Genomic DNA, 111,785 nt, shown 5'->3' on the forward strand with positions numbered 1-111,785 from the left:
GCCACGGTCATCACTCCCCCTCCTCGGCGGTGGGTCCCGCGGGGTTCGCGGGGTCGGACGCCGAGGTCTCCTGCGGCGCGTCGTGCGAGCTGGGGTGTCCGGCGGGCGGCTGGTCCGCGGGGGTGCCGGCCGGTTCGCGGTCCTCGGGGGCGTTCTCGCCGCGCGGGTGCACGACGTGCGGCTGGGAGTACTCGCCCTTCGCGAGGCGCAGCCCGACCAGGGAGGCCGCCCCGGCCCCGCCGCTCGCCTCGACGGCGCCGGGGCGCTGGTCGGGGAAGCCGGCGAGGATGCGGGCGGTCTCCTTGTACGTGCACAGGGGGGCGCCCCGGGTGGGCTCGACGGGGCGGCCCGCGCGCAGGTCGTCCACGAGGTGCTTGGCGGACTCGGGGGTCTGGTTGTCGAAGAACTCCCAGTTCACCATCACGACGGGCGCGAAGTCGCAGGCCGCGTTGCACTCGATGTGCTCCAGCGTGACCTTGCCGTCCTCGGTGGTCTCGCCGTTGCCGACGCCGAGGTGTTCGCGCAGTTCGTCGAAGATGGCGTCGCCGCCCATGACGGCGCACAGCGTGTTGGTGCACACGCCGACCTGATAGTCCCCGCTGGGGGCGCGCCGGTACATCGTGTAGAAGGTGGCGACCGCGTTGACCTCGGCGGTGGTCAGGCCGAGCAGTTCGGCGCAGAAGGCCATCCCGGTGCGGGTGACGTGGCCTTCCTCGGCCTGCACGAGGTGCAGCAGCGGGAGCAGCGCGGAGCGGGAGCCGGGGTAGCGGGCGATGACGGCGCGCGCGTCCTCCTCCAGCCGGGCGCGGACCTCGCTCGGGTAGTCGGGCGCGGGGAGTTGCGGCATCCCCAGACTGACGTCGGTCACCGGTCGACTCCTCCCATCACGGGGTCGATGGAGGCGACGGCCACGATGACGTCGGCGACCTGGCCGCCCTCGCACATCGCGGCCATGGCCTGAAGGTTGGTGAAGGACGGGTCCCTGAAGTGGACCCGGAAGGGGCGGGTGCCGCCGTCGGAGACGACGTGCGCGCCGAGTTCCCCCTTGGGCGACTCGATCGCCTCGTAGACCTGTCCGGGCGGTACCCGGAAGCCCTCGGTGACCAGCTTGAAGTGGTGGATCAGGGACTCCATCGAGGTGCCCATGATCTGCCGGATGTGGTCGAGGGAGTTGCCGGTGCCGTCGGGGCCCTGGGAGAGCTGGGCGGGCCAGGCGATCTTCTTGTCGGCGACCATGACGGGGCCGGGCTCGCGCAGCCGCTCGACGCACTGCTCGACGATGCGCAGCGACTCGCGCATCTCGGCCATGCGGATGAGGAAGCGCCCGTAGGAGTCGCAGCTCTCGTCGGTGGGGACCTCGAAGTCGAAGGTCTCGTACCCGCAGTACGGCTGGGACTTGCGCAGGTCGTGCGGCAGACCCGCCGAGCGGAGCACGGGACCGGTCGCGCCGAGCGCCATGCAGCCGGCCAGGTCGAGGTAGCCGACGTCGCGCATGCGGCCCTTGAACAGCGGGTTGCCGGTGGCGAGTTTGTCGTACTCGACGAGGTTGCGGCTCATGGTCTTCACGAACTCGCGCAGCGCGTCGAGCGTCCCGGGCGGCAGGTCCTGGGCGAGGCCGCCGGGGCGGATGAACGCGTGGTTCATGCGCAGCCCGGTGATCAGCTCGAACAGGTCCAGGCACAGCTCCCGGTCCCGGAACCCGTAGATCATGATGGTGGTCGAGCCCAGCTCCATCCCGCCGGTGGCGATGGCCACGAGGTGGGAGGAGATGCGGTTGACCTCCATCAGGAGGACCCGGATCAGGGTGGCGCGGTCGGGGATCTGGTCCTGGATGCCGAGCAGGCGCTCCACGCCGAGGCAGTAGGCGGCCTCGTTGAAGAACGGCGTGAGGTAGTCCATGCGGGTCACGAAGGTCGTGCCCTGCGTCCAGTTGCGGAATTCGAGGTTCTTCTCGATCCCGGTGTGCAGGTAGCCGATGCCGCAGCGGGCCTCGGTGACCGTCTCCCCGTCGATCTCCAGGATCAGGCGGAGCACCCCGTGCGTCGAGGGGTGCTGCGGGCCCATGTTGACGATGATCCGCTCGTCGTCGGCCTGGGCCGCGGCCTGCACGACCTCGTCCCAGTCGCCTCCGGTGACGGTGTAGACCCGGCCCTCGGTGGTGTCGCGGGCGGCCGATGCCTGAGTGCTCATGTGTACGACCTCCGCTGGTCGGGAGCCGGGATCTGGGCGCCCTTGTACTCGACGGGGATGCCGCCGAGCGGGTAGTCCTTGCGCTGCGGGAAGCCCTGCCAGTCGTCGGGCATCATGATCCGCGTGAGGGCGGGGTGGCCGTCGAAGACCAGGCCGAAGAAGTCGTAGGTCTCGCGCTCGTGCCAGTCGTTGGTCGGGTAGACGGAGACCAGCGAGGGCACGTGCGGATCGCTGTCGGGGGCGCTCACCTCCAGCCGGATGAGCCGGTTGTGGGTGATCGAGCGCAGGTGGTAGACGGCGTGCAGTTCGCGTCCCCGGTCGCCCGGGTAGTGCACCCCGCTGACGCCGGTGCACAGTTCGAAGCGCAGCGCCGGGTCGTCGCGCAGGGTCTGGGCGACGCGCCGCAGGTGTGCGCGGGCGATGTGGAAGCTCAGCTCGCCCCGGTCCACGACCGTCTTCTCGATCGCGTCCCCGGGCGTCACGCCCTGTTCCTCCAGGGCCCCTTCGAGTTCGTCGGCGACCTCGTCGAACCAGCCGCCGTAGGGGCGGGTGGAGGCGCCGGGCAGCCGGACGGTGCGCACGAGCCCGCCGTAGCCGCTCGTGTCGGCGCCGCCCGCGGCCCCGAACATGCCCTTGCGTACGGCGAGTACCTCGTCGGACTGGCCGCGTGGCGCCGGGAGTTGGCCCTCGGCGCCGGGGCTCTCGGGGCCCGCGCCCGCGACGGGTTCGCGGTCCACGTCGCCCGCGCCGGCGGGCCCCCGGCTCGTCCCGCCGTCGCCGCCCGGGGACGGAGTGTCGTTTCGGCGCTCGTCGCTCACCGCAGCAGCCCCTTCATCTCGATGAGGGGCAGCGCCTTGAGCGCGGCCTCCTCCGCCTCGTGGGCCGCTTCCCGCGCGTCGACTCCGAGCTTGCCGCCCTGGATCTTCTGGTGCAGCTTGAGGATCGAGTCGATCAGCATCTCCGGCCGGGGCGGGCAGCCGGGCAGGTAGATGTCGACGGGCACGACGTGGTCCACGCCCTGCACCACCGCGTAGTTGTTGAACATCCCGCCCGAGGAGGCGCACACCCCCATGGAGATGACCCACTTGGGGTTGGGCATCTGGTCGTAGACCTGACGCAGTACCGGCGCCATCTTCTGGCTGACCCGCCCGGCCACGATCATGAGGTCGGCCTGTCGCGGTGAACCGCGGAAGACCTCCATGCCGAAGCGGGCGAGGTCGTAGCGCCCGGCCCCGGTCGTCATCATCTCGATGGCGCAGCAGGCGAGGCCGAACGTCGCGGGGAACATGGACGACTTGCGCACCCAGCCCGCGGCCTGTTCGACGGTGGTCAGCAGAAAACCGCTCGGCAGTTTCTCTTCGAGTCCCATTGGTGGCCCCTAGACCCTTCTGTCCCTCGCGGGTTTCAGTCCCATTCCAGGCCGCCGCGCCGCCATACGTACGCGTACGCGACGAAGACGGTGAGCACGAAGAGCAGCATCTCCACGAGCCCGAAAACACCCAGGGCGTCAAAGGTCACGGCCCAGGGGTAGAGAAAGACGATCTCGATGTCGAAGACGATGAAGAGCATCGCCGTCAGGTAGTACTTGATGGGGAAGCGCCCGCCGCCGGCCGGCGTCGGAGTGGGTTCGATACCGCACTCGTAGGCTTCGAGCTTCGCCCGGTTGTACCGCTTTGGACCGATAAGCGTGGCCATGACCACGGAGAAGATCGCAAAGCCTGCCCCGAGGGCTCCCAGTACGAGGATGGGCGCATAAGCGTTCACCGCTCCTCGCTCCTCTCAGTCGGCACTGACTGCATACGCGGGTCCCCCCGGGCTTCCGCCCGGGGACGTCCGGCCCGTTTCCCGCCCCGCGAAGATCGCGCATATGTGAGGCAGTTCACAAGCCTGGCTGCCCCGCATCCTATGCCCGCCCTCCTGTGATCTGCGACACGGGGTACGGCCCTGAGTTTGTGATCTCCACCACCTGACGGTGGATCATGAAGTCGGATGAGCGGCATTGTTCGCACGAGCGGCAGCCACATGATCACCAGTGGTGATCAACTGGCCGGTTTCCGCAGGTCGCAGCCGACGTCCCATTACCAAGAAGATGTAGCCTCAAGCAAATTGGCGCTGGACTCGATCACTTGATATAGGGCCCGCCTCCGCCAACAGCGGGACAAAGCGGGACAAGAGTCGATAGCGCGTGGCGAACACGGAGATGCCGGCGGCGACCGGGGGCGGGAGAGCGGACCCACGCGTACGGGGCGCGCGGGAACCGCCGGACCCGTCAGGCGGGGGGCCACGTGCACGCGTTCACGAGCGGCACGTCATCGGCGGCGGGGGGCGCTCCTGCGGCGGCCGGCGCGACAGGGACCGGGCCCCGCCGGAAGGGTTCGGCCGGGCGCGCGGGCCCCGCGCGGGACGCGAGGGCGAAGGTGACCGTTCCGTGACCTCCGCCACTCCCGGCCGGTGCCCGTAAAAGCGAGGCTTGGCCAATCACTCCAACGAATGGTAAGCGCGGGGCAATTCGGGCGAATCACGGAAAGAGCATGATCACGGCCATGATCACCACACACCGGCCAGCGCCCCTTTTGCCCCAATGGCCGGTCAAGGGCGAATGAGACGGGGTCGTTTCGCGCCGTTTGCGGCCAACTGTGGCGCAGCCCACGTTTCTTGAAGCGGGGGTAGAGGCCCTGATACCGCTTGTCCACATGCCCCACACCGCTCACATACCCAGTCACCGGAAGCCCCGCCGGAGCGCCTCGAAGATGGCACTGCGGGCCGGCGTCGCCGGTGGCGTGTTCAGCACCCTCGCGGTGGCCGGTGCGGCTGGTTCGGCGAACGCCGCCGAGCCGGTGACCGAGACCATCGAGATGCCCACCCTCACGGCCGACCTGTCCTCGGTCGCGGCGGCCGTGGCCGACGCCACCCAGCAGACCGCGGCCACCTACGAGCTGCAGGCCGAGCAGGACGCGGCCGTCGCCAAGGCCGTGAAGCAGGCGAAGCACGACCAGGCGGACGCGAAGAAGAAGGCCGAGGCCAAGAAGAAGGCCGAGGAGGAGGCGGCGCGCAAGGCCGCCGCCGAGGAGAAGGCGCGCGCCTCCCGCTCGGCGCAGCGCACGACGCTGTCCGCCCCGGCCTCGTCCTCGTCGTCCTCCTCCTCTTCTTCCTCCGGCTCCTCCTCCGCCACCGCCACGAGCTCCTCGCAGACGGCCGCCGCCCCGGCGAGCGGCAGTGTGGGCAGCGTCATCAGCTTCCTCAAGTCGCACGTCGGCGACGCGTACGTCATGGGCGGTACGGGCCCCAACTCCTGGGACTGCTCGGGCCTCACCCAGGCCGCGTTCCGCACGGCGGGCGTGGACCTGCCGCGCACCTCGCAGGAGCAGTCGACGGCCGGCACCCCCGTGTCCCTGTCGTCCGTCCAGCCCGGCGACCTCCTGTACTGGGGCGGCGCGGGCTCCGCGTACCACGTCGGCGTCTACATCGGCGGCGGCCAGTACCTGGACGCGGCCAACCCCGGCAAGGGCGTCGTCATCCAGGACCTCTCGGGCTACCCGGCCTCGGGCGCGGTGCGGCTGCTCTGACCGGACGGCCGGGCCCCCGGCCGGACCCGGGCCGGCCCCCGCCGGCCACCGCACGCCGAAACCGAAGGCGCGCCTCTCCCCCTCCCCTCGCGACGCTGCGCGAACGGGTCGCCGGAAGGGCGCGCCTCCGGCATGTCCGCGGCCGTACGATCGGTGCGCCCGCGGGCCCGCGGGCCCGCCACCCCGGTGTCCGGCCACGACCGGCCCCCGCGACCGACGGAGACCCGATGACGACGCTCACCAGCCGCCCGAACACCGCTCTCCTCGTCGTGGACGTGCAGAACGGGGTGATGGCCCCCTCGCACGACCGCGACGCCGTGGTCGCCAACATCGCGGCCCTGGTCGGCGCGGCGCGGGCGGCCGGGGTCCTCGTCGTCTGGGTGCAGCACAACAGCGAGGAGCTGGTACGGGGCGAGGAGGCGTGGGAGTACGTCCCCGAGCTGGTGCGCGAGGAGCGCGAACCGCTGATCCAGAAGTCCTACGGCGACTCCTTCGAGGACACCGGGCTGGAGTCCGCCCTCGCGGCGGCCGGCGTCGGCCGCCTCCTCGTGTCGGGCGCGCAGACGGACGCCTGCGTCCGCTCGACCCTGCACGGCGCGCTGGTACGCGGCTACGACACGCTGCTGGTGAAGGACGCGCACACGACGGAGGACCTGTCGGCCTACGGGGCCCCGAAACCGGCCGAGGTCATCGCCCACACCAACCTGTACTGGGGCTTCCAGTCCGCCCCGGGCCGCGAGGCGGGAACCGTCACGACCCGGGAGGCGGAGGCGGAGTTCGCGGGAGCGGCTTCGGCCTGAGGGGCCGTGTGGGCGGTGGCGACGGACGGGTCCTCGTCCGGAGGGTGCTCGACGGGGGGTGCCCGACGGAGGTTGGTCGACGGACGGGTCTCGACGGACGGGTCTCGGCCGGACGGGGGCAGGACACGAGGCCGACGGCGCTGACGACGGTCTTGCCGACGGCGCGGGGGCTCCCGGCCTCACGGCTGGTCAGCCTCCTCGAACTGCCGCCCGCGATCGCCGGGTTCACCCGCGCGTGGGCGCAGACGGTCGTCGCCCGTCCGTACAGCCGGTCATCGAGATCGCGGACGCACCGCTCGTGCCGGTACGCGGCAAGGGGCCCCGGCGTCCGAGGCCGGGCCCCGCGCCGGGGCGGGGTGTCACGAGGGCCGCTCCCCCACCCGTGACTCCGGCCAGTGACGGGCGCGGCGGGCCAGGTCGGATCGGGCCGGGTCGGGCGCGGCCGGGCCGGGCCGGGCCGGGCGGGGGAAACGCTCGCGCACGGCCCCTCGTCCTGGCCGCGCGGTCGTCACGGCCTGGGCCGCGGCTCGCCCGGAGGCCGCCGGTGGCACCACGTGCGGAGGACCGCCTCGCGCCCCTTGGCCTCGCGTACGACCGGTTCGTCCTCGGTGAGCCGGAACCCGGCGGACCGCGCGACCGCCGCGCTCGCCACGTTGTCCGGCTCGATGCGCAGCAGCACCCGTCGCGTCGCGCGGTGGCGGTAGAGGTGCTCCCCCACGACCCGGACCGCCCGGGAGGCGAGTCCCCGGCGCCGGTGGCGGGACCCGATGCCGTAGGCGAGTTCGACGTCGCGACCGTCGGGACCGCCGGGACCGCCGGGACCGCCGGGACCGCCGGGGAAGAACAGGACCTCGCCCAGGGGCGCGCCCCCGTCGGTCGTCACGGCCAGGTGCACCGCGCGTTCCTCGGCGCGGCCCTTGCGTGCCGCCGCGAGGTAGGCGAGAGCGGCGCTCTCGTCGAACGGTGAGGGGACCGGGGTCCAGCGGTCGATCTCGGGGTCCTCGTACAACTCGGCCAGGGCCGGTATGTCGCCGTCGTCCCACTCCCTCAACACCAGCCCGTGCCCCTCCAGCCGGAGAGGGGCGGAGGAGAAGATGCCCGGTTCGCTGTCCATGCCACCGATTCTGCCCGGGGAGGGCCGCCACCCGCCGGGCTTTCGGTGACGTCCGGACCGCCGCCGTACGCGCGCACCTCCTCACCGGGAGAGCGGCGCGGCCGGGGAGCGAGCCTCACCCGGGCCAACGCCGCCTCATTGCGAGGGGGTTCACGCGGCGCCGGAGGCCACCTTCGGCATGTGCGCCCCGGCCCACTCGGCGAAACTCGTGAGCGGGACGCCGAGGGCGCGGGCGTACTCCGGGCGGGCCGGGTGGCGGACGACGTTCATCCACTCGTGCGAGGCGCCCATGGCCGGCATACCGGCGGCGAGGGCCTCCTCCTCGGTCATGTCGGGAGCGGCCAGCGCGGCCCCTGTCGCACGGGAGAGGACGTCGGCGATCGCGGTCATCGGCAGGCACTCGCTCGCGAGTTCCAGTTCCACCCCGTCGAAGCGGCGCGGGTCGGTGAAGGCCGCGGCGGCCGCCCGGCCGATGTCGTCGACCGCGACGAGGGACAGCACGGTGTGCGGGCGCAGGACCGACACGATGCCGCCCTCCAGTCCGCGCGGGAGCAGGAATTCCATGGAGGGGAGGAAGTTGTCCATGAAGAAGCCGGGCTTGACGAGGGTCCAGTGCGCGAAGCCCGCTTCCCTGACCCGGTCCTGGATACCGGCCTTCGCCGCGAAGTAGGGCTCCATGGCGGTCCAGCGCCCCTCCGCCCAGCCGGGGGCCCCGGTGTGCTGCCCCGCGCCGGACACCGAGGTGTGCACGAACTGCGGGACCCCGGCCGCCAGCGCCCCCTCGATCAGGTTGACGGCCTGGGCGACCTCCCCTTCGAAGGGGTTCCCGTCCATCTCGGGCATCTGCACCGAGAAGACCCCGCGCGCGCCGCGCGCCGCCCGGACCACCGAGTCGCGATCGCGCAGGTCGCCCTCGACCAGCTCCGCGCCGAGCGCCGCCACGGCCCGCGCCCGCGCGGACCGCGGGCGGCGCACCAGGGCCCGCACCGGGACCCCGGCGGCGAGCAGGGCCCGCGCCGTGGCACCTCCCTGCCGTCCCGTGGCACCGGTGACGAGGACGGGTGCGGGCGCGGGTGCGGGGCCGGAGGAAAGGGACATGGGTGCTCCTCGTGACGCGTTCAGCTAAACGGCGGGGCCCGCCGTTTAGCGTCGACTACGATACGGAGGACCCCGCCACTTAGCAAGGCACGGAACGACCGGCGGGCGGGCGAGGAATACGGAGGTCCGCCATGACGGCCCAGCGCGCGGACGCGCGCCGCAACTACGCGCGCATCCTGTCGGTAGCGCGGGACGAGGTCGCCGAGCACGGCGCGGACGCCTCCCTGGAGCAGATCGCGCGTACGGCGGGGGTGGGTTCGGCGACGGTCCGCCGGCACTTCCCGAACCGGCGCGCGCTGTTGCAGGCCGTCTTCCACGAGCGGATCGAGGCCCTGGCCGTCCTCGCGGACGAGGGGGCGCGCCGGGAGGACGTCCGGGCCGCGCTCCTGGAGTGGCTGGCCGCCCTCTGCTCGTACGCGGCTTCGGCGCGCGGGCTGGCCTCGGCCCTGACGCCGGACCCGGCGCCCGACGCGGCGTCCTACGCGGCACCCGTCCCGGCGTCCCTCCCGGAGCCCGACGCGGCACCCGTCCCGGCGTCCCTCCCGGAGCCCGACGCGGCACCCGTCGCCCCGGAGCACCTCAGCGCGTGCGCGGCGAGGCTCGCCGGGGCCGCCGGGCCTCTGCTGCGCCGGGCGGCGACGGAGGGGGTGACGGCGCGGGACGTGACAGTCCTCGACCTGCTCACTCTGGTCTCGGGCATCGCCCTGGCGACGGAGCGGCACCCGGACCCGGCCGCCGCGTCGAAGCGCCTGCTGGACCTGGCCGTACGGGGCATCAGTCCGGAAGACTGAGGAGGACGGGCGGGAAGGGGGCGGGAGGAGCTGGCTGGGGGGAGGAAGAGGGCGCGCCGGGCGCGCCCTCGGGGCCGACGCCGAACCCCCGGCGCGCCACCGGTCTCCGTCCGCACCGCAGCACATCACCGCCTCCGCCCCCCCTCCGGCCGGTCCCCGCGCGAGCACGCCGCCGCCCCTCGCGAGCGGGGGAACGAACCGGCCGTCCGCGCCAGAGAGCAGGCTCCGTGTCCGCGTCACCCGCCCCGCCCGCCCCCTCCGGCCCGGCGGCTCTCGTCCGTGCGACAGCCGCCGGTATCAGGTTCCGCCTGCGGAAGGCCGGGGAACTGCCACCGGCCGCCCTGACCTCCGCGATCGGCCTCGTGGACGACGACGAGGCGGAGACGGCCCTGGACCACCTCGTCCACGCGCTCGCGTTCTTCCGCGTCCCCGTCAGCCGTCAGGAGTACGCGGACCTCGCCTCCGCCGCCGTCCACTGGGACGCGGAGGACGTACTCACCGAGGCCGGACTGGAGCGCTTGGCGGAGGAGCGCCAGGCGGAGGAGCGCCAGGCGGAGGAGCGCCAGGCGGAGGAGCGCCAGGCGGAGGAGCGCCAGGCGGAGGAGCGCCAGGCGATGGAGCGCCAGGCGGAGGAGCGCCAGGCGATGGAGCGCCAGGCGGAGGAGCGCCAGGCGATGGAGCGCCAGGCGGAGGACGACGGGAACTGAGCGACCGGGGGCGGGGGCGCGGGGCGCGGGGTGTGGGCCCGCCTCTCCACCAGGCGCCTCACCCCGTTGATCCGTCCCATCGGAGGGCCGAGGCAGGGCGCGCCGGAGCCCCGAGGCAGGACCGTCAACCGCCTGCCCCCCGGCCGCCCGCCCGATCACCCCCGCCCGTCTCCGGGGCCGACCCGCTGGAGACCCGTCGCGGTCCGGACGAGGTCCGCGACGGCCCGGGACCGGCTGTGCGCCGGCCAGGCGATCACGGTGGTGACGGCGGGCGCGTCCACCACGGGGACGGCGACGACGCCGCTGTGCAGTTGCGTCCGGCTGGACTCCGGGGCGATCACGCAGGTGCGGCCGAGCGCGACGAGCTGGAACAACTGCGCGTGGTCGCGCACCTCCGGGCCGGGGCCGGGCGGGTAGCCGCCGTCGGGGTGCGGCCAGCGCGGCAGCGGCAGGTCAGGCAGCGCGGCGACCTCGGCCGTCCGCACGTGGTCCCGGACGGTGAGCGGGTGCCCGGCCGGCAGGACCACGACCTGCCCCTCCGTGCTCAGTTCCTCGGTGTCGAACCCCTCCGTGGAGTCGAACGGCCGGTGCAGCAGCGCGACATCGGCCCGGCCCTCGCGCAGGAGCCGTTCCTGCCGGCCCGGACCGCACAGGGTGACGTCGACGGGGGCGGCGCCGGGTCCGGCGGCGTAGGCGTCGAGCAGCTTCGCCAGCAGTTCGCTGGACGCGCCCGCCTTCGCTGCCAGGACCAGGCCGGGACGGCCGGTCGCGGCGGCGCGGCGGGTACGACGCTCGGCGGCGTCGACCGCGTCCAGGGCCGCCCGGCCCTCGGCCAGCAGCACCGCACCGGCCTCGGTCAGCGCGACGGTACGGCTGGTGCGGTCCAGCAGCACGGCCCCGAGGTGCCGTTCGAGCCGCTGGATTGCCCGCGACAGCGGCGGCTGCGCGATCCCGAGCCGCCGCGCGGCGCGCCCGAAGTGCAGTTCCTCGGCGACGGCGACGAAGTAACGCAGTTCCCGGGTCTCCATCCACCCACGGTACCCCGCACCGATACCCGGCGAGTATCGGTCCTGGACCCATCGGTGTTGGACTCCCGCCGCGCCCGGAGGACAGCATGGCGACCATGAGTGAACAACACACCACCGCGCTGGTCACCGGCGCGAACAAGGGCATCGGCTACGAGATCGCGCTGGGCCTGGGCGCGCTCGGCTGGAGCGTCGGCGTCGGGGCACGTCACGACGGGCGGCGCGAGGAGGCGGTGGAGCGGCTGCGCGCGGCCGGGGTCGACGCGTTCGGCGTACCGCTCGACGTGACCGACGACGCGAGCACGACCGCCGCCGCCCGCCTGATCGAGGAACGGGCCGGGCGCCTGGACGTCCTCGTCAACAACGCGGGGATCACCGGCGGGATGCCGCAGGAGCCCACCCGGGTCGATCCCGACATCATCCGGACGGTCGTGGAGACCAACGTGCTCGGCGTCATCCGCGTGACCAACGCGCTGCTGCCGCTGCTGCGCCGCTCCGCCTCGCCGCGCATCGTGAACATGTCCAGCAGCGTCGGCTCCCTCACCCGCCAGTCGGGGACGGACGGCGAGCTGACGACGGGTCCGGTGGCGGCGGCCTACTCGCCCTCGAAGACCTTCCTCAACGCCGTCACCGTCCAGTACACCCGGGAGCTGGCCGGTACGAACATCCTGATCAACCTCGCGTGCCCCGGCTACGTCGCGACCGACCTCAACGGCTTCCAAGGCGTACGCACCCCCGAACAGGGCGCGGCCATCGCCGTGAAACTCGCGACGCTCCCCGACGACGGCCCCACCGGCAAGTTCTTCGAGGACGCGGGCGAGGTGCCCTGGTGAGGTGAGGGGCGGCGGTCGGGGCCCCCGTCACCGGACCGGCCCCGGATACGATGCGCCGACCATGGCCCTCAGCGCGAAGCACCACCGCATGACCGACGTCCCGGCAGGCCCGGTAACCCTGTCCGACCGCCGTACACAACGCGGTTGGACGGTGGACCTCGCCCCCTTCCGGCTGGCGGCGTTCCCCGTCACCGAGGAGCTGTACGCGGAGGTCACCGGCGGGCGAACGACCGGTCCGGCCCCGCGGGGAGGGCTGCCCGTCACCGGGGTCTCCTGGCTGGAGGCGATCCGCTTCTGCAACGCCTTTTCGGTGCGGGCGGGTGCCACACCCGTCTACACGCTGGACGGCGAGGACGTCACGTACGACCGGTCGGCGGACGGCTACCGTCTGCCGACCGAGGCGGAGTGGGAGCACGCCTGCCGCGCCGGTACGACGGGCCCGCACTACGGGACGCTCGACGCGATCGCCTGGTACCGCGACAACTCCGGCGAGCGCGTCCACCCGGTGGGCGGCAAGCAGCCCAACGCGTGGGGCCTGTACGACATGCTCGGCAACGCCTGGGACTGGTGCTGGGACCTCTACGACCCCCAGGTGTACGGCAGTTACCGCGTCCTGCGCGGCGGCGGCTGGTTCGACGAGCACTGGAGCCTGCGCGCCTCCGCGCGACGCCGCAGCCACCCGTCCTTCCAGGTGGACGACGTGGGGTTCCGGGTGGCGCGGTCGGCGTAGGCGAAGCGGGCGCCCCGCCCGGTGCCTCGGGCCGCCGGGGCCGGCCGCTTCACCGCTTTCTCCGCGAAGCGGCTCCGGTCACGTCGTGAACCCCGCGCATCCGCCCCGGCCGGCCAGTACGATCACCAGCCAAGGGCGGGGTCGTAGCACAGAGGTAGTGCGCCGCGACGGCATCTCGGAGGACGCCGGTTCGAATCCGGCCGCCCCGCCTCCTTCTCAACCGCCCGCCCCGGGCGTTCTCTTGACGTCGAGTCCGTCGGCGTGGGCCGTGATCCTGAACGTGCTGCCGTTCGCCGGACCGAGCCGCGCGGTCAGACGGACGCGCCGCTCGGTGGGTGCGACGGCGATGTCCACCCACGACTCCCCGAGACGCGCCGTTCGCTGCGTCCGGTAGCGGAAATACACCGTGACGCGGTGCTCGCCCGGGGCCCCCGAGCCCAAGGACAGCGGAATCTCCCAGGTCCCCCAGCGGCCCTCGTAGGCGAGGCCGTCCACCTCGACCACGGGTCGGGTAAGGAGATGGTGGAAGGGAGCGGCGAACGCCGACGGCTTGACGGTCATGACGGCAACTACCGATTCCACGCCCATGGGTTGACCATAGTCCGAGGCACGTGCCGTACCCAAGCATCCGAGGGCGGCCCCGGGGACGGCCGGCGTCAGCGGCTCTCCTCCGGTGTGGACCGAGCGCCCTCCAGCACGAACCACACCGTCTTCTCGTACGGCCGTCCGTCCCGCGAGTGCACGCGGCAGCCGGTGCGGTGAGCGAGCGCCCTCACGAGGGCCGGCCCCCGGCCGTGTTCCGCGTACGGCTGTCCCTCGCGCCGCGCGGGGAGCGCCGAGGGGGCGTCGTCCGTGACGGCGACGAGGACGCGGCCGCGCCGCACGGCGATGTACAGCCGGACCTGCCCGGCACCCGTGTGCCGGTACGCGTTGCTGACGATCTCGCTCAGGCACCCCCTGGCGTCCTCCACGAGGTCGTCGTGGGCGGCACGTCGCAGGACGGCCGCGAGGAAGTCGCGTAACAGGCGAGGAGCGGCAGAGTCGTTGGGAACCGACAGGCGATAGTCGGCCGGACCGGTCAACTCGCGGGCCGGGGGCCGCTCAAGGCCACCTGAGGGGTCTGCGTACGCAACAAGTCCATGGCGGGAGTTCCCTCTCCCCACGAGGGGCGTATGGAAGACGCGACGAAGCCGGTCGGTGCCCGAGGTCCAGCTGGCGCGACCGCAAGAGAGTTGCAAACGGGTGCACTTCTGACTGAAGGGCGCGCACGGACACTGATAGTAGGGAAATCCTTACCCCGGAGCAAGTCGACCACTGATCAGCTAGGTCACGAGTGGACCTTGTCCTGATCTGACGGCACACTCAGAGATCCCGAGAGAAAGAGACCCATGCCGCCCAGGGACAACCCGACCGCACGTCAGGCCCGCCTCGGTGCCGAGCTGCGCAAGCTGCGGCAGGCCGCCGGAAAGACCGCGCGCGAGGCCGGCGGCCTCCTCTCGGTCGATCAGGCGAAGATCAGCAACATCGAGTCCGGCCGCATCGGGGTCAGCGAGGAGCGCATCCGGAGGCTGTGCACCTTCTATCAGTGCGACCACCCGGCCCTGGTCGAGGCCCTGTGCGCGATCTCCCGTGAACACCGTGGCCAGTTCTGGTTCGACGAGTACCGGGGCATCCTCCATAGAGGCTTTCTCGACATCGCCGAGATGGAGTACCACGCCACTGAACTGCGCTCCGTGCAGGGCCTCACGGTGCCGGGGATCTCGCAGACCGAGAACTACATGCGAGCCATCTACACCTCGCTGTTCCCGCCGCTGCCGCCCGAGGAGACCGAGGCCCGGATCAAGTTCCGTCTGCGGCGCGCCGAGGTCATCAACTCCGAGCGGCGGACGCCCTGCCTCATGCTCATCCACGAAGCCGCTCTGCGCATGCGCTTCGGCGGCCGGGAGGTGACGCGGGAGCAGCTCCACCACCTCATTGAGTTCGGCCAACTACCCAATGTGACGCTGCGGGTCCTCCCGTTCACCATCACCGAGTTCATCGAGGCCACCCAGCCCACCCTGCTGGCCAAAGGCCCCATCCCCGAGTTGGACACCGTCGAGATCGACACCTCTTTCGGGGGAACCTTCCTGGACAGCGCGATAGACCTCAAGCGCTATCGCACCCTGATCGACTCCGCGGAGAGACTTTCGCTGGATCCCGACGAGTCGCAGCACCTCATCCACCACATCGCACGCGAACTGTGAGAGACGGAACCATGGACCCAGTGAGCGAGTGGCAGAAGTCCTCATTCTCCGGCGGCAACGCGCTGAACTGCATCGAGGTGGGGGCCACCGCCACGGGCGGCATCGCCTTGCGGGAGAGTGAGGAGCCCGGCGTCGTCGTGACCACCACTCCGGACAATCTCCGGGCTTTTATCAAGGGTGTGAAGGCCGGGGAGTTCGATCGCTTTCTGAGCCAGGACGCGAACATCCCCGCAAGGACACCCGCTCCGCGAGCCGCGCCCGGCCATTGACTCACGTACCCCACCCGGTAGAAGTATGTTCCGGGTAATACTTGCTACATCACCGGGTGTCCCAGTATCGTCGCCCTACGTGGCCAACCGGCATACGTCATCTGCGATGGCTCAGGCAGGACGCGACCATGGTTGTTGCACAGCACCTCCAGCACGGATACCGAGTGGAAGCGGCACACACCTTTCCGGCGGGCCATGTACACGTCCCTCAACTACGAGAGTTACGTATCCTTCCCTCCCCCCGGGAAGCCCTCCGCCTCGTGCGGCGCCAGGTGCGGGACAACAAGCTGTTCGTCCTCAACGAGCGGGAGTTGGGCCGGGCCCACCGCGCCCTGGACCGAGGCGGCACCGTCCCCGCGCTCGCCGCTCTCCTGCGGGGTGAGCCCTGCGGGTTCTCCGTCCGGCTGGACGACGGGACACGGGCCGAGTGGCGGGTGCGGCCCGTGCGGGTGCTCGTCCTGGGGTGCCCGGCCGGACCCGGGCCAGGTGGCCCGTGAACGGGCCGGACGGTCAGGTCGGCCAGGGCTGCGATGTCCGCCCGTGCGACGTGGCCGGTCTCGGCGCCTGGGCCTGGGTCACCTTCACCGCGCGCGGGCCCGTCCCGCATCTCCTCCTCGCCCCGCATCCCACCCACGAGACCACCCATCAACTCGATCTTCGCATGCGGCTGTTGTGCCACCGGATCGGGCTCGGCCCGCTGCTCGACGGCCGGCCGTCCCCCGTCCCGCTTCCCGACTGTCGCGTCTCCCTCGGCACCGGGCCCACCCCGGAGGCCGTCCTCCGCCTCGGGAACGGCGACGCCCCCGTCCCGCTCTCCGTCGGCTCCACCTGGGTCGCCTGCGCACGCACCGGCGCGCCCGTTCTCGTACTCGCCGGACTCGACGCCCTCCCGGCCACCGCCGGGCAGCGGCGCGTCGACCGCTACGTCGCCGCACGCGGGCCGTGCGGGCGGCTGCGCGGCGGACTGGCCCGCGCCGGAGTCCCGGAGGGCGTCTGAACGCGGGGCGAGTGCCGCATCACACCCCGTCGACGCGCCGTCCCAGCCGTCTCCGCCGTGCGGCATGTGACGCCCGGATCAGCGGGTCCGCGCACTTCGCGGCGTACGCGGGCGCACCGATCCTGGAGCGGGACACCGTTCAGCCGGGCAGCGCCTTCGACGGCGTATCTTCCGACGCGGAAGCTCAGTTGACCAGAGGGCGGGAGCTGTTTGCCCCACCAGTGGGGCCCATCTCGCCGCGCACGACCGAGATCCCGCACGCATGCGCAACTTCCGCTCAGAAAGGTTGAGTTCGCCGATATGACCGAGTCCATCGCTTGGCAGAAATCCTCGTTCTCCGGAGCCGACAACAATCAGAACTGCGTGGAGTTGGCGGAGGTGAACGGAGAGATCAGGCTGCGCGAGAGCGACGCCCCCGAGATCGTCGTCACCACCTCACGCGCCAACCTCGCCGCGTTCCTCAAGGGAGTGAAGGCGGGAGAGTTCGACCACCTGGCCGACTGATCACCACCAGCGACCCTCATCTGACGAGCGCCCCGCCCAGTCGGAAGGCGCTCACTTCCGCACTGCGGACTGGCCCGCGCCCCGGAGTCCCGGAGGGCGTCTGAGCGGGACCGCCCGTCCTCGTCGGACACCAACCCGATCAGGACGGCCGTCAGCCCGACTTGGCACCCCCCGCGAGCGCGTGCCGTCCGCCCCACGTCCCCACCGCCGTCGCGGCCAGCGCCAGCACCGGGACGGTGAAGCCCGCCCGGGTGCCGCCGGGGCCGTCGACGAGGCGGCCCACCACGGCTGCCGAGACGGCGACGCCCGCCGCGCTCGCGGAGTTCGTCCAGGTGAACGCCTGGGTCAGGACCCGCCGGTCCACCACCGACTCGACCAGCGTCGAGGAGACGATGAGGCACGGAGCCACGCCCGCCCCCTGGAGCAGGAGGGCGAGGCCGAGTTGCCAGGGGGACCGCGCCAGGAGCGGCAGCAGTGACGCGCAGGCCAGGAAGGCCACGATCAGAGGGAGTTGAGCGGCCGGAGCAGTACCGCCCCTGAGTCGTCCGTAAGCCAGACCGGCCAGCAGGCTGGTCACGCTCATCAGTCCGTACAGGAGTCCGGCCGCCGAGGCGGCGTGGCGGGCGGCGGCGAAGGCGCTCACCGAGACCTGCGTCGCGCCGAAGAAGACGCCCAGGGACAGGTTGACGGCCAGCAGGGTGATGAACTCCGGTGCCAGAAAGGCTCTTTGGCCCCGGGCGCTCGTGGGGGCATTTCCGGCGGGCCTCCCCGCCGGTGCCGGGGCCGTACGCCGCAGCCTCGCGAAGACCAGCCCCCCGCCCACGACGAGCACGCCCGCCAGCCCCGTACCGGCGGCCGGGTGGACCCTGGTCGCCGCCAGCACCGCGAGGGCCGGGCCGAGGAGGAAGGCGGCCTCGTTGCTGAACGTTTCGAGGGCGAGGGCCGGGGTGAGTCCGGGCCTGCCGTGCAGCAGGGCCGACCAGCGGGCCGCCGAGAGGGCGCCGATCTGCGGGACGGTCGCCCCGGCCGCGAGCCCGGCCGCCGTCAGCCACGGCACGGGCGCCGCCGTCAGGGCCAACGCGACCAGGGCGGCGACGGCCACGGCGTGCGCGCACAGCAGGGGCACGAGGACGCGTGGCTGTCCGAAGCGGTCCACGAGGCGGGCCGTCCGCGGGCCCGCCAGGGTCTCCGCCACGGCGAAGGAGCCGGTGACCAGGCCGGCCGTCCCGAAGGACCCGGTCCCGGCACGGACCAGCCAGACGATGCCGAGTCCGGCCATGGCCACCCCGAGCCGGGCGGGGGCGGCGGCCAGGAAGAAGGCCAAGGCGCCCGGGGTGCGCAGAGCCGAACGGTAGGAGACGGTGCCCGCGCCGCCCGGCCCGGCACCCTCGCCCCCTGACACGGGGCGACGGGCTTCGGGTGCGGTACGACGGAACCGGTGCCGCGCTGTCACGGCGGGGGCCTTCCGCTGCGCGGTGGGACGGGCCGGGAGAGCGGGGCCCCTCGTGGGCGCCGTCCCCCGCCGCCAGGAGTCGTCCGGGTGACGCGGGCACGGGCGGGACCCGGAGTCCGTCCTCGTCGGCGTCGGCTCCAGCGCCGGCAGAGAGTTGAGGGCCGAGACCGGGGAACCGGGCTCAGCACGTCGGTCAGGAGGGTGACCTTAGCGGCGACGGCGGGCTGGGGGAAGACGGCGTCTCCCCGGGGACGACCGGCACCCTGCCGGCGGGAGCCCCCGACGAACGTTAATATCGAACAAGCGGACGACGGAACGGCTACAGCTACAGCTGAAGAGCTGTCTCCCGTGTCCCCGTCCCCACGCCAAGGAAGACACCGGGACGCTCGATCCCGGTGACGGAGAATCCAGTTCGCGCCTTCGGGAGCCGGTATGCGCTTCACCACCCCGCCACGGCCGGTCGACCCGGTCACGCTCGTTCCCCAACTGGCCCCGCTGGCGCGGACGGCGACCCGGCTGCATCCCCGGCCCGGGGCGCCGTCCGTACGTGACAGCTCCGTCGGCGGGCCGCTGTTGTGGCCCGCCGACGAGCCGTGGCCGTACTGCGCGGGGCCGCACGACGAGAAGGCGGCCGAGGGCAGGCCGCTCTCCCCGGACGACGTACGGCTCCTGCGCCGTGACCGGGCGGCGGCGGACGAACGGCGGCTGCGTGATCCGGGGGCACCCGTGTGGACGCCCGAGGAGGAGGAGACCGCGAGGCGGATACGGAAGGGCCGCCCGTGGTCCGACGGCCCGGTCGCCATGGTGCCCGTGGCCCAGCTCTACGCCGAGGACGTCGCTCTCCCCGTCCGCCCTGCCGGAGCCGACCTCCTCCAGGTCCTGTGGTGCCCCTACGGCCACGGGGTGTCGGAGCCCCGGACCGCCCTCTTCTGGCGCTCGTCCGCCACCGTCACCGACGTCCTCGACGCCCCGCCCGAGCCGCCCGTGATCGAGCTCGACGCCTACCTGCCGCGTCCCTGCGTGCTCGCGCCGGAGCGGGTCACCGAGTACCCGAGCCCCATGGAGCTGAGCGAGGAGCTGCGGGACCGGCTGGACGACGAGAGCCTGTGGGAGGCGGCCGGGGCGGACTGGGACAACGGCGAGTCGGAGGACCCCCAGGACTTCTACTTCCGCAACCTGAGCACCGCCCCCGGCTGGAAGGCCGGCGGCTGGACCTGCTGGAGCCTCACCGACCCCGAGCCCCGCGACTGTCCCGCGTGCGGCACCGAGGAGATCCCGCTCCTCACCCTCGCCAGCTCGGAGTGGGACATCGGCAGCGAGAGCTGGCGGCCCGAAGGGGAACCCGCCGGCCCGGCCCCGCGTGTCCCGCGTGACCGGACGACACCCACCCTCATCGACATCAGAGGCAACTACAACCTCCAGCTCCACGTCTGCCCGGCCGCCCCGGACCATCCCCACGTCCAGATGATGGAGTGAGCCACGGCCGGCACGGCGGCGGACCTCAGGCCTTCGGCGCGACCTTGCTCAGCCCGTTGATGACGCGGTCCATCGCGTCGCCGTGGGTCGGGTCGGTCAGGTTCGCGAGCAGCTTCAGGGTGAACTTCATCAGGACCGGGTGGGTGAGGCCCCGTTCCGTCGCGAGCTTCATGATCTTCGGGTTGCCGATGAGCTTCACGAAGGCGCGGCCCAGCGTGTAGTAGCCGCCGAAGGTGTCCTTGAGGACCTTCGGGTAGCGCTGGAGGGTCAACTCGCGCTGGGCGGGGGTGCGGCGGCCGTGCGCCTGGACGATGACGTCGGCGGCGATCTGCCCGGACTCCATGGCGTACGCGATGCCCTCGCCGTTGAACGGGTTCACGAGGCCGCCCGCGTCACCGACCAGGAGCAGGCCCTTGGTGTAGTGCGGCTGGCGGTTGAAGGCCATCGGGAGGGCCGCGCCACGGATCGGCATCGTCATGTTCTCGGGGGTGTAGCCCCAGTCCTCCGGCATCGAGGCGCACCACGCCTTGAGTACCTCGCGCCAGTCCAGTTCCTTGAAGGAGGAGGAGGTGTTGAGGACGCCGAGGCCCACGTTGGACGTGCCGTCGCCCATGCCGAAGATCCAGCCGTAGCCGGGCAGCAGGCGGTCCTCGCCGGGGCCGCGCCGGTCCCACAGCTCCAGCCAGGACTCCAGGTAGTCGTCGTCGTGGCGCGGGGAGGTGAAGTACGTGCGCACCGCGACGCCCATCGGGCGGTCCTCGCGGCGGTGCAGGCCCATGTTGAGGGACAGCCGCGTCGAGTTGCCGTCGGCGGCGACGACGAGCGGGGCGTGGAAGGTGACCTCGGTCTTCTCCTCGCCGAGCTTCGCGTTGACCCCGGTGATGTGGCCGGTACGGGGGTCGGTGATCGCCGTACCGACGTTGCAGCGCTCGTACAGGCGGGCGCCCGCCTTCTGCGCCTGGCGGGCCAGTTGCTCGTCGAAGTCGTCGCGCTTGCGGACGAGTCCGTAGTCCGGGTAGGAGGCGAGTTCCGGCCAGTCCAGCTGGAGCCGGTTGCCGCCCGCGATGATGCGCAGGCCCTTGTTGCGCAGCCAGCCGGCCTCCTCGGAGATGTCGATCCCCATGGAGATGAGCTGTTTCGTGGCGCGCGGGGTGAGGCCGTCGCCGCACACCTTCTCGCGGGGGAACGCGGTCTTCTCCAGGAGCAGGACGTCGAGTCCCGCCTTCGCGAGGTAGTACGCGGTGGTGGAACCGGCGGGTCCGGCCCCGACCACGATCACGTCTGCGCTGCGTTCGGACAGGGCCTCGGCCACGACTTGTCTCCCGACGACTTGAAATCACGTGCCGAGCGGCACCGGACATGGGCAGTCTATTCAGGCGCCTCGTCCCACGAACCGAAGGGCTGCCCGGAATGACCCTCTCCTTCCCCGCCCCGCCGTCCCCGCGTCCTGACCAGGAGCCGGGCACCCGTCCCGCGCCCGTCGTGGGGCTGCGGGTGCCGACCGAGGAGGACGCGCACGTGTGGCACGCCCTCTTCGCCGACCCCGAGGTCATGCGCTTCCACGGCGGGCGCCCCGCCGAGCTGTCCGTCTACCAGGAGCTGACCGCGCGTCAGCGCAGACACGACGCCGAACTCGGCTACTGCTTCTGGACCGTCCTCGACGCGGAGGGGCGCGCCCTCGGCTTCACGGGCGCCCAGCCGTGGGCGCACCAGGACTTCGGCCCGGTGGGCGGCGTCGAGATCGGCTGGCGCCTCGCGCGTCCCGCGTGGGGGCGGGGTCATGCGACGGCCGCCGCGCGGATCACCCTGGAGCGGCTGCGGGCGGCCGGGGTGCCGGTGGTCCACGCCGTGCTCAAGAGCGAGAACCTGCGCTCGGCTCAGGTGGCCCGGCGCCTGGGCATGACCCTCGCCGAGGAGTTCGTACTGCCCCGTACGGGGGAGGCGGGGCAGCGCTTCGAGCTGCTTCTCTGACCCGGCCCGGTCATCGGCAGGGGTGCGGGGGCCCGGCCGGGGAACGCTCCCTTCACCAGTCCCCACCCGGGACACCGGTCACGGCCGGTGTCCCCGGTACCACCCGCGTCCCTGGGAGTGATCATGACGGCGGAGATTCCCGATGCGCCGGAGACCGTCCTCGTGCCGAGGCTCGTCGGACTGATGAGCCTGGACGCCGTGGAGCAGTCCCAGTCCCGCGGCCTCGTGACGGAGACCCCGGACCGGCCCGAGGCCCCGGACCCGGTCGCCTACGTCGTACGGCAGTACCCGGCGCCGGACACGGTCGTGCTCAAGGGCTCCGTCGTCACCGTGTGGTTCGACGCCGGGCCCGGCGAGGACGGGGGCGGTTCCGGCGTGCGCGAACCGCTGCGGCCCGAGCCGGGCAGCGGCGGGATGCTCCGCGAGGCGAACGAGCCGGACGAGGACGGCGGGACGGAGGAGCCCGCCGTCCTGAGCTGAGCCGGGCCGGACGGCGCCGTCCCGCGCGGGGCCGCGCCGAGGGGCTGACGCTGACGCGCCCTCGGCGTCAGCGCTCGGCCGCCGGCTTGAAACCCCGGTGCAGGGCCACGATGCCGCCCGTCAGGTTGCGCCACGCGACCTTCGACCAGCCCGCGTCCTGGAGCAGGGAGGCCAGGGCGGGCTGGTCGGGCCAGGCGCGGATGGACTCGGCGAGGTACACGTAGGCGTCCGGGTTGGAGGACACCGAGCGGGCCACCGGCGGCAGCGCCCGCATCAGGTACTCGCTGTAGACGGTGCGCAGCGGGCCGAACACCGGCTGCGAGAACTCGCAGATGACGACGCGTCCGCCGGGCCGGGTCACGCGGTACAGCTCGCGCAGCGCGGCCCGGGTGTCCTGGACGTTGCGCAGGCCGAAGGAGATGGTGACCGCGTCGAAGGTGTCGTCCTTGAACGGCAGCCGCGTCGCGTCCCCGGCCGTGAACGGCATCCACGGGTGGCGGCCCTTGCCGACCCTCAGCATGCCGAGCGAGAAGTCGCAGGGCACGACGTAGGCGCCGGTGCGGGAGAAGGGCAGCGAGGAGGTCGCGGTGCCCGCCGCGAGGTCCAGGACCTTCTGCGCGGGGCGCGCGTCGACCGCCTTCGCGACCTCCTTGCGCCACAGGCGGGCCTGCCCGAACGACAGCACGTCATTGGTGAGGTCGTACCGTTCCGCGACGCCGTCGAACATGGAGGCGACTTCTTGCGGCTGCTTGTCCAGGGATGCGCGTGTCGTCACCCGGTCATTGTGGCAGGCGCCCGCCGCCGCCCGGCCCGGGGGCGGCCCGGCGGCGGTCTTCCCGGCCGGGCGGCGGGCCGGATTCCCGGAAGCCGCCCCGCCGCGCGGCGCGGCATGGGACATTCGTGACGTACAGCCCGAAGGGCCCCCGGCCAGTCCGCGCGGCCCGTCCCGCCGAGAGCGAGTCCGCCCGTGCGCCGCCCCTCCCCGCCCGCCCCGCGCCGCGTCCTCGTGGCCGCTCTCCTCGCCGCCCTGACCACCGCCTGCGCGCCCCCGGGGCGGGAGGCCGCACGGGACAGGACCGACGACACGCCCCGGCACCGGGGCGTGGACTGGGCGCCCTACGTCAGCGCCGAGGAGCCGGGCCCGCTGGACGGGACGGCGGACCCCTCCACGTACAACCTGGCCTTCGCGGTGGCCGACGGGGCGGACTGCGTCCCGGTGTGGGGCGGTACGGAACCGGTGGACGATCCGGCGGTACGGGCGCGGATCGCGAAGCTGCGCGCCGGGGCGGACGTCCGCGTCTCCTTCGGCGGGCAGGCCGGGAGCGAACCGGCCCGCGTGTGCGAGGACGCCCCGTCGCTGGCCGCCGCCTACACCCGGGCACTGCGCGCGGCCGGGACCCGCCTCGCGGACTTCGACGTGGAGGGCGGCGCGCTGCGGGACCGGGCGGCGAACGCGCGCCGGAACGAGGCGGTCGCCGGGCTCCAGGAGAAGGGGACGCTCGGCGCGGTCACCTACACCCTGCCCGTCATGCCGGAGGGCCTCGACGCGGACGCCCTCGCGCTCCTGCGCGGCGCGCACGAGAACGGCGTCCGGGTGACGGCCGTGAACCTCATGGTGATGAGCTACGGGGAGGCGTACACCGAGCGGTCCATGGCCGAGTACGCCGAGCGCGCCGCACGCTCGGCGCAACGACAACTGCGGGCCGCGCTGGACCTGTCGTCCACGGCCGCGTGGCGGACGCTGCGGCTCACGCCGATGCCGGGCGTCAACGACGTCACGACGGAGACCTTCACCCTCGCCGACGCCCGCCGCCTGCGCGCCTTCGCCGTACACAACGGCCTCGGCGGCCTGTCGATGTGGGCCTCCTTCCGCGACCGCCCGTGCCCCGGACCGGTCGTCCGCGAGGAGGCGCGGGAGCGGTGCTCCGGCGTCGCCCAAAAACCGGGGGACTTCGCACGGGCGCTGGCGGGACACCGGTAGCGCCCGGCGGGGCGGACATCGGCCGGGCCATCCCGCGCGGAGACCTTCCGCGCGCCAGGACGTACCGCTCCCGTGCGGATTCGCGCGCCCGTGCGTCCGCGCTCCCGCGCTGTTGTCGTCGCCCCTTCCGGCGCCGCACCCGTGCGCCGGACATCCGACGACGACCGCCAGGGGGAGGCACGCAGCGGGCATGAGTGATCCACGCCTGTACGGAACGGTCCTCGTGGAACCGCGCGTGATCTCCTCCGCGGTGAGCGGTCCTACGGACGCGCCGTGGCGCCCCCCGGGGGGCACCGGTGACACAGCCGTCGGCGCGGGCTGACTTATGGAGACGACAGACGGGTTCGGCGGTCGCCGACGCTGTGGCGTCCCGCGCATCGGCACGCACGCGCACGATGCCGTGCGGACGACCGGCCGGAGCGGCGAGGAGTCGAGCCGTCCGGCCAGGGAACTCCCGTCGGCCGAGCCGGAGTCGAAGAAGAAGGGCGAGTGACATGGCGCGTCGGCCTGCTTTTCCCCGCATCGGCTGGGACCCGACGCCCGGGGACGTGGCCGACACCCGGGAGCCGGCCAGGAAACTGGGCGGGCTGGCGAGTGAACTGGCCTCGCGCATAAGCAACTTGGAGCGAATCGAATGCGGCGCCTGGAAGGGCGGGACCGCTCTCGCCTTCACCGAGTACCTAGGACAGGACGTCTGGCACCGGCCCGGGAACTGTGGGATCTGCCCAGGGAGAGTGTGGCGGGAGCCGAACGCATGACCTTTTCCGAAGGGGGGGGCCGACGTCCGGGTCCGGTTCGCGGACGGCTCCTGGACGCACTGGAAGACCGGCGACGCCGGCAAGTTCGTGAGCCGGCTCACCGCTGAGGACGCGGGCCGGTGAGCGATCTCGAACGGCTGATCGATGAGCGCGTGGCCCGCACCGTACCGCCGGTGGAATTCGTCGTGCCGGACGGGCTCCATGCCCTTCCGGTGCACGCGTCGGCGGAGGAACGCGCCGAGGCCGCCGCCGAGTTACCGGGGGGCCTCGCGCGGGCGACGGCGGGTGGGGCCTCGCCGTGCCGCGGGCTCGCGCCGTGGCGTTCAGCTGTCTTCGAGGGGTACCCGGTTCCCCACAACCCGTCCTGAAAGTGGGGGAGATGGCAGAGAAGTCGAGGACGTCGTGGCTGTCCGGGCCGGTGGCGGGGGCGGTGCTGGCCTTCGTTCTGGTCCTGGCCCTCCGGCTGTTCATGGGCAGCAATGTCTACGAGGCGGCTTTCAACGCGCTGTGGCTCGCGGGCGTCGGTTACGCGGTCACGCACTTGCGGTGGCGCTCCGACGCCAAGCGGTTGGGCACCACGAGCGAGCGGGTGCGGGCGGCCGACGGGTACATCCGCAGGACCGAGGTGCCGGGTGACCCGGAGGAGCGCCGCGTGGTCGCGGCCGTCGTGGCCCGGCGCGTGGAGCAGTTGGGCGGGCGGCGCGCGTGGGCGGCCCTGGTCTTCCTCGTCGTGCTGTTCGCCGGGGTCACCGTGCTGGGCCTGGTGTCCGGGGACATGTCCCTCGTGGCCGTCATGGTGGTCGCGACCGTGGGCATGGCGGTGCTGGTGCTGTTCACCCGCCGCCGTACCGCGCGCAGGCTCGGCGAGATGGAGCGGCGGCTGGGCGAGGCGGCCGGCGGCCGGGACGAGGAGCGAGGGGCGGGCGGGCGGTTCAGCGCCTCCGGTGGACCAGTCGCCCCGCGCACACCGTCGCCACGCACTCCGGACCGTCCAGCACGCTGAAGTCGGCCCGCGCCCCCACGGTGAGCGGCGTCCGGACGGCGCTCGCCACGAGGCGTACGTCGGCGCGGGCGGCGGCGGAGCGCAGCGCCGGGTCCGCGCCGACGCGGTCGGCGAGGACCGCGGTCGCGCCGGTCTTGAGCAGCGCGTGGACGATTTCGCGCGGGCTCGGCGCCACGGGCAGCGGGCCCGTGTGGACGCGGGCCGGGCCGAGCAGGCCGGGCCACTCCCGTACCCGCGCGGCGGGATGCAGGGCGCGGGCCCCGGCGAGCGGGCCGATGTGGACGATCCGGTCGCCGGACACGGCGACGGCGCCCCGGTCGATCAGGGCGCCGTCGCCGGTGGCCACGCGGGCCGCCGTGTGCAGGGTGAGCACGGCCCGCTCAGGTGGTGGGCAGGAGCTTCAGCTCCGGGTGCGCGGTGCCGCCCGCGATGGCGGTCGAGGAGATGTGGGAGGCGACGCGGTCGTCGACCGGGTCGTTCGCCGGGTCCTCGTGGACCACGATGTGCTCGTACGTCGTGGTGCGCTGCGCGGGCACGCGGTCGGCGGTGCGGATCAGGTCGATCAGCTCCTGCCGGTTGGAGCGGTGCTTGGCCCCCGCCGAGGAGACGACGTTCTCCTCCAGCATGACCGAGCCGAGGTCGTCGGCGCCGTAGTGCAGGGAGAGCTGGCCGATCTCCTTGCCGGTGGTGAGCCAGGAACCCTGGATGTGGTTGACGTTGTCGAGGTAGATGCGGGCGATGGCGATCATCCGCAGGTACTCGAACATGGTGGCCTGGGTCTTGCCCTTGAGGTGGTTGTTCTCGGCCTGGTAGGTGTACGGGATGAAGGCGCGGAAGCCGCCCGTACGGTCCTGGACGTCCCGGATCATGCGCAGGTGCTCGATGCGTTCGGCGTTGGTCTCGCCGGTGCCCATGAGCATCGTGACGGTCGACTCGACGCCCAGGTTGTGGGCGGTCTCCATGATCTCCAGCCAGCGCTCGCCGGACTCCTTGAGCGGGGCGATCGCCTTGCGGGGGCGGGCCGGGAGGAGTTCCGCCCCGGCGCCCGCGAAGGAGTCGAGACCGGCGGCGTGGATGCGGCGGATGGCCTCCTCGGCGCCGACCCCGGAGATCTTCGCCATGTGGGCGATCTCGGAGGCGCCCAGGGAGTGGATGACGAGCTGCGGGAACGCCTTCTTGATCGCGGCGAAGTGTTCCTCGTAGTACTCGACGCCGTAGTCGGGGTGGTGCCCGCCCTGGAACATGATCTGCGTGCCGCCCAGTTCGACGGTCTCCGCGCAGCGGCGCAGGATGTCGTCGAGGTCGCGGCTCCAGCCCTTCGCGGTGTCCTTGGGGGCCGCGTAGAAGGCGCAGAACTTGCACGCCGTGACGCACACGTTGGTGTAGTTGATGTTCCGCTCGATGATGTACGTCGCGATGTGCTCGGTACCGGCGTACCGGCGGCGGCGGATCGCGTCGGCGGTGGAGCCGAGGGCGTGCAGCGGCGCGAAGCGGTAGAGGTCCAGCGCTTCCTCGGCGGTGATCCGGCCGCCCGCGGCGGCACGGTCCAGGACGGACTGAAGGCCGGTCTGCTCGGTCACCGGGCTGTCACCTTTTCCCTACGGGTTCGGGGCGGTCGCTTCCTCGTCTCACCGGGCCCGCCGTGTTCCGGCGTGCGCCACAAGACCGATTCAGCCTACGCCAGCCCCGTGGGGCCGCCGGGCGGGGGCACGAAACGGGCAGTCCGGGCCCGGTCGCGCGCCGGCCGGTCCGCGGGCACGGCCCCGGACGCGTGGGCCGCGGGCCCCCGGTCCGGCGTTCCTGGACTTGCCGGTCCATTTCTCCCGGAGCACCTTGGGTCTCACGGGCGGCGGCCGTCCCGGCCGCCGGACCGCGCGGGACCTCTCGTACGGGCGCGTCCCGCCCCCCCCTGGAGCACGGAAGGACCTCCCATGGACATGCACCTCGGCGGCAGGCGGGCGCTGGTCACCGGATCGAGCGGGGGCCTGGGCGAGGAGATCGTCCGGCACCTCGCGGCGGAGGGCGCCGCCGTGGTCGTCCACGGCCGCGACGAGGCGCGGACGAACGCGGTGGCCGAGGCGGTCAGGAAGGACGGCGGCCGGGCCGACGTGGCCCTGGGCGACCTCGGTACGGACGAGGGCGCCGACGCGGTGGCCGCCGCGGCACTGGCCGCGGGCCCGGTGGACGTCCTCGTCAACAACGTCGGCGTCTACGACCCCTCGGCCGGCTGGGAGTCCGCCACCGCCGCGCAGTGGGCCGGCTTCTACAACGTCAACGTGATCTCCGCGGTCCGCATGGTCCAGCGCCTGGTGCCCGGGATGCGCGAGCGCGGCTGGGGACGCGTGATCCAGATCAGCAGCGTCGGCGGGCACCGGCCCGAACGCATCCAGCCGCACTACGCCGCCTCGAACGCGGCGCGCGACAACCTGGCCGTCTCCCTGGCCCACGAGCTGAGGGGGACGGGCGTGACCTCCAACGCGGTCGCGCCGAACGGAATCCTCACCCCGGAACTCACCGGCACGCTGACCGAGCTGGGGCGCGGCAGGGGCTGGGGCGAGACCTGGGAGGAGATCGAGCCGAATCTGGTCGCGAACCTCGCGCCCAACGACACCGGCCGCCTCGGCCGTCCCGCCGACTACGCGCGGGTCGTGACCTTCCTGGCGGGCACCGCGTCGGCGTACATCAACGGCACGACGCTGCACGTGGACGGCGGCGCGTACGACGTGGTGGGGGAGGCCTACGAGCTGTGAGCGGCGCCTGAAGGGGCGGCCCGGGGCGGCTCAGGCCGCGAGCGCCCCCGTCGCGAGGCCCAGGAAGGCCCCGGCCAGCAGGAACGGGCCGAAGGGGATCGCGGTACGCCGTCCGGCCCTGCGCAGGGCGACCAGGACGAGCCCGTACAGCCCGGCGAGCACGAATCCGGCGAAGGTGCCGAGCAGCAGGACTCCCCAGCCGTACCAGCCGAGGACGAGACCGAGGGACAGGGCGAGTTTGACGTCGCCGAAGCCCATCCCGGCCGGGCTGACGAGGAACATCACGAAGTAGCCGCCCGCGAGCGCCGCCCCGCCGAGCAGGGCCCCGGTCCAGGAGCCGCCGTGTCCGGGCAGCAGCGCGGCGGCGCCCAGCAGCAGGGCGGCGAGGGCGGCGGCCGGGAGGGTCAGCGGGTCGGGCAGCCGCTGTACGCGCAGGTCGGTGCGGAACAGCAGGACGCCGAGGGGCGCGAGCAGCAGCCACACGCCGAGTTCGGGCCGGGGCCCGGTCGCGGCGGCGAGCAGGGCGCACACCAGGGCGCAGGCCAGGGACAGCGCGGGGGCGGCGGGACCGTACCGTTCGCCGGACTCCTCGGGGCACACGGCGGGCCCGGCCCAGCCCCGTATCGGATGGCCCTTCGGGCAGTCGACCGCCCACGCCTGCCCCGCCGGTACGGCGAAGCGGTGCGCGGCGCGCGGCAGCAGGGCCCCGGTGAGGGCGCCCCACAGCGCCCCGCCCAGCACGAGGGTCAGCCGGGTCGCGTCGAGAGCGGCGCCGGGGCTCACGGGTGTCGTTCCGTCCGTCGCGCCCGTTCCGTCCGTCGCGCCCGTTCCGTCCGTGGCATCTGTTCTGCCGGTCGCGTCCGTTCCGTCGGTCGCGTCCGTCGCGTCCGTTCCGTTGGTCGCGTCCGTTCCGTCGGTCGTAGCCGTTCGTCCATCTGGTTCGTTTCCGCCCGGTCCGTTTCCGTGCTTGTCCGCGTGCTCAGCCCGCCGTGCCGGCGGTGGGGGTGGCGCCGCCCGGCAGGAGTTCTTCGAGCAGGGCCTCGGTGCGCGGCGGCAGTCCGCGGGCGCCGCCGCGTGCGGCGAGGTCGGCGGCCAGGGCGCGCAGCCGGTCCTCGTCGCCGGTGGCGTGGGTGGCGCGCAGCAGTTCGTTCCACAGGCGTTCGTCGAGCGGCGAGGTGGACAGGGCCCGCTCCAGCGCCTCGATGGCCTTGGCGGCGCGGTCCTTCTCCAGGTGGAAGGCGGACAGGGCGAGGCCGATGTCCGCTACCAGCAGCGGGAGCTGGGCGTCGATGATCTCGTGGCTCAGCCAGCCGTAGCGGCCCTCGGGGCGGTCCGCGAGCAGCGGGCCGCGTACGAGGCCGAGCGCGTCGGTCAGCAGCCGGCCGCGTACCGCGCGGTTGCGTGCCCCCTCCCCCGCGGTCGCCTGGTGGTAGAGGGAGCGCAGGACGTCGAGGTCGGAGACGACGGACGCGTCGAGCAGGAGCCGGCCGGTGTCGTCGGCGCGCAGCCGGGGGGTGCCGTCCTCCGTGGTGCCGAGCCATTCCCGCAGCCGGGTGAGGATCGCCTCGCGCACGTCGTCGGTGACCCCGCGCGGCCACAGCGCGGAGGCCAGCACGCGGGGGTGGACGCCCTCGCGGTGCAGGAGGAGCAGGGCGAGGGCCTCGCGCAGCAGCGGGCCGCGTTCGGCGTCGGGGGTGTCCAGGCCGATGAGTTCGTAGGGGCCGACGAGCCGCGCGTACACGGCGGGCCGTCCCTGTTCGCTGATGTCGACGAGGAACGGGGGGCGGGGGGCCGCGCCTCCGGCGCCCTGCCCGTCGGGGCCCTCTCCGTCGGGTCCGTCGCCGTCCTCCTCGCCGCCCGCCTCGGCGAACAGCCGGGCCAGCGCGCGGTGCTGGGCGGCGGGCACGCGTTGCGCGTCGAGTTCCAGGCCGAGCAGCGGGGCGAGCAGCCTGCCCTCGGCGGTGATCTCCATCTCCCAGGCGGCGCCGGGCAGTTCACCGCTGTCGGTGCCGACGAGGTAGCCGATGCCGAGGCGGGCGGCGTCGACGGCGAGTTCGGCGAGCCGGGCGGCCTCCCCGGCGTCCGGTTCGGCGGCGAGCAGGACGAGGTGCGGGGCCCAACGGGCGCTGTGCGCGGGGCCGGTGCGGCCGGTGAGTACGGAGTCGGCCCCGGCGGTGCCGAGCGCGCCGCGCCGCTGCCGGGTCTCGGCCTCCATCGTCTCCAGGAGCGCCTCCACGTCGTCGAGGTGGCGCAGCCGGGACGGGGCGAGCGGCAGCAGGTCGGCGCCGAAGCCGACGAGGGTGATCGTCATGCGGTCGGACCAGCCGTTGGTGGCGAGTTCGGCGGCGACCGAGGAGAACACGGCCTGCCGGTCCTCGGGGGCGCCGCTGAGCGAGACGAGCCCGGGTACGGCCTCCAGGTTGAGCAGGAGCCGCGAGCCGTCGAGGGTGCCGAGGCCGACGAGCCCCGGGTAGGGCGCGGCGGTGTCCCGTCCGGCGCCGTCCGGGTTCTCCTCCGCCTCCGTCCCGGGGGCCGCGGCGAGCTGGTCGGCGTCGGTGCGGGCGAGCCGCCAGAAGGTCTGGTCCTGCCCGAGCTGCCAGGGGGCGGGCGGTTGTCCGGCGGGCTGGGCGAGCTGGAGGTGCAGATCGCCCTCGCTCAGCCAGGCCGCGTACACGACGGGCAGCGGCCGGGACTGCGCGCCGAGCGCCGCGGCGAGGGAGCGCAGCGAGCGGTCCAGGAGCCGTACGGCCTCCGGGTCGGCGCCGACGAGCAGCGCGTCCTGGACGTCGGCGACGTCCCCGGTGGGCGTGGGCGGTTCCATGCCGCGCCGTCCGCCCACCGCCATCGCGGACTGCCACAGGGCGGCCCGGCGGCGACGGCCGAGCGCGCCGAGCAGCCCGGCGGCGAGCAGCGGGGCGCCGAGCAGCGCCTCGGGGAGCCCGAAGGAGTGCGCGGAGCCGGTCCCGGCGGTGGCGTGCGCGCCGTCCTGGCCGCTCGCGCCGTCCTGGCCGCTCTCGCCGGCCGGGCGCTGCGCGGGCACGGTGAACTGCCCGGTCCGGGTGTCCCCCGCGCCGTCCCGCTGCTCGCCGTGGGCGGGCTGCTGCCGGGCGGCGCCGCCGTGCTCCTCGCCGGTGCGCGCGTAGTCCCCGATCTGCTGCCGGACCTCCTCGGAGACCTTCGGCGCGTCGTCGGGCAGCTCGACCAGTTCCCCGCCGTGCGCGTCGGCGGGCATCTCCATGATCCAGCCGGGCCGGATGAGGCTCGCCTCGGACAGCTTCGAACCGTCGGGCTGCACACGGTCCTTGTTGAGGGCGTAGATCTCCTTGTAGCGGCGCCCGTCGTCCAGGTGGCGCTGCGCGATCTCCCACAGCGAGTCGTGGTGGCGGCCCTCGGGCGGCTGAATCCGGTAGAACTTCGTGTCCCGGTGCGCCGACTCCCCGGCGTTCCGGCCCTGTTGGGCCGCCGCGGCCTGCTGGGCCGCCTGTTCGGCGACCGCGCTCGCGGTGTCCCGGCTCTGCCCGAGCAGCCCGCCGGGGGTCTGCTGCGCGGCGGCGACGGGCGGCCGGTGGTTCTCGTCGTACTGCTGCTGCCCCAACTGCGAGACGCCCGGCGCGAAACTCGCGGCGGTGGCGCCCAGCAGCAGGACCGCGGCGACGAGTTGCCGGGCGAGCAGCTGGCTCCCCCCGGCCCCCGGTACCCGCGAGGGCAGCCCGACCCCGGAGACGGCGGCCCTGACCTCGACGAGGACGCAGGCGGCGAACTGCGCCCAGGCTATCCACACGACGACGGTGAGGATGCCGAGGAAGGTGTCGACGTCGATGTCCCGTCGCAGCCAGTCCGTGGACGGCGCCCCCGAGGGGAACGGCGAACCGGCGTACGCGAGCAGCGCGAACGGCACCCCCACGACCAGCGCGAGCAGCGCCACGAAGGCCAGCAACGCCTTGAGCACGTCACCGAAGGTACGGCGACGCCGCGGCGGAACGGGGCCCCTGGAGGCCGGGGTGCGGGACGACGTGCGAGCCATGACGGGATTCCTGTGGGGTGGACGGGACCGGCGGGGTGACGAGAGCAGGGCCCGAGCCTAACGGGAGCGGATGGCGGCGCGCAGGGCCCGAGGAGGCCACGCCCCTCGCCCCAGGGGGATTTGGGGTCCAATCCACCGGTACGGGCGGGCCCGGCGCCCGTCACCGCTTGAGCGGCCCGTCGCGCCCTGAAGCCGCAGGCGTAACGACGGCCGGCGGTCAACCACCGTCGCGGCGGACGGCAGTCAACCACCGTCCCGGCGGCCGACGCCGACGCCGCCGCCGCAACGCGAAGGGCCGCCGGGCGTACCCGGCGGCCCTTGTCCCTGGCGGGACTCCTGGTCTACTTCAGCTTCGCGGCGAGCTGCGGCACCACGTGGTCCAGCGCGTACTGGACGGAGAGCACCGAGTCGGTCGCGAACGCCTGGCTGGACTTCTCGTCGAAGATCAGGGAGTGGCCGGCCTTGACCGAGGGGACCGCCTTGTACAGCGGGTCGTTCTCGATGGTCTTGTCCGGCACGCCGATCGCCGTCATGACGGTCAGGTCGGAGTTGAGCAGGTCCAGGTTCTCCTTGGAGATGCCGACGGAGAACCCGGCGCCCGCCTTGGCCTCGACCTTCGGGTTGTTCGTGAAGCCGAGACGCTCGACGAAGTCGGTGCGGCCGGTGCCGTGCACGTAGGCGCCGTAGCCGTCCGAGGTGCGCGAGCCCAGCGTGATCGTCTTGCCCTTGAACTCGGGGTGCTCCTCGCGGACGGCGGCGAACTTGTCCTCCGTCCGCTTGATGAGCTGGTCGCCCTTGTCCTTCAGGCCGAGCGCGGCCGAGACCATCTCGGTCTGCTTCTTCCAGGAGATCTTGTACTGGTCGCCGCCCTTGGGGACGTCGACGGTCGGCGCGATCTTGCTGAGCGTCTCGTAGCGGGTCTTGTCGCCGCTCGACTTCGTGTCGAGGATCAGGTCCGGCTTCAGCTCGGCGATCTTCTCGAACTCGGGCTCCAGCGTGCCGATCAGCTGCGGCTTCTGGTCGTACATGCCCTTGGCCCAGGGGCCGACCCCGTCGCCGCCGAAGGGCAGCCAGTCGCTCGCGCCGACCGGCTGCACGCCGAGGGCGAGCGCGGTCTCCGCGTCGCCCCAGCCGAGCGCCACGACGCGCTGGGGCCGCTTGTCGACGGATATCTCACCGAACTTGGTGTCGACCTTGGCGGGGAAGGCCCCCGCCGCCGCCTTGGAACCGCCACCGGAGCCCGAGGACGTGTCCTTGTCCCCGTCGTCGGAGGAGCCGCAGGCCGCGAGGGCGACCAGCAGAGCGGCGACCCCCGCGGACATCAGGACCGGGGTACGACGGCGGGTACGGCGGGGGGTGCGCTGCCCGGAGGCGTCCGAGGCGGAGGAATGGTTCATACCGCTTAGGTTAGCCTCCCCTAATTCTCCCCGGAACCGGGGTCGGGCTCAGGCGGCCGTCGACTCCGTCACATGGTGGCGTCCCAGCGGTACGACCATGGGGGTGCCGGACGCCGGGTCGGGCACCACGGAGCAGCGCATCCCGAAGACCTCGGTGACCAGTTCCCGCGTCACGATGTCGTTGGGCGCCCCCTCCGCGACGATCCGGCCGTTCGCCATGGCGATGAGGTGGTCGGCGTAGCGGCACGCGAGGTTCAGCTCGTGCAGGACGGCGACCATGGTCACGCCCCGCTCCCGGTTGAGGTCGGTGAGCAGGTCGAGGACGTCGAGCTGGTGGCTGAGGTCGAGGAAGGTCGTCGGCTCGTCGAGCAGCAGGATGTCCGTGCGCTGCGACAGGGCCATCGCGATCCACACGCGCTGGCGCTGCCCGCCGGAGAGTTCGTCCACGGGCCGGTCCGCGAGGTCGAGCACGTCGGTGGAGAGCAGCGCCTCGGCGACCGCCCGGTCGTCCTCGGCCGTCCACCGGCGGAAGAAGCCCTGGTGCGGGTAGCGGCCCCGGCCCACGAGGTCGGCGACGGTGATGCCCTCGGGCGCGCTCGGTCCCTGCGGGAGGATGCCGAGCACGGCGGCGACCTCCTTGGTCGGCATCTCGCGCACCGAACGGCCGTCCAGCAGCACCGCGCCCGACAGCGGCGGCAGCAGCCGGGCCATGGACCGCAGCAGCGTCGACTTCCCGCACGCGTTGGGGCCGACGATCACCGTGAAGCCGCCCGGCGGGATGCGCACGCTCAGCCCGGGGACGATCTCCCGCCCGTCGTAGCCGAGCCGCAGGTCCCGCGTCTCCAGCAGGTGCCCGGGGGCGTTCCCGGTACCGCCGGGGGCCGCGCCCTCGTCCGGGGTGGTGTGTTCCGCTTTCACCGGCGGCGCTCCTCGCCTCGTCGACCCTGCCCGTGTGCCCGGGTCCCTGTGTCCCTGTCTCCGCGTTCCGCCGCACGCGCGCTCATCCGCCGCGCCCCACCCGGTTGGTGCGGGCCAGCAGCCACAGCAGGTACGGCGCGCCGACGATGCTCGTGACGACACCGACCGGCAGTTGCACCCCGGGCAGCGCGTGCTGGGCGGCGAAGTCGGCGAGCAGGACGAGCAGCGCCCCGGTCAGCGCAGAGTGCGGCAGGACCGCGCCGCGCCCCGGCAGCAGGGCGCGCGCGACGGGCGCCGACACGAAGGCGACGAAACCCACCGGCCCGGCGGCGGCCGTCGCGACGCCCGCGAGCGCCGTACCGCACGCGAGCAGCAGCAGCCGCTCGCGCCCCACCCGGCTGCCGAGCCCCGCGGCCGCGTCGTCGCCGAGTTGCAGTACGGGCAGGGAGCGCGCGAGCAGCAGCGCGACGGGCAGGAGCACGGCGAGCGCGCCCAGCAGCGGCCACACCTGCGTCCAGGACCGCCCGTTGAGGCTTCCGGTCAGCCACAGGAACGCCTCCTGCGCCTCGCGGACGTCGGAGCGCGTCATGACGTACGAGATGACGCTGACCAGCCCGGCGCCGAGACCGACGCCGACGAGGACGAGCCGCGAGCCGACCACGCCCTCGCGCCAGGCCAGCAGGTAGATCGCGGCCCCGGCGACGAGGGCACCGGCCAGGGCGCTGCCGGACAGGGCGGTCCCGCTGAGCCCGAGGACCAGCGAGCCGAGGACGGCGGCGGCGCTCGCGCCGGCGCTGATGCCGATGACGTCGGGGCTCGCGAGCGGGTTGCGCAGCAGGGTCTGGAACAGCGCCCCGGCCGTCCCGAAGCCCGCTCCGACGAGAATCGCGAGCAGTGCTCTCGGCAGCCGCAGTTCCACCACGACGAAGTGCGAGCCGGCGTCGCCGCCACCGAGCAGGGTCGACACGACCTCGCGCAGCGGAAGGACGTAGTCGCCGACGCTGACCGACACGCACAGCATCGCGAGGACCGCGAGGAGCAGGACACCGCCGACCCACAGGGACCGGACCCGTCCGCGCCGCCGTACGCCGTGGACGGCGCGCACCGCCGCCTCGGTCCGGGCGCCGGCCTCCTCCGTGGAGACGGGGGCGGGGGCGGGCGCGCTCACAGTTCCACCAGCTTCCTGCGCCGGACCAGCCAGATGAACGGGACGCAGCCCAGGCCCGCCGTGATCACGCCGACCTGCACCTCCCCGGGCCGGGCGACGACCCGGCCGAGGATGTCGGCGAGCAGCAGCACGGTGGGCGCGAGGACCGCGCTGTACGGCAGCACCCAGCGGTAGTCGGGGCCGGTGAACAGGCGCGCGACGTGCGGTACGGCGAGCCCGAGGAAGCCGATGGGCCCGGCGACCGCCACGGAGGCCCCGCACAGCAGGACGACGGCGGCGGCGGAACCGGCCCGCACGAGGCCGACGCGCTGGCCGAGGCCGCGCGCGACGTCGTCCCCGAGCGACAGCGCGTTGAGCTGCGGGCCGAGCAGCAGGGCGAGCACTCCGCCGGCCACGACGAACGGGAGCGCCTGCCACAGCACGGCCCCGTCCCGCGCGCTGAGCGAGCCGACCTGCCAGAACCGGAACTGGTCGTAGCTCTGCCGGTCCCTGAGCAGGACGGCGTTGGTGAGCGCCTGGAGCACGGCGGTGGTCGCGGTGCCCGCGAGGGCGAGTTTGACGGGGGTGGCGCCCTCCCGGCCGAGCGAGCCGACGCCGTACACGAGGAGCGCGGCGAGCAGCGCGCCGAGGAAACCGAACCAGATGTACTGGGAGGAGGAGGTGAGCCCGACGACGCTGATGGCGAGGACGACGGACAGCGAGGCGCCCGCGTTGACGCCGAGCAGGGTCGGGTCGGCGAGCGGGTTGCGCGCGACGCCCTGCATGACGGTCCCCGCGAGCCCGAGCCCGACCCCGGCGAGCAGTCCGACGACGGTCCGGGGCACCCGCACCTCGTGGACGACGAGCTGCCCCTTGTCGGCCGGGTCCCGGTCGAACACGGCGTGGACGACGTCACCGAAACCGACCTGGCCGGAGCCGATGAGCAGGCTGGCCGCGACGGCGAGGAGGAGCACGAACAGGCAGCCGAGCAGCCCGAGCACGAGAGCGCCCCGGCCGCGCGCGGTACGGGACTTCTCCGCCTCCGCGCCGTGGCCGGCGGGGCGCGGAGGGTCGCGCCGCACGAGGGGCGTGCCGCTCACCGCCGCACCGCCCGGACGCCTGTCATCCGCTCACGCACTGTCTCTCACCCTCGCTCACGGGCCTGTCCCCGAACGTGCTCGTGGGCCCGCTCGCGGGTTCGGCCCCTGGCTCCCGGGGGCTCCACCGGCCCGAAGCCACCAGCCCGAAGTAAGGCAAGGCTAACAGTGTCTTTCCGGCCACTCGGGCCCGCCACCCGCGCCGGCCGGCGCGGCGGTCCGGCGGCGGCGGGCGGTATCCCCTCCCCGTACCGGCCCCGCGCGCGTTACGCTCGCGCCGCCCGCCGTCCTCCCGGGGCGGTGGCCGGATCGATCAGCGTCAGCAGAGGAGAGGGGTCACCTTGCCGCCCTCGGACCAGCCCGCGCCCGTACCCGCACCGCGTACGGAGGCGCCGGTCGGCTTCGCCCTCTCCGTCCCGGAGACGTGGTGGGAGTTCGACATCCGCCCGGAGGGCCGTGAGGCGACGGTCCGCGCGCTCGTGGCGGAGCGCGTCCGCCAGGTGCCCGAACTGGCCCCGTACCGCACCGAGCTGTCGACGATGCTGCGCGGCATGGCGAAGGACGCGTGGGCCTCGGGCGCGGTCTACCTCGGCTGCATGGCGGAGAACTTCGACGGCGTACCGCTGTCGGCGACGGTGAGCGTGACGATGGTCGGCGCCCGCACGAAGGACGGCACGGCCCTGGACACCGACCCGGCGGCGATCGCCCGTTCCCTCGGCACGATCACGGCCCGCCGGGAGGGCGACGCCTGGCGGGAGGTGACGACCGTCGAGATCCCCGGGGTCGGACAGGTCGCGCGCACCTACGGCGTCGAGGACGTCCCCGTGGAACGCGGCGACACCCGCACCCTGCGCATGGCGCTGACCCAGACGTACATCCCCGTCCCGGGAACCACCGAGCGGATCGCCCTCGTCTCCGGGGCCAGCCCCGTCCTGGACCTGGCGGAGGCGTTCCACGACATCTTCGACGCGGTGACCAGCACCTTCCGCTTCGTGTGAGCGGCACCCGGAGCACCGGCACAAGGAGAGGACGGCCATGGGCAAGGGGAAGAGCGACCTGGCGCTCCCGCTGAGCGAACTGGAGGACTACGGCGACCGGCTCCGCTCGGTCCGCACCCGCCTGAACCGCACGAAGAAACTCTTCGAGTCCTTCCGGGACGACCTCGGCGACGGCAGCGTCTACGACGCCCTCGACGACTTCGAGTCCCACTGGGAGGACGGCCGCGAGGACATCACCCAGCAGCTCGACGCCCTCGCCGACATGTCGGACGCGGTGGTCCGCGAGTTCAAGAAGCTCGACGACGACCTCGCGCGGGAGGCGGAGAAGGGGAGCCGGAAGAAGGAGTCGGGGTCGGGTGGCGGGGCCGGGGCGGGGAAGTGACGCGGCCGGTTCGACGGGGAGGAACGGGGAATGGTGGCTGCGTACCGTCCGGCGGACTGGCACGTCCTGGACCTGGACAAGGACCCGGTGCCGGGTGACCCGCAGCGAGTGAAGAAGCTGGCGGCCTCACTGCACGACTTCGCGGACGACGTGGCCCAAGTCCTGCGCGACATCAAGGGGATGGCGGGCGAGGACGCGATCCTGTCCTGGGCCGGGAAGACCGCCGAATCCTTCACCGAGGAGTTCCAGGAAGCCCCCGGCAAACCGAAGAAGCTCGACCCCGCCAAGAACCACGGCCGCGACGTCCCCAAGCCCGACGAGGCCGAGGTCCGCCGCCGGCCATGACGACCGACAGGCGAGAAGGCATGCCCGACATGAACGAGTGCCAGATCTGCGGCGCCCCCGCCCCGCCCCTGCCCGGACAGTGCGAGGAGGTCACCGGATACCGCCTGATCCGGAACCCCTGGAGCCCCACGCCCTCGTTCCTCGACGGGAACCTTCACTTCTCCTGCCTGGAGGCGTCGGAGAGGAGGGGCGAGTTCTTCGAGGAGTTCACCCGGATGGTGCGGGCGGGGCACGAGCAGATCGACAGCCTCGACGGCTCACCGCCCCCGCTGACCAGGACGGGCCTGGGCATGACCCAGATCTACGCCGGCTCCGAATGCCTCGTCTTCGAGAGCGGGGTGTCCGACCGGTGGATGGTGGTGAGACGGACGGGCCCCTGGTACCGCCTGAGCCACCGGGACCTCCTCGACATCTCCGCCGGCCGTGCTCCGCACTCCCCCGCCGACGTCGTCCCGTACCCCCTCCCCCGGGAGCCGGGAAGCGGGATCGCCGAGTGGGACCTCCCCGAGCTGCTCACGTTCCTGGGCGTGGCGGACCGCTACGCCCCGCCTGACGAACTGGAGCGGGCCGAGTACGAGTTCGTGGACTACTACGCGCCCAAGCGGCTGCTCGACTACGCCGTCCGAGCGCCCCTGCCCCTCCCCCGGGAGGCGCGCGAGTTCCTCAAGGGCTACGCCCAGGAGTACGTCCCCGTGACGTTCCCCGACGAGAACGAGGCATGAGCCCCGGAGGGGGAACGGGCCGGCCAGCGGGCCCGCACCTCGTGCCCGCTACGGGCTGCCGCACCACCGAACGGATCTCCCGCACCGCTAGGTCCCGGGTCCGCCCGCGGGTCCCGCCGGGCAGTCCGCCCCGGAGCCCCCGCGACCGGTGCACGCGACCCGCCGGTTGAGCGTCGCGAGCGGCCGCACGTAAAGCGTCACGGCGCTCTCCGGGACGGTCAGCCCACCTCGTTGCGCGCGACCGCCGTCCCGGCGACCCGTACCGAACCCCCGTAGAAGATGCCCGTGAAGATCGGCCGGTAGGTGAGCTGGATGCGGACCTCGACCTGATCGGCGTCGGCCGCCACGCAGCCCGAAGCGGCCGTGTCCGCACCGGACATGCCCGCCTCCCGGGCGAACTCGGCCACGCGCGCACCGCAGTTGCCCGCGTTGATGGGCGCCTCGCCGCCCTTGCCCTCGTACAGGGCCTCGCGGTCGATGTCCTGCGCGGCGTAACGGGCGGCCTGCTCCGCGATGTCGGCGGCGCGTTCCCGCTGGGAGATGGACAGCCCGCCGTCCACGACGAAGGCCGCGAGGGACAGGAAGACGAGCGCGAAGATGATGACCGCCCCGGCCCCCGACCCCCGGTCGTCGAGGTCCCGGCCACGCGGCAGCCTCCGCCGGAGGCCCCGCACGAGGTCACGCGCGAACTGTGTCATCCGGCTTTCCTCTTGTACGGGTCGAGCGGCGAGGTCGAGTGCCCGGTGAGCGTCGTCGGGATGTCGAGGCCCAGGATCGCGAGGCCGCGCACCTGGCAGCTCACCTCGACCGAGAAGAGATCCGCGTTCTCGAAGCCGGCGCTGGTCTTGCTGATCTCGACCGGTCCCGAGCAGACGTCGGTGAGGTCGGCCTCGGCGGCGCGGCGCGCCTCGGACATCGCCGTGCCCTCCTCCCACTGGAGGGAGCCGGAGCGCGCGGCGTCGCGGGCCGCGCCGTCCACCGCGCCCCGCCCGTCCACGAGCTGGCCGAAGGCGACGAGCACGAGGACGAACAGGATCATGACGGGCGCGAGGATCACCACCTCGACCGTGGACAGCCCCCGGTCCCGGCCGGCCCCCCGGCTCGGGCCGCGCGCATCCCGCGGGGAGTTCAGGTGTCGTACGAGCCGGCGGGCCCCCATCACTGTCCCTCCGTGACGAACCGCTCGACCGGGCCCACCGACTGCGCGTGCACCGTCAGGTCCAGTCCGGGGAAGACCGTCGGGACCCGGGCGGTGATCTCCACGCCGACGGTGTCCGCCCTCGGCTGCACCAGCTTCACGTCCGGGCCCAGGACGAGCTGCGGGCCGAGCTGCCGTATGTACTGGTCGGCGGCGCCCCGGGCCGCGCCGCGCCACTGCCCGGGGTGCTCGTCGGCGCTCGCGCGCGCCTTGCGGGCCCCGGCCTGCGCGGCGGCCTGCGCGACGTGGTCGGCGAAGGAGTACAGCGCGAACTGCACCGAGGCGAAGATCATGAAGAACAGCAGCGGGGTGAGCACGACGAACTCGATCGCCGTCATCCCGGAGTCGGGGGCGCGGCGCCCGGCCGGTGCGCCGGGAGGGGAACCGGCGGCGGCCGGACCCCCGCCGCCGTCCCCGCGGCAGCGCGCGGCGAGGGCCCGCAGCACGCCCCGGCCACCGTCACCGCCCCCGCGCCTCACGTCGTCCGCCCCGTCCCGGTCTCTCCGGCCGTTCCGGCCTCTTCGCTCGCGTCTTCTCGAAGTGCCGTACGCCGCGCGGGCGTACGGCGGGCGTCAGCAGGTCTTGCCCGCGTCCGCTCCCTTGATGCAGTTGCCGACCTTGTTCGCGCCGTCGCTGAGAGCCGCGTTGAGGATGGCGGCGACGACGCCGACGATCGCGACGACGACGGCGGAGATGATGACCCACTCGACGGCGGAGGCGCCCCGGTCCAGTTCGCCCGAGCGGATGCGCTGGTAGCGGCCCTGGATGAAGGTCAGGAGGAAGTCGACGGCGGGGTGGCTGAAGCGGCGCGAGCCGGCCCGGCGCAGGCCCGGGACGTCCGTACCGGCACCGGTCTCGCGGAAGTTCTCGGTCTCGTTCACGGTGTCTCGTGTCCTCTCTGGTCGGGGAGAAGGAAAAGGAAGCGGGAGGCGGGAGGGGGAGGAAGGGGAGGGAGAGTCCCCGGTCGGCGGGCGGCTACACCTGGAACACCCGCATCGCGGCCGGGAAGATCAGGAACACCAGGAAGCCCGCGCACAGCAGGAGCTGGGCGACCAGCATGGACTGGGACTTCTCACCGGCGCTGCCCTCGATCTCGGCGAGTTCGCGGTGCCGCATCGTCTCGGCGCGGGAGGCCAGGGACTCCCGTACCTTCGCCCCGTCGTCGGCGACGAGGGCGAGCGAGGCGGACAGGTCCTTGAGCTCCTCGACGCCCAGCTCCTCGCCGAGCCGGCCGAGCGCCTGCCACTGGCTGTGCCCGGTGATCCGGGCGTCGGCCAGCGCGTTGCGGATACGGCGGGCCGCCCAGCCGTCGCTGACCTCGGCGGCGGCCATGAGCGCCTCGGGCAGACCACGGCCGCCCGCGAGGCTCATCGCGACCAGATCGAGGTAGGCGCCGATGACGCGGCGCAGGTCGCGGCGCTTGTCCTGTGCGTCGCGCCGTACTTCGAGGTCGGGCAGGAAGAAGAACAGGGCCGCGCAGCCGAGCGCGAGCCACACCGGGATCAGCGGGCTGCGGCCGAAGCCGAGGACCGCGACGACGGCGAACACGGCGGGGCCGAAGATCAGTCCGGCGGCGGCCAGCAGCACCTTCGTGGCGAGGAACTTCTCCCAGCCGCGGCCCAGCACCGCCAGGTCGGAGCGCAGGGAGCGCAACTCCCAGCCCTGCTGCCGGTACAGCTCGGCGACGCGGGCCCCGGCGCGGGCGCGCAGCGCGTCGAGACGGCCGCCGCCCTCCTCCTCGTGGCCAAGGCGCGCGGACTCGTAGGCGCCCCGGGCGCGCAGCGCGTCGACGCGGGCCACGGCCTGCACCGGGTTGCGGCCGGAGGGCATGAGGGCACGGATCAGCGCGTAGACGCCGAGGCCGAGAAGGGCCCCGATGAGCAGCGGCGGCCAGAGGTTCACCGGCGTACCGTCCCGTCGTTCTCGGTTCCGGGTCGCGGCAGCGGACTCTGCTGCGGAACGCCCGCCCCGCGCGCGGGGCCCGTGCCGGGCGCGCCGCCCGGACCGGCCGGCCGGACGAAGAGGACGGACGGGTCGTCGCGGACGAGGAAGCGTTCGGGGGTCTCGATGGCCGACAGCTTCCGCAGCCACCAGAAGCCGAGCGCGAACAGCCCGCACACGCAGCCGAGGACGAGCTGTCCGACGGCCGTGTTGTACGGCGACACGAAGTCCCGGTTGAAGATCGACAGGCCGAGGACGAAGAGCACGGACACGGCGACGACGATCTGTACGCTGCGCCGCGTCGAGGAGCGCTGCGCCATGACGCGCTGACGCATGTCGACCTCCTCGCGCGCCGACTTGGCGAGCGCGCCCAGCACCTGGCGCAGACCGGGGCCGCGCAGCCGGGCGTTGAGGATGAGCGCGGCGACGATGATGTCGGCGGAGGCGTCGTCGATCTCGTCGGCGAGGTGCTGGAGCGCGTCGGGCAGCGGCGTACGGGACCGCAGCCGGTCCACGAGCGCGTCGAGGTGCGGCCGCAGGACGGGGGCGGCGGCGCGGGCGGAGGCGGGGATGGCCTGTTCGAGGCCGACGGCGCCCGCGATGGTGTCGCGCAGCGACTCGGTCCACGCGGCGAGCGCCTCGACGCGCCGCATCCCGGCCCGTTCCTCACCGGCCCCGCCGAACAGCTTGTCCCAGAAGAAGACGAGGACTCCGGCGGCGATCCCGGTCACGGCCCAGCGCGTCGCGAGCAGCACGACGAGTCCCACGCCGATCGCGAGGGCCCCGCGCCGCCCCACGAAGCGGGCGAGTTCGGCGGCCCGGCGGCCGGCGCGGGCCCTCTCGTGCTCGGGCTTGGGCGGCAGCCCGTACAGCGCGACGACCAGCAGCGCGAGCCCGCCACCGGCGGCGAGGCCCGCGCCGAGCCCGCCGAGGACGGGCAGCGAGAAGAGTTCCCCGAGCGAGCCGAGCCCGTCGAGAGCGCCGGAGAGCCCGTCGGCGAGCGGCTGTGCCCCGTCCATGACGGCGGTGGCGTTCGTCATCATCCCCAGGCCCCCCGGTATCCCTGGGCGACAAGGTCGTCGAGGCAGGAGACGGGCGCGTGCGGCACGATCGAGCCGTCCGGGGCCTCGGCGAAGACCTCGCTGGACAGGACGCGGCCGTCCACGCCGTTGACCTCGCGGATGGAGGTGACCATGCGCTGGAGCTTCCCGCCGCTGTGGTAGAGGTTGCGCCGCTGGATGAACACGACGAAGTTGACGGCGCCCGCGACCAGCATCTGGCTCGCCTCGATGGGGAGGCGTTCGGCGGCCTGGAGCGCGTACGTCGAGATGCGGTTGAACACCTCGCTGGAGCTGTTGGCGTGGATCGTGGACAGCGAACCGTCGTTGCCCTGCGACATCGCGTTGAGCATCGTCACGATCTCGTCGCCGAGCACCTCACCGACGATGACCCGGGAGGGGTTCATGCGCAGTGAGCGCCGCACCAGCTCGGCCATCGAAATGGTGCCCTGCCCCTCGGAGTTGGGCAGCCGCTCCTCGAAGGCCACGACGTTGGGGTGGAGTTCGGGGAAGGTGTCGAGGCCGAGTTCCAGGGCCCGTTCGACGGTGATGAGGCGTTCGGCGGGCGGGATCTCGTTGGCGAGGGCGCGCAGCAGCGTCGTCTTCCCCGCGTTGGTGGCCCCGGCGATCATGATGTTCTTGCGGGCGCGGACGGCGCAGGCGAGGAAGTGCCCGATCTCCGGGGTGAGGGTGCCGTTGCCGACGAGGTCCGACATGAAGACCTTGCCCATACGGGCGCGGCGGATGGAGAGCGCGGGGCGGCGGGTCACGTCCATGACGGCGGAGAGCCGGGAGCCGTCCGGCAGCCGCAGGTCGAGCTGCGGGTTCGCGGAGTCGAAGGGGCGCGAGGAGAGACCGGAGTAGGCGCCGAGTATCTGGATGAGTTCGACGAGTTCCTCGTCGGACTCGGCGACCGGCTCGGCGACGCTCTCGCGGCCGTCGGCGTACCCGACGAAGACCTGATCGCAGCCGTTGATGTCGATGTTCTCGACCTCGGGGTCGTCCAGCAGCGGCTGGAGCCGGCCCACGCCGAACAGCGCGGCGTGCACGGCCGCCGCGTACTGCTCCTCGGTCTCGGCGTCCAGCGGGGTGCGGCCGGCGCCGATCTCGGCGCGCGCGTACTCCTCCAGGATCTGCGCGATGACGGCGCGCGCGTACTGCCGCTCGTCCTCGCCGGTCATGGGGGTGACGCCACCGGCCTGGTCGATGCGGCGCTGTTCGGCGATGCGGTCGCCGGCCTCCTGGCGGAAGCGTTTGACCAGCGAGTGGTCGACGGTGCTCATCGGCCGGCTCCGGCGGGACGGGCCGGGTCCTGCGGGGCGGCGCCGGGCCCCTGCGGGCCGGTGGTGGGCCCGGAGGCCCACAGGCCGCCGTACTGCTGCTGGATGTCGACGACGACCTTGCGGGCGGAGCGTACGAGCAGCGACTTGTCGAGCCGTCCACGCCGCCGCCCGGCGAGCTGTTCGGCGCCCGCCGGGTCCTCGGCGAAGCTGCCGACGACGCGGGCCCCGGTCTGCGCGGCCATCAGCATGTCGTTGACCTGATGGACGAGTTTGGCGGCCCCGCCCGCCTCGGTGACCAGCAGCACCCCGATCAGCGGCGTGCCGAGCTGGGCGGCGCCGCGCTGGTGTCCGTGCAGGCGGGTGCTCAGGGCGGCGGACCGGTCCCGCACCCGGGCCAGCGCCTCGGGTGTCGTACGCGAGACCAGCAGGACGAGGGAGGCGTGCGGCAGCAGGTCGAGTACGGGGCTGTCGCCGTTGATCCGGCCGCAGTCGGCGATGACGTCGGCGGGGGCGTGCGGGGACTCGCCGAGCTGCGCGAAGGCCCGCCCCAGCGTCGGCCAGGTGCCGGCGAGCCCGGCGGCCTGCTCGGAGCCGCCGATCCCCACGAGTACTTCCAGGCCCCCGGCCAGCGGCTGCGCGTGGTCCCAGAGCTGGGCGGCGGCCAGGCCGCGGCGGGCGGTCGCCGCGATGGACAGCATGCCGGTGTTCGGGTCGAGCTGTCCGCCGTGCGCGGCGGCGCTGCGGTAGACGAGGTCACCGCCGGCCGCGTCGGTCTCGGCGAGCAGCGCGCGGCGCGGCCACACGGCGGCGAGGGCGACGGCGGTGGTGGTGACGCCGGGCGAACCCTTGTCGGCGGCGAGAGCGATGAGCGCCATGGTGGTCCCCGTCCTTCCGGCTCAGCCCTTGGAACGGCCGGGGACGAGAGCGACCGCGGCCTCTCCGGCGGAGGACGCCTGCGCGAGGGCCTGGGCGTCGGCCTCGTCCACGACGACGGTCACGGTCCGGTCCCCGACGTCGAGCGCGTCGGCGCCCTTCGCGCTGCCGCTGACGGACTTGACCTCGGCGCTGTCGGCGATCAGCGAGTTCCCGCCGCCGGAGGAGCCGGAGGAGCCGCTCGCGCCGGAGGCCGTACCGCCCGCGTTCTTGCTGACGCGGTACACGGCGACGGTCTCACCGCTCTTGAGGCCGCCCGGGTACTGCCCCTCCTTGAGCGCGATCCCGACGAGCGCCTTGCCGTCCGAGACGGTCGCGGCGCTGGCCCCGAACATCTCCCCGACGACGACGGCGCCCGCGGGGATGTCGGCCTTCGCCTTGAGCGTCCTCGTCACCGTGCCGCGCTGGCTCCACGGGATGTAGTTGATGCCGGTGTCCTCGGCGACCATCACGGAGGTGCTGTTCTTGTCGTTGATGGTCTCGCCCGCGGCGATGGGCGCGGTCGTGCGCACGACGGAGATCCGGTCCCCGGCCCGCAGCACGAGCACGGTGGCGCCGAGCGCCCCCACCAGGATCAGCAGCACGGCGAGCGCGGCGAGCGCGGGCTTGCGTTCCCTCGGCGGCGCCGGCAGGCGTTCGCCCACACCGTTCTGTACGGGTGTCGCGGCCCGGTCGGCCGTACGCTCCCTGACCTTCACGCGACTGCTCCCCGTGTCCCCGACTACCCCTGAACGCCGCCCGCTTCACCGGCGGCGGCCCGCCCGGCCCGGATGTCGACACGGACCCTGACAAGTCTCCGCACCGTACCAGGGGCCCATGAGCCCCTCAAGACACGCGCATTCGGCCCCCACCGCCCCAGACCACCGCGAACCGGGGCGCCGGTCACGCCGGTTGGCCTCCCCCGCCGGACCGTCCGCCACCCGCCCCGGCACCGTCTCCATGCAGCCTGCACGAACCCGTTATCCAAGCGTCATGAAGTGACACGGCGTCAGCGGAACACTCCCGCCACCTCCCCGCAAACCCCGCGAGTCACCCTTTCGGTACGCCGGGGGGCGAAGCCGGACGATCACCAGGAAGAATCGCCAGGAAGAATCGCCAGGAAGAGACGACACGGCGCCGAGCGGGGCAGGCCGCACGCCGCAGACCGGGCGCGCCACCCCGCGCGTCCCGGAGCGGGAGCGGGCACAGGCGACACGAACGGGCGGGGCCCGGCCCGTTCGCCGTTCCCCGCCCGTCCTCGGCGCGTCCCCCGCGCCGGCGGCCGTTACTTGCCGCGTACGCCCTTCGCGAGTTCGTCGTCCAGGTCCTCGTACGCCTTCGCGGCGTTGGTCAGGAACTTGCCCATGCCCTCAAGGCCCTCGATGGTGTCCTTGGCGCCCTTCTTGAACTCCTTGAAGGACTCCTCGAACGCCTGCGAACCCTTGCGGGTGGTGTAGCCGTCCTTGACGAGGCCCTCGATGTAACGCTCCAGGGAGTCGAGCTTCTCGTCGATCTTGTCCTTGGCGTCCGTCAGCTTTCCGGCCGCCCGGTGCATCTCGTCATATGTGATATCCGCGTCTTTGCCACCGGCCATCAGGCTCTCCTCCGTCGATCGACTCCACAGCCGGCCCAGGGACAGCCCCCGTGGCCCCTCGAACAACCAGCCGGAGACTCCGCACCGCCTGTTCGGCCCCAGCAGCTTACGGGCGAGGGATGCGGCTGCAAACCCTGAGCGGTTCTGTGACCGGACAGGGGCAATGCGACGGGAGTCGGCGGTTGCTCTGTGCGCATCCGCCCGGACATCGCACCGTATTACCGGTCATAAAGGGGAACAACTGGCTTCTGCACACGACTCGTTCGCCAGGAGCGCGCCGTTCACGCCTTTCCCCGGGGCCTTTCCGGAATCTTTCCCGGATTCATCCCCAACCTTTTCCGCCCTCCCGGCCCCTTCCCTCTTTCCCTCCGCCCCGCTCGGCTACCGTTCGGGCCGGAACGCAAGGTGGCCGGGCCCCGGTCACGACGACCGCGGCACCGAGGAACTCCGGACATGGCCCGACCCTCCTTCCCCCACATCGGCTGGGACCCGACCCCGGGAGACCCCGCGGACACCCGCGCGCTCGCGCGGAAACTCGGCTCGCTCGCCGGGGAACTCCAGGAGTCCCTGGACGATCTGGGGCGCGTCGAGTGCGGCGCCTGGAAGGGAAAGACCGCCCAGGCCTTCGTCGAGTACCTGTCCGCCGACGTCACCCCGCTGGTCCGCAAGAGCCACGACTCCTTCGCGAAGGCCGCGCGGGCCCTGCACCGCTGGGCCGGTCAGCTGGAGGACTTCCAGGACGAGGCGGACCGCCTGGAACGCGAGGCGGGCGAGGCCCTGTCCGCCGACGCGGAGGCCGAGGCCAAGGGCAAGGACCGCAGCGAGACCTCCGGGGACGTCAACAAGGCCACCGGGAAGGTCGACGACCTGGAGCGGCGCTACCGCGAGGCGGCGGACGCGATCAGCCGGGACCTCGACAAGGCCGCCGACATCGCCCCGGACGAACCGGGGTTCTGGGACAAGCTGGGTTCCGGGATAGCGGACGCCTGGAAGGCGACCGGCGACTGGCTGGAGGAGCACGCCGACCTCATCGCCTTCGTCGGCGACCTGCTCAGCGACCTGACGGCGATCCTCGGCACGCTCGCGATCCTCACCATCCCCTTCGAACCGCTCGGCGCCATCTTCGGCACCGCCGCCCTGATCACCAGCGGACTCGCGCTCCTGACCCACTCGGTGGCGAAGCTGGCGGGCGGGGACGTGAGCTGGATGTCCCTGGGGACGGACGCGCTCGGTCTGCTTCCAGGCATCGGGCTGCTCGGCAAGGGGGCCAAGGTGGTCAGCAAGGAAGTCGCCGCGGAACGGGCCGTCAACTTCGGTGCGGACTTCGCGGGCACGACGCTCGCGGCAGGGGCGAGGAACTACTTCGCGGCCGGCGAGCTGGCAGGTCACGTGCAGGGTGGTCTCAAACTGTTCAACAAGGTCGCGCTCGGTGGCACCTTCGACGAGATCGGGCTCATCAGCAAGGGTTCGGGGACCATGGACCGGCTCGCGGGCCTCGCCGAGGCCGGCTACCACCAGGGGCAGTGGATCGGCACCAAGGGCCTCAAGCTCATCACCCGCGAAAAGCTGGCCATCAATCCCGAGGCAGGGCTGGGTGTGGCGATCGACGCCGCCGGCAAGATCGGTACGAAGGTTCCCGCGCTTATTCAGCACACCGGCGAACTCCTGCATCCGGGTGACCGCTTCCAGCAGGCGGCCGGTGCGCGATGAGGACCGCCGAAACCGTCGCCGCGCCGGACGCGGAATCCGCCTCCCCTTCTTCCAGGAGCTGAAAGCCATGGCCGTCTGGCAGCCCGACCCGGGCGAGACGCTACTCGCCCGCGACCCCTGTTTCTTCGCCTCCGGCCTCGCCTCGGCCCTGCGCGGGAAGCGCTGGTTCCGCGATCCGGAGGGCCACGACATCCAGAGCGAGCTGACCGAACAGGCAGGCTGGCCCGAAGGCCCGACGATGGAGGCGCTCGACCCCGGAGAGGCCAAGAGGAACGGTTTCGTACGGGGCCTCGGCACCGTCGCCTACGGGGTCGTCGGCCTCGCCGTCGGCGTCCTCGGCGGCAACCTTCCCGGGGACTCCGGCGGAGGCAAGGGAGGCCGCGTCACCGACCGGCCCAACGAGATCGACGACTTCCCCGTCCTGTGCGGCGCACCGGGCACCCTCGCCCGCACGCTCCCCTGGCAGCTCGACCCCGGCCGGCAACCCGAGGACTACACGACCCACCTCGCCGTCACCGACCGCCGCCTGCTCGTACTCGGGCTCCCCGGCAAGGACGCCGAACGAGACGAAGTCCTGTGGCAGGCCGACCGCGCGGTGATCGCCTCGGCGACGCGGATGCCCTACAGCCCGACCGGCAACGATCTCAAGCTCGTTTTCAGGGACGGCTCCTGGTGCCGTCTGGTGGGAAGCAGCGGCGGCGTCTGGCCGGGATCGGCGCAGCTGCGCGAGCCCGCGGACATCATCCCCGAGGACGCCCGCACCCCCGCGCTGCGCGAGGCGATCACCGAGATCCAGCGCACCTTTCCGGGGCGGACGGTGTTTTCCGTGCAGCGGCGGCCCAGCGGCCACTACCTCCTGCTCAGCAGAGGCACCAGCGACAGCGACAAGTGGGACATTCACCCCTACGTCGTGAACGAGGCGGGGCGCCGGCTCCGCACCTTCGCCGACGGCGACTGGGGTTAGGTTCCATGCCCGACACCACCCCCCTCCCCCCGCCCACCGACCTCCCCACCGACCCCGACGTTCCACCCCTCTACTTCTCCGTGCCCGACGGCTTCTTCGCCCTCCCCGTCGCCGCGTCTTCGCAGGAACGCGCCTCCCGGGCGGAGCTGTTCGTGCGCGAGCTGTACACGCGGGGGAGCCCGGAGCTGTGGGAACCGGCCGCCCCGTACTACGAAGGGCTCGCACGGTTCCTCGCCTCGGACGGGGTCTCGTACGCGGCGCTCGGCCTCTTCGCAATCGGTCCCGAGGACGAACAACCGGGACCGGGCGGGCCGGACGGTCGCAGGGTCGCGCAGTGCGCCCTCACGGTCGCCGCCGTACGGACCGACCACGAGGACCCGGAGATCGCCGCGCAGGGAATCCGCGCGGCGCTCGCCCGCGACCCCGGGCACGACGCGCGCCTGCTCGAACTGCCCTGCGGTCCCGCCGCCTCCTGTGTCACCCTGCGCGAGATGGTGATCGGGCCCGAGTCCTCGGCCTCGGGCGCCCAGGAGCGGCTGGCCACCGGACAGATACAGGTGCACATCCCGTTCCCGACCGGCCCGTACACCGCCGTGTTCACCCTGCACACGGCCGCCACGGAGTACTGGGGCGAGTTCAGCGACATGTTCGCCGCCGTACTGCGCGGCGTCGAGTTCACGCGAGCCGCGCCGGAGGCTTCCTGAGCCGGAGGGCGCTGGTCTCGGGTGACACCGGTGCCGAAGGCGACGCCGACACCGAACGCCGTGCGCGCGGGCCGAACCGGTCGGCCGGCGTCCCGCTCCGGGACGACGCCCACCACTCACCGGCGAGTGACCAGCCTTGACCCGTTGCCCCCGCCCCGCCCCCTCCCGATATCGTCGGCGGGCGAGCGCGGTCCGCTCAGGAGGGCCGCCGGGGGGCTGTGAAAGGACCGCATCGTGCGTCTGACCGTGACCGTCGTCGATCCGCTCGGGGGCGGCGAGGCCGATGTGGTGCTCGACGCCGACCCTCAGTCCCCGGTCGGGGAGATCGCCAAGGAGCTTGCCGCGCAGGCCGGTTCGGGTGAGGGCGCGCAGATCATCCCGATCGGGCACCACGGGCCGACGGCCGGTGCCCCGGTCGCGTACGTCGACGGGTATCCGCTCGATCCGGCCGCGACGGTCGGCACGACCCCCCTGCGCGAGGGCGCCGTCGTCAGCCTCCACGACCCGGCCGGCTGTCTGCCGGGGGAGCCGACGGGGCTGGTCGAGCTGCGCGTCGCGGGCGGCCCGGCCGCCGGGGCCGTGCACCGGCTCGGCATCGGCCGCTACGACATCGGTTCCGGCCCCGCCGCCCACCTGCGGATAGCGGACCCCGAACTCCCCGCCCGCGCCGTCACCTTGTCGGTCGCCGCCGACGGCACCTGCCGCTACACGCTGCCCGGCACGGAGCTGCCCGCCCGCTACGAGGGCGCCGACGCCGCCGGGCGCGAGGAGGACGCCTGGGAACTGGGCGCCCAGCTCGCCGTGGGCAACACCCTCCTCGAACTCGACCGCTACGAAGCGCCGGACGCGGCCCTCAAGTGGTCCGAGGACGGCACCGGCCTCGACTACAACCGTCCGCCCCGGCTGCGCCCGCCCGAGCGGCAGACCCGGTTCAAACTGCCCAGCCCGGTACGGGACTACGAGGCCCGGCCGCTGCCCTGGCTGATGGCGGTGACCCCGCTGGTCGGCGCCGTCGTGTCGGTCGCGGTCTTCGGGCGCTGGTACTACCTGATCATGGCGCTGCTGAGCCCGGTCATCCTGTTCGGCAACTACTTCATGGACAAGAAGCACGGCCGCAAGTCCCACGCGCGGCTGGTGAAGGAGTACGAGGAGCACAAGGCCCGCATCGAGAGGGACGCGCGGGACGCGCTCGTCGCCGAGCGCCGCGACCGCAGGCACGCCGTCCCGGGACCGGCCACCGTCCTGTCCCTGGCCACCGGCCCCCGTACCCGTCTGTGGGAGCGGCGCCGCACCGACGCCGACCACCTGCTGCTGCGCTTCGGCACGGGCACCCAGCCCTCCGAGGTGGTCCTCGACGACCCCGAACAGGACGACCACAAGCGGGAGGTGACCTGGGAGATCGAGGACGCCCCGGTCGCCCTGCCGCTGGCCGAGCTGGGCGTCCTCGGCCTGGCCGGCCCGGGGGACACGGCGCGGGCCCTGGGCCGCTGGGCCGTCACGCAGAGCGCCGTCCTGCACAGCCCGCTCGACGTCACCTTCTACGTCCTGACGGAGAACAGCGCCCGCGCGGACTGGGACTGGGTGCGCTGGCTGCCGCACGCCCGGCCCTCCGGCGGCGCCGACGTCAACGTCCTCATCGGCACCGACGCGGAGACCGTCGCCGCGCGCATCGGCGAACTGACCCAGATCCTCGACGCCCGGCTGAAGGCCGCGAAGGACAACGGCCGGGAGACGACGTTCAGCGATCCGGACCTCGTCGTGGTGTGGGACGGCTCGCGGCGGCTGCGCTCGATGCCCGGCGTCGTACGGCTGTTGCGCGAGGGGCCGCGCGTCGCGATCTACGCCCTGTGCCTGGACACCGAGGAACGCTTCCTGCCCGGCGAGTGCCAGGGCGTCGTCGTCGCCGAACCCGTGGGCGACACCGGCCCCCTGCCCGCGCCCCGTGACGAGAAGGAGAGCACGGAGGGCAGGGGCAAGGGCAAGGAGGGCGGCAGGAACGGGAGGCGCGCGGGCCGCGGGGCCACCGCCCCCTCCCCCGTCCCGGCCCTCTCCGCACCCCCGGCGAGCACCGCCTCCCCGGCCGCTCCCGCCTTCCCCTCCTTCCACGCCTGGCACGCGGCCTCCGCACCGGCGGACGCCGACGAGGAGGGCCCCCGCAAGCTGCGGCTGCGCGTCGAACGCACCGGCTCCGCCCGGCTGACCGGCGTACGGCCCGACTTCGTGTCCCCGGCCTGGAGCGGGCGGCTGGCGCGCGCCCTGTCCCCGCTGCGCGACATCAGCGGGGAGACCGAGGACTCGGCGCTGCCCGCCTCCAGCCGGCTGCTCGACGTGCTCCAGCTGGAGCCGCCCACCGAGGCCGCGATCCGGGCCCGCTGGCAGAGTGGCGGGCAGTCCACCACGGCCGTCATCGGCGAGTCCTACGACGGGGCCTTCGGCATCGACCTGCGCCGCGACGGCCCGCACGGCCTCATCGCGGGCACCACGGGCTCGGGCAAGTCGGAGCTGCTCCAGACCATCGTCGCGGCGCTCGCGGTGGCCAACACCCCGGAGAACATGACCTTCGTCCTGGTCGACTACAAGGGCGGTTCGGCGTTCAAGGACTGCGTCCAGCTCCCGCACACCGTCGGCATGGTGACCGACCTGGACGCGCACCTCGTGGAGCGCGCCCTCGAATCCCTCGGCGCCGAACTCCAGCGCCGCGAACACATCCTGGCCGCCGCCGACGCGAAGGACATCGAGGACTACCAGGACCTCGTACGCCGCGACCCGGGCCACCCGCCGGTGCCGCGGCTGCTCATCGTCATCGACGAGTTCGCCTCGATGGTCCGCGACCTGCCCGACTTCGTGACGGGCCTCGTCAACATCGCGCAGCGCGGCCGCTCCCTCGGTATCCACCTGCTGCTGGCCACGCAGCGCCCCAGCGGCGTCGTCTCCCCGGAGATCCGCGCCAACACCAACCTGCGGATCGCGCTGCGCGTCACCGACGGCAGCGAGTCCAGCGACGTCATCGACTCCCCCGAGGCCGGGCACATCGCGAAGTCCACGCCCGGCCGCGCCTACGTCCGTCTCGGGCACGCCTCCCTCGTGCCCTTCCAGTCCGGGCGGGTCGGCGGGCGCAGGCCCGGCGCCGCCGACCCGCAGCTCCTCGTCCCGTGGGCGGGCACCCTCGCGTGGCCGGACCTCGGCAGGAACGCCCTCGTCAAACCGAAGTCGGAGGCGGCCGAGGAGGAGGAGATCACCGACCTCAAGGTCCTGGTCGACGCGGTGCGCGAGGCCAACGCCGCGCTCGGCATCCCGGCCCAGCACAGCCCGTGGCTCCCGGCGCTGTCCGAGACCCTGCTCCTGGACGAGATCGAGCCGGCGCCCGCGACGGGCGAGCTGGCCCCGGCCCCGTACGGCGTCGAGGACCTGCCCGCGCAGCAGGCGCGGCGGCCCGTCTCGATCGACTTCACGAGCTTCGGTCACCTGCTGATCGGCGGGGCGCCGCGCTCGGGCCGCTCCCAGATCCTGCGCACGATCGCCGGTTCGCTGGCCCGCACCCACTCCACCGCCGACGTCCACCTCTACGGCATCGACTGCGGCAACGGAGCGCTCAACGCCCTGACCCGGCTGCCGCACTGCGGGGCCGTCGTCACCCGTAACCAGACCGAGCGCGTCGTCCGTCTCATGACCCGCCTCAAGGCGGAACTCACGCGCCGGCAGGACCTGTTGGCGGACAAGGGCTACGCGGACATCGGGGAGCAGCGCGCCTCGTCCACGCCCGCCGAGCGGCTTCCGCACCTCGTCGTCCTCCTCGACCGCTGGGAGGGCTGGCTGCCGACGCTGGGCGAGTACGACCACGGGGAGCTGACCGAGGACCTCCAGGCGATGATGCGGGAGGGCGCGAGCGTCGGGCTGCACCTCGTGATCACCGGCGACCGGCAGATCCTCATCGGCCGCATGGCCTCCCTCACCGAGGACAAGTACGGCCTGCGGCTCGCGGACCGCTCCGACTTCTCGATGCTCGGCATCAACGCGCGCAAGGTCCCCGAGGAGATCCCGCCGGGCCGCGGTTTCCGCAACGAGTACGGCACCGAGACGCAGTTCGCGCTGCTCGGCGAGGACACGAGCGGCCAGGGCCAGGCCGCGGCGCTCTCGGCGATCGGGGAGGCGGCCACCGCGCGGGACGCCGCCGTACCGCGCGCGCTGCGGCCCTTCCGGGTGGACGTCCTGCCGTCCAGGATCGGTTTCCCGCAGGCGTGGGAGATGCGCGACCCGGCGACGGACGCGGCGCCGCTGTGGGCGCTCGCCGGGATCGGCGGCGACGACATCATGGCCTTCGGCCCCGACCTCGGCGAGGGCGTGCCGACCTTCGTCGTCGCGGGCCCGGCGAAGTCCGGGCGCAGTACGGCCCTGCTCAACCTGGCCCGTTCCTTCCTCGCGAAGGGCGTCCGGCTCGTCGTCGCCGCGCCCCGCCCCTCGCCGCTGCGCGCCCTGGAGGGTGAGGAGAAGGTCGTGGCGGTCTTCACCGGCGACGACATCGAGTCCGAGGACTTCGACGGGGCCGTGGAGTCCGCGAGCCCCGAGGACCCGATCGTCGTGATCGTGGACGACGGGGAGGTCCTGGAGGACTGCGACGCGGAGCGCTCCCTGAAGCGCCTCGTGCAGCGCGGCAACGAGCGGGGGCTCGCGCTCGTCCTGGGCGGCGACGAGGAGGAGGTGTGCGGCGGCTTCTCCGGCTGGCAGGTCGAGGCGAAGAAGGGCCGGCGCGGCCTGCTGCTCTCGCCGCAGGACTCCGGGGCCGGGGACCTCATCGGCATCCGCACCAGCCGCAGCATGGTGGGCGGCCCGGTCACCCCCGGCAAGGGCATGCTGCACCTGGGCACGGGAGAGTTCGTCACGGTGACGATCCCCTCCTGAGGACGAGGGACGGCAGGTGACCGGCCCCCGGGCCGTGACCGCGGCGCGTTCACGGCCCGGGGGCCGCATTGCCGTTCCGGCGCCGCGCGCCGCGGAATTCCGTCCCCTCGCGCCGCGCGACCGCCGAGCCCTCCGAAGCCCTTCCGCCGGCAACCCCGTAAAAGCGCTGGATAATTCGGACCATACGACCAGAGGGGGCGCGGGAGAGGGGGGAGAAAGAGCGGGAGAACAATCCGCCAGGGCGCACCCACGGCACCGCTCCCGCCCCACTCTCGCCCCACTCCCGCCCCGCTGCCGACTTCGCCCCGGGAGAACGCACAGGGGAACACGCAGAGGAACACAGGGAGGAACGCACGGGAGAACTCGGGAGAACCCGGAGGGAACTCGGGAGAATCCGAAGGGAACGCGGGAGAACGCACCGGAACACACCGGAACGCACTGGAACGCACCGGGACGAAGGGCGCGTACGGGAACTCGCGGAAACTGATCGCGCGCCCCTCGGGAATTCATGGCACCCCGCGTCAGGAATGGCCGGGTGCGGGCACAAGCCACGCACCCGGCCATTCCGGCCGAAGTACTCCGCGCGGGCACCGAGGCCGCGACGCGGGACCACGCGGGCCCCCGCGAGCCCCGGGACCCCGGCGGCTACGGCTTGCGCACGTCCACGCGTACGTCCGCCGGGAAACCGGTGGTCGGCCCGACGCGCCGGGCGAACTCGCGGACCCCGCCGAGCTGCGCCTCGCCGAAGCGGAAGTCGAGCGTCGTGAAGTAGCGCTCCAGCAGCTCCGCGTCGAAGGACTCCCAGCGGGCGGCCTGCTCGGCGACCTTCGTGACCTCCACGAGGGACAGGTCGCGGGACTCCAGGAAGGCGCGATGGACCTCGGCGACCATCTCGGGGTGCCGCTCCAGGTAGTCGCGGCGCGCGGCGAAGACGGCGAAGACGAAGGGGAGGCCGGTCCACTCCTTCCACATCTGGCCGAGATCGTGCACCTGGAGGCCGAGCCGGGGCCCGTCGTGCAGGTTCGCCCGCAGGGCCGCGTCCCCGATCAGGACGGCCGCGTCGGCCTCCTGCATCATGAGGCCCAGGTCGGGCGGGCAGCGGTAGTAGTCGGGACGTACGCCGTGCCGCTCGGCGAGCAGGAGCTGCGCGAGCCGCACCGAGGTCCTGGACGTGGAGCCGAGCGCGACGCGGGCGCCGTCCAGGTCCTCCAGCGGCACCTTGGAGACGATGACACAGGACATCACGGGCCCGTCGCAGCCCACCGCGATGTCCTGGAGGGCGACGAGGTCGTCGCTCGCCTTCAGGTACTCCACGAGCGTGATGGGGCCGATGTCGAGATCGCCGGCGACGAGCTGCTCGCTCAGCTTCTCGGGCGTGTCCTTGGTCAGCTCCAGGTCGAGCAGGGTCCCCGTCCGCGCGAGCCCCCAGTAGAGGGGCAGGCAGTTCAGGAACTGGATGTGGCCGACACGTGGCCGGCTGGGCAGTTGACCGGCCGGTCCACCGGTCGCTGGGTCCGAAGGAGAATTGTCCACATCGCGAGACTAGACCCATGCGATACGGTGCGACCGTGAGGGTCCCCCGGGTGGATCTGTCAAGACGTCACCAGAGCCTTTCAGACATCCGGGTGAAGTGATCTTGCCCTCTATCGCTTTCGGCTGCCCCCATGCTACGCTCGCCGCAAGTTGCAGTTTGGTTTCCCTTGCAGTACAGAGCCTGCGGAGCATGTGACCGCGGGCTCTCGTCGTTTTCAGACGTATGCATTTGTTTTGGCACGTGCAGGTTCTGGAGCAGGGCAACCCTTTGGCCCAGGGAGGGCTTATGGCTACCGGAACCGTGAAGTGGTTCAACGCCGAAAAGGGCTTTGGATTCATCGCCCAGGAAGGCGGCGGCCCCGACGTCTTCGTTCACTACTCCGCGATCAACGCCAACGGCTTCCGCTCCCTTGAGGAGAACCAGGCCGTGAGCTTCGACGTCACGCAGGGCCCGAAGGGCCCGCAGGCGGAGAACGTCACCCCTCAGTAAGCCCCACCTGTGTGGTGCCTCTGATTCGGTGACGGATCCGGACCCGAGTGCAGTACCCAAGGAGCCCCCTTCCACCGCCCGGCGGCGGTGGAAGGGGGCTCCTGCCTCTTCCCGGGCGGGGCCCCTCCGCACGCTCGGCAGGTCCCCGCCGAGCGTCCCCGCGGGCCCTCCCCTGGTCCCCTGGCGCCGTCGCCGCCCCGCGCGCCTACACGCCCCGCCCGCCGCCCGGCCGCTCCTCGGTACGCAGGAGCGCGAGCGCGGCGCCGACCGGCGGCACGACGAGCGCGGTCAGGAGCAGCAGGCTCACCGTGGCCGGCACGATCTTCATCACGGCGCCGGTGGCGTACGGATTGTCGTCGGTGAACCACAGCACGGCGAGGCCGACCGGGTGGGCGAGAGGCTTCCCGGCGTACAACAGGGCCCAGAACGCGGCCACGACGAGGACCGTGAGCGGCAGGCAGACGCGCACCACCCGCCACCGCCGCGCGCCACCCGTCAGCGACCAGGACCGGCGTACGGCGGCCCGCGCGGTGGCGGCGCCGTTCACCGCCACGGCGGTGGCGGGGGCCAGGCGGAACCACACGGACAAGGCGGTGGCGAAAAGGACGAGGGGGACGCCGTAGCCGAGCAGCCGGTAGGGCGTACTGGTCGCACGGGACAGGCTCTCGATGTCGAGGTCCCCCAGGCCCCCGTTCTCCAGGAACATCCACAGACCGAGGGCCAGGAGCGCCGGGCCCGCCGCGCACGCACTCGTCAGCGCCTGCACGCGGACACCGAGCCACAGGTACGGGCGGCTGCGCCGCCACAGTCCGCCGGGTCCGAGGCGCCGGCCACCCGCCGCCGCCTCGCGCACCGCGACGGCGCACCCGGTGTGCAGCAGGGCGAGGACGAGACCGGCGAGGGGTATCAGCATCCCCATGAAGGGGAGGCTCCTGAGGATGATGGAGTACCACTGCTCCGAGAAGTACCCCAACGGCCGGTCCTCGTAGGCGATCTCGGCCTGCGCCCGCTGCCAGGTCAGGGCGAAGTTGTACCGGTTGACGGCGAACGCCCCCGCCACCAGCGCGCAGCCGGCGAGCGCGGCGAACAGCGCGACCCCGAAGGAGTAGCCGCACAGACCGCGCCACTCGCCCCGGAAGAGCGCCAGAGTGCGCGCGGCGAGCCGGGGCGACCGCACCGGCCCGCCCGCGCCTCCCGGGACCCCCGCCCCCTCGGCCCCCTCCCGCACCGCCGCCCGCCCGCTCTCCCGCGCCACCGCTCGCACCCCTCTCCGCTCCGGGCCGACGAGAACAGCATTCCGGCAAAGCGCACCCGTGCCAGCCCACACCCTCTTCCACGCCCTTGAGCAGGGTTCCGGTTCCGTTCCCGGCCGGGCAGCAGGGCGTGGGCCCCGCCCGCGGAGCACCCTCAGATCCCGCTCCAGGGCAACGTCACCAAGAACAGGAAGAGGGCGCCGACGCCGGACTGGGGGTGGGCCACGAACCGGGCGTACGGGCGCTCGGGCGGAGTTCGTCGTCAGGGCGCGCTGAGCACGCGCGACCGCGGACGGGGGACACGGCGCGGGTACCGGCCAAGTGGGAGGCGGGATCTTCGCGTACTTCGGCGGCATGCGCACCGGCGCTCCGCGCCGCCGTACCCGGAGGGCCTCACCGGTTGGTGGACACGCTCGGTGCCCTCACTCCCCCGCCGCCCACCGTCGTCCCGCGACCAGGCCCTCAAGTCCCGTCCAGGCGAAGGCCATCAGGGTGCGGGCCGATTCGGCGGGGGTGAGGGTGGGGTCCGAGCCGGCGCGGGTGGCGAGGGACTCGGCGGCGCCCACCAGGGCGTGGGCGAGGCCCTCGACCTCGCGGGCCGGGAGGTCCCGTGTGCCGTGTTCCGAGCGGGCCGCGTCCGCGATGAGGGCGGTCACCAGGGCCAGGATCTGTTCGCGCATCGTGTCCGCGAGGCGGGCGAAGGGTTCGCCGTGCGTGCGGGCCCTGATGTGCAACACCTGCCAGCCGTCCGCCCGTTCGGCCGCGTACCGGAAGAACGCCGTGAGCCCGCGCCACAGTTGGCGGTCGGGCGGGTCCCCGGCGCGCACCCCGGCCTGGACCGCGCCCACCAGGGTCCGCGCCTCGCGTTCCACGCACGCGGTGAACAACTCCTCCTTGGAGTTCAGGTACAGGTACACGAGGGGCTTGGAGACTCCGGCGGCCTCCGCGATCTCGTCCATCGAGGCGGCCTGGTAGCCGCTGCGCCCGATCACCCGGACCGCGGCGTCCAGCATCTCCCGCTCCCGCTCGGCCCGGGGCATCCGCCGCGCCCGCCCCTTGACCTTGCCCTCCGCCACCCGCGTACTCTCGCCGTCCACCCCGCAAGCGTACGTGCGTGCGAAACCGTCCCGGTCACCGTCCACGGCCGTGCCACGCGAACGCCCCGGCCCCCGGAGTGACTCCGGGGGCCGGGGCGTCGGTGGTGTGGCGCGCGTCAGACGGCGACCGGTTCGGCCGGGCGGTCGGCGGGCTTCCCGGCGGACGCCTCGTCGTCTCCCCAGCCGTCGAGCGGAGAGGCGTGCGCGGAGCCGTACGCCGTGAGGTCGAGCAGCTTCTCGCGGGCCGACACGATGATCGGGACCACGATCTGCCCGGCGACGTTGGTCGCCGTCCGCATCATGTCCAGGATCGGGTCGATCGCGAGGAGCAGGCCGACACCCTCCATGGGCAGGCCCAGGGTGGAGAGGGTCAGGGTCAGCATGATCGTCGCGCCGGTGAGGCCGGCGGTGGCCGCCGAGCCGATGACCGAGACGAAGGCGATCAGCAGGTAGTCACCGACACCGAGGTCGATGTCGAAGATCTGCGCGACGAAGATCGCGGCGATCGCCGGGTAGATCGCGGCGCAGCCGTCCATCTTGGTGGTCGCGCCGAACGGGACGCTGAAGCTCGCGTACTCCTTCGGCACGCCGAGGCGCTCGGTGACCCGCTGGGTGAGCGGCATCGTGCCGACGGAGGAGCGGGAGACGAAGGCCAGCTGGATCGCGGGCCAGGCGCCCTTGAAGAACTGGAGCGGGCTCACCTTGGCGACCGTCGAGAGCAGCAGCGGGTACACGCCGAACAGGACGATCGCGCAACCGACGTAGATGTCGGCGGTGAAGGTCGCGTACTTGCCGATGAGGTCCCAGCCGTACGTCGCGATGGCGTTGCCGATCAGGCCGACCGTGCCGAGCGGGGCGAGGCGGATGACCCACCACAGCGCCTTCTGCAGCAGTTCGAGGACCGACTCGCTCAGCGTCAGGATCGGCTGCGCCTTGTCGCCGATCTTGAGGACGGCGATACCGGCGACGACCGCGAGGAAGACGATCTGGAGCACGTTCAGCTCGGTGAACGGCGCGATGACGTTCTGCGGGATGATCCCGGTGAGGAAGTCGATCCAGGAGCCGGTGTGCTGCGGCTTGCCCCCGTCGGCGGGGGTCAGGCCGGTGCCCGAGCCCGGGTTGGTGACCAGGCCGATGACCAGGCCGATCGCGACCGCGATCAGCGAGGTGATCATGAACCAGAGCAGGGTGCGGACGGCCAGCCGCGCCGCGTTGTTGACCTTGCGCAGGTTGGTGATCGACACCAGGATCGCGAAGAACACGAGCGGGGCCACGGCCAGCTTCAGCAGCTGCACGAAGATCTCACCGATCTTCGACAGGGTGGTGCCGAGCCAGGAGATGTCCTGGCCCCGGGCGAGCCAGCCGAGCAGGGCGCCCAGGACGAGACCGCCGAGGATCTGCGCCCAGAACGGGACCTTCGGGAAACGGCGGTTGGCGGGCGGCGGGGCGGTGGGCTGCCGGTCGGCGGCTTCGCGGCCCGCCGGGGATATGTTCGCGGACACGACACACTCCGGTGAGGACAGAAAGGTGAGAAGGGGGACGGGGACGTACGCGGGAGAGTGCTCAGCCGCGACGACAGGCCGCGGTGACCCGGCGGCACAGATCGACATGCAGGCGCGCCACGAGCGCGGGGCTCATGGGGTGGCGGTCGCTCACTGCACGGGTCATGTCCAGAACGTTAACACCAGCGCTTTGGGTTAATCAAAGCCTTCCTTTGGGGCAGTTCTGGGGCGCGGGCCGCCGTGGGCCGATTCCGGACAGCCCGCGAGGCCGCCTCGGCGGTCACCCTCCGGGCGGCTCCCGGACCGTCTCCGGACACGGGAAATCGCCGCATACCGAGGTATACGGCGATCTGGTAAGGGAGTTGGGTCGGGACTGCCGGTGGCGGCGACGCGGGGCGTACGGCCTTCGCCGGGAGGGTGACCGCGTCGGTCTATGGCCTTCGCCGGGAGTACGGCCCGCGTCGGCCTATGGTCCTCGCCGGACGGTCCGCGCCGGGCGTACGGGCCGCGTCAGGCGTACGGGCCGCTACCGGCTCAGCCGGCCTGGCTCTGCGCGTTCTGCGGGGTGCGCGCCGTCTCCTGCTCACGCTCGCCGCGCACGGCCTCGTCGGCCTCGTCCTCCATGGAACGGTTCGCGGCGAGGTTGGTCTTCGCGCGGTCCACGCGGGCCACGATGTTCTCGGCCGCCTGGTCCCGGACGCCGCGCAGGACGACGAAGCTGATCGGCGCGGAGAGCACGAGCGCGAGCGCGATCACCCACAGGTAGTTGGAGTCGCCGAGCCCCTTGGGCAGCACCCCGCTGTAGACGAGCCCCCAGACCACCACGAAGCAGCCCGCGAAAATACCGAGACGCATCAGCGTGTAGCGGAGCATGTCTATCCACTCTTTCGTGTCGAAAGGGGCCCTTAGGGGCGGGGCGCTCCTCCAGTGAAGCATGCAAGGGACAGCCCGCCGTCAAGGGGGCCGCCCCTTTCGTACCGGCTCACGCGCCCACGGGTCACCGGCTCACGCGCCCGCCGCCCACCGGCTCACGCGCCCCCCGGTCAGCCCAGCGTCCTGAGCATGACGATGTCGTCGCGGTCGTCCCCGGGAGCGACGCGGATGGCGCCCGGGACGCGGCCGACCTCCTTGTAGCCGCAGCGGGCGTAGAAGTCCTCCAGACCGGTGCCGCCCCGGCAGGTCAGCCGGATCGCCTCGACGCCGTCCATGGAGCGCGCCGCCTCGGCCGCCGCGTCCAGCAGGGCCCGGCCGGCGCCCCGCCCCTGGAGACCGGGGTGGACCATCACGGTGTAGAGCCAGATCCAGTGCCGCATCAGACGGTGCCGGTTGAGGGTGAGGAAGGCGGTGGCCCGCACCACGCCGTCCTCGTCGCGCCCGACGAGGAGCCGGTCGCCCTCGACCATCCCGATGAGCTGCTTGACGAGCTGGGGCCTGATGTCCTCAGGGGTCACGGGCGGGACGAAGCCGACGGAGCCGCCCGCGTTGCTGACGTCGGCCCACAGGGCCAGAACCTCGTCGCGCAGCTTCGCGTCGACGGCCGGGTCGAGCGTGAACGTAAGGGTCATGAGGGAAGGGTAACCATTACCCAGTCGGGGCACCAAGACCTTTCGGCGGCCCCGTGCCCGGCGCGGCGGGCAGACGACGGGACCCCGGCGCCGTCAGGAGACGGTGCCGGGGTCCGGGAGGCCGAACGGGAGCGGGAGGTCAGACGCGCATGGCCTGCGGGGCCTCGCGGCGGTCGGGGTCCGGGCCCTCGTACTCCTTGATGATCTCGTAGTGCGTGTTGCGCTCGACGGGGCGGAAACCGGCGTCCCGGATGAGGTCGAGCAGGTCCTCGCGGGTCAGCTTGCTGGGCGTGCCGTAGTTGTCCGCGTCGTGCGTGATCTTGTACTCGACGACCGAGCCGTCCATGTCGTCCGCGCCGTGCTGGAGGGCGAGCTGCGCGGTCTGGACGCCGTGCATGACCCAGAAGACCTTGACGTGCGGGACGTTGTCGAACAGCAGCCGGGAGACCGCGAAGGTCTTGAGCGCCTCGGCGCCCGAGGCCATCGTGGTGCGCGCCTGGAGGCGGTTGCGGATCTTGCCGTCCTTCATGTCCACGAAGTCGTGCTGGTAGCGCAGCGGGATAAAGACCTGGAAACCGCCGGTCTCGTCCTGGAGTTCCCGCAGCCGCAGCACGTGGTCCACGCGGTGGCGGTGCTCCTCGATGTGCCCGTAGAGCATGGTCGAGGGGGTCTTGAGGCCCTTCTCGTGGGCGAGGCGGTGGATGCGCGACCAGTCCTCCCAGTGGGTCTTGTGGTCCACGATGTGCTGCCTCACCTCCCAGTCGAAGATCTCGGCGCCGCCGCCGGTGAGCGACTGGAGCCCCGCGTCGATGAGTTCGTCGAGGATCTCGGAGGCGGGCAGCCCGGAGATCGTCTCGAAGTGGTGGATCTCCGTCGCGGTGAACGCCTTGAGGGCGACCGTGTCGGGCAGCGCCTCCTTGAGGGCGCTGAGCGAACGCGGGTAGTAGCGCCACGGCAGGGTCGGGTGCAGGCCGTTGACGATGTGCAGCTCGGTGAGGTTCTCCCCCTCCATCGTCTTCGCGAGGCGGACGGCCTCCTCGATGCGCATCGTGTACGCGTCCTTCTCGCCCGGCTTGCGCTGGAAGGAGCAGTAGGCGCACGAGGCGGTGCACACGTTGGTCATGTTGAGGTGACGGTTGACGTTGAAGTGGACGACGTCGCCGTTCTTGCGGGTGCGCACCTCGTGGGCGAGACCGCCGAGCCAGGCCAGGTCGTCGCTGGCGTAGAGGGCGATCCCGTCCTCACGGCTCAACCGCTCACCGGCGCGGACCTTCTGCTCCAGCTCACGCTTGAGTCCCGCATCCATGCGGCCGCCTCCCAAATGTCTACGTACCGGACCACCACACGGTACTCCCCGCCGGCGGCCGCGCTCGGGGCGGGCGGCGCCCGCCCCGGGCGGCCCTCACTCCTCCGACTCCTCGGGGAGTTCGCCGACCCGGTTCTCCCACTTGGTGGAGAGGACGACGGTGGTGCGGGTGCGCGAGACGCCGCTCGTACCGGACAGCCTGCGGATGGTGCGCTCCAGACCGTCCACGTCGCTCGCGCGGACCTTGAGCATGTACGAGTCGTCGCCCGCGATGAACCAGCAGTCCTCGATCTCGCTCAGATCGCGCAGCCGCTGGGCCACCTCCTCGTGGTCGGCGGCGTCGCTCAGCGAGATCCCGATCAGGGCGATCACGCCCAGGCCGAGGGAGGCGGCGTCGACGGTGGCCCGGTAGCCGGTGATGACCCCGGCGGCCTCAAGACGGTTGATGCGGTCCGTGACGCTCGGTCCGGAGAGCCCGACGAGGCGGCCCAGCTCCGCGTAGGAGGCCCGTCCGTTCTCGCGCAGAGCCTGGATGAGCCTTCTGTCCACGGCGTCCATAATCCCCGTAACCTTTCATTGTTCGCGGCCCTGCGAGCTTACATACAGATTCGAAGGTACGTAGGGGCCGAATCCTACGAAACAGCGCACCGATCGGCGGGTTTCTCAGAGCCCCGGTGACCCGGTGTCCGACGTCCCCGGGTGTGCGCGGTGTCCTCCCCGGCTCAGCTCTGCCGGGCGGCCCCCAGCTCCCCGCTCCAGCGGCGGTAGAGACCGTGCTCGACCCCGGCCGCGTCGAGGGCCCGCCCGGCGACGAAGTCCACGAGGTCCTGGATGTGGGTGGCGCCCGCGTAGAAGGCGGGGGACGCGGGGAGCACCACGGCCCCGGCCTCGTCGAGGGCGAGGAGCTGCTTGAGGGTCGCGCGGTTCAGGGGGGTCTCGCGTACGGCGACGACGAGCGGGCGCCGCTCCTTGAGGGTGACGCTCGCGGTGCGCTGGAGCAGGTCCTTGGACAGGCCCAGCGCGATCCCGGCGACGCTCGCGGTCGAGGCGGGCACCACGATCATCCCGCGCGCCGGGTACGAGCCGGAGGAGGGCCCGGCGCCGAGGTCCCCGGCCGGCCAGTGGCGTACGGCGTCGAGGCCGGGCACCGGGAAGGTGCCGGGTTTGCCGTCGGCGCCCCGGGCGAGCCACCGCGCGAGGTCCTCGCGCCAGTGGGCGTCCCGGAAGGAGATGCCGGTCTCGTCCAGCAGGGTGAGGCGGGCGGCGCGGCTCACGACGAGGTCCACGCTCTGTCCGGCGGCGAGCAGGGCGCGCAGGACGGCGGCGGCGTACGGGGTGCCGGAGGCGCCGGAGACCCCGACGATCCACGGCCTGCGCGGCGGGCCGCCGGGAGCGGGCACGGGGTCACGGTCCTCCCGCGGCTGGTTCGTCGTCCTCGCTGGCTCCACGCCGTCGAGCCTAACCGGCGGCCTCCGCCCGCGCCCCGGGGGGCGGAACCAGGGCGCGGCTCCGGTCGTTCCAGGGGAACAGGGGAGGGAGAGCGCCCATGGTTCCGGACACGACGACGACCACCAGGGCCGGCTCACGCGGAGGCCGGGTCAGGACCGCGGCGCTGCTGTCGGGCGGCTGGCTCGCGCTGCTGTGGTTCCTGGAGTTCGTGGACTCCGCGACGCACCACGCGCTGGACACGTACGGCATCAGCCCGCGCGAGGCCGGCGAGATCCGCGACATCGTCCCGGCCGCGTTCCTGCACTTCGGCTTCGACCACCTCGCGGCGAACAGCGTCCCGCTGCTGGTCCTCGCCTTCCTGACCGCGCTGTCGGGCGCGGGCCGCCTGATAGCGGTGTCGACGGTCGTCATCCTGATCAGCGGCGCGGGCGTGTGGCTGCTGGCGCCCGCGTACTCGGTGACGGCGGGCGCCTCGGGCGTGGTCTTCGGCCTGTTCGGCTACCTGCTGGTGCGCGGTTTCGTGGACCGGCGTCTCCTCGACGTCGTCCTCGGCCTGCTCGTCGCCGTCGTCTACGGCTCGATCCTGTGGGGCGCCCTGCCCACGGCCGAGGGCGTGAGCTGGCAGGCCCACCTGTTCGGCCTGATCGGCGGCGTGGTCGCGGCCTTCGTGGTGCGGACACCGAGGGGGCGGCCGGCGGTGGGCACCGGCGGGGGGTAGCAGGAGGGGCGGCGTGCTTGTCGGGCCGTCCGGGGAGAGGGGGCCCGCCGTGCCGGTCTTCCGGTCTGGGGGCCCGGGGCGGGGCCTGTCATCCGGTCCGGGGCTCCCGGCGGCCGCGTCTGTCTTCCGGCCAGGGGGTCCCGAGGGCTGGTCACCCGGGGCATCGACGCCGACGAGACCTGGCGGCTGACCTCACACCAGCACTACTGGCGGCTGTCCGGGGGCCTGCTCCGTCACGGGGACGAAGCGGGGTGACCGGCCGGCCGTCGGGGCTGCGCGGTGTCCGTCGCCGCCGGGCCCCCGGTCACCCCGGCGGGACTCACTCGAAGAACTTCAGGCTCCAGCCGGTGTCCGAGGCCGCGCCCGGGGAGTTGGCGCGGGTGTACGTCGTATCGCCCCACCAGGCGAAGGTGCCGGTGTACCAGTAGCGGTTCTCCCAGGCGTACGGGGTGCCCTTGGGGACGGCGTGGAACATGAGCGGGAACCGGGGGCCGGCGGGCGGGCTGGTGTTGATGTCCCCGTCGGCGAGTACGAAGCTGTGGTGGCCGGGGCCGTTGACGTACAGCGTCGGGTCCCAGCCGGGCATCATCGTGGCGCCGTCGGAGCCGAACAGGCAGCCGTTGGACTTGTACCAGTCCCATACGTAGGCGGGGTCGCCGCCCGCCTTCAGCCGCAGGTCGCCGAGGCAGTACTGCTCGCTCCAGCTGCCGTTGGCCGAGTACACGACGTGCAGTTGCCCGTTCGGGTCCCGGACCGGCTCGGGGCCCTCGTTGACGAACGGGTCGCCCACCACCCGCTCCCAGCTCTCCCGGGGCTGCGAGATGACGTACCGGGCGCCGGTGGGCGTGGTGGGGTCGCTCATCCTCGCCACGTACAGGTTCTGCTCGACGTTGGTCTCCCCCGCCCAGCCGGACCACACGAACCAGCGCTGCCCCTCGAAGGTGAACAGGGAGCCGTCGATGGCCCACTTGTCCTCGGGCAGGGCCAGCTTCCTCTCGGCCCCGTAGCCGCTGTCCGGGCTGTCGGAGCCGATGACGTACATCCGGTGGTCCGGGCCGCGCCCCGCCGAGAAGTAGATGTAGTACCGGCCGCCGTCCCGCACGATCTCCGGGGCCCACACCTCGCCGTGCCCCGCGCCGTCCGACCAGACCTGGCGGGCGGGGGCGGAGGCCAGCGCGTCCGTCGAGGACGCCTGCCGCACGGCGATCCCGCCGCCCGTGGACTGCACCGCGACGTAGGTGTTCCCGACGCGCAGCACGCTCGGGTCGGCGCCCCGCAGGCCGGTCCGCGCGGCCTCGGCGTGCCCGGCGGCGGGGGGACACACCACGGCGGTCAGCGCGGCGGTCAGGGCGAAGGCGGCGGCGCTGAGGAAACGGCGGGAGGTTCGCATCGTCACGTCCCCTGATCGGCCTCCGCTTCGACGCCGGGGTGACCCGGCCCGGTGGGAGAGCACCGGACCGGGACGACGTCCGGGGCGGGGCCGCGGTGGAGGCGGCTGTGGGGGACGGCCCCCGCCTCAGGTGTGCCTCGCGCTCGCGCACCGACCGGCGTACCGGCGTACCGGCGTACCGGCGTACCGGCGATTACATCGATGCAAAGGCGCCCTCCCAGCTTCGGGAGGGCGCCTGGACATGTCAACCCGTTGGACAGCGGAAGGTGACGCACTCGGCGGGGTACGCGTCGGGGGCGGGGTGGTCGCGGCGGACACCGCGCGGCGCGAGGGCCTCGGCGGCCGGTTCGGCGGGGCCGGGCCGTCGCCGGCTACACCGTCAGGCCCCGCACCAGCAGGTCCAGCAGCGCGCACACGAACAGGGCGATGCCGATGAAGCCGTTGACGCTGAAGAAGGCGCGGTTGAGGCGGCTGAGGTCGTGCGGGCGGACGATGGAGTGTTCGTAGACGAAGGCGACGGCGACGACGACGAGGCCGGCCCAGAAGAACACCCCGGCGCCGGTGGCCAGCGCGTACCAGACGAGGAGGCCGGTGGTGACGAGGGCGGAGCCGCGCGCCCCGTACAGCGCGGCGGGGATGCCGAAGCGGGCCGGGACGGACTTCACCCCGTGGGCGCGGTCGGCCGCGACGTCCTGGCAGCCGAAGATCAGGTCGAAGCCGCCGATCCACACGCCGACGGCGACCCCGAGGATCACCGCGTGCCAGGACCACTCGCCCGTGACCGCGATCCAGGCGCCGACCGGCCCCATGGCCTGCGCGAGGCCGAGGATCGCGTGCGGGAAGTTCGTGAACCGCTTGCCGTACGGGTAGACGACCATCGGGACCACCGCGACCGGCGCGAGCGCCAGGCACAGCGGGTTGAGCAGCGCGGCGGCCCCCAGGAACACGACGAGGGCGACGAGGGCGCCGGTCCACGCCGACCTCACGGAGACCGCGCCGGTGACCAGTTCGCGGTTGGCGGTGCGCGGGTTGCGGGCGTCGATCTCGCGGTCGATGACGCGGTTGGCGGCCATCGCGAAGGTGCGCAGGCCGACCATCGCGACCGTCACGAGCAGCAGCCGGCCCCAGTGGATGTTCTCGTCCAGCTCGAACATCGCGGTGAGCGAGGCGATGTAGGCGAAGGGCAGGGCGAAGACCGAGTGCTCGATCATGACGAGCCGCAGGAACGCCGAGACGCCGCCCCTGGACTGCGGCGGCCGGGCCGCCGTTCCCCCGCCGACCGTGGCCTCTGAACTCACAGCCCGTACTCCTTCCAGCGCTTGGTGACCCGCTGTGCGACCTCCGGGTCGGAGACCACCATCTCCGGCCAGCCGCCGTCCCGGGTGTAGCCCTCCCCGGGCAGTTTCCTGGTCGCGTCGATCCCGGCCTTGCCTCCCCAGAACTGCTGGTAGGAGGCGTGGTCGAGGTGGTCGACGGGGCCTTCCACGACGGTCAGGTCGCGCGCGTAGTCCGTGTTGCCGAAGGCCCGCCAGGCGACCTCGTGCAGATCGTGCACGTCGCAGTCGGAGTCGACGACCACGATGAGCTTGGTCAGCGACATCATGTGCGCACCCCAGACCGCGTGCATCACCTTCTGGGCGTGCTTCGGGTACTTCTTGTCAATGGAAACGATCGCACAGTTGTGGAATCCGCCCGCTTCGGGCAGGTGGTAGTCCACGATGTCGGGCACGATCACCTTGAGCAGCGGCCGGAAGAACCGTTCGGTGGCGCGGCCGAGCGGCCCGTCCTCGGTGGGCGGCCGGCCCACCACGATCGACTGGAGCAGCGGGCGGCGCCGCATCGTGACGGTGTCGATGGTGAGCGCGGGGAACGGCTCCTGCGGGGTGTAGAACCCGGTGTGGTCGCCGAAGGGCCCCTCGGGCAGCGTCTCGCCCGGCTCCAGCCAGCCCTCCAGGACCACTTCGGCCCGCGCGGGCACCTGGAGCGGGACGCTCACGCAGTCGACCATGTCGATCCGCCTGCCCTGCACGAAACCGGCGAACAGGTACTCGTCGATGTCGCCGGGCAGCGGGGCGGTCGCCGCGTAGGTCACGGCGGGCGGGCAGCCGAAGGCGATGGCGACGGGCAGCCGCTCCCCGCGCCGGGCGGCGACCTGATAGTGGTTGCGGCTGTCCTTGTGGATCTGCCAGTGCATGCCGATGGTGCGCGCGTCGTGGCGCTGGAGCCGGTAGAGGCCGAGGTTGCGCACCCCGGACTCGGGGTCCTTGGTGTGGGTCAGGCCGAGGTTGAAGAAGGAACCGCCGTCCTCGGGCCAGGTGAAGAGGGCCGGCAGCCGGTCCAGGTCGACGTCCTCGCCGCGCAGCACGACCTCCTGGACGGGCGCGTCCTTCACTTTCTTCGGCGGGACGTGCACCATCGAGCCGAGCTTGCCGAAGGCCTCGCGGACGCCGACGAAACCGCTCGGCAGCTCCGGCTTGAGCAGTCCGCCGATCATGTCGCCGATGTCGTCGTAGGACTTCAGGCCGAGCGCCTTGAGCAGCCGCCGGTCCGTCCCGTAGACGTTCATCGCGAGCGGCATCGCCGAGCCCTTGACGTTCTCGAAGAGGAGGGCGGGACCGCCGGCCTTGTTGACCCGGTCGACGATCTCACCGACCTCCAGGTAGGGGTCGACTTCTGCCTTGACGCGCGTGAGGTCGCCGTCGCGTTCCAGGGCCCTCAGCAGCGAGCGGAGATCGTCGTAAGCCATGCGGTCCAGTATCCGGCACCGGATAACCTGGCCGGGTAACGGGGCCCGTACCGGAGGCTCACGCCGCGACCCGCGAAGGAGAGCGCCATGCTCCGGGTGCTGATGATTCTCGTGCCGCTGGCACTGAGCGTTTTCGCGTTCATCGACTGTGTGACGAGCGACGAGAAGGAGATCCGCTACCTGCCGAAGCCGCTGTGGGCGATCCTCGTGCTGCTCTTCCCGCTCGTCGGCTCGGTCTCCTGGCTGATCATCGGCAAGCAGCGCGCCTACGCCGGTCCGGGCGCGGCGCGCGGCGGCTGGGTCGCCCCCGACGACAACCCGGAGTTCCTGAACTCGCTGAAGAAGAACCCGCCGGCCGACACGCCTCCGCCGGCGAAGGCGCCCGGGTCCCCGGAGCCCTCGGAGCCCTTGCAGACCCCGGAGACCCCGGAGACCCCGGAGCCCAGGAAGGGCGACGACCGGCTGGCGAGCTGGGAGGCGGACCTGCGCCGCCGCGAGGAGGAGCTGCGGCGCCGCGAGGCGGGCGAGGAGAACTCCTAGACGGGGCGCGCCCCTCCTGGGTCCCGGGGCCCGCGCGGGTCGCGCCGCGCCCGCCCCTCCCGTCAGCGTGAGCCGAGGCTCGACCACCGGACGACCAGCTCCGGTTGCAGCACCAGCCTGCGGTGCTCGTGGGGTTCGCCGCCGCTGGGCTCGGTCTCCTCCAGCAGGAGTCCGGCGGCCAGCGCGCCCATGGTGACGGCGGGCTGGCGCACGGAGGTCAGCGGCACGGCGGCGGCCGCCGCGAACTCGATGTCGTCGTAGCCGACGATCGCCATGTCCTCGGGGACGCGCACCTTGGCCGCGTACATCGCCTGGAGGACGCCGAGGGCGAGCAGGTCGTTGGCGCAGAACACGGCGGTGGGCCGCTCGGCGAGCCCGAGGAGGCGGGCGCCCGCGTCGCGGCCCGCCGCGACGTCGAGCCGTTCGGTGGGCAGCTCACGCAGCGCCTTTGGCGGCAGCCCCGCCTCCGCGAGGGCCTGGAGGGCGCCCTCCCGCCGGTCCTTGACCTGATTGAGGGCCGGGGGGCCACTGACGTAGGCGATGCGGCGGTGCCCCGCGTCGGCCAGGTGGCGGACGGCGAGCGCGCCGCCCGCGACGTCGTCCACGGAGACGGAGCACTCCGACGTGCCCTCGGCGACCCGGTCGACGAGGACGAACGGGATGCCGTGCCGCCGGAAGGCGTCGATGTTGAGGCCGCTCGCGTCGGCCGGGGTGAGCAGCACGCCCCGCACCCGCTGCTCGGCGAAGAGGGAGAGGTACTCGGCCTCCTCGGCGGGGTTCTGCGCGCTGTTGCACACCATGACGCCGAGCCCCGCGTCGCGTGCGGCCCGCTCGGCGCCGCGCGCGACGTCCACGAAGAAGGGGTTGCCCATGTCCAGGACGAGCAGGCCCATGATGCGGCTGCGCCCGGCGCGCAACTGGCGCGCCGACTCGCTGCGCACGTAGCCGAGCCGGTCGATGGCGGACAGCACGCGCGAGCGGGTGCCGAAGGCGACGGTGTCCGGGCGGTTGATGACGTTGGAGACCGTGCCGACGGACACGCCGGCGGCGCGGGCTACGTCCTTGATACCCACCGACTGGGCCATCGGGCGGGGACCTCCATGGAGCGAGGACTGGCGGGAGGGGTCAGATTACCCGTGCGCGCGCCGGTGACGTCGTGGGCCGGGCACCGTGCGGGGTGCCCGGCGGCGGGCCGGTCAGAAGTGGTAGTCGTCGATGTTCTCGCCGGTGAAGACGGTGGGCTTGCCCAGGTCGATCACGCCCTCCTTGCCGACGGTGAAGGTACCGAGGTCACCGGCCTCGAAGGTCTCGCCCGCCTTCCCGGTGATCTGCCCCGAGGACAGGGCGACGGCCGTGTGCGCGGCGAGCGCGCCGAGCTTCGCCGGGTCCCACAGCTCGAAGCCCTCGACGGTGCCGTTCTTGACGTACTTGCGCATGTCGTTGGGGGTGCCGAGGCCGGTGAGCGCGACCTTGCCCCGGTACTTGGAGCCGGACAGGTACTGGGCGGCCGCCTTGAGGCCGACGGTGGTCGGCGAGACGATGCCCGCGAGCCGGGGGTGTTCCTGGAGGAGGCCCTGGGTCTGCTGGAAGGACTGCTGGGCGTCGTCGTTGCCGTACGCGACCTTCACCAGCCTCATGTCCTTGTACTTCGGCTTCTTCAGCTCGTCCTTCATGAAGCCGATCCAGATGTTCTGGTTCGTCGCGGTCTGGGCCGCGGACAGGATCGCGATGTCGCCCTTGTAGCCGAGCTGTTCGCCCAGGAGCTGGACCTGGCTGCGGCCGAGCGCCTCGGCGCTGGACTGCGAGACGAAGGCGTTGCGGCACTCGGGCCTGGTGTCCGAGTCGTAGGTGACGACCTTGATGCCGTTCTTCATGGCCTGCTTGAGGGCGGTGCACAGGGCGCCGGGGTCCTGCGCGGACACGGCCATCGCGTCGACCTGCTGCTGGGTGAGCGTGTTGACGTAACTGACCTGGCCGCTGGTGTCGGTGGCGCTGTTGGGGCCGGTCTCCTTGTAGGTGGAGCCGAGCGACTTCACGGCCTTCTCGCCGCCCTTGTCGGCGACCGTGAAGTACGGGTTGTTGACCTGCTTGGGCAGGAAGGCGACGTCGAGGCCCTTCTTGGTGGCGGCCCCGGGGTCGGCCTCGGCGTTCGAGGACGCGGCGGAGTCGTCCTTCTTGGCCGAGTCCTTCGTGGTGCCGCCGCAGGCCGCGGCGGCGAGGGTGAGCGAGGTGACGGCGGCGAGCGCGGCACAGGCGCGGCGGAGCGCGGGCGAGGACATCGTGGGCCCCTTTCGGGCGGTACGTGAGGTCAGAGGGAGGAGGTGGCGGCGCGGCGGCCGGCCCGTGCGGTGGCGATCTGCCGGGCGGTGCGGGGCCCGAGGACGGACACCACCAGGAGGACGCCGGTGACGACGATCTGGGACTGCGCGGAGACGTTGAGCAGACTCATCGCGTTCTGCAGGGCGCCGAGCAGGAACACCCCGGCGACCGCGCCGCCGAGCGTGCCCTTGCCGCCGTCGAAGTCGATGCCGCCGAGCAGGACGGCGGCGACGACGGACAGTTCGAGGCCGGTGGCGTTGTCGTAGCGGGCGCTCGCGTAGTGCAGCGCCCAGAAGACGCCGGTGAGGGAGGCGAACAGCCCGGTCAGGACGAACAGCCACAGCCTGTGGCGCTTGACGCGGACGCCGGCGAAGCGGGCGGCCTCCTCGTTCGCGCCGATCGCGAACAGGGAGCGGCCGAAGGGCGTCGCGTGCAGGACGATGACGGCGATCGCTAGCAGGGCCAGGAACGGCAGGAACGCGTACGGGACGAAGGTGCCGCCGATGCGTCCCGCCGCGAAGTCCAGGTACTGGGTGGGGAAGTCGGTGACCGCGTCCGAGCCGAGGACGATCTGCGCGATCCCCCGGTAGGCGGCCATGGTGCCGATGGTGACGGCGAGCGAGGGCAGCCCCAGCCGGGTCACGAGGAGGCCGTTCACCAGCCCGCACACGACGCCGAGGAGCAGGCACAGCGGGATGATCGTCTCGATGGACAGGCCCGCGTTCCACAGGGAGCCCATCACCGCCCCGGACAGCCCGGCCGTGGAGGCCACGGACAGGTCGATCTCGCCGGAGATCACGAGGAGCGTCATCGGGAGCGCGATCAGCGCGATGGGCAGCGTGTTGCCGATCAGGAACGACAGGTTGAGGGCGTTGCCGAAACCGTCGACGAACGAGAAGGACAGCAGCAGGAGGACGACCAGCAGGGCGCCCACCACGGTGTCCCAGCGGACGGCGCGGGTGAGGGACGAGTCAGCCATGGCGGGCGTTCCTCTTCTTCAGGGCCTTGGCGACGCGCAGGGCGACGACCCGGTCGACGGCGATGGCGAGGACGAGCAGGACACCGTTGATGGCGAGCACCCATACGGAGCTGACGCCCAGGGCGGGCAGCACGCTGTTGATCGAGGTCAGCAGCAGCGCGCCGAGCGCCGCCCCGTAGACGCTGCCGGAGCCGCCCGTGAAGGCGACGCCGCCGACCACGACGGCGCTGACGACGGTGAGTTCGTAGCCGTTGCCGGTGGCGGAGTCGACGTTGCCGAAGCGGGCGAGGTACAGCGCGCCCGCGAGTCCGGCGAGCGCCCCGCACGCGGTGTACGCGGCGAGAATCCGCCTGCGCACCGGGATGCCGGCCAGGCGGGCGGCCTCCGGGTTCGAGCCGAGCGCGTACAGCTCGCGGCCGCCACCGAAGTGCCGCAGGTAGGAGGCGACGAGGACGAGCACGCCGAGGGCGATCAGCGCGAGGTAGGGGACGGCGGAGATCCCGCCGGAGCCGAAGTCCACGAAACCGCCCGGCAGGTCGGCCGCGGTGATCTGGCGGGAGCCGACCCAGACCGAGTCGAGGCCGCGGATGACGTACAGCGTGCCGAGGGTGACGACGAGCGCGGGGACCTGGCCGAGGCTGACGAGCGCGCCGTTGAGGAGACCGCAGCCGACGCCGAGGGCCACGGCGAGCAGGATCGCGAGGGCCGGGTTCCCGCCGCCCTGGAGGAAGTCGCCCGCGGCGAAGGCGGTGATACCGAGCGTCGAGCCGACCGACAGGTCGACGTTCCTCGTCACGACGACGAGGGCCTGCCCGGTGGCGACCAGGACGAGGATGGTGGCGTTGAGGAGCAGGTCCTTGAAGCCCTGTTCCGAGAGGAACTCGCTGTTGCCGGCCTGCGTCACCCCGATCATCACCAGGAAGACCAGCAGGATGGCGAGTTCACGCATCTTGAAGACGCGCTCGACGAGGCGGGTGCCGCCCGCCTTCTCGGGGTCGACGGCCGGTGCGGGCGGCCGCGTGGTGACGGTCATGCCGTCCTCCTTCCGGGGTAACGCGCCCCGGAGGGGCACGGGGAACTGCGCGGGGGGCCGGGGCGCGGCCGCGCGGGCCGGCGCCGCGCGGGCCCGGTGGAGGCGCGGGCGGGAGGTGTCGGCCCGTTCATCACGCCGCCCTGCCCGTCGCCGCCGCCATCACGGACTCCTCCGTGGCCTCCGCGCGCGGGATCTCGGCGGTGAGACGTCCCTCGTGCATGACGAGCACGCGGTCCGCCATGCCGAGGATCTCCGGCAGGTCGGACGAGATCATCAGGACCGCGACGCCCTCCGCGGCGAGCCCGGAGAGCAGCCGGTGCACCTCGGCCTTGGTGCCCACGTCGATACCGCGGGTCGGCTCGTCGACGATCAGCACCCGGGGCCCGGTGGCGAGCCACTTGGCGAGGACGACCTTCTGCTGGTTGCCGCCGGAGAGCGTGCCGACGGCGTCGGCGATACGGGCGTACTTGACCTGGAGCCGTACGGCCCAGTCCAGGGAGCGGCTGCGTTCGGCGCCGCGGTCCATGATCCCGGCGCGCGCGCTCGCGCGCAGCCCGGTGAGCCCGATGTTGCGCTCGATGGACATGTCCATCACGAGGCCCTGGGCGCGCCGGTCCTCCGGTACGAGGGCGAGCCCGGCCGCCATGGCGGTGCTGGGGGCGCCGTTGACGAGGACCCGCCCCTCGACCTCGACGGTTCCCCCGTCCCAGCGGTCGACGCCGAACACGGCGCGGGCGACCTCGCTGCGGCCGGCCCCGACGAGCCCGGCCAGACCCACGATCTCGCCGCGGCGCACCTCGAACGACACGTCGGTGAAGACGCCTTCGCGGGTCAGCCGCCGCACGCTCAGCGCGACCTCGCCGATCTCCGTGTCCTGTTTGGGGTACAGCTCGTCGAGGTCGCGGCCGACCATGCGGCGTACCAGATCGTCCTCGCTGAGCCCCGCGACCGGTTCGCTGGAGATCAGGGTCCCGTCGCGCAGCGTCGTGACGCGCTGGCAGAGCGCGAAGATCTCCTCCAGGCGGTGGGAGATGAAGAGGATCGCGGCGCCCTGTTCGCGCAGGGTGCGCACCACGGTGAAGAGACGGGCCACCTCGCTGCCGGTGAGCGCGGCCGTCGGCTCGTCCATGATCAGTACGCGGGCGTCGAAGGAGAGCGCCTTGGCGATCTCCACGATCTGCTGGTCCGCGATGGACAGTCCGCGCGCGGGCTGATCGGGGTCGAGGTCGACGCCGAGCCGCGAGAACAGCGCGGCGGCGGCCGCGCGCACGGCCCGGTGGTCGATCCGGCCGAGGGAGCGGCGCGGCTGACGCCCCATGAAGATGTTCTCGGCGACCGAGAGGTCGGGGAAGAGCGTGGGTTCCTGGTAGATGACCGCGACTCCGGCGTCGCGGGCGTCCCCGGGCCCGTGCAGGACGACGGGCTCGCCGTCGATCAGAACGGTTCCGGCGTCCGGCCGGTGGACCCCGGCGAGCGTCTTGATGAGGGTGGACTTCCCTGCGCCGTTCTCACCGGCGAGGGCGTGCGCCTCACCTGCGTGGAGCTCCAGGGAGACGCCGTGGAGGGCGCGCACGGCCCCGAAGGACTTCTCAAGTCCCTGCACGGCCAGGACGGGGGGCTCTCTCATGGGGTAGCACCGATCGGGTCTGAAGGGGCGACTGAGAAAATGGGCCGGACGAAGGCACGGCCGCGTATGAAAGGTTTCATACAGATTGCACGGAAGCTAGCCCCGCATCAATAGCGGCGTCAATGGCCCGGACGTGGAAATCCGCAATCCCTTTGCGGCCCCGTCCGAAACTCTTGACAGGCCACTTACCCCACTCTAGCTTCCATCCCTGAAACGATTCATCGTCGAGTCGTAGGGAGCCGAGTGTGATCAGCAGAAGACGACTGCTCAGCACGACCGCGACGGCGGCCCTGGGGACGGCTGTCGCCTCCGCCGCGTCGGGCACCGCCCAGGCGTCGCCGTCGTCCCCGGCCAATACACCGGCGGCCAGGAGGGCCGTCCGCGTCAGCGGCCCCACCGTCGAGTACGTGAGCCATCCGCTGGGTCTCGACGTCGCCCGCCCCCGGCTGAGCTGGCCGCTGGCGTCCGAGGAGCCGGGACAGCGGCAGAGCGCCTATCAGATACGCGTGGCCAGCACCCCGGGCCGGCTCAGGAAGCCCGACGTGTGGGACAGCGGCAAGGTCACCTCGGCGGAGTCCGTCCTGGTGCCGTACGCGGGCCCCGCCCTCGCCTCCCGTACCCGCTACCACTGGTCGGTGCGGGTCTGGAACGAGAGCGGCAAGGTCTCCGCGTGGAGCGAGCCCTCCTGGTGGGAGACCGGTCTGACGGCCGCCTCCGACTGGTCCGCCCGGTGGATCGGCGCCCCCGCCGCCCTGGTCGGCGCCCCCGCGCTCGACGCGGCCTCGTGGATCTGGTTCCCCGAGGGCGACCCGGCCGCCGGGGCGCCCGCCGGAAACCGTTACTTCCGGGGCGTCGCGGACATCCCCGAGGGGGTGAAGCGGGCCCGGCTGGTCATGACCGCCGACGACGGCTTCACCGCGTACGTGAACGGGACGCGGGTGGCCGGGGTCGAGGCGGACGGCCCGGCCGACGGCTGGCGCCGGCCCGTCCTCGTCGACGTGACCTCCGCGCTGCGTCCGGGCCGCGCGGTCGTCGCCGTGTCCGCGACGAACGCCTCGGCCAGTCCCGCGGGGCTGCTCGGGCTCCTGGAGCTGACGACCGCCGACGGAGTGCGCGCCTTCGCCACCGGCGCCGGGTGGAAGGCCGCCGACGAGGAGCCCGCCGGGGACTGGCGTTCCGCTCAGTACGACGACAGCTCCTGGCCGGCCGCGAAGGACGTCGCCCGGTGGGGCGCGGGACCCTGGGGCAAGGTGACGCCCTCCTCCTCCCCCGCCGCCCAGCTCCGTCACGAGTTCCGCCTCAAGCGCACCCGCGTGACCCGCGCGCGGCTCTACTCCACCGCCCTCGGCCTGTACGAGGCGCGGATCAACGGCCGGCGGGTCGGCGAGGACCGGCTCGCACCGGGCTGGACGGACTACCGCAAGCGGGTGCAGTACCAGACCTACGACGTCACCGGACTGGTCACGTCCGGGGCCAACGCGCTCGGCGTGACCCTCGCCGCCGGCTGGTACGCGGGCAACGTGGGCATGTTCGGCCCGCACCAGTACGGCGAACAACCGGCCTTCCTCGCCCAGTTGGAGGTCACCTACGCCGACGGGTCGACCGAGCGGGTGGTGTCCGGCACCGACTGGCGGGCCGCGCTCGGCCCCCTCAGGAGCGCGGACATCATGTCGGGCGAGGAGTACGACGCGCGGCTGGAGACGGACGGCTGGACCCGCGCCGGGTTCGACGACTCCTCGTGGGTCGCGGCCGCCTCCGTCGACAAGGTGAGCCCCGAGCTGGTCGCCGAGGCCGGTGGCCCCACGCGGGTGGAGCGCGAGCTGACCGCCCGGAAGGTGACCGAGCCGAAGCCCGGCGTCTTCGTGTACGACCTCGGCCAGAACATGGTCGGCGCCGTCCGCCTCACCGTCTCGGGCGAGGCGGGCACCACCGTCACCCTGCGCCACGCGGAGGTCCTCAACCCGGACGGCACCCTCTACACGGCCAATCTGCGCACCGCCCGCGCCACCGACACCTACACCCTCAAGGGCGGCGGCAAGGAGACGTACGAGCCGCGCTTCACCTTCCACGGCTTCCGCTACGTCGAGGTCACGGGCTATCCCGGCAAGCCGCCGCTGAACGCCGTCGTCGGGCGGGTCATCCACACCGACGCGCCCTTCACGATGGACTTCTCCACCAACGTGCCGCTGCTCAACCAGTTGCACAGCAACATCACGTGGGGCCAGCGCGGCAACTTCGTCTCCGTCCCCACCGACACCCCCGCGCGCGACGAGCGGCTCGGCTGGACCGGTGACATCAACGTCTTCGCCCCGACGGCCACGTACAACATGGAGTCGGGCCGCTTCCTCACCAAGTGGCTCCGCGACCTGCGGGACGGGCAGAGCGAGGACGGGTCCCTGCCCCACGTCGCGCCCGATGTCGCCGACGTCGGGAGCGGCTCGGCGGGCTGGGGTGACGCGGGGGTGACCGTCCCCTGGGCGCTCTACCAGGCGTACGGCGACACCCGGGTCCTGGAGCAGTCCTGGCCCTCGATGGTGCGGTGGATCGACTGGCTGGAGAAGCACAGCGAGGGCCTCCTGCGCCCGGCCGACGGTTTCGGCGACTGGCTCAACGTCCAGGACGACACACCAAAGGACGTCATCTCCACGGCGTACTTCGCGCACGTGGCCGACCTCACGGCCCGGACGGCCGAGGTCGTCGGAGAGGACCCGGCGCCCTACCGCTCGCTCTTCGCCGGGGTGCGGGACGCCTTCCGCGCCGCCTACGTGAGCAGCGGCGGCAAGGTGAAGGGCGACACGCAGACCGCCTACGTCCTGGCCCTGTCCATGGACCTGCTGGCCGAGGCCGACCGCGCACCGGCGGCCGACCGCCTCGTCGCGCTCATCAAGGCCAGGGACTGGCACCTGTCGACCGGCTTCCTCGGCACCCCGCGCCTGCTGCCCGTACTGACGGCGACCGGGCACACCGATGTCGCCTACCGGCTGCTCGTGCGGCGCACCTTCCCCAGCTGGGGGTACCAGATCGACCGGGGCGCCACGACGATGTGGGAGCGCTGGGACTCCGTCACACCCGACGGCGGCTTCCAGGACGCCGGGATGAACTCCTTCAACCACTACGCGTACGGGTCCGTGGGCGAGTGGATGTACGCGAACATCGCGGGGATCGCTCCGGCGGCGCCGGGTTTCCGCGAGATCCTCGTGCGGCCCCGTCCCGGCGGCGGTGTCACCGAGGCCCAGGGGCGCTACGACTCGGTGCACGGCCCCATCGCCACCCGCTGGAGCCTGAGCGGCGGCACCTTCCGCCTCACCGTCACCGTTCCGGCCAACACCACGGCCGAGGTGTGGATACCGGCCGGCCGGCGGAGTCAGGTGGCGCACGGAGCGGCCAGGTTCCTGCGCATGGAGGAAGGCTGCGCCGTGTTCGCCACGGGGTCGGGCACCCACCGGTTCTCCAACTGACGCCCTCCACAGGCCAGGGGCGAAGCCGGCACCACATCGACGCAACCGCGCTCCGGGACGGCGCGCGGAGGGAGGCACGCAGACGTGACGGACGAGGAGAAGAAAGCACCGGGGCCCAGCCGCCGGACGGTGCTCGAAGCGGGGGCCGGCGCGGCGGTGCTGGCCGCGGCCGCCGGGCTGCCCGTGGCGGCGGCCCCGGCGGCCGCGGCCGCCGGGCGGGGCCACGCGGCGGCCGGGGCCTGGAAGCGGTACGTGCGCGGACCGGCCGGACGGACGGTGCGCCCCGTGCGCGTCGTCCGCTCGGCCGGGGCGGTGACGCGGCCCGACGCCCTGCTGAAGCCGGGCGGCCGGGTCACCGTGCTGCGGCGCGCGCAGCCGCCGCGGGCACCGCGCTGGCCCGAGGGCACCACCGCCGAGGCGTCCTCGACACACGCGGGCAACAACGGGAACGGCGACGCGCCGCGCACCTACGAGGCGAAAAACGCCGTCGACGGCGACCTCAGCACCTTCTGGAACGACGACACCGAGCACGAGTTCCCCGACACGCTGACCCTCACCACGCCCGCGGCGCGCGAGCTGTCCGGGGTGACGGTGGTGTCCAGCGCGGACGGCGTGCCCACCGCGTTCACGGTGGCCGTCCGGGCGGACGGGGACTGGCGGACGGTCGGCACCGTCACCGGCAACACCGCCGTGCAGCGCGCCGTCCGCTTCGACGCGCCCGTCTCCACGGACCGCGTACGGATCACGGTGACCGCCGCGCAGGACCTCGGCCGGGGCGTGTTCACCCGTGTCAACGAGGTGTGGCCCGAGGCCGTGGACCCGGTCGTGGCGCCCAGCGTGACGCTCGACTTCGGCCAGGTCGTCGTCGGGTACCCCCGGGTGGACTTCGCCTGGGCCTCCGCCAACCGGCCCGGGGTGCGCCTCGCCTTCTCCGAGACGCTCCAGTTCCTCACCGAGCGCTCCGACTTCACCCGCGCCGACCAGGCGGGCGGCGCCGGACAGGGCACCGACCAGTACGCCGTACCGGCGCGTGGTGCCTCCTGGACGGACCGGAAGGGGTACGGCGCCGACGGCGACAAGCTGTACGCCGACGGGCTGCACGGCTTCCGCTACCTCAGGATCACCCTGGACGCCCTGCCGTCCGACGCCCCCGCCGCCCAGCCCTGGGGCACCGTGGCCGTCGACTCCGTGTCCCTCGACTTCACCGCCTACCTGGGCACACCCGGCTCCTACCGGGGCTGGTTCCTCAGCTCCGACGAGGAGTTGAATCGTTACTGGTACGGGGCCTCCTACACGAACGAGCTGGTCGTCGACACCTTCCGCGAGGACGACGTGGACCCCAGGGGCGCCTTCAGCGCCTCGCTCGACGGCAAGCTGGTCCTGCACGACGGGCCCAAGCGCGACCGCGACCCCTACGTCGGCGACCTCGCGGTCTCGGGGCGCACCCTCTACCTCACCCACGACGACGCGGCGGTGGCGGCGCGCAACGTCCTGGCCGACCTCGCCGAACACCAGCGGGCCGACGGCTGGATACCGCCCGCCTCGATCAACGACTACACCCTCCCCCTGTTCGACTACCCGCTGTGGTGGGTGACGTGCAGCTGGGACTACCTGCTGTACACCGGCGACCGCGACTACGCCGCGCGCTACTACCCGCAGCTGGTCAAGGTCCTCGACAACTGGTACCCGAGCGTGACGGACGAGGCGGGACTGCTCAGCAAGGGGCTCAACGGCACGTCCGGCTACGGCGACTACGCCTTCCTCGGCCGCACCGGCCGGGTCACCTACTACAACGCCAACTACGTCCAGGCCCTGGGCGACGCGGCGCGCGTCGCGGAGCACCTGGGCCACGGCGCGGACGCCCGGCGCTGGCGGGAGCGGGCCGGGAAGGTCGCGCAGGCGGTCAACACGCACCTGTGGGACGAGGCGGCGGGCGCCTACCTGGACTCCGCGACCGGCGCGGTCCGGCACGCCCAGGACGGCAACGCCCTCGCCATCACCTCGGGCCTCGCCGGCCCGGACCGGGCCGCCTCGGCACTGGCCCACCTCGACAGGACGACGAAGCGCCGGTACGGCAACGCCTTCATGGACAACGACACCCTGTTCGGCGGCGCCTCGCAGCGCGTGTACGCCTTCACCTCGTACCCGGAGCTGGTGGCGCGCTTCGAGACGGGCCTGGCGGACTCGGCGATCGACCAGATCAAGCGCACCTACGGGTGGATGGACGGCCACGACCCCGGCACCACCCACTGGGAGGGCATCGGCCCGGACGGCTCGCTGTACGAGGGCGCCTACACGAGCACGGCGCACGGCTGGTCCACCGGCGTCCTGCCCGCGCTCACCCACCAACTGCTCGGCGCGAAGCCGGTGTCACCCGGCTACGCGACCTGGGAGGTGCGCCCTCATCCCGGCTCGGTGACCTGGGCGCAGGGTGAACTGCCCACACCCCACGGCCCCTTGCGGGTCGACTGGGTGCGCGAGGGGCGGACCTTCACCCTGACCGTACGGGCCCCTCGGGGCACGGGCGGCACGGTGGCGCTCCCGACGGACGGCCACCGGGTCACCGTGCGCGGCGGCGGCCGGACGCTCTGGGGGAACGGCCGGGCGGGCGCGCCCGGGGTGCGCCTGGACGGCGGCCACGTCACGCTCACGGGCCTCACCCACGGCACCCACCGGTTCACCCTGACGCGGGAGGGCTGAGCCCGGCGCGCTCGCGGTACGCCGGTGCCCCGGAGACCCCGGGCCGCCGGCGCACCCGCGCGCGTCTCGCCCCGAACGTCCCCGAAACGCCCTCCGACCAGCCCGGGACGGGGCGGGCCACGGCCCGGACAAGGCCGTGCGATCCGTTGACAAGCGCCGCACGAGCCGTTTAGCGTCAGCTCATTGAATCGTTTCACACCCTTCGTTTCACACCTCTCGTTTCACACCTCTCGTTTCACCACAGCGTTTCGGCGATCGTTCACAGGAGAGACATGACCGGGTCCACAGCACACGAGGAGCGGACCGCCGCCGCCAGGGCGGTCCTGAGGCGCCAGGCCGTCGAGACACCGTCCTGGGCGTACGGCAACTCGGGAACGCGCTTCAAGGTGTTCGCCCAGGCCGGTGTCCCCCGGAGCCCGCGCGAGAAGATCGAGGACGCCGCGAAGGTCCACGAGTTCACGGGCGCCGCGCCGACCGTGGCGCTGCACATCCCGTGGGACAGGGTCGAGGCCCCGGACGGTTACGAGGCCCTCGCCCGGTACGCCGAGGAGCGCGGCGTCCGGGTGGGCACGATCAACTCCAACGTCTTCCAGGACGACGACTACAAGCTGGGCAGCGTCACCAACCCGGACCCGGCGGTGCGCCGCAAGGCCGTCGGGCACCTGCTGGAGTGCGTCGACGTCATGGACGCGACCGGCTCGCGCGACCTCAAGCTGTGGTTCTCCGACGGCACCAACTACCCGGGCCAGGACGACATCCGCGCCCGTCAGGACCGGCTCGCCGAAGCGCTGCACACGGTGTACGAGCGGCTGGGCGAGGACCAGCGGATGGTGCTGGAGTACAAGCTCTTCGAGCCCGCCTTCTACGCGACCGACGTGCCGGACTGGGGCACCTCGTACGCGCACTGCCTCAAGCTGGGCGAGAAGGCGCAGGTGTGCGTGGACACCGGGCACCACGCCCCGGGCACCAACATCGAGTTCATCGTCGCGTTCCTGCTGCGGGAGGGGAAGCTCGGCGCCTTCGACTTCAACTCGCGCTTCTACGCGGACGACGACCTGATGGCGGGCGCCGCCGACCCCTTCCAGCTCTTCCGCATCATGTACGAGGTGCGGCGCGGCGGCGGCCTGGACGCGGACTCCGGGATCGCGTTCATGCTCGACCAGTGCCACAACCTGGAGGCCAAGATCCCGGCCGTCATCCGCTCCGTGATGAACGTGCAGGAGGCCACGGCGAAGGTGCTGCTGGTCGACGAGGAGGCCCTCGCGGCGGCCCAGCGCTCCGGTGACGTACTCGCGGCCAACGCGGTGCTCATGGACGCGTACAACACCGATGTGCGGCCGCTGCTGGCCGAGGTGCGCGAGGAGCGGGGGCTCGCCCCCGACCCCGTCGCCGCGTACCACGCGTCCGGCTGGGCGCGGCGGATCACCGAGGAGCGCGTCGGCGGGCAGCAGGCCGGCTGGGGCGCGTGACAGCGCGTCACACCGGGCCGCCTCGCACCGGACCGCCGCCTCGCGCCGTCCCGGCCGTGTCCGGGGGCCGGGCCGTCCCGGCCCCCGTCCCACCCGGGCGGCGGCACGGGTTTCTCGCGGGCCCGAGCGCTTCGCGGCCCGCGGAGCGCGTGACCTGCCGCCCCACCCTTCTCCCCCTCCTCGTCTTCGTTAAGGACTGAGAACACCATGGCACCCCACCCCGAAGCCGCCGCCCTGCTGGCCCGTTCGCACCGGCTCGGCGCCGATCCGCGCACCACCAACTACGCGGGGGGCAACGCCTCCGCGAAGGGCACCGCGACCGACCCGGTGACCGGCGGCGAGGTCGAGCTGATGTGGGTCAAGGGTTCGGGCGGCGACCTGGGAACCCTCACCGAGGGCGGGCTCGCCGTCCTGCGGCTCGACCGGCTGCGCGCCCTCAAGGAGGTGTACCCGGGGGTGGAGCGCGAAGACGAGATGGTCGCCGCGTTCGACTTCTGCCTGCACGGCAAGGGGGGCGCGGCGCCGTCCATCGACACGGCGATGCACGGCCTCGTGGACGCGGCGCACGTCGACCACCTGCACCCCGACTCGGGGATCGCGCTCGCCTGCGCGGCGGACGGCGAGAGGCTGACGGCCGAGTGCTTCGGCGACAGCGTGGTGTGGGTGCCGTGGCGGCGCCCCGGCTTCCAGCTGGGCCTGGACATCGCCGCGGTGAAGGAGGCCAACCCGCGGGCGATCGGCTGCGTCCTGGGCGGTCACGGCATCACGGCGTGGGGCGCGACGGCCGAGGAGTGCGAGCGGCGTTCCCTGCACATCATCCGTACCGCGGAGGCCTTCCTCGCCGAGCACGGGAAGGCCGAGCCCTTCGGCCCGCCGATCGACGGGTACGCGCCGCTCGACGCGGCCGGGCGCAGGGAGCGCGCCGCCGCCCTGGCCCCGGTGATCAGGGGCCTCGCCTCGCAGGACCGGCCGCAGGTGGGCCACTTCGACGACTCCGGGGCCGTCCTCGACTTCCTGGCGTCCGCCGGGCACCCGCGACTCGCGGCGCTCGGCACGTCCTGCCCCGACCACTTCCTGCGGACGAAGGTCAGGCCGCTGGTCCTCGACCTGCCGCCGTCGGCGCCGCTGGACGAGGCCGTCGCCCGCCTCCAGGAGCTGCACGCCGAGTACCGCGAGCAGTACGCCGCCTACTACGCCCGGCACGCCGACGCCGGCTCGCCGGCGATGCGCGGCGCCGACCCGGCGATCGTGCTCGTCCCCGGGGTCGGCATGTTCAGCTTCGGCAAGGACAAGCAGACGGCGCGGGTCGCGGGCGAGTTCTACGTCAACGCGATCAACGTCATGCGGGGCGCCGAGGCCGTGTCCTCGTACGCGCCGATCGAGGAGTCCGAGAAGTTCCGCATCGAGTACTGGGCGCTGGAGGAGGCCAAGCTCCGGCGCGCGCCGGAGCCCCGGCCGCTCGCCTCCCGCGTCGCGCTGGTCACGGGCGCGGGCAGCGGCATCGGCAAGGCGATCGCGCACCGGCTGGTGGCGGAGGGCGCGTGTGTGGTGGTCGCGGACCTGAACGGGCCGAACGCCGAGGCGGTCGCCGAGGAGCTGGGCGGACCGGACAAGGCGGTCGCGGTGCCGGTCGACGTGACCTCGCAGGAGCAGGTCGCCGCCGCCTTCGCCGCGGCCGCCCTGGCGTTCGGCGGGGTCGACCTCGTGGTCAACAACGCGGGCATCTCCCTCTCGAAGCCGCTCCTGGAGACGACGGCGGAGGACTGGGACCTCCAGCACGCCGTCATGGCGCGCGGCTCCTTCCTCGTCTCGCGCGAGGCGGCCCGGCTGATGCGGGCGCAGAGGCTCGGCGGCGACATCGTGTACATCGCCTCGAAGAACGCGGTGTTCGCGGGCCCGAACAACATCGCCTACTCGGCGACCAAGGCCGACCAGGCCCATCAGGTGCGCCTGCTGGCCGTCGAGCTGGGCGAGCACGGCATCCGGGTCAACGGCGTCAACCCGGACGGAGTCGTGCGCGGCTCGGGGATCTTCGCGGGCGGCTGGGGGGCGCAGCGGGCGGCGACGTACGGGATCGAGGAGGAGAAGCTCGGCGAGTTCTACGCGCAGCGCACCCTCCTCAAGCGCGAGGTGCTGCCCGAGCACGTGGCCAACGCGGTGTTCGCGCTGACCGGCGGGGACCTCTCGCACACGACGGGCCTGCACATCCCCGTGGACGCGGGTGTGGCGGCGGCCTTCCTGCGCTGACCGCACCGCCCGTCCGCCGCCCGCCCCCTTTCCGTACTCCCGCTTCCGTACTCCCGACTCCCGACTCCCGCTTCCGTACTCCCGCTTCCGAGGACACCGTGCCCAGCAGCCCCTCCCTCCTCTTCGCCGCCGCGGACCTCGGCGCCTCCAGCGGGCGGGTGATGACCGCCCGGGTCGGCCCGGACACGCTCGACCTGACGGAGGCCCACCGCTTCCCGAACCGGCCGGTCCGGGCGGGCACGACCCTGCGGTGGGACATCCTGAACCTGTACGCGGGTGTCCTCGACGGGCTGCGCGCGGCCGGGCAGGTGGCCTCCGTCGGCATCGACAGCTGGGCGGTGGACTACGGACTGCTCGACGCCGACGGGGCGCTCCTCGGCAATCCGGTGCACTACCGGGACGGGCGGACGGAGGGCGTCGCGGAGAAGGTGTGGGCGACGGTGCCGCCCGCCGAGCTGTACGCGACGACGGGCCTCCAGTACGCCCCGTTCAACACCCTGTACCAGCTCGCCGCCGCCCGGGGTTCGAGCCAACTGGCGGCGGCGAAGCGCCTGTTGCTCATCCCGGACCTGTTGACGTACTGGCTGACCGGCGAGGAGGGCACCGAGCTGACCAACGCGTCGACGACGCAGCTCCTCGACCCCCGCACGGGCGGTTGGGCGCACGGGATCGCCGGGCGCCTGGGGATCGACCTCGGTCTCTTCGCCCCCCTGCGCGCGCCCGGTGACGCGGCGGGGCACCTGCTCCCGCACGTCCTGGACGAGACGGGGCTGAGAGGACCGGTCCCGGTGACCGCGGTGGGCTCCCACGACACCGCGTCCGCCGTCGCCGCCGTACCCGCGACGGGCACCGGCGCGTTCGCGTACATCTGCACCGGCACTTGGTCCCTCGCGGGCCTGGAACTCGACGCGCCCGTGCTGAGCGAGGCGAGCCGCGCCGCCAACTTCACCAACGAGCTGGGCCTGGACGGCACGGTCCGCTACCTGCGCAACATCATGGGCCTGTGGCTGCTCCAGGAGTGCCTGCGGACGTGGGGCGACCCCGGGCTCCCGGCGCTGTTGCGGGAGGCGGGCCGGGTGCCCTCGCTGCGTTCGGTGGTGGACGCGGGGGACGAGGCGTTCCTCGCCCCCGGCGGGATGCCGGGGCGTATCGCCCAGGCGTGCCGGGCCACGGGACAGCCCGTCCCGCGCACCCCGGCCGAGACGACGCGCTGCATCCTCGACTCCCTCGCCCTCGCGCACCGCAGGGCGATCGCCGACGCGGCCCGGCTCGCGGACCGCGCGGTCGACGTCGTGCACGTCGTGGGCGGCGGCGCCCGCAACGCGCTGCTGTGCCAGCTGACCGCCGACGCCTGCGGCCTGCCCGTCGTCGCGGGGCCCGCCGAAGCGGCCGCGCTCGGCAACGTACTGGTCCAGGCACGCGCCCACGGCCTCGTCGGCGACCGGACCGCGATGCGCGAACTGCTCACCCGCACCCAGCCACTCGCCCGCTACGCACCCCGCGGAACCACCACCGCGTGGCGCTCGGCCGAACAGCGGTTCGCGAAGGGGTGACGGGCGAGCGGCACACCGGGGACTCCGTCGCCGGCACCCCCTGTTCGGCTCCGCGCCGGCCGCCGCGCGTCTCGCGGATGCGTGTCCGGAGCCGCTCGCCGCCGGTTCCCCCCTGCTCGTGGGCGTTCGCGGGCCTCGGAACCACCGTGGGCCTCACGGGCGGGCCCGGCCGGATCGACCGGCGCGACACGCTCACTCTTTGCGCATCCTTGATCACTTTGCGATAACTTGATGTGCCGTTCACGTAAGTTCATCCAACTGCCCTGATCCCCTTTCCCCGGCGCCGGGTTCAGTGTTCGACGGCCCCCGGCCACCGTTCGCAACAGCCCCCGTACGTCAAGGGAAGTGGGACAGCCATGCCCGGAATGACCCGTCGCGGATTCCTCGGTTCGGCCGCCGCCGCGACCGGCGGTGCCGCCGCGCTCAGCCTGCTGCCGCCCAGCGTCCAGGAGGCCGTGGCCGCCGGGCCCCGGCCCGGCGGCTCGCTGGACGACGTCGAGCACGTCGTGATGCTCATGCAGGAGAACCGGTCCTTCGACCACTACTTCGGCACGATGCGCGGGGTGCGCGGCTTCTCCGACCCCCGCGCCCTGCGCCTGGACACCGGGAGGTCCGTGTTCCACCAGCCGGACGCGGTGAACCCGGACGGCTACACGCTGCCCTTCCACCTCGACACGCACACCACGAGCGCGCAGGCCATCCCCTCCACCAGCCACGCCTGGGCCGTGCAGCACGAGGCGTGGAACGGCGGGAAGATGGACAACTGGATGCCCGCGCACCGCAAGGCGGACGGCGTGAACGGGCCGTACGTCATGGGGTACTACACGCGGGAGGACATCCCGTTCCAGTTCGCGCTGGCCGAGGCGTTCACCGTGTGCGACAACTACTTCTGCTCGGTCATGGGCCCGACCTGGCCCAACCGCATGTACTGGATGACCGGCACCCTCGACCCGGACGGGCGGCACGGCGGCCCGATCCTCAACAACACCGCCCCGGCCGGCGGCTACACCTGGACCACCTACGCGGAGCGCCTGGAGGCGGCCGGGGTGAGCTGGAAGGTGTACCAGCAGGACGACGACTACGGCTGCAACATGCTGGAGAACTTCGCGAACTTCCGGAACGCGAAGCCCGGCGAGCCGCTGTACGAGAAGGGGGTGCGGTCCCAGCCCGAGGGCACCTTCGAGGCCGACGCCCGCGCCGGGAGGCTGCCCGCGGTGTCCTGGATCATCTGCACGGGCGAGCAGTCCGAGCACCCCGACTACCTGCCGGCGGCCGGCGCCGACTACGTCGCCTCGAAGATCGAGGCCATCGCCTCGAACCCGGAGCTGTGGCGCAAGACCGCGTTCATCCTCAACTACGACGAGAACGACGGCCTCTTCGACCACGTCGTTCCGCCCACCCCGCGCGCGGGGACCCCCGAGGAGTTCGTGCGGGGTCTGCCGGTCGGCGGTGGTTTCCGGGTGCCGTGCGTGATCGTCTCGCCGTGGACCGTGGGCGGTTTCGTGGCCGGCGAGTCCTTCGACCACACCTCCGTACTCCAGTTCCTGGAGCGGGTCACCGGGGTGGCCGAGCCCAACATCAGCCAGTGGCGCCGCCGTACCTTCGGCGACCTGACCTCGGCCTTCGGCTTCCGCGAGGCCGCGCTCCGGCCGCCCCGGCTGCCCGAGGACACCGCCGAGCAGCTCGCCGAGGCCGAGCGCGAGGTCGCGACCCTCCCGAAGCCCTCCCTGCCCGGTGGCGGCCAGCGCCCGCCCCGCCAGGAGCCCGGACACCGTCCGCGCCGCTGAGGACGCCGAGGCCGCCGAAGCCGCCGAAGAGCGCCTCCCCGTACGACAAGGCGCCGCCCGGCCCCTCCTGCGGGGGCCGGGCGGCGCCTCGTGTCCGTACTCGGGTCCGCCGGCTCAGACGCCCGCGTACGAGTGCTTGCCGGTCACGAAGATGTTGACGCCGTAGTAGTTGAACAGCCAGCAGGCGAAGGCGATGAGGGCCAGGTAGGCGGCCTTGCGGCCCTTCCAGCCCGCGGTGGCCCTGGCGTGCAGGTAGCAGGCGTAGGCGACCCAGGTGATGAAGGACCACGTCTCCTTCGGGTCCCAGCCCCAGTAGCGTCCCCACGCGTCGCCGGCCCAGATCGCGCCCGCGATGATCGTGAAGGTCCACAGCGGGAAGATCGCCGCGTTGACCCGGTACGAGAACTTGTCGAGGGTCGAGGCCGCGGGCAGCCGGGACAGCACGGACTGCGCGAACCTGCCCGGGGTGCCGCCGGTGGCCAGCTTGTTCTCGTAGCTGTCGCGGAACAGGTAGAGCGCCGTGGCGACGGCGGCGACGTAGAAGGCGGCCCCGCAGAAGATCGCGGTGGAGACGTGAATCCACAGCCAGTACGAGTGCAGCGCCGGGACGAGCTGGTCGCTGGAGGTGTAGAGCACCGTCGTCGCGAGCCCGAGGTCCAGCAGGACGGTGGTGACCAGGGGCAGCCCCAGCCAGCGCACGTTGGTCTTGGCGATCAGCAGGCCGAGGAACACCGCGACGGCGACCGCCGAGAAGGTGATCGAGAACTCGTACATGTTGCCCCACGGCGCGCGCTGCACCGAGAGGGCGCGGGTGAGGACACCGCCGACGTGGACGGCGAAGGCGAGGGAGATGAACGAGACGGCGATCCGGCCGTAGACGTCGCCCTTCTCGCTCCCGCCGGCCGCGCCCGGCCCGTCCGGCACGTCCCGGGTGCCGGCCGCCGAGCGGGTGACGACCTTCGGACGGTCCAGTACGGCCGTCGAGCCGGCCTTGCGGACGGTCACCGCCGGGGCGGCGGCCACGGACTCCTCGGTGACGGCGGCGGCGGTACGGCCGACCCGGCTGCGGCTGCCGAAGATCCACTCGGCGATGCTCGCGAAGAAGGCGAGCATGTACACGGCCATCGCCGAGTAGATGAGCACGTTGCTGGTGTGCGCCAGGCTCTCGTTGGTTCCGGCGGCGAGATTCACTTCTCAGCCCCTTCGGCTTCGGCTGGGGTTACTGCGGGGGTACCGGCTCGCGGCGTCGGGCCGGCCACCGGATCGGTTCCGGACGGCGCGGGCGCCTGGGGCTGCCCGTCCGCCTCCGGATCGGGGCCGGGGGCCGTGGGCGCCCGGTCGTGGAGGGTGCCCACGAGAGCGGACAGCTCCTGAGGGAGTTTCGCCGACTCGCTGCGGCCGAGGCCGGCCATCTCGACGACGGTCACTCCGTCCGCCCCGGTCCTGGCCCGCACCCAGACGCGGCGGCGCTGGATGAACAGCGATCCGGCCAGTCCGGCGATCGCGGCGATCGCGCCGCCGAGCGCGAGTCCCGCGCCGGGCTGCTGGCTGATCTGGAAGCTGGCCCATTCCTTGATGTCCTTCTCGAAGGTCACCGAACCGGCGCCCCCGGGGAGCTTCATGGTCTCGCCCGGCAGGAGCAGCTTCTTGTACAGCTGGCCCTTGGAGTCCTTGAACTCCTTCAGCTTCGTCTTGTCGAGCTGGTAGACGTTCTGCGCGATGCCGGAGTCGATGCCGAGGTCACCGTGGTACGCGGACAGGGCGAGCACGGGGTAGCCGAGGCCGGGGAAGGTGGACAGCATCCCGGTGTTCCGGCCGAAGGTCGGCACGAAGAAGGCGTTGAAGCCGAGCTGTTCCGGCTTGCCCCGCTTGTCGGTGTAGCCGTCGGCGACCTTGATGGCGCCCTGCGCGGTGCCGTTCGCGTCGAGCGGCAGCAGCGCCGAGGCCCCGTGGTAGATGACCTTGCCGGCGCGGTCGCGGACGGTGACGACGGGCGCGTAGCCGTGCCCGTTGAGGAAGACCTTGGAGCCGTCCACGTCCAGCGGGTGGTTGGGCGAGATGGTCTGCCGGTGCTCCTTGCCGTCGGCGCCCTTGCTCCACGTGACGTCGGCGGTGTAGACGCGCGGGGTGCCCTTGTTCGGCCCGGTGGTCTCGTACGTGCCGGTGAACTTGTCGAGCGTGAAGTGGTACGGCGCGAGGTCGTCGTCGCTGAACAGGCTGCCCGACTTGAAGTCGTCGTACTGGGTGCGGGTGTTGGAGAACCCGTCCCCCTCGATGACGAGCTTCCCGCCCTCGGACTTGAACAGGGAGCCGGTGGCGAAGGCCACGAGCATCACGATGAGCGCGACGTGGAAGACGAGGTTCCCGGCCTCGCGCAGATAGCCCTTCTCGGCGGCGACGGCCCCGCCGTCCCGGCCCGTCCCGTAGGCGTCGGCCCGGTAGCGGCGCTTGCGCAGCAGCGAGCGGGCCCAGTCCTGGACCTGCTCGGGCGTGGCCTCGGTGCGCCAGGTCGTGTACGCGGGCATCCGGTCCAGGCGCCCCGGCGCGCGCGGCGGGCGGCCCCGCAACTGGCCGACGAACTGCCAGGTGCGCGGGATGATGCAGCCGATGAGGGAGACGAACAGCAGGATGTAGATCGCGGAGAACCACACCGAGCTGTAGACGTGGAACAGGCCGAGCTTGTCGTAGAGCGGCCCGAGGGTCGTGTGGACCTTCCTGAAGTCGGCGACCTTGAGTTCGTCGGAGCCCTGCTGCGGGATGAGCGATCCGGGGACGGCGCCCAGCGAGAGCAGGAACAGCAGGATCAGCGCGACCCGCATCGAGGTGAGCTGCCGCCAGAACCAGCGCACCCAGCCGGTCAGCTCCCGCCAGGTCCAGGCGAGCGCCCCGCCGAACCCGGCCCGCCGCACCCCGCCGAAGGAACCGGGGACGGCCTTGTCGACGGGGGCGGTGGACAGTTGGGCTCCGGCGGCGCCGAGATCCTGTTCCTCGGCGTTCGCGGCGCGGGTGTCCTCGTGCTGCTGTGTACCGCTCATGGTTCAGATCCCCACCGTGAAGCCGTTGGCCCAGCCCTGCATGTGCTGAATCCAGGTGTTCCAGACCCCGGTGACCAGCAGGACCCCGGTCGCGATCATCATGACCCCGCCGATCCGCATGACCCAGACGTAGTGCCGCTTGACCCACGAGAAGGCGCCGAGGGCCTTGCGGAAGGCGATGGCGGCGAGCACGAAGGGGACGCCGAGGCCCAGGCAGTACGCGAAGGACAGCAGCGCTCCCCGGCCCGCGTCGGCCTGGGTCAGAGACAGGGTCTGCACGGAGGCGAGGGTCGGTCCGACGCAGGGCGTCCAGCCCACGGCGAACAGGGCGCCCAGTATCGGCGCGCTCACCAGCCCGGCGGTGGGCCGCCTGTGCAGGCGGAACTCGCGCTGCGTCATCCAGGGCATGAGCCCCATGAAGAAGAAGCCGAGCAGGATCATCAGTCCGCCGAGCACGCGGGAGATCGTGGACTGGTACGTCAGGAGTTCGCGGCCGAAGTAGCCGAACAGCGCGCCGGTGGACACGAAGACCACGGTGAACCCCAGCACGAACAGCGAGGCCCCCGTGACCATCCGGCCCCGCTTGGCCTCGGCCAGGTCCGTACCGCTGACCCCGGTGACGTAACTCAGGTAACCGGGGACGAGCGGCAGCACGCACGGCGAGAAGAACGAGACGAGCCCGCCGAGCACGGCGACCGGGAGCGCGAGCAGCAGGGCCCCGCTCAGCACGGTCTCGTTGTACCCGGGGGCGGCCAGCGCGCTCACCGCACTCATCACTTCTCCGCGATCAACGGGTCGATCATCTTGCGCATCTTCTTGTCGTCGAGCGCCATGAGCGCGCGGGCGGCGATCCGTCCGTCCCGGTCCAGTACGAGGGTGGACGGGATCGCCTGCGGGTTGAGGCTCCCCTTGGGGAAGCGCAGCATCAGCTTGCCGCTCGGGTCGTACAGGCTCGGGTACTCCACGCCGAACCGCTTCTCGAACTGCCGGGCCGGGCTGCGGTCGGGGTCGCGGGTGTTGATGCCGACGAAGCGCACGCCCTTGTCGCGCAGCTCCTTCTCGACCTTGACGAGGTAGGGGGCCTCGGCCCGGCAGGGCGCGCACCACGAGCCCCACACGTTGACGACGACGACCTGGCCCTTGTAGTCGGACAGGTCGAGCCGCTTGCCTTCGAGGGTCTTGCCGCCGATGTCCGGGGCCGGCTTGCGGTCGGCCGCCTTGACGGTGGAGACGCCGCCCGTACCGGTGGCGAAGTTGGTGCCGTCCGAACCGCTGGAGCTGCCCGAACCGCACGCGGTCAGCAGCAGCGCGCCGGCCGCCGCACCGGCCGGCAGCAGTGCGGCGCGGCGGCGGGGGAAGCGGAGTGGGGCGCGGTTGCCCTGGGCGGAGCGAGCACTCATGTGAAAAGTTTCGCATGTCTGTCCCAGGGATCTTCCGCACCCCCCTCCGCAGGGGAAAACCCCATTTCAGGCAGTGTTCACCGAACTGCCGGAAGGGGTCGGGGACGCCCCGTTACGCGGCTGTGCGGCACCTGCGAGGTAGCTGTGCCAGCCCCCGGCGGGGCGCTCCCCGACCCCGAGGGCGCGCAGCCGTTCCAGGACCCCCGGGTCCTGCGCGTCGAGCCAGTCGGTGAGCTGGCGGAAGGAGACGAGGCGTACGTCCTTGTGCCCGGCGATGCCCTTCAGCGCCTCCTCCACGGCGTCCATGTAGATGCCGCCGTTCCACTCCTCGAAGTGGTTGCCGATGAACAGCGGGGCCCGGTTGGTCTCGTAGGCGCGCCGGAAGCCGTTCAGGTAGGCGCCGGCGGCCTGCGCTCTCCAGCCCGGGTAGTGGACGGGCGGGGCCTTCGTGGAGTTGCGGGACTGGTTGAAGAGGATGTTGTAGTCCATCGACAGCGGCTCGAAGGAGTGCCCGGGGAAGGGCACGGCCTGGAGCGGGTAGTCCCACAGGCCGAGCTTCTTGCCGGGCCAGACCTGGAGGCCGCCGGGGCTGGAGGCGTCGTAACGCCAGCCCTTGGCGCGGGCGGCGGGCAGCAGGTTCTCCTGGCCGAGCAGGCAGGGGGTGCGGCCGCCGACGAGTTCCTGCCCGTAGTCGAAGGGCAGCGGCGGCAGCTCGTGCCAGCCGCTGTGGGTGCGCCACGTGGTGACGAAGCTCTCGGCCTGCTCGATCTCGCTGGCCCACTGCGCGGTGCTCCAGTTCGCCACGGAACCGGACCCCGCGCAGAAGTGCCCGTTGAAGTGGGTCCCGATCTCGTGGCCGTCGAGCCAGGCCGTACGGACGTACTTCAGGGTCTCCTGGATGTGGCCGTCCGTCAGGTAGCCGATGTCGGAGGCGCCGACCGGGTTCCCGGGCGGCCGGTAGACGTGCTTCTTCCCCTCGGGCAGCAGGTAGAGGCCGGACAGGAAGAAGGTCATGTGCGCGCCGTGGTCCTTGGCGAGCTTGAGGAAGCGGGGGAACAGACCGTTGCCGACCTCACCGGCGCCGTCCCAGGAGAAGACGACGAACTGCGGCGGGGTCTCGCCCGGCTCCAGGCGTACGGGCGCGGCGGGCTGATGGGGCTGGAGCCCGGTGAAGGCGGTCGACCCGTCGCCGATCAGGCGCAGCGGACGCGCGCCGCCCTGCCCGCCGGTGCCCGGCTCCGCCGTCCCGTGCGCGGACGGGCGCGGGGTGCCGCGCGAGGTGTCCGTGCCCTCGCTTGCCCCGCACGCGGCGAGGACCGGGGCGGCCAGCGCGCCCGCGCCCAGCCCGATCAGCTTCCGCCGCGACAGGCGGCCCTCGCCGGCGGGGGCGGGCTGTGCGTCGCCGCCCGGGGAGGGCTGAGCGCGAGCCGTGTGCGCGCCGTTCGCGTCCGTCGTGCCCCCGCCGCCCACGGCGTTCGTCGTTCCGGTCATGCCAGATACCGCCTTTCCTGTGAGTGCCCCACCAGGAAAGACCGATTAATACGATAAAGCGATTATGACACGAAAGGAGAAGGAGATCTCGAACCGACTCTTTACCGTCGGCGGCAGCGGGAACGGCCGGTCACGGCCGCCGGAACGGCCCGCCGCGGGGACGGGAAGCCGCCGGTCACGGGGCAGGCGGCGGCCGGGCCCGGGGGCGGGCGGCGGCCTGTCACGGGCACGGGCGGCGACCGGGCCCGGACACGGCGAGAGGCCCTCCGGACTGGCCGGAGGGCCTCTCGCCGTACCGCCCCGGAAGGCGCCGACCGCGCGGCTACGCGCCGAACGCCTTCGACTGACCGGCCCCGCCCGAGGTCTTCGCGGGCCTGGCCCCGGCCCGCAGGTGGGCCGGTACGAGGTCGATGGCGGGCTCCGAGTAGCCGACGGACACGATCGTGTCGCCCCGGAAGGTGAAGCTGGTGAGCGAGGCGAGCGTGCACTGCCGCTTGCGCGGGTCGTGCCACAGCCGCCGCCGCTCGACGAAGCTGCGCAGCATCCACACGGGCAGCTGGTGGCTCACGCAGACCGCCTCGTGGCCGCGCGCCGCGTCCTTCGCGCTCTCCAGCGCCCCGCGCATCCGCACGACCTGCTCGACGTACGGCTCGCCCCAGGACGGCTTCATGGGGTTGACGAGGTACTTCCAGTTCTGCGGGCTCTTCAGGGCGCCGTCGCCGACCCCGAAGGTCTTGCCCTCGAAGATGTTGGTCGCCTCGATGAGCCTGCGGTCCGTCGCGAGGTCGAGGCCGTGGCTCTTCGCGATGGGCGTGGCCGTCTCCTGCGCCCGCTCCAGCGGGGAGGCCACGACGTGCGTGATGTCACGGGAGGCGAGGTGCTCGGCGACCCGGTCGGCCATCTCGCGGCCGAGCGCCGACAGGTGGTAGCCCGGCAGCCGCCCGTAGAGCACGCCCTGCGGGTTCTCCACCTCTCCGTGCCGCATCACGTGGACGACGGTGATCTCCCCGTCTCTGCTGCTGCTCTCGCCCTTCACACCCACACCCGTCTCCGTCGGTACTGCCGGCCGCGCCGGTCCGCTTCCGGTCACCGGGCATTCTCCGGGGTGGCCGCGGCGGCGGCGCGGGCGGCCACCGGAAGGGCGGCCGCCACGCGCTCCATCGCCTGCTCGTCGAGGGCCGTGGACACGAACCAGCACTCGAAGGCGGACGGCGGCAGGTACACGCCCTCGGCCAGCATCGCCTGGAAGAACGCGGTGTAGCGGAAGGAGTCCTGGGACTTGGCGTCCTCGTAGTTCCGCACCTCGCGGTCGGTGAAGAACACCGAGAACATGCTGGAGGCGCTCTGCACGCGGTGCGCGACGCCCTCCTTGGTCAGCGCCTCGCTCGCGAGGGCCCGCAGCCGCGTGGAGACGGAGCCGAGGGTGTCGTAGGCCGCCTCGTCGAGCAGCCGCAGCTGGGCGACGCCCGCCGCGGTCGCGACCGGGTTCCCGGACAGCGTCCCGGCCTGGTAGACGGGCCCGACCGGCGCGAGGTACCGCATGACGTCCGCGCGCCCGCCGAAGGCCGCCGTCGGGAAGCCGCCGCCCATGACCTTGCCGAAGGTCATGAGGTCGGGCACCACGCCGTCCACCCCGAACCAGCCGGCCCGGCTCGTGCGGAAACCGGTCATGACCTCGTCGGAGATGTAGAGGGCGCCGTGGTCGGCGCACAGCCGCTTGAGGCCCGCATTGAACCCGTCGAGCGGCGGGACGATGCCCATGTTGCCGGGGGACGCCTCGGTGATGACGCAGGCGATCTCACCCGGATGCGCGGCGAACGCGGCCCGCACCGCCTCCAGGTCGTTGTACGGCAGGACCAGCGTGTCCCCCGTCTGCGCGCCCGTGACGCCCGGCGTGTCGGGCAGCCCGAAGGTCGCGAGACCCGAACCGGCGGCGGCCAGCAGGGCGTCCACGTGGCCGTGGTAGCAGCCGGCGAACTTCACGACCTTCGCCCGGCCGGTGAAGCCGCGCGCGAGCCGGATCGCCGACATCGTCGCCTCGGTGCCGGAGGACACCAGACGCACCTGCTCGACGGGGGCGACGCGGGAGACGATCTCCTCGGCCAGCTCGACCTCCCCGCGCACCGGCGTACCGAAGGAGGTGCCGTTCCCGACGGCCTCCCGCACGGCCGCGAGCACCTCGGGGTGGGCGTGGCCGAGGATCATCGGGCCCCAGGAGCACACGAGGTCCACGTACTCCCGGCCGTCCACGTCCGTCAGGTACGCGCCGCGCCCCGAGGCCATGAAGCGGGGGGTACCGCCCACGGCGCCGAAGGCCCGCACCGGGGAGTTCACGCCGCCGGGGGTGACCCGGGAGGCGCGGTCGAAGAGGCCCTGCGAGACGGGGGCTTCGTAGCTGTAAGGCACTTTGGTCACGTCGGTCACTTCGATCACTCGGTCGCTTCGCTTCTGACCTGCGAAAACTTCGGGGTGTAGGGCCGCGGGCGGCTCCGGCGGGAGCGGCCGGGGAAGGAACTGCGCATCCCTGTCCCAGGTCCGCTCCACAGGCCCCCCGCGTCTGCGAAACTGGGGGCTCGTACGGAACAGCTCACACCGGCCATGGTGTCAGAGCCCGCCGCCAAGGCGTCGACGCGCCCGGCGGCGGGGCCTGGATCACGGTTGTGGCCCACACCGCGACACACGTTTCGGCGGGCTGACGTGGGGGAGGTCAACTGACACGATGATCGGGTTGTACGGCGAGGCCGTACGACGCTGAGGGCAATCGGGTGGAAATATGCAACGCGGTGGCGGACTGGGCGAGGGGACCGGTGACCTCGGGCCTCGGCGCGCCCGGCGGGGACGGCACCGGCGCGAGACGGAAGAGCAGTGGCCCGAAGGGGCGGCCGGCGGCGGCCCCCGAGCGCCCGCGCCGGACGGATCAGTGGCACGGACGGGGAGTGGCCGCGTGGGGGTGACCTACAAGTACTTCGGCGCGCCCGACGGGGCCACGGCCGCCCGGGTACCGGTGTCGATGCGGCCGGAGGAGCTGGGCGGCGACGAACTCGGCACGGGCGGCATGTTCACCAAGATCAAGCCGGAGACGATGGCCGCGATGGTCCTCACCGGCATCGAGGGCGTCCCCCTCTACCGCGTCCCGCCCCTCGAACTGGTCGTCCTGCACCCCGACTACGCGGTCGTGAAACTCCCCATGACGGTGGTCGACCCCCTGCGCGGCGTCGGCGAGGAATCAGTGGGCGCGGCCGCCTTCATCTGGTCCACGGTCCCCGACCGCGGCGGCCCCCGCGACGCCTTCGACATCTACCGGCTGCTCCACGAGTGGCAGGACTTCTCCCACCGGCTGCACGAGGCGGGGCACCAGCCGTACTGCCTGGTGTGGCCGTGAGGCGGGGCTGAGCGGGGACGGGCGGCGGAACGCTCAGTCGTAGTACCCCTCGAACACCGCGCGTACCTCGGCGAGCAGCGCCGGGCCGTGCTGCGGGACCGGCGGGCGGCCGTCGCCGGGTCTGATGTCCAGGAGCTGGGCGTTGGACAGGGCGTACACCACCCGTCCCAGTCCGGCCTGCCGGATGGCCGCCTCGCACATTCCGCACGGCTGGCAGCTGGTGTACAGCGTGGTGTGCGCCGCCGTGGCCGGGTCCAGTTCGCGCGCGGCCCACCTCGCGAGCTTCAGTTCCGGATGGGCCGTGATGTCCCGGTCGGTGAGCGTCGTGTTGTGCTCCTCCGCGAGCACCGTGCCTGCCGGGTCCGCCAGGAGCGAGCCGAACGGCGGGTCGCCGCCCGTACGGGCCTCGGCGGCGAGCGCGACGGCCCGCCTCAGGAGGGCGTGCTCGTCCGGTGTGCTCATGGCCGCTCCGTCGTGGTGCGGGGCGGGTGGAAGTGCGCCGCCACCGCGGCGAGGGCCTGCCAGGCCGTCTGCGGGTGGCGTGTCTCGCCCGGGTCGCCGTGGTAGTGGTCGAGGACGACGGTGTCGGCTCCCAGCAGCCGCAGCTGGTCGAGATCGTCCATGATCTGCTCGATCGTTCCCTCCCCGGCGAGCCGGCTCGGTCCGCTGATCGGGGTTTTCGTGACCCGGAGCGCGATCCGGGGGGCCAGGGCGGGCACGGGGAGGTGCTGTTCCTCCGCGGTCGCCCTGAGCCTGACGGCGGCTTCGCGCAGCCACGGCAGGGTGTTGCGCAGCGGGTGCCAGGCGTCCCCGAGCCGCACGGCACGGCGCAGCCCGGCGTCGCTGTTGCCACCGACCCACAGCGGAATCCTCCGCTTCCCGTAGTCGGCGGTGTCCGCCCAGGCCGCGCGTACGTCCCGCAGGTGGTCCTCCGTCAGGCGCCCCCGGCGTTCGAAGGGGATGCCAAGGGCGGCGAACTCCTGCCGCGCCCAGCCCACCCCCACGCCCAGCACCAGCCGGCCGCCGCTCAGCTCGTCCAGGTTGGCCGCCATCCGGGCGGTCAGCAGCGGGTGCCGGTAGGGGGCGATGAGGACCGTCGTGCCGAGCCGGACCCGGGTGGTGAGGCCGGCCAGCCAGGACAGGGTGGTGAAGGCCTCGTAGAAGGGCGCCGGGTACTGCTCGGCGACGTCGGGCGTGACGGCGATGTGGTCCGAGACCATCAGCAGGTCGAAGCCGAGGTCCTCCACGGTCTGGGCCCAGTCGCGGAGGACTCCCGGGTCGGTGCCGGGGCCGAAGTTGAGAGCGTTGACTCCGATCTTCATGCAGGTCAGCCTAGCCAGGCACTACGGCCCTCCTGAAGGGATTCCTACCGGTCCGGGCGCGGTTTCGCCGTGGATCCACCGGTAATCTGAGCGGATGACCGAGAATCTTGATCCGACGGACTGGGCGATCCTGGACGAGCTCCAGCGGGACGGCCGGATCGCGTTCACGGAGCTGGCCCGGCGGGTGAACCTGAGCGCCTCGGCGACGACGGAGCGGGTGCGGCGCCTGGAGGAGGCCGGGGTGATCACGGGCTACCGGGCGCAGGTGCATCTGGAGCGGACCGGGTACGCGGTGCTGGCCGTGGTCCGGCTGAAGTACCCGGGCAACCGGCACGAGCCGCTGCGGAGGCTGCTGGAGGAGCGGCCGGAGATCCTGGAGTGCCTGCGCACCACCGGGGACGACTGCTACGTCCTGAAGGTGGCGGCCACCTCGATGTCCCACCTGGAGGAGATCATCGACGCGCTGGCCGAGTTCGGGAGCACGACCACCAACCTCGTCCTCAGCCGGACGCTGCCGCCGCGCGGTCCGCGGGAGCCCCAGGCGAGGACCCGGGCCGCCCCCTGAGCGGTCGGGGCGTCACACCGAGCGGCCCGGCCCCAGTCCCCCGGTGCCCGGCCGGGGGGCCGTCCCCGGCTGGTAGCGCGGCGCCTCCTCGTAGTTCAGCGCCTCGGCCATCGAGACGGTCAGCAGGACCACCGCGTCGTTGACCGCCTTGAGGCCGTGGAAGACCCTGGGCACGAGCAGGATCTCGCCCATGTCGACGACGAGATCGCCCTCAAGGCTGTTGGGCCGGGTGAGCTTCACGCGGCCCTTCAGCACCTGGAGCGTGGCCTCGTCGGGGCCCTCGTGGTCGGAGAGGTCCGTACCGGCGAGCAGCGAGATGACGGTCTGGCGCAGGGCGTGGCCGGTGCCGCCGTGCAGGGTCCTGGCGGCGCGCCTGGAGGGGGCCGCGAGGGCTTCGAGGTGCAGCTCGTTCGCGACCGTGTCCAGCGAGAGGGGCTCCATCGGGTCCATGCGACCAGCCTGGCGCAGACGCGCCGCACCCGCACGGCGAGACGTCCGTGCGGGTACCGGAGGCGCGGGGGGGCGTCGCCGGGCCCCGGTCCGCGCCCCGGCCCGTCCGCACGGGCGCCGTAGCCCCCCGCTCACTCCTCGCGCAGGGCCGCGAGCTGGTCGGCGAAGGGGACGAGGTCCTCGTAGGCGTCGGGTGCGCGCCCGCCCCCGCCCGCGCCGGTCAGGAGCGCCGCGAGTTCGCCGGCCGCCCGCGCGGTACGGGCCGCGAGCGGTCCGCCGCTGCCCTCGGCGCCGGTGCCCCAGTCCTCCGAGGCCGCGTACACGGCGGTCGGCACGACCACGGCCCGCAGGTACGCGAAGAGCGGGCGCAGCGCGTGTTCCAGGGCCAGCGAGTGGCGGGGCGAGCCGCCGGTCGCCGCGATCAGCACCGGCTTCCCGGTCAGCGCCTCCGGCTCGACGACGTCGAAGAACGACTTGAACAACCCGCTGTACGAGGCGGAGAAGATCGGCGTGACGACGATCAGGCCGTCCGCGCCGGTCACCTTCTCCAGCGCCGCGTCCAGCTCGGGCGGCGGGAAACCGGTCACGAGGTTGTTCGCGATGTCCTTCGCGAGGTCGCGCAGTTCGATCACGTCGAGCCGCACCTCCCCGGCCGGCCCGCCGCTCTCCAGCGCCTTGACGGTGGCCTCGCCGAGCCGGTCCGCGAGCAGCCGCGTCGAGGAGGGGACGCTCAGGCCCGCCGAGACCACGGCCAGCCGCAGCGGCCGGGCCGCGCCCCGCCCGGCCGGGCCCGCCGCCGTACCCGTCACCGTGTTCATCGTCCGATCGCCTCCGTCGTCTCCGTCGTCTCGTCCTTCTCGTCCTTCGCGCCGTTCGCGCCGTTCTCCGCGTTCGCGCGCCGCGCGGCGGCCACGAGGGAGGAGTGGGTCGGCGCGTCCGGCACCTCGGCCGGGCGGCCCTTGGCGAACTCCTCGCGCAGGACCGGCACGACCTCCTCGCCGAGGAGGTCGAGCTGTTCCAGGACCGTCTTGAGCGGCAGCCCCGCGTGGTCCATCAGGAACAACTGGCGCTGGTAGTCGCCGACGTCCTCGCGGAAGGACAGGGTCCGCTCGATGACCTGCTGCGGGGAGCCCACGGTCAGCGGGGTCTGCGCGGTGAACTCCTCCAGCGAGGGGCCGTGCCCGTAGACCGGCGCGTTGTCGAAGTACGGGCGGAACTCCCGTACCGCGTCCTGCGAGTTCTTCCGCATGAACACCTGGCCGCCGAGCCCCACGACGGCCTGCGCCTCGGTGCCGTGGCCGTAGTGGGCGAAGCGGTTGCGGTACAGCCGGATCATGCGCTTGGTGTGGTGCATGGGCCAGAAGATGTTGTTGTGGAAGAAGCCGTCGCCGTAGTACGCGGCCTCCTCGGCGATCTCCGGCGAGCGGATCGAGCCGTGCCACACGAAGGGCGCGACCCCGTCCAGCGGGCGCGGCGTCGAGGTGAAGGACTCCAGCGGGGTGCGGAACTTCCCGGCCCAGTCGACGACCTCCTCGTGCCACAGCTTGTGCAGCAGCGCGTAGTTCTCGATGGCCAGCGGGATGCCCTCGCGGATGTCCTTGCCGAACCAGGGGTAGACCGGCCCGGTGTTGCCGCGGCCGAGCATGACGTCGGTGCGGCCGTCCGCGATGTGCTGGAGCATCGCGAAGTCCTCGGCGATCTTCACCGGGTCGTTGGTGGTGATGAGCGTCGTGGACGTCGACAGGATCAGCGAGGACGTCTGCGCGGCGAGGTAGCCGAGCATCGTGGTCGGCGAGGAGGGGACGAAGGGCGGGTTGTGGTGCTCGCCCGTCGCGAAGACGTCGAGACCCACCTCCTCGGCCTTGCGCGCGATGGTGAGCATCGCCTTGATCCGCTCACCCTCACTGGGGGTCCGTCCGTTCGTCGGGTCCGTGGTGACGTCGCCGACGCTGAAGATCCCGAACTGCATACCCATGGTGCGGTCACCTCTCCGCGCTGCGTGGTGCGGTGCGACCGGGCCGTCGTGGACGGTCCGGCGGCGCCCCGCCTGAGTCGGGCCGGACAGTCGCCGTTTTAGTTGACTGTTCAACCACACTCGCCCTAACGGCCTCCCCCACCCGTCTATTCCACGCCTCTGCGCACCCGCCCGCACCTGGGGGAGCGGTGGCGCGGGCGCCCGCCGCCGCGCTGCCGCCCCGCCCCTCTACGCGCCGCCGCCCTCCTACTTCCCCGCCCGCCTACGCGCCGCCGCCCGGCGGCGTCCACCCCGGGTCACGGCCCGTCTCCGCGAGCAGTCGGTCCAGCGGGGAGGCGTCCGCGGCGACCGCCACCGGCTCCCCGAAGGCGCCCATCCTCCGGCCCGTCGGCCCCATCCGCGCCATGAACGCGCGCAGCGCCTCGACACCCACCGGATCGGGCGTGAACGCCTGGCCGGTGGCGCGCGCGAGGTCCCAGGCGTGCACCGTGAGGTCGACGAGCGCGAGCGTCCCGACGGTCCGCGCGGGCAGCCCCATCGACCCGGCCGTCCCCTCCTCCGCGCCCGGTGCCGCCCACGCCTGAACCAGCCCCCGGGCCTCCTTCTCGAACCCGGGCCGCCAGTCCTCCCGGGTGCGGTCGGGCGCGGGCGTCGCGAGGTCGACGTCCCGCCGGGCGGCCATGTCCTGGAAGTCCACCGTCACGCGGTACAGGTGGTTCAGCAGGCCCCGCACGTCGTAGTCCCGGCACGGCGTCGGGTCCGGCAGCCGCGCCTCCTCGATCCCGCGCACCACGGGCACCGCCCGCTCGACGGCCCGCGCGAGCAGATCGCTCACGGGCGAGTCCACGGTGTACGGCTCCCGCGTGTACGGGTCTCCGGCCCCGGCTTCTTCTGTCGTGTCGTCCATGCCGTCACGGTAGGGCGGGAGGGCGGGCCCCGAGGGGAGGCACACGGGAGACGGCGGGAGACGCGGGGAGGGCCGGGCGGGCGCGCGCCCCCGCCGGGACGCGGCCGCCTCTCCTCCCCGCCCCGCCCGGTGGACCGGACGGCCATGACAGGCTCTCCCCCATGTCCGTAGCGCGTTCCGTCCTGCTCTTCGTCCTCGCCGCCCTCTTCGAGATCGGCGGTGCCTGGCTCGTGTGGCAGGGCGTGCGCGAGCATCGCGGATGGGTGTGGATCGGGGCCGGGGTGCTCGCGCTCGGCGTGTACGGCTTCGTCGCGACCCTTCAGCCCGACGGCGAGTTCGGGCGGATTCTGGCCGCGTACGGCGGGGTCTTCGTCGCCGGGTCGATCGCCTGGGGCGTCCTCGCCGACGGGTACCGGCCGGACCGCTGGGACATCACCGGGGCCCTGGTCTGCCTGGCCGGAATGGCCGTGATCATGTACGCGCCGCGCGGACACTGACGCGGGCGGGTCCGGCCCCGAGGACACCGGCGCGGCCAGGTCCACCCACGCGGACACAGGTGCGGCCGGGCCCACCCCGAGGGCACCGTCCCGGCCAAGCGCCCGCGGGCCCCTCGCGTACCCACCCGGTCGAGTCCGCCCCCGGGTCGAGTCCGCCCCCCCGGGTCGAGTCCCCCCGGGACCCCTGGCCCGTCCGTGCCCCGGCGTGCCTATCCTGAAAGTCCCGGCGACGTCCGGCCGGGACCACCACCAGGAGGACCGCACATGACCGCCGCCGCCCCGACCGCCGTCGTCACCGGAGCGAGCGGGGGCATCGGCGCCGCCACCGCGCGGCAGCTCGCCGGGGCCGGGTACGACGTCGTGCTCACGGCCCGCCGCAAGGACCGCGTCGAGGCGCTGGCCGCCGAACTGCGCGCGGCCGGGCACCGCGCCGAGGCACACGCGCTGGACGTCACCGACCGTGCCGCCGTCGACGCCTTCGCCACCGCGCTCAGCGCCGCCCGCCCCTCCGTGGACGTCCTGGTCAACAACGCGGGCGGGGCGCTCGGCGCCGACCCCGTCGCGAGCGGCGACCCCGACGAGTGGCGCGCGATGTACGAGGTCAACGTCCTCGGCACCCTCCACGTGACCCAGGCCCTGCTGCCCGCCCTCACCGCGAGCGGCGCCGGCACCGTCGTCGTCCTCACCTCGACCGCGGGCCACGGCACCTACGAGGGCGGCGCCGGGTACGTGGCCGCCAAGCACGCCGAGCACGTCCTCGCCGAGACCCTGCGCCTGGAGATCGTCGGCACCCCCGTCCGCGTCATCGAGATCGCCCCCGGCATGGTGCGGACCGAGGGCTTCGCGCTGACCCGTTTCCACGGCGACGAGGAGAAGGCCGCCAAGGTCTACGCGGGCGTGGCCGAACCCCTCACCGCCGAGGACGTCGCCGACACGATCGCCTTCGCGGTCACCCGCCCCGCGCACGTCAACATCGACCTGCTCGTGGTCCGTCCCCGCGCCCAGGCCTCCAACACCAAGGTCCACCGGGAGCAGTGATCCGCCCATGACGCCCACCGACCCGCCCGCCGGGAACGCCGGGAACACCGGGAACGCCGGGAACACCGGGAACACCGGCGCCGGGGACCCGCTCTCCGACCCTCTCGTCCGCCTCTCCAAGGAGTACGACGACGCGCGTCTCGCCGAGGAGACGAAGAACGAGCGCTACATGTGGTGGTACCTCGCGTACTTCCTCTTCGGCATCCACCTCGTCGCCTTCGTCATGATCCTCGCGATCGAGCACGCGAAGTGAGCGGCGCGTGACGTGAGGGGCGCGTGACGGGAGGGGCGCCTGACGTGAGCGCCGCCCGGCATCAGGTGCCGGGTCGCGCGCGCACCGCCCGGACGCGGCCTCAGGAGGCCCCCACGGTCGCCGGGACGGTGCCCGCGACCGGCTCGCCCTCGCCGGAGAGGTCCTTGCCCGCGCTCTCCCGGTAGCCGAACAGCACGGCGAAGAAGGAGATGACGGCGAGCCCGCCCAGGTAGCACCAGACCGAGTAGAGCGAACCCGTCCAGTCGACGAGGGCCGTGGAGATCAGCGGGGCGGTGCCCGAGAAGAGGGCGAAGGGCACGTTGAAGCCGAGCGCCGTCGCCGTGACCCTGACCCGGGTGGGCACCATCTCGGGCAGGCTCGCGGTCGCCGGTACGGCGATACAGAACTCGGGCACCAGATAGACGAGTTGCGCGAGCACCGCCCAGCCCCAGGTGCCGTTCTGGGCGAGGCGGAACGAGAGCGGTACGAGGACGACGCAGGCGACGCAGCCGGCGAGCAGCATCGGTTTGCGGCCCACCCGGTCGCTCAGCAGCCCGGCGAGGACGAGCAGGGGCAGGTACGCGGCGAGCGAGAGCATGTTGCTGGAGAACGCCGCCGAGCGGCTGAGCCCGCCCTCGTCGCTGAGCCACTGCGGCAGGTAGGTGACCCAGACGAACGAGAGCACCGCGTTGGTCATGGCGTACCCGCTGAAGGTGAGCAGCGGGCGCCAGTAGCGGCGGATCGTCTCCATGACGGGCGACTCCTCGGGCACCGCGTCCCCCTCGATCGCCGCGAGGAACGCGGGCGTCTCGGCGACCCGGCGGCGCAGCAGGAGGCCCCCGGCGGCGAGCGGGAGGGCGACCAGGAAGGGCAGTCGCCAGCCCCAGGAGGACATCTGGTCCTCGGTGAGCAGCGCGGAGACGAGGGAGGAGAGCGCGGCGCCGACGAGCAGCCCGCCGAAGACGCCCATCGAGGCGTAGCCCATGAACAGTCCGCGCCTGCGCCGGGGCGCGTACTCGATGATGAAGGTGAGCGCCCCGCCGTACTCGCCGCCGTGCACGATGCCCTGCACCACCCGGATCAGGAGCAGCAGCACGGGCGCCGCCACGCCGACCTGATCCCAGGTGGGCAGGATTCCGACGCAGGCGGTGAACAGGCCCATCAGGCTGATGGTGAGGGTGAGCATGGCCCTGCGGCCCACGCGGTCCCCGATCCGCCCGAAGAAGACCCCGCCCAGCGGCTGCACGAGGATGCCGATCGCGAAGGTCGCGTAGGTGCTGAGCAGCGAGAGCGTGTGGTTGCCCGACGGGAAGAAGGAGTCGGCCATGACCGGGGCGAGGAAGCCGTAGAGGCCGAGGTCGATCTGCTCGACGAAGTTGCCGATGCAGCCGGCCACCACCGCCCGGGACATGCCCTGCGGGGGCGGGTCTTCGGCCTTGACGGCGAGGGGCGCTGGAGGGGCCATCGTTCTCTCCTACGGGAGGGAGGGGGGAGGGACGGGACGCGACCGCGGGGCGTGGAGACGGGAGCGCGGATCGCGCCGGGGCCCGCCGGGGCGTCGGCGAGCGGGACGGGAAGGCAGGCTCCGGCAGGCGGGGGGCCTCCCCGGAGCACTGTCCGGTTCAGGGCGTGCATGCGTATGCACCGAGCCGTCAAGCTAGACCCGGGCTGCCCGCACGTCAACATTTCTGACCAGAGGTGCCCGTTCTTGACCGAAAGTCTTGCCGGAGCGCCCGGGGCGGGCGTACGTTCCTCGGTGAGTCCCGCATCCGGCGAGCCGCGCCGGGGTGCGGTCCGGTCCTTTTTCCGTACGGGGCCGCCGGACCCGGTTGTCCGGCCCCGGCGGCCACCGCCCGGGAGGTCCGCACGGGCCCGCCCGGCGTGGCTCGCGCGACCGCTCCGGGGCGGTTCCCGCCGGTTGGCCGGGAGATCGCCCGGCCGGTCCCGTCCCCCCTTTGAAGGAGTGCACCCCATGAAGGAACCCGAGCCGCGGCCCGCGCCGGCGGCCGACGCGGTCGACGCGGCAGAGCGCGGCCGGGCGAGCACCGGGGCCCAGGAGCGGGACGAGTCCCGGCCGCAGGCCCCGGGGACCGAGTCCCGGCCGCCGTCCCCGGGGGCCGGTGGCCCCTTCGCCGGGGCCGGGCGGGTTCCGGCCGCCCGGCGCCACATGCCGTCCGACTTCTCCCTCGCCCTCTCCCCCGGCCGGGGCGCCGACCTCCCCGGGCGGCGGGGGCCCGAGCCGATACCGGGCGACCGGGAGCGCCGGCAGTCGCTGCGCGGCTTCGAGGAGGGCTACAGCGACATCGTGGACTGGATCGTCCGGATCACCCACCGCATCTGGGAGGACCAGGACGTCGGCTACATCTACGACACGTACGCGCCCGGCGCGCGCATCCACGACGACACCGGGCTGAAGACCGGCGTCGAGCAGCTCATCGGCAGCACGCTGCAACGCATCCACGCCTTCCCGGACTGCCGTCACTACGCGGACGACGTGATCTGGGCGGGCGACGACGAACAGGGCTTCGTGACCTCGCACCGCGATGTCAACGTCGGCCACCACACCGGCCGCTGGAACTGGGGCGAGCCCACCGGCCGGCGGCTGGACACCTGGGTGATCGCCAACTGCGTGGTGCGCGAGAACGAGATCTACGAGGAGTGGGTGCTCTACAACACCGGCTCCATCCTGCGCCAGACGGGCTTCGACGTCCGCGAGGCGGCCCGCGCGCACGGCAACGCGCTCACCGGCCCCGTCCTCGACGACCGGCAGGCGGGCGAGGCGGAGCGGCTGCTCGGCGGGCGCAAACCCCTGCCGTACCCGCCGGCGCCCCGGGGCTCGGGCTTCGACGTCGAGCACACCGTGCGCGCCCTGTTCCACCAGCTCTTCAACCGCCGCGACCTCAGCACCGTGGACCGGGCCTACGCGCCGACCGTGCGCTGGTACGGGGCCTCGGACCGTACGGCCTACGGGCGCGGCGAGGTCCGGGCCTGGTTCCGTTCGCTCGTCTCGACCTTCCCCGACCTCGGGGCGCAGGTGGACGAGGTGTACTGGATGGGCAACGACCGGGACGGTTACCGCGTGTCGGTGCGCTGGTCGGCGGTGGGCACCCACCGCGGCTGGGCGCTCTACGGCGAGCCGACCGGGCGGCGGGTCCACCTGTGGGGCATCTCGCAGCTGTACTTCGTGGACGGGCTGATCGTGGAGGAGTGGAACCTCTTCAACGAGTTCGCGGTGCTCGGCCAGTTGCTCCGGGACGAGCCGGGGAAGCTGACCGGCTGAGGCGCGGCGCGAGGGCGGCGGCGGGCGCTGACGCGGACGCGACGGCGGCGGGCGCGCGGTACGGCGGCGGGCGCGGGCGGGCTCCGGGAGACCGGGGCGCCCGCGCCCGCCGCCGTACCGCGCCCGCCGCCGTCCGCCGTACCGCGCCCGGGGCCGCGCGCCCCGCCGTACCGCCCGCGGGGCCCCGCTTGACCAGGGGCGGGGGGCGGCACACAGTTGCCGTCGGAAGCAGTCAGGAGCAGTCACGGCCACGGAAGGAGCGCGAGCAGCGCGATGTTGCCCGCCGAGCGTCACCAGCGGATCGCCGCCGCCCTGCGGCAGACGGGGATGATCAGCACCGAGGAACTGACCGAGCGGCTCGGGGTGTCCGCGGAGACGGTGCGCAGGGATCTCGGGCTCATGGAGCGCGAGGGGCTGCTGCGCCGGGTGCGCGGGGGCGCGGCGACGCCGGGCGCGGTCCGTGACCCGGCCGGTGAGGAGCCCTCGTTCTCGGAGCGTTCGCAGGCCCGGCAGACGGCGAAGCACGCGATCGGGCGGGCGGCGGCGCGGCTGGTGGAGCCCGGGATGACCCTCGTCATCGACGTGGGGACCACGGCCGAACAGGTCGCGCGCTGCCTGCCGGAGGACTTCCGCGGCTTCGTGGCGACGCCCTCGCTGCTGGTGGCGGGGCTGCTGTCCGGGCGCGCGGAGATCGAGGTGATGGTGCCCGGGGGCCGGGTGCGCGCGGGTGATCAGGTGTGCAGCGGCCCGGGGACGGTGGCCTTCTTCGAGGACCTGCACCCCGACGTGGCCTTCATCGGTTCGGGCGGCGTGGACGCGACGGCCGGGGTGACGGACTTCCACTTCGCCGAGGTCGCCACGAAACGCGCGATGGCCGCCCGCGCCGCGCGCTGCTGGGTGCTCGCGGACACGGCGAAGCTCCAGTCCGTCGCCCCGCACCGGGTGTGTTCCCTGGACGAGGTGACGGGTGTGCTCACGGACGCCGCCCCCGCCGAGCCGCTGGCGCGGGCGGTACGCGAGGCGGGGGCGGAGCTGGTGGTGGCGCCGGAGGGCTGAGGGCCCGCCGCGGCGCCGGGCCGGCCCCGCCCCCGCGCGTACCGCTCAGTCCAGTCCGACCGTGACCGGCCCCGCGTCCGGGCGGGCGCCGGCGACGAGGGACCAGGGGAGGCGGAAGACGCGGCCGGGGGCGGCGGGCCAGGGCAGGGTGCGGCGGTTGAGGACGCGGCCGTCCTGGCGGGCCGTCACCTTCGGCGTGGCCACGAAGGTGTCCGTCCACAGCGAGAGGCGCTTGCGCGGGGGCGCCGGGTCGCCGGGGCGCAGCAGTCCGGGCGCGATCCAGCGCAGCGGGGCCTCGGCGAGCAGCCGCACACCGTCCCCCTCGGGCGCCCCGGCCCCCG

106 protein-coding genes, 1 tRNA gene and 2 pseudogenes (2 of these 109 only partly in view) are annotated in these 111,785 nt (G+C 72.9%); 45 read left to right on the plus strand and 64 right to left on the minus strand.

Annotated elements, in window-relative coordinates:
- The 6 genes from nuoF to ACFYMP_RS13445 form a co-directional block, all read right to left on the minus strand.
- Window positions 1-11: the beginning of an NADH-quinone oxidoreductase subunit NuoF gene (gene nuoF / locus ACFYMP_RS13420; RefSeq protein ID WP_388855431.1), read on the minus strand. It extends 1,369 nt beyond the left edge of the window; the window shows 11 of its 1,380 coding nt (coding positions 1-11); it begins with the start codon at window positions 9-11; the stop codon falls past the left edge of the window.
- Window positions 11-847: an NADH-quinone oxidoreductase subunit NuoE gene (nuoE, locus tag ACFYMP_RS13425; protein ID WP_388856022.1), complete on the minus strand. Its 837-nt coding sequence runs from the start codon at window positions 845-847 to the stop codon at window positions 11-13. Before nuoE ends, nuoF begins: the two co-directional genes overlap by 1 nt.
- Window positions 848-864: 17 nt before the next feature.
- Window positions 865-2,190, minus strand: a complete 1,326-nt coding sequence (locus ACFYMP_RS13430) for an NADH-quinone oxidoreductase subunit D (protein ID WP_388855435.1) — start codon at window positions 2,188-2,190, stop codon at window positions 865-867.
- A complete protein-coding gene (locus ACFYMP_RS13435; RefSeq protein ID WP_388856025.1) occupies window positions 2,187-2,927 on the minus strand; it encodes an NADH-quinone oxidoreductase subunit C in 741 nt (246 codons plus the stop codon). The genes ACFYMP_RS13430 and ACFYMP_RS13435 overlap by 4 nt, the downstream gene beginning before the upstream one ends.
- 77 nt (window positions 2,928-3,004) lie before the next feature.
- On the minus strand, window positions 3,005-3,559 hold the full coding sequence (locus tag ACFYMP_RS13440; RefSeq protein ID WP_388855438.1) for a NuoB/complex I 20 kDa subunit family protein: 555 nt from the start codon (window positions 3,557-3,559) through the stop codon (window positions 3,005-3,007).
- A 35-nt stretch (window positions 3,560-3,594) separates the two neighbouring features.
- Window positions 3,595-3,954, minus strand: coding sequence for an NADH-quinone oxidoreductase subunit A (locus ACFYMP_RS13445; RefSeq protein ID WP_007383963.1), 360 nt, complete (start codon window positions 3,952-3,954; stop codon window positions 3,595-3,597).
- A gap of 929 nt (window positions 3,955-4,883) precedes the next feature.
- Here ACFYMP_RS13445 and ACFYMP_RS13450 point away from each other — a divergent pair.
- Window positions 4,884-5,756, plus strand: a complete 873-nt coding sequence (locus ACFYMP_RS13450; protein WP_388855441.1) for a C40 family peptidase — start codon at window positions 4,884-4,886, stop codon at window positions 5,754-5,756.
- A 227-nt stretch (window positions 5,757-5,983) separates the two neighbouring features.
- Window positions 5,984-6,556, plus strand: a complete 573-nt coding sequence (locus tag ACFYMP_RS13455; RefSeq protein WP_388855444.1) for an isochorismatase family protein — start codon at window positions 5,984-5,986, stop codon at window positions 6,554-6,556.
- 508 nt (window positions 6,557-7,064) lie between these two features.
- Here the strand turns inward: ACFYMP_RS13455 and ACFYMP_RS13460 are convergent.
- Both ACFYMP_RS13460 and ACFYMP_RS13465 read right to left on the minus strand, forming a co-directional pair.
- The gene (locus tag ACFYMP_RS13460; protein WP_388855447.1) at window positions 7,065-7,670 is read right to left on the minus strand and encodes a GNAT family N-acetyltransferase; all 606 of its coding nucleotides are present in this window, start codon (window positions 7,668-7,670) and stop codon (window positions 7,065-7,067) included.
- Between the two features lie 150 nt (window positions 7,671-7,820).
- A complete protein-coding gene (locus ACFYMP_RS13465; protein WP_388855450.1) occupies window positions 7,821-8,768 on the minus strand; it encodes an NmrA family NAD(P)-binding protein in 948 nt (315 codons plus the stop codon).
- 131 nt (window positions 8,769-8,899) lie between these two features.
- On the opposite strand from ACFYMP_RS13465, the pseudogene ACFYMP_RS13470 reads away from it, so the two are divergent.
- From ACFYMP_RS13470 to ACFYMP_RS13480, 3 genes and pseudogenes are all read left to right on the plus strand, one after another.
- A pseudogene (locus ACFYMP_RS13470) lies at window positions 8,900-9,019 on the plus strand (TetR/AcrR family transcriptional regulator); the annotation flags it as partial.
- 333 nt (window positions 9,020-9,352) lie between these two features.
- Window positions 9,353-9,559, plus strand: a pseudogene (locus ACFYMP_RS13475) (TetR/AcrR family transcriptional regulator); the annotation flags it as partial.
- Between the two features lie 227 nt (window positions 9,560-9,786).
- Entirely contained in the window at window positions 9,787-10,266 is a 480-nt protein-coding gene (locus ACFYMP_RS13480) for a hypothetical protein (RefSeq protein ID WP_388855453.1), read from the plus strand.
- Between the two features lie 155 nt (window positions 10,267-10,421).
- Here the strand turns inward: ACFYMP_RS13480 and ACFYMP_RS13485 are convergent, their stop codons facing one another.
- Window positions 10,422-11,294, minus strand: coding sequence for a LysR family transcriptional regulator (locus ACFYMP_RS13485; RefSeq protein WP_388855456.1), 873 nt, complete (start codon window positions 11,292-11,294; stop codon window positions 10,422-10,424).
- A 95-nt stretch (window positions 11,295-11,389) separates the two neighbouring features.
- On the opposite strand from ACFYMP_RS13485, the gene ACFYMP_RS13490 reads away from it, so the two are divergent.
- From ACFYMP_RS13490 to ACFYMP_RS13500, 3 genes are all read left to right on the plus strand, one after another.
- On the plus strand, window positions 11,390-12,124 hold the full coding sequence (locus ACFYMP_RS13490) for an SDR family oxidoreductase (RefSeq protein WP_388855458.1): 735 nt from the start codon (window positions 11,390-11,392) through the stop codon (window positions 12,122-12,124).
- Between the two features lie 61 nt (window positions 12,125-12,185).
- Window positions 12,186-12,854, plus strand: coding sequence for a formylglycine-generating enzyme family protein (locus tag ACFYMP_RS13495; RefSeq protein ID WP_388855461.1), 669 nt, complete (start codon window positions 12,186-12,188; stop codon window positions 12,852-12,854).
- Window positions 12,855-12,989: 135 nt separating this feature from the next.
- Window positions 12,990-13,064: transfer RNA gene (locus ACFYMP_RS13500), tRNA-Pro, on the plus strand.
- Between the two features lie 6 nt (window positions 13,065-13,070).
- Here ACFYMP_RS13500 and ACFYMP_RS13505 read toward each other — a convergent pair.
- Together ACFYMP_RS13505 and ACFYMP_RS13510 are read right to left on the minus strand one after the other, a co-directional pair.
- Window positions 13,071-13,442, minus strand: coding sequence for a hypothetical protein (locus tag ACFYMP_RS13505; RefSeq protein ID WP_388855464.1), 372 nt, complete (start codon window positions 13,440-13,442; stop codon window positions 13,071-13,073).
- Between the two features lie 68 nt (window positions 13,443-13,510).
- A complete protein-coding gene (locus tag ACFYMP_RS13510) occupies window positions 13,511-13,936 on the minus strand; it encodes an ATP-binding protein (RefSeq protein WP_388855467.1) in 426 nt (141 codons plus the stop codon).
- Window positions 13,937-14,242: 306 nt separating this feature from the next.
- On the opposite strand from ACFYMP_RS13510, the gene ACFYMP_RS13515 reads away from it, so the two are divergent.
- From ACFYMP_RS13515 to ACFYMP_RS13535, 5 genes are all read left to right on the plus strand, one after another.
- The gene (locus ACFYMP_RS13515) at window positions 14,243-15,097 is read left to right on the plus strand and encodes a helix-turn-helix domain-containing protein (RefSeq protein ID WP_388855471.1); all 855 of its coding nucleotides are present in this window, start codon (window positions 14,243-14,245) and stop codon (window positions 15,095-15,097) included.
- 20 nt (window positions 15,098-15,117) lie between these two features.
- The gene (locus ACFYMP_RS13520) at window positions 15,118-15,366 is read left to right on the plus strand and encodes a DUF397 domain-containing protein (RefSeq protein WP_388855473.1); all 249 of its coding nucleotides are present in this window, start codon (window positions 15,118-15,120) and stop codon (window positions 15,364-15,366) included.
- Between the two features lie 260 nt (window positions 15,367-15,626).
- Complete coding sequence (locus tag ACFYMP_RS13525; protein ID WP_388855475.1) at window positions 15,627-15,863, plus strand: hypothetical protein; 237 nt, start codon at window positions 15,627-15,629, stop codon at window positions 15,861-15,863.
- Window positions 15,860-16,363: a hypothetical protein gene (locus ACFYMP_RS13530; protein WP_388855478.1), complete on the plus strand. Its 504-nt coding sequence runs from the start codon at window positions 15,860-15,862 to the stop codon at window positions 16,361-16,363. Before ACFYMP_RS13525 ends, ACFYMP_RS13530 begins: the two co-directional genes overlap by 4 nt.
- A 300-nt stretch (window positions 16,364-16,663) precedes the next feature.
- The gene (locus tag ACFYMP_RS13535; protein WP_388855481.1) at window positions 16,664-16,867 is read left to right on the plus strand and encodes a DUF397 domain-containing protein; all 204 of its coding nucleotides are present in this window, start codon (window positions 16,664-16,666) and stop codon (window positions 16,865-16,867) included.
- A 151-nt stretch (window positions 16,868-17,018) separates the two neighbouring features.
- Here the strand turns inward: ACFYMP_RS13535 and ACFYMP_RS13540 are convergent, their stop codons facing one another.
- The gene (locus tag ACFYMP_RS13540; RefSeq protein WP_388855484.1) at window positions 17,019-18,269 is read right to left on the minus strand and encodes an MFS transporter; all 1,251 of its coding nucleotides are present in this window, start codon (window positions 18,267-18,269) and stop codon (window positions 17,019-17,021) included.
- 483 nt (window positions 18,270-18,752) lie between these two features.
- Here ACFYMP_RS13540 and ACFYMP_RS13545 point away from each other — a divergent pair, with 483 nt between their 5' ends.
- The gene (locus ACFYMP_RS13545; protein WP_388855487.1) at window positions 18,753-19,796 is read left to right on the plus strand and encodes a hypothetical protein; all 1,044 of its coding nucleotides are present in this window, start codon (window positions 18,753-18,755) and stop codon (window positions 19,794-19,796) included.
- A gap of 25 nt (window positions 19,797-19,821) precedes the next feature.
- Here the strand turns inward: ACFYMP_RS13545 and ACFYMP_RS13550 are convergent, their stop codons facing one another.
- Window positions 19,822-21,108 carry a geranylgeranyl reductase family protein gene (locus ACFYMP_RS13550; protein WP_388855490.1) on the minus strand — a complete coding sequence of 429 codons (1,287 nt, stop codon included), beginning with the start codon at window positions 21,106-21,108 and terminating at the stop codon, window positions 19,822-19,824.
- A 98-nt stretch (window positions 21,109-21,206) separates the two neighbouring features.
- On the opposite strand from ACFYMP_RS13550, the gene ACFYMP_RS13555 reads away from it, so the two are divergent.
- Window positions 21,207-21,767 carry a GNAT family N-acetyltransferase gene (locus tag ACFYMP_RS13555; RefSeq protein WP_388855493.1) on the plus strand — a complete coding sequence of 187 codons (561 nt, stop codon included), beginning with the start codon at window positions 21,207-21,209 and terminating at the stop codon, window positions 21,765-21,767.
- A 123-nt stretch (window positions 21,768-21,890) separates the two neighbouring features.
- Window positions 21,891-22,247, plus strand: coding sequence for a PASTA domain-containing protein (locus tag ACFYMP_RS13560; RefSeq protein WP_388855496.1), 357 nt, complete (start codon window positions 21,891-21,893; stop codon window positions 22,245-22,247).
- Between the two features lie 67 nt (window positions 22,248-22,314).
- On the opposite strand, the gene ACFYMP_RS13565 is transcribed toward ACFYMP_RS13560, so the two are convergent.
- Window positions 22,315-23,022, minus strand: coding sequence for a demethylmenaquinone methyltransferase (locus ACFYMP_RS13565; protein WP_388855499.1), 708 nt, complete (start codon window positions 23,020-23,022; stop codon window positions 22,315-22,317).
- 192 nt (window positions 23,023-23,214) lie between these two features.
- Here ACFYMP_RS13565 and ACFYMP_RS13570 point away from each other — a divergent pair, with 192 nt between their 5' ends.
- The 4 genes from ACFYMP_RS13570 to ACFYMP_RS13585 all read left to right on the plus strand — a co-directional run bounded on the left by ACFYMP_RS13570 (window position 23,215) and on the right by ACFYMP_RS13585 (window position 25,989).
- On the plus strand, window positions 23,215-24,228 hold the full coding sequence (locus ACFYMP_RS13570; protein WP_388855502.1) for a chitinase: 1,014 nt from the start codon (window positions 23,215-23,217) through the stop codon (window positions 24,226-24,228).
- A 325-nt stretch (window positions 24,229-24,553) separates the two neighbouring features.
- Window positions 24,554-24,721, plus strand: a complete 168-nt coding sequence (locus ACFYMP_RS13575) for a hypothetical protein (protein ID WP_388855505.1) — start codon at window positions 24,554-24,556, stop codon at window positions 24,719-24,721.
- Window positions 24,722-25,105: 384 nt separating this feature from the next.
- Window positions 25,106-25,354: a hypothetical protein gene (locus tag ACFYMP_RS13580; protein WP_388855508.1), complete on the plus strand. Its 249-nt coding sequence runs from the start codon at window positions 25,106-25,108 to the stop codon at window positions 25,352-25,354.
- Window positions 25,355-25,365: 11 nt separating this feature from the next.
- Window positions 25,366-25,989, plus strand: a complete 624-nt coding sequence (locus tag ACFYMP_RS13585) for a hypothetical protein (protein ID WP_388855511.1) — start codon at window positions 25,366-25,368, stop codon at window positions 25,987-25,989.
- Here the strand turns inward: ACFYMP_RS13585 and ACFYMP_RS13590 are convergent.
- Together ACFYMP_RS13590 and mqnC are read right to left on the minus strand one after the other, a co-directional pair.
- A complete protein-coding gene (locus ACFYMP_RS13590) occupies window positions 25,919-26,362 on the minus strand; it encodes a hypothetical protein (protein WP_388855514.1) in 444 nt (147 codons plus the stop codon). The genes ACFYMP_RS13585 and ACFYMP_RS13590 overlap by 71 nt on opposite strands.
- A gap of 7 nt (window positions 26,363-26,369) precedes the next feature.
- Window positions 26,370-27,569: a cyclic dehypoxanthinyl futalosine synthase gene (gene mqnC / locus ACFYMP_RS13595; RefSeq protein WP_388855518.1), complete on the minus strand. Its 1,200-nt coding sequence runs from the start codon at window positions 27,567-27,569 to the stop codon at window positions 26,370-26,372.
- A 351-nt stretch (window positions 27,570-27,920) separates the two neighbouring features.
- Here mqnC and ACFYMP_RS13600 point away from each other — a divergent pair, with 351 nt between their 5' ends.
- Window positions 27,921-28,739: an SDR family NAD(P)-dependent oxidoreductase gene (locus ACFYMP_RS13600; protein ID WP_388855521.1), complete on the plus strand. Its 819-nt coding sequence runs from the start codon at window positions 27,921-27,923 to the stop codon at window positions 28,737-28,739.
- Window positions 28,740-28,769: 30 nt separating this feature from the next.
- On the opposite strand, the gene ACFYMP_RS13605 is transcribed toward ACFYMP_RS13600, so the two are convergent.
- From ACFYMP_RS13605 to ACFYMP_RS13630, 6 genes are all read right to left on the minus strand, one after another.
- The gene (locus tag ACFYMP_RS13605) at window positions 28,770-29,522 is read right to left on the minus strand and encodes a prepilin peptidase (protein ID WP_388855524.1); all 753 of its coding nucleotides are present in this window, start codon (window positions 29,520-29,522) and stop codon (window positions 28,770-28,772) included.
- A gap of 196 nt (window positions 29,523-29,718) precedes the next feature.
- Complete coding sequence (locus ACFYMP_RS13610) at window positions 29,719-32,763, minus strand: BTAD domain-containing putative transcriptional regulator (RefSeq protein WP_388855527.1); 3,045 nt, start codon at window positions 32,761-32,763, stop codon at window positions 29,719-29,721.
- Between the two features lie 341 nt (window positions 32,764-33,104).
- Window positions 33,105-34,160: an iron-siderophore ABC transporter substrate-binding protein gene (locus ACFYMP_RS13615; RefSeq protein WP_388855530.1), complete on the minus strand. Its 1,056-nt coding sequence runs from the start codon at window positions 34,158-34,160 to the stop codon at window positions 33,105-33,107.
- A gap of 48 nt (window positions 34,161-34,208) precedes the next feature.
- A complete protein-coding gene (locus ACFYMP_RS13620) occupies window positions 34,209-35,009 on the minus strand; it encodes an ABC transporter ATP-binding protein (protein ID WP_388856028.1) in 801 nt (266 codons plus the stop codon).
- Window positions 35,010-35,160: 151 nt separating this feature from the next.
- A complete protein-coding gene (locus ACFYMP_RS13625; protein WP_388855533.1) occupies window positions 35,161-36,246 on the minus strand; it encodes a FecCD family ABC transporter permease in 1,086 nt (361 codons plus the stop codon).
- Window positions 36,243-37,325, minus strand: coding sequence for a FecCD family ABC transporter permease (locus tag ACFYMP_RS13630; protein ID WP_388855536.1), 1,083 nt, complete (start codon window positions 37,323-37,325; stop codon window positions 36,243-36,245). Before ACFYMP_RS13630 ends, ACFYMP_RS13625 begins: the two co-directional genes overlap by 4 nt.
- A gap of 536 nt (window positions 37,326-37,861) precedes the next feature.
- Here ACFYMP_RS13630 and ACFYMP_RS13635 point away from each other — a divergent pair.
- Genes ACFYMP_RS13635 through ACFYMP_RS13650 form a run of 4 tightly spaced genes read left to right on the plus strand, consistent with a single transcriptional unit; the run spans window position 37,862 to window position 39,769 of the window.
- Window positions 37,862-38,320 carry a hypothetical protein gene (locus ACFYMP_RS13635; protein WP_388856031.1) on the plus strand — a complete coding sequence of 153 codons (459 nt, stop codon included), beginning with the start codon at window positions 37,862-37,864 and terminating at the stop codon, window positions 38,318-38,320.
- 37 nt (window positions 38,321-38,357) lie between these two features.
- Complete coding sequence (locus ACFYMP_RS13640) at window positions 38,358-38,702, plus strand: hypothetical protein (protein ID WP_388855539.1); 345 nt, start codon at window positions 38,358-38,360, stop codon at window positions 38,700-38,702.
- A 30-nt stretch (window positions 38,703-38,732) separates the two neighbouring features.
- Entirely contained in the window at window positions 38,733-39,047 is a 315-nt protein-coding gene (locus tag ACFYMP_RS13645; RefSeq protein ID WP_388855542.1) for a hypothetical protein, read from the plus strand.
- Window positions 39,048-39,067: 20 nt separating this feature from the next.
- Window positions 39,068-39,769, plus strand: a complete 702-nt coding sequence (locus ACFYMP_RS13650) for a hypothetical protein (protein WP_388855544.1) — start codon at window positions 39,068-39,070, stop codon at window positions 39,767-39,769.
- A gap of 218 nt (window positions 39,770-39,987) precedes the next feature.
- Here the strand turns inward: ACFYMP_RS13650 and ACFYMP_RS13655 are convergent, their stop codons facing one another.
- The 10 genes from ACFYMP_RS13655 to ACFYMP_RS13700 all read right to left on the minus strand — a co-directional run bounded on the left by ACFYMP_RS13655 (window position 39,988) and on the right by ACFYMP_RS13700 (window position 47,755).
- Window positions 39,988-40,467, minus strand: a complete 480-nt coding sequence (locus ACFYMP_RS13655; protein ID WP_388855547.1) for a pilus assembly protein TadG-related protein — start codon at window positions 40,465-40,467, stop codon at window positions 39,988-39,990.
- Window positions 40,464-40,928, minus strand: coding sequence for a TadE/TadG family type IV pilus assembly protein (locus ACFYMP_RS13660; protein ID WP_388855550.1), 465 nt, complete (start codon window positions 40,926-40,928; stop codon window positions 40,464-40,466). The genes ACFYMP_RS13655 and ACFYMP_RS13660 overlap by 4 nt, the downstream gene beginning before the upstream one ends.
- Window positions 40,928-41,413, minus strand: coding sequence for a TadE family protein (locus tag ACFYMP_RS13665; protein ID WP_388855554.1), 486 nt, complete (start codon window positions 41,411-41,413; stop codon window positions 40,928-40,930). The genes ACFYMP_RS13660 and ACFYMP_RS13665 overlap by 1 nt, the downstream gene beginning before the upstream one ends.
- 126 nt (window positions 41,414-41,539) lie before the next feature.
- Window positions 41,540-41,794, minus strand: a complete 255-nt coding sequence (locus ACFYMP_RS13670; RefSeq protein WP_363147214.1) for a hypothetical protein — start codon at window positions 41,792-41,794, stop codon at window positions 41,540-41,542.
- A gap of 148 nt (window positions 41,795-41,942) precedes the next feature.
- Window positions 41,943-42,869, minus strand: a complete 927-nt coding sequence (locus tag ACFYMP_RS13675) for a type II secretion system F family protein (RefSeq protein WP_388855557.1) — start codon at window positions 42,867-42,869, stop codon at window positions 41,943-41,945.
- Window positions 42,866-43,927 carry a type II secretion system F family protein gene (locus tag ACFYMP_RS13680; RefSeq protein WP_388856034.1) on the minus strand — a complete coding sequence of 354 codons (1,062 nt, stop codon included), beginning with the start codon at window positions 43,925-43,927 and terminating at the stop codon, window positions 42,866-42,868. The genes ACFYMP_RS13675 and ACFYMP_RS13680 overlap by 4 nt, the downstream gene beginning before the upstream one ends.
- Window positions 43,928-43,947: 20 nt before the next feature.
- Window positions 43,948-45,249, minus strand: a complete 1,302-nt coding sequence (locus ACFYMP_RS13685) for a CpaF family protein (protein WP_388855560.1) — start codon at window positions 45,247-45,249, stop codon at window positions 43,948-43,950.
- Window positions 45,246-46,124 (minus strand): hypothetical protein, encoded by an 879-nt coding sequence (locus tag ACFYMP_RS13690; protein WP_388855563.1) that lies wholly within the window; start codon window positions 46,122-46,124, stop codon window positions 45,246-45,248. Before ACFYMP_RS13690 ends, ACFYMP_RS13685 begins: the two co-directional genes overlap by 4 nt.
- 21 nt (window positions 46,125-46,145) lie before the next feature.
- Window positions 46,146-46,880: a hypothetical protein gene (locus ACFYMP_RS13695; protein WP_388855566.1), complete on the minus strand. Its 735-nt coding sequence runs from the start codon at window positions 46,878-46,880 to the stop codon at window positions 46,146-46,148.
- Between the two features lie 566 nt (window positions 46,881-47,446).
- On the minus strand, window positions 47,447-47,755 hold the full coding sequence (locus tag ACFYMP_RS13700; protein WP_388855569.1) for a WXG100 family type VII secretion target: 309 nt from the start codon (window positions 47,753-47,755) through the stop codon (window positions 47,447-47,449).
- A 453-nt stretch (window positions 47,756-48,208) separates the two neighbouring features.
- Between ACFYMP_RS13700 and ACFYMP_RS13705 the strand changes: the two genes are divergently transcribed.
- From ACFYMP_RS13705 to ACFYMP_RS13720, 4 genes are all read left to right on the plus strand, one after another.
- Window positions 48,209-49,465: a WXG100 family type VII secretion target gene (locus ACFYMP_RS13705; protein WP_388855572.1), complete on the plus strand. Its 1,257-nt coding sequence runs from the start codon at window positions 48,209-48,211 to the stop codon at window positions 49,463-49,465.
- Between the two features lie 67 nt (window positions 49,466-49,532).
- Window positions 49,533-50,429 (plus strand): hypothetical protein, encoded by an 897-nt coding sequence (locus tag ACFYMP_RS13710; protein ID WP_388855575.1) that lies wholly within the window; start codon window positions 49,533-49,535, stop codon window positions 50,427-50,429.
- 5 nt (window positions 50,430-50,434) lie between these two features.
- Window positions 50,435-51,133 carry a hypothetical protein gene (locus ACFYMP_RS13715; RefSeq protein ID WP_388855578.1) on the plus strand — a complete coding sequence of 233 codons (699 nt, stop codon included), beginning with the start codon at window positions 50,435-50,437 and terminating at the stop codon, window positions 51,131-51,133.
- 234 nt (window positions 51,134-51,367) lie between these two features.
- Window positions 51,368-56,032 (plus strand): FtsK/SpoIIIE domain-containing protein, encoded by a 4,665-nt coding sequence (locus ACFYMP_RS13720; protein WP_388855581.1) that lies wholly within the window; start codon window positions 51,368-51,370, stop codon window positions 56,030-56,032.
- Between the two features lie 645 nt (window positions 56,033-56,677).
- On the opposite strand, the gene ACFYMP_RS13725 is transcribed toward ACFYMP_RS13720, so the two are convergent.
- On the minus strand, window positions 56,678-57,565 hold the full coding sequence (locus ACFYMP_RS13725) for a menaquinone biosynthetic enzyme MqnA/MqnD family protein (protein ID WP_388855584.1): 888 nt from the start codon (window positions 57,563-57,565) through the stop codon (window positions 56,678-56,680).
- A gap of 286 nt (window positions 57,566-57,851) precedes the next feature.
- Between ACFYMP_RS13725 and ACFYMP_RS13730 the strand changes: the two genes are divergently transcribed.
- The gene (locus tag ACFYMP_RS13730; protein WP_018528239.1) at window positions 57,852-58,055 is read left to right on the plus strand and encodes a cold-shock protein; all 204 of its coding nucleotides are present in this window, start codon (window positions 57,852-57,854) and stop codon (window positions 58,053-58,055) included.
- 205 nt (window positions 58,056-58,260) lie between these two features.
- Here the strand turns inward: ACFYMP_RS13730 and ACFYMP_RS13735 are convergent, their stop codons facing one another.
- The 8 genes from ACFYMP_RS13735 to ACFYMP_RS13770 all read right to left on the minus strand — a co-directional run bounded on the left by ACFYMP_RS13735 (window position 58,261) and on the right by ACFYMP_RS13770 (window position 66,178).
- A complete protein-coding gene (locus ACFYMP_RS13735; protein ID WP_388855589.1) occupies window positions 58,261-59,310 on the minus strand; it encodes a hypothetical protein in 1,050 nt (349 codons plus the stop codon).
- A 420-nt stretch (window positions 59,311-59,730) separates the two neighbouring features.
- Window positions 59,731-60,348, minus strand: coding sequence for a TetR/AcrR family transcriptional regulator (locus ACFYMP_RS13740; RefSeq protein WP_388856037.1), 618 nt, complete (start codon window positions 60,346-60,348; stop codon window positions 59,731-59,733).
- Window positions 60,349-60,521: 173 nt separating this feature from the next.
- Entirely contained in the window at window positions 60,522-61,907 is a 1,386-nt protein-coding gene (locus tag ACFYMP_RS13745) for a dicarboxylate/amino acid:cation symporter (protein ID WP_388855592.1), read from the minus strand.
- Window positions 61,908-62,441: 534 nt separating this feature from the next.
- Window positions 62,442-62,780 (minus strand): DUF4229 domain-containing protein, encoded by a 339-nt coding sequence (locus tag ACFYMP_RS13750; protein WP_388855596.1) that lies wholly within the window; start codon window positions 62,778-62,780, stop codon window positions 62,442-62,444.
- Window positions 62,781-62,950: 170 nt separating this feature from the next.
- On the minus strand, window positions 62,951-63,472 hold the full coding sequence (locus tag ACFYMP_RS13755; protein WP_388855598.1) for a GNAT family N-acetyltransferase: 522 nt from the start codon (window positions 63,470-63,472) through the stop codon (window positions 62,951-62,953).
- Between the two features lie 139 nt (window positions 63,473-63,611).
- The gene (gene mqnE, locus ACFYMP_RS13760) at window positions 63,612-64,778 is read right to left on the minus strand and encodes an aminofutalosine synthase MqnE (protein WP_388855601.1); all 1,167 of its coding nucleotides are present in this window, start codon (window positions 64,776-64,778) and stop codon (window positions 63,612-63,614) included.
- A gap of 96 nt (window positions 64,779-64,874) precedes the next feature.
- Complete coding sequence (locus tag ACFYMP_RS13765) at window positions 64,875-65,336, minus strand: Lrp/AsnC family transcriptional regulator (protein WP_363146835.1); 462 nt, start codon at window positions 65,334-65,336, stop codon at window positions 64,875-64,877.
- 164 nt (window positions 65,337-65,500) lie between these two features.
- Entirely contained in the window at window positions 65,501-66,178 is a 678-nt protein-coding gene (locus ACFYMP_RS13770) for a UbiX family flavin prenyltransferase (protein ID WP_388856040.1), read from the minus strand.
- 146 nt (window positions 66,179-66,324) lie between these two features.
- Between ACFYMP_RS13770 and ACFYMP_RS13775 the strand changes: the two genes are divergently transcribed.
- Window positions 66,325-66,945 (plus strand): rhomboid family intramembrane serine protease, encoded by a 621-nt coding sequence (locus ACFYMP_RS13775; RefSeq protein WP_388855605.1) that lies wholly within the window; start codon window positions 66,325-66,327, stop codon window positions 66,943-66,945.
- A gap of 319 nt (window positions 66,946-67,264) precedes the next feature.
- On the opposite strand, the gene ACFYMP_RS13780 is transcribed toward ACFYMP_RS13775, so the two are convergent.
- The 3 genes from ACFYMP_RS13780 to ACFYMP_RS13790 form a co-directional block, all read right to left on the minus strand.
- Entirely contained in the window at window positions 67,265-68,335 is a 1,071-nt protein-coding gene (locus ACFYMP_RS13780) for a glycoside hydrolase family 43 protein (protein WP_388855608.1), read from the minus strand.
- A gap of 371 nt (window positions 68,336-68,706) precedes the next feature.
- A complete protein-coding gene (gene mqnP / locus ACFYMP_RS13785; protein ID WP_388855611.1) occupies window positions 68,707-69,633 on the minus strand; it encodes a menaquinone biosynthesis prenyltransferase MqnP in 927 nt (308 codons plus the stop codon).
- Complete coding sequence (locus ACFYMP_RS13790; protein WP_388855614.1) at window positions 69,630-71,081, minus strand: menaquinone biosynthesis decarboxylase; 1,452 nt, start codon at window positions 71,079-71,081, stop codon at window positions 69,630-69,632. The genes mqnP and ACFYMP_RS13790 overlap by 4 nt, the downstream gene beginning before the upstream one ends.
- Window positions 71,082-71,168: 87 nt before the next feature.
- Between ACFYMP_RS13790 and ACFYMP_RS13795 the strand changes: the two genes are divergently transcribed.
- Window positions 71,169-71,621: a PLD nuclease N-terminal domain-containing protein gene (locus ACFYMP_RS13795; protein ID WP_388855617.1), complete on the plus strand. Its 453-nt coding sequence runs from the start codon at window positions 71,169-71,171 to the stop codon at window positions 71,619-71,621.
- Between the two features lie 62 nt (window positions 71,622-71,683).
- Here ACFYMP_RS13795 and ACFYMP_RS13800 read toward each other — a convergent pair whose 3' ends face one another.
- The 5 genes from ACFYMP_RS13800 to ACFYMP_RS13820 all read right to left on the minus strand — a co-directional run bounded on the left by ACFYMP_RS13800 (window position 71,684) and on the right by ACFYMP_RS13820 (window position 77,579).
- Window positions 71,684-72,706: a LacI family DNA-binding transcriptional regulator gene (locus tag ACFYMP_RS13800; protein WP_388855620.1), complete on the minus strand. Its 1,023-nt coding sequence runs from the start codon at window positions 72,704-72,706 to the stop codon at window positions 71,684-71,686.
- Between the two features lie 111 nt (window positions 72,707-72,817).
- The gene (gene rhaS, locus ACFYMP_RS13805) at window positions 72,818-73,900 is read right to left on the minus strand and encodes a rhamnose ABC transporter substrate-binding protein (RefSeq protein ID WP_388855623.1); all 1,083 of its coding nucleotides are present in this window, start codon (window positions 73,898-73,900) and stop codon (window positions 72,818-72,820) included.
- Between the two features lie 29 nt (window positions 73,901-73,929).
- A complete protein-coding gene (locus ACFYMP_RS13810) occupies window positions 73,930-74,919 on the minus strand; it encodes an ABC transporter permease (RefSeq protein ID WP_388855626.1) in 990 nt (329 codons plus the stop codon).
- Window positions 74,912-75,952, minus strand: coding sequence for an ABC transporter permease (locus ACFYMP_RS13815; RefSeq protein WP_388855629.1), 1,041 nt, complete (start codon window positions 75,950-75,952; stop codon window positions 74,912-74,914). Before ACFYMP_RS13815 ends, ACFYMP_RS13810 begins: the two co-directional genes overlap by 8 nt.
- Before the next feature lie 130 nt (window positions 75,953-76,082).
- A complete protein-coding gene (locus ACFYMP_RS13820; RefSeq protein WP_388855632.1) occupies window positions 76,083-77,579 on the minus strand; it encodes a sugar ABC transporter ATP-binding protein in 1,497 nt (498 codons plus the stop codon).
- Between the two features lie 245 nt (window positions 77,580-77,824).
- Between ACFYMP_RS13820 and ACFYMP_RS13825 the strand changes: the two genes are divergently transcribed.
- The 6 genes from ACFYMP_RS13825 (at window position 77,825) to ACFYMP_RS13850 (ending at window position 90,793) form a co-directional block, all read left to right on the plus strand.
- Window positions 77,825-81,037: an alpha-L-rhamnosidase gene (locus ACFYMP_RS13825; protein ID WP_388855635.1), complete on the plus strand. Its 3,213-nt coding sequence runs from the start codon at window positions 77,825-77,827 to the stop codon at window positions 81,035-81,037.
- A gap of 84 nt (window positions 81,038-81,121) precedes the next feature.
- Window positions 81,122-83,737, plus strand: coding sequence for an alpha-L-rhamnosidase C-terminal domain-containing protein (locus ACFYMP_RS13830; RefSeq protein WP_388855638.1), 2,616 nt, complete (start codon window positions 81,122-81,124; stop codon window positions 83,735-83,737).
- A gap of 272 nt (window positions 83,738-84,009) precedes the next feature.
- Window positions 84,010-85,206 carry an L-rhamnose isomerase gene (gene rhaI / locus ACFYMP_RS13835; protein WP_388855642.1) on the plus strand — a complete coding sequence of 399 codons (1,197 nt, stop codon included), beginning with the start codon at window positions 84,010-84,012 and terminating at the stop codon, window positions 85,204-85,206.
- 207 nt (window positions 85,207-85,413) lie between these two features.
- Window positions 85,414-87,453, plus strand: a complete 2,040-nt coding sequence (locus tag ACFYMP_RS13840; RefSeq protein WP_388855645.1) for a bifunctional aldolase/short-chain dehydrogenase — start codon at window positions 85,414-85,416, stop codon at window positions 87,451-87,453.
- 161 nt (window positions 87,454-87,614) lie between these two features.
- Entirely contained in the window at window positions 87,615-89,006 is a 1,392-nt protein-coding gene (locus ACFYMP_RS13845) for a rhamnulokinase family protein (protein ID WP_388856043.1), read from the plus strand.
- A gap of 356 nt (window positions 89,007-89,362) precedes the next feature.
- The gene (locus tag ACFYMP_RS13850) at window positions 89,363-90,793 is read left to right on the plus strand and encodes an alkaline phosphatase family protein (protein WP_388855648.1); all 1,431 of its coding nucleotides are present in this window, start codon (window positions 89,363-89,365) and stop codon (window positions 90,791-90,793) included.
- A gap of 114 nt (window positions 90,794-90,907) precedes the next feature.
- On the opposite strand, the gene ccsB is transcribed toward ACFYMP_RS13850, so the two are convergent.
- The 7 genes from ccsB to hemL form a co-directional block, all read right to left on the minus strand.
- Entirely contained in the window at window positions 90,908-91,984 is a 1,077-nt protein-coding gene (gene ccsB, locus ACFYMP_RS13855; protein ID WP_388855651.1) for a c-type cytochrome biogenesis protein CcsB, read from the minus strand.
- Window positions 91,981-93,828: a cytochrome c biogenesis protein ResB gene (locus tag ACFYMP_RS13860; RefSeq protein ID WP_388855654.1), complete on the minus strand. Its 1,848-nt coding sequence runs from the start codon at window positions 93,826-93,828 to the stop codon at window positions 91,981-91,983. The genes ccsB and ACFYMP_RS13860 overlap by 4 nt, the downstream gene beginning before the upstream one ends.
- A gap of 3 nt (window positions 93,829-93,831) precedes the next feature.
- Window positions 93,832-94,602 carry a cytochrome c biogenesis CcdA family protein gene (locus ACFYMP_RS13865; protein WP_388855657.1) on the minus strand — a complete coding sequence of 257 codons (771 nt, stop codon included), beginning with the start codon at window positions 94,600-94,602 and terminating at the stop codon, window positions 93,832-93,834.
- Window positions 94,602-95,228, minus strand: coding sequence for a TlpA family protein disulfide reductase (locus ACFYMP_RS13870; protein WP_388855660.1), 627 nt, complete (start codon window positions 95,226-95,228; stop codon window positions 94,602-94,604). Before ACFYMP_RS13870 ends, ACFYMP_RS13865 begins: the two co-directional genes overlap by 1 nt.
- Window positions 95,229-95,294: 66 nt before the next feature.
- Window positions 95,295-96,719 carry a hypothetical protein gene (locus ACFYMP_RS13875; RefSeq protein WP_388855663.1) on the minus strand — a complete coding sequence of 475 codons (1,425 nt, stop codon included), beginning with the start codon at window positions 96,717-96,719 and terminating at the stop codon, window positions 95,295-95,297.
- Between the two features lie 322 nt (window positions 96,720-97,041).
- A complete protein-coding gene (locus ACFYMP_RS13880) occupies window positions 97,042-97,704 on the minus strand; it encodes a histidine phosphatase family protein (protein WP_388856046.1) in 663 nt (220 codons plus the stop codon).
- A gap of 101 nt (window positions 97,705-97,805) precedes the next feature.
- Window positions 97,806-99,125 carry a glutamate-1-semialdehyde 2,1-aminomutase gene (gene hemL, locus ACFYMP_RS13885; RefSeq protein ID WP_388856049.1) on the minus strand — a complete coding sequence of 440 codons (1,320 nt, stop codon included), beginning with the start codon at window positions 99,123-99,125 and terminating at the stop codon, window positions 97,806-97,808.
- A 367-nt stretch (window positions 99,126-99,492) separates the two neighbouring features.
- Here hemL and ACFYMP_RS13890 point away from each other — a divergent pair, with 367 nt between their 5' ends.
- Complete coding sequence (locus ACFYMP_RS13890; RefSeq protein ID WP_388855666.1) at window positions 99,493-100,101, plus strand: hypothetical protein; 609 nt, start codon at window positions 99,493-99,495, stop codon at window positions 100,099-100,101.
- A 33-nt stretch (window positions 100,102-100,134) separates the two neighbouring features.
- On the opposite strand, the gene ACFYMP_RS13895 is transcribed toward ACFYMP_RS13890, so the two are convergent.
- Both ACFYMP_RS13895 and ACFYMP_RS13900 read right to left on the minus strand, forming a co-directional pair.
- Window positions 100,135-100,563 carry a nucleoside deaminase gene (locus ACFYMP_RS13895; RefSeq protein WP_388855669.1) on the minus strand — a complete coding sequence of 143 codons (429 nt, stop codon included), beginning with the start codon at window positions 100,561-100,563 and terminating at the stop codon, window positions 100,135-100,137.
- Window positions 100,560-101,423, minus strand: a complete 864-nt coding sequence (locus ACFYMP_RS13900; RefSeq protein ID WP_388855671.1) for an LLM class flavin-dependent oxidoreductase — start codon at window positions 101,421-101,423, stop codon at window positions 100,560-100,562. The genes ACFYMP_RS13895 and ACFYMP_RS13900 overlap by 4 nt, the downstream gene beginning before the upstream one ends.
- A gap of 94 nt (window positions 101,424-101,517) precedes the next feature.
- Between ACFYMP_RS13900 and ACFYMP_RS13905 the strand changes: the two genes are divergently transcribed.
- Window positions 101,518-101,988 carry an Lrp/AsnC family transcriptional regulator gene (locus tag ACFYMP_RS13905; protein WP_388855674.1) on the plus strand — a complete coding sequence of 157 codons (471 nt, stop codon included), beginning with the start codon at window positions 101,518-101,520 and terminating at the stop codon, window positions 101,986-101,988.
- 12 nt (window positions 101,989-102,000) lie between these two features.
- Here the strand turns inward: ACFYMP_RS13905 and ACFYMP_RS13910 are convergent, their stop codons facing one another.
- From ACFYMP_RS13910 to ACFYMP_RS13925, 4 genes are all read right to left on the minus strand, one after another.
- Window positions 102,001-102,438 carry a cupin gene (locus tag ACFYMP_RS13910; protein ID WP_388855677.1) on the minus strand — a complete coding sequence of 146 codons (438 nt, stop codon included), beginning with the start codon at window positions 102,436-102,438 and terminating at the stop codon, window positions 102,001-102,003.
- A gap of 131 nt (window positions 102,439-102,569) precedes the next feature.
- Entirely contained in the window at window positions 102,570-103,256 is a 687-nt protein-coding gene (locus tag ACFYMP_RS13915; RefSeq protein ID WP_388855680.1) for an FMN reductase, read from the minus strand.
- Complete coding sequence (locus ACFYMP_RS13920; protein WP_388856052.1) at window positions 103,253-104,407, minus strand: LLM class flavin-dependent oxidoreductase; 1,155 nt, start codon at window positions 104,405-104,407, stop codon at window positions 103,253-103,255. Before ACFYMP_RS13920 ends, ACFYMP_RS13915 begins: the two co-directional genes overlap by 4 nt.
- Window positions 104,408-104,675: 268 nt before the next feature.
- Window positions 104,676-105,320 (minus strand): TIGR03086 family metal-binding protein, encoded by a 645-nt coding sequence (locus ACFYMP_RS13925; RefSeq protein ID WP_388855683.1) that lies wholly within the window; start codon window positions 105,318-105,320, stop codon window positions 104,676-104,678.
- 161 nt (window positions 105,321-105,481) lie between these two features.
- On the opposite strand from ACFYMP_RS13925, the gene ACFYMP_RS13930 reads away from it, so the two are divergent.
- The 3 genes from ACFYMP_RS13930 (at window position 105,482) to ACFYMP_RS13940 (ending at window position 107,108) form a co-directional block, all read left to right on the plus strand.
- A complete protein-coding gene (locus ACFYMP_RS13930; RefSeq protein WP_388855686.1) occupies window positions 105,482-105,817 on the plus strand; it encodes a YnfA family protein in 336 nt (111 codons plus the stop codon).
- A 264-nt stretch (window positions 105,818-106,081) separates the two neighbouring features.
- Window positions 106,082-106,855: an SDR family NAD(P)-dependent oxidoreductase gene (locus tag ACFYMP_RS13935; protein ID WP_388855689.1), complete on the plus strand. Its 774-nt coding sequence runs from the start codon at window positions 106,082-106,084 to the stop codon at window positions 106,853-106,855.
- 7 nt (window positions 106,856-106,862) lie between these two features.
- Window positions 106,863-107,108, plus strand: a complete 246-nt coding sequence (locus tag ACFYMP_RS13940) for a hypothetical protein (RefSeq protein ID WP_388855691.1) — start codon at window positions 106,863-106,865, stop codon at window positions 107,106-107,108.
- Window positions 107,109-107,208: 100 nt separating this feature from the next.
- Here the strand turns inward: ACFYMP_RS13940 and ACFYMP_RS13945 are convergent, their stop codons facing one another.
- Window positions 107,209-108,573 carry an MFS transporter gene (locus ACFYMP_RS13945; protein WP_388855694.1) on the minus strand — a complete coding sequence of 455 codons (1,365 nt, stop codon included), beginning with the start codon at window positions 108,571-108,573 and terminating at the stop codon, window positions 107,209-107,211.
- A gap of 507 nt (window positions 108,574-109,080) precedes the next feature.
- On the opposite strand from ACFYMP_RS13945, the gene ACFYMP_RS13950 reads away from it, so the two are divergent.
- Window positions 109,081-110,388, plus strand: coding sequence for an ester cyclase (locus ACFYMP_RS13950; RefSeq protein WP_388855697.1), 1,308 nt, complete (start codon window positions 109,081-109,083; stop codon window positions 110,386-110,388).
- A 273-nt stretch (window positions 110,389-110,661) separates the two neighbouring features.
- Complete coding sequence (locus ACFYMP_RS13955; RefSeq protein WP_388855700.1) at window positions 110,662-111,444, plus strand: DeoR/GlpR family DNA-binding transcription regulator; 783 nt, start codon at window positions 110,662-110,664, stop codon at window positions 111,442-111,444.
- 45 nt (window positions 111,445-111,489) lie between these two features.
- Here ACFYMP_RS13955 and ACFYMP_RS13960 read toward each other — a convergent pair whose 3' ends face one another.
- On the minus strand, window positions 111,490-111,785 hold the 3' end of the coding sequence (locus ACFYMP_RS13960) for an NAD(P)/FAD-dependent oxidoreductase (protein ID WP_388856055.1). 994 nt of this gene lie beyond the right edge of the window; 296 of the gene's 1,290 nt are visible here — the last part of the coding sequence; the start codon falls outside the window, past its right edge; the stop codon is at window positions 111,490-111,492.

It is taken from the genome of Streptomyces sp. NPDC007088, assembly GCF_042869355.1.
GTDB lineage: Bacteria > Actinomycetota > Actinomycetes > Streptomycetales > Streptomycetaceae > Streptomyces.

Coding starts and splice junctions, on each gene's coding strand:
- nuoE (WP_388856022.1), bottom strand. CDS start 847: ATGCCGCAACTCCCCGCGCCCGACTACCCGAGCGAGGTCCGCGCCCGG.
- ACFYMP_RS13430 (WP_388855435.1), bottom strand. CDS start 2,190: ATGAGCACTCAGGCATCGGCCGCCCGCGACACCACCGAGGGCCGGGTC.
- ACFYMP_RS13440 (WP_388855438.1), bottom strand. CDS start 3,559: ATGGGACTCGAAGAGAAACTGCCGAGCGGTTTTCTGCTGACCACCGTC.
- ACFYMP_RS13450 (WP_388855441.1), top strand. CDS start 4,884: ATGCCCCACACCGCTCACATACCCAGTCACCGGAAGCCCCGCCGGAGC.
- ACFYMP_RS13455 (WP_388855444.1), top strand. CDS start 5,984: ATGACGACGCTCACCAGCCGCCCGAACACCGCTCTCCTCGTCGTGGAC.
- ACFYMP_RS13460 (WP_388855447.1), bottom strand. CDS start 7,670: ATGGACAGCGAACCGGGCATCTTCTCCTCCGCCCCTCTCCGGCTGGAG.
- ACFYMP_RS13465 (WP_388855450.1), bottom strand. CDS start 8,768: ATGTCCCTTTCCTCCGGCCCCGCACCCGCGCCCGCACCCGTCCTCGTC.
- ACFYMP_RS13485 (WP_388855456.1), bottom strand. CDS start 11,294: ATGGAGACCCGGGAACTGCGTTACTTCGTCGCCGTCGCCGAGGAACTG.
- ACFYMP_RS13490 (WP_388855458.1), top strand. CDS start 11,390: ATGAGTGAACAACACACCACCGCGCTGGTCACCGGCGCGAACAAGGGC.
- ACFYMP_RS13495 (WP_388855461.1), top strand. CDS start 12,186: ATGGCCCTCAGCGCGAAGCACCACCGCATGACCGACGTCCCGGCAGGC.
- ACFYMP_RS13505 (WP_388855464.1), bottom strand. CDS start 13,442: ATGGGCGTGGAATCGGTAGTTGCCGTCATGACCGTCAAGCCGTCGGCG.
- ACFYMP_RS13515 (WP_388855471.1), top strand. CDS start 14,243: ATGCCGCCCAGGGACAACCCGACCGCACGTCAGGCCCGCCTCGGTGCC.
- ACFYMP_RS13535 (WP_388855481.1), top strand. CDS start 16,664: ATGACCGAGTCCATCGCTTGGCAGAAATCCTCGTTCTCCGGAGCCGAC.
- ACFYMP_RS13545 (WP_388855487.1), top strand. CDS start 18,753: ATGCGCTTCACCACCCCGCCACGGCCGGTCGACCCGGTCACGCTCGTT.
- ACFYMP_RS13555 (WP_388855493.1), top strand. CDS start 21,207: ATGACCCTCTCCTTCCCCGCCCCGCCGTCCCCGCGTCCTGACCAGGAG.
- ACFYMP_RS13560 (WP_388855496.1), top strand. CDS start 21,891: ATGACGGCGGAGATTCCCGATGCGCCGGAGACCGTCCTCGTGCCGAGG.
- ACFYMP_RS13575 (WP_388855505.1), top strand. CDS start 24,554: ATGGAGACGACAGACGGGTTCGGCGGTCGCCGACGCTGTGGCGTCCCG.
- ACFYMP_RS13585 (WP_388855511.1), top strand. CDS start 25,366: ATGGCAGAGAAGTCGAGGACGTCGTGGCTGTCCGGGCCGGTGGCGGGG.
- ACFYMP_RS13600 (WP_388855521.1), top strand. CDS start 27,921: ATGGACATGCACCTCGGCGGCAGGCGGGCGCTGGTCACCGGATCGAGC.
- ACFYMP_RS13610 (WP_388855527.1), bottom strand. CDS start 32,763: ATGGCTCGCACGTCGTCCCGCACCCCGGCCTCCAGGGGCCCCGTTCCG.
- ACFYMP_RS13615 (WP_388855530.1), bottom strand. CDS start 34,160: ATGAACCATTCCTCCGCCTCGGACGCCTCCGGGCAGCGCACCCCCCGC.
- ACFYMP_RS13635 (WP_388856031.1), top strand. CDS start 37,862: ATGCTGCGCGGCATGGCGAAGGACGCGTGGGCCTCGGGCGCGGTCTAC.
- ACFYMP_RS13640 (WP_388855539.1), top strand. CDS start 38,358: ATGGGCAAGGGGAAGAGCGACCTGGCGCTCCCGCTGAGCGAACTGGAG.
- ACFYMP_RS13645 (WP_388855542.1), top strand. CDS start 38,733: ATGGTGGCTGCGTACCGTCCGGCGGACTGGCACGTCCTGGACCTGGAC.
- ACFYMP_RS13650 (WP_388855544.1), top strand. CDS start 39,068: ATGCCCGACATGAACGAGTGCCAGATCTGCGGCGCCCCCGCCCCGCCC.
- ACFYMP_RS13655 (WP_388855547.1), bottom strand. CDS start 40,467: ATGACACAGTTCGCGCGTGACCTCGTGCGGGGCCTCCGGCGGAGGCTG.
- ACFYMP_RS13660 (WP_388855550.1), bottom strand. CDS start 40,928: ATGGGGGCCCGCCGGCTCGTACGACACCTGAACTCCCCGCGGGATGCG.
- ACFYMP_RS13680 (WP_388856034.1), bottom strand. CDS start 43,927: ATGGACGGGGCACAGCCGCTCGCCGACGGGCTCTCCGGCGCTCTCGAC.
- ACFYMP_RS13685 (WP_388855560.1), bottom strand. CDS start 45,249: ATGAGCACCGTCGACCACTCGCTGGTCAAACGCTTCCGCCAGGAGGCC.
- ACFYMP_RS13690 (WP_388855563.1), bottom strand. CDS start 46,124: ATGGCGCTCATCGCTCTCGCCGCCGACAAGGGTTCGCCCGGCGTCACC.
- ACFYMP_RS13700 (WP_388855569.1), bottom strand. CDS start 47,755: ATGGCCGGTGGCAAAGACGCGGATATCACATATGACGAGATGCACCGG.
- ACFYMP_RS13705 (WP_388855572.1), top strand. CDS start 48,209: ATGGCCCGACCCTCCTTCCCCCACATCGGCTGGGACCCGACCCCGGGA.
- ACFYMP_RS13710 (WP_388855575.1), top strand. CDS start 49,533: ATGGCCGTCTGGCAGCCCGACCCGGGCGAGACGCTACTCGCCCGCGAC.
- ACFYMP_RS13715 (WP_388855578.1), top strand. CDS start 50,435: ATGCCCGACACCACCCCCCTCCCCCCGCCCACCGACCTCCCCACCGAC.
- ACFYMP_RS13730 (WP_018528239.1), top strand. CDS start 57,852: ATGGCTACCGGAACCGTGAAGTGGTTCAACGCCGAAAAGGGCTTTGGA.
- ACFYMP_RS13740 (WP_388856037.1), bottom strand. CDS start 60,348: ATGCCCCGGGCCGAGCGGGAGCGGGAGATGCTGGACGCCGCGGTCCGG.
- ACFYMP_RS13750 (WP_388855596.1), bottom strand. CDS start 62,780: ATGCTCCGCTACACGCTGATGCGTCTCGGTATTTTCGCGGGCTGCTTC.
- ACFYMP_RS13755 (WP_388855598.1), bottom strand. CDS start 63,472: ATGACCCTTACGTTCACGCTCGACCCGGCCGTCGACGCGAAGCTGCGC.
- mqnE (WP_388855601.1), bottom strand. CDS start 64,778: ATGGATGCGGGACTCAAGCGTGAGCTGGAGCAGAAGGTCCGCGCCGGT.
- ACFYMP_RS13765 (WP_363146835.1), bottom strand. CDS start 65,336: ATGGACGCCGTGGACAGAAGGCTCATCCAGGCTCTGCGCGAGAACGGA.
- ACFYMP_RS13775 (WP_388855605.1), top strand. CDS start 66,325: ATGGTTCCGGACACGACGACGACCACCAGGGCCGGCTCACGCGGAGGC.
- ACFYMP_RS13780 (WP_388855608.1), bottom strand. CDS start 68,335: ATGCGAACCTCCCGCCGTTTCCTCAGCGCCGCCGCCTTCGCCCTGACC.
- ACFYMP_RS13790 (WP_388855614.1), bottom strand. CDS start 71,081: ATGGCTTACGACGATCTCCGCTCGCTGCTGAGGGCCCTGGAACGCGAC.
- ACFYMP_RS13795 (WP_388855617.1), top strand. CDS start 71,169: ATGCTCCGGGTGCTGATGATTCTCGTGCCGCTGGCACTGAGCGTTTTC.
- ACFYMP_RS13800 (WP_388855620.1), bottom strand. CDS start 72,706: ATGGCCCAGTCGGTGGGTATCAAGGACGTAGCCCGCGCCGCCGGCGTG.
- rhaS (WP_388855623.1), bottom strand. CDS start 73,900: ATGTCCTCGCCCGCGCTCCGCCGCGCCTGTGCCGCGCTCGCCGCCGTC.
- ACFYMP_RS13810 (WP_388855626.1), bottom strand. CDS start 74,919: ATGGCTGACTCGTCCCTCACCCGCGCCGTCCGCTGGGACACCGTGGTG.
- ACFYMP_RS13815 (WP_388855629.1), bottom strand. CDS start 75,952: ATGACCGTCACCACGCGGCCGCCCGCACCGGCCGTCGACCCCGAGAAG.
- ACFYMP_RS13820 (WP_388855632.1), bottom strand. CDS start 77,579: ATGAGAGAGCCCCCCGTCCTGGCCGTGCAGGGACTTGAGAAGTCCTTC.
- rhaI (WP_388855642.1), top strand. CDS start 84,010: ATGACCGGGTCCACAGCACACGAGGAGCGGACCGCCGCCGCCAGGGCG.
- ACFYMP_RS13840 (WP_388855645.1), top strand. CDS start 85,414: ATGGCACCCCACCCCGAAGCCGCCGCCCTGCTGGCCCGTTCGCACCGG.
- ACFYMP_RS13845 (WP_388856043.1), top strand. CDS start 87,615: ATGACCGCCCGGGTCGGCCCGGACACGCTCGACCTGACGGAGGCCCAC.
- ACFYMP_RS13850 (WP_388855648.1), top strand. CDS start 89,363: ATGCCCGGAATGACCCGTCGCGGATTCCTCGGTTCGGCCGCCGCCGCG.
- ACFYMP_RS13860 (WP_388855654.1), bottom strand. CDS start 93,828: ATGAGCGGTACACAGCAGCACGAGGACACCCGCGCCGCGAACGCCGAG.
- ACFYMP_RS13865 (WP_388855657.1), bottom strand. CDS start 94,602: ATGAGTGCGGTGAGCGCGCTGGCCGCCCCCGGGTACAACGAGACCGTG.
- ACFYMP_RS13870 (WP_388855660.1), bottom strand. CDS start 95,228: ATGAGTGCTCGCTCCGCCCAGGGCAACCGCGCCCCACTCCGCTTCCCC.
- ACFYMP_RS13875 (WP_388855663.1), bottom strand. CDS start 96,719: ATGACCGGAACGACGAACGCCGTGGGCGGCGGGGGCACGACGGACGCG.
- ACFYMP_RS13880 (WP_388856046.1), bottom strand. CDS start 97,704: ATGCGGCACGGAGAGGTGGAGAACCCGCAGGGCGTGCTCTACGGGCGG.
- ACFYMP_RS13890 (WP_388855666.1), top strand. CDS start 99,493: ATGCAACGCGGTGGCGGACTGGGCGAGGGGACCGGTGACCTCGGGCCT.
- ACFYMP_RS13895 (WP_388855669.1), bottom strand. CDS start 100,563: ATGAGCACACCGGACGAGCACGCCCTCCTGAGGCGGGCCGTCGCGCTC.
- ACFYMP_RS13900 (WP_388855671.1), bottom strand. CDS start 101,423: ATGAAGATCGGAGTCAACGCTCTCAACTTCGGCCCCGGCACCGACCCG.
- ACFYMP_RS13905 (WP_388855674.1), top strand. CDS start 101,518: ATGACCGAGAATCTTGATCCGACGGACTGGGCGATCCTGGACGAGCTC.
- ACFYMP_RS13910 (WP_388855677.1), bottom strand. CDS start 102,438: ATGGACCCGATGGAGCCCCTCTCGCTGGACACGGTCGCGAACGAGCTG.
- ACFYMP_RS13915 (WP_388855680.1), bottom strand. CDS start 103,256: ATGAACACGGTGACGGGTACGGCGGCGGGCCCGGCCGGGCGGGGCGCG.
- ACFYMP_RS13920 (WP_388856052.1), bottom strand. CDS start 104,407: ATGCAGTTCGGGATCTTCAGCGTCGGCGACGTCACCACGGACCCGACG.
- ACFYMP_RS13925 (WP_388855683.1), bottom strand. CDS start 105,320: ATGGACGACACGACAGAAGAAGCCGGGGCCGGAGACCCGTACACGCGG.
- ACFYMP_RS13930 (WP_388855686.1), top strand. CDS start 105,482: ATGTCCGTAGCGCGTTCCGTCCTGCTCTTCGTCCTCGCCGCCCTCTTC.
- ACFYMP_RS13935 (WP_388855689.1), top strand. CDS start 106,082: ATGACCGCCGCCGCCCCGACCGCCGTCGTCACCGGAGCGAGCGGGGGC.
- ACFYMP_RS13940 (WP_388855691.1), top strand. CDS start 106,863: ATGACGCCCACCGACCCGCCCGCCGGGAACGCCGGGAACACCGGGAAC.
- ACFYMP_RS13945 (WP_388855694.1), bottom strand. CDS start 108,573: ATGGCCCCTCCAGCGCCCCTCGCCGTCAAGGCCGAAGACCCGCCCCCG.
- ACFYMP_RS13950 (WP_388855697.1), top strand. CDS start 109,081: ATGAAGGAACCCGAGCCGCGGCCCGCGCCGGCGGCCGACGCGGTCGAC.
- ACFYMP_RS13955 (WP_388855700.1), top strand. CDS start 110,662: ATGTTGCCCGCCGAGCGTCACCAGCGGATCGCCGCCGCCCTGCGGCAG.